Genomic DNA, 115343 nt, shown 5'->3' with positions numbered 1-115343 from the left:
TTGGCACGCAGCTCGCCAACGCCGAGACCGGCATGCGCTCCGCGATTATCAGCGTTCAGGACGTGAATTCGGCGCAAGCAGCCGTGGCGCCACTGGCAAGTTCCGCGAACGATTTTGCCAAGCTGACCAAGCTTCTCGATAAGCTTCCCCCCGACACCCGCATCACGGTCGTGAAAACAGTCATTGCCACGAGACCGGCCCTTGATCAGCTCTTCGACAAGGCGCTCGCAATTCCTGGAGTGAGCTCTGTCATCAAGCCGACCGTCGATAAAGTTCACTCTCAGTTCGATGCGCTGACGACGGCCTGAGCCACGCGAGAAGAATGCCCAAATGAGCTGGTCAAATTAGAAAGGAACACGATCATGGCGACGACTACGACCAAGCATCCAGCGGTCGAGGAACATCTTTCTGCGGCTTCACATCACGCTGCAGCGGCTCATCATCACCACGAGGCGGCGCACCAGCACGCTCACGGCAGGCAAGAAGAGTGCAAACAACACTCGGCGGCCGCGCACGAGCATAGTGAGAAGGCTCATAAGCACACGACTGAAGCTCACAAGCTCACATCGAAATAAAAGGTCTTCTCGAGCCGGCTAAAGGCCGGCTTCGCCCTAAGTTCGTGATTGAGTTCGGGATGTTCGCTCCAGCCCCACGAGTTGGTAGCACGTCGAGCGCGTGCCGATCTCGGAGCGAAACGAATGGTCGAAATTTCGCGACTAGCGCAAACTCTGCCGGGAACAGCGCCCGTCAAACACGATGAGCGGCAAAACGGCCGAGACCGCACCCCATCGCCTGAAATGAATCTGTTCCGGAAAAACCATCGAACCCTGAGGTTTCGATGGTGGGCACTACAGGGATCGAACCTGTGACCCCTACCATGTCAAGGGAGGGGTGGGCCTCTCGAACGTTGATTTTAAGGTGTTTTTCGCGCGCGAAAATCTGGCATTGCCCCGTCTTTCGTCGCGAAGCGGCGTTCATAAGCCTCCCGGGAGGTTTTTGGCGAGGCCGAATTTCATCGACACACAACCATTGGCTGCAAATACGAGAAAAAATCGCTCGGCACCTCAGGCCGCCGCGGTTTCGCTCAGACCCTGGATAACCTCAACTGACCCCTGGCGTGATAAGTTCGCAACGAGCCTGAAAGCAGTGCATGAACTCCGAATGGAAAGGTTGCGGCGCGGTGCTCCCAGCATCAATCTTGGCTCGCCTTCGCCCATTCGATCCGGCCTCGCCTGAACCAGAAATGCGACTGGCAATCCTTCTGCCGCCAAACGGAAGGGTGCAGGGATGCCTTGCCGTCAGCGTGCTTCGTCACGCGCCAGCAAGGCCTGTCGTCGGTCAAGAGATTCATCTGAAGCGTTTTTCCGCAGCCGCAAGGGCAAAGCATCGCGGCTTGCTCCTCGATGCCGTCTTCCTCGACGACGTAGAGGGTGCGCGGCTTGAGCTGCTTTGGCAGATACTCCTTCACGACGACGGTACCGTACGGCGGAAAGCGCCAGTCGTGAAGCCATTGCGCCGCGCGGCGGTACAGCCCGATTAGAAACTTGATCATGGCGTCTGCCTTTCCGCGAGTTCCATAATATGGAGAAACGGCTGCGTATCGCCGATCCCCACCTTGCCAGCCAAGATCTCGCAAATTCCGCATTCGGGCTCGAGGATGAATTCCACGCTCGCAAGGCTGAACTCTACACTCGCGTATGCAGCGTTCGGTTCTTCGCGATAGGGATGGATGCGCGCCAGCAGCTCGTTGACCGCAAGCGACGCCGCAAACATGTTGACGCTGATGACCGCCGGACGATTGCCCGCTACGCCTGCAATATAACCGTCCTTGACCTGCTGACCGTGAGCGCCCGGATCGTTGCGGCGAAGGCCGGCAGTGGCGACCTGCTTCATCGTGAAGAGCTCGCGGCTCATAAGGCTCGACCTGCCGGGACGGATATAGTGCACCGTGCCGCAGACCTCGCGAATTGTGCCCTTGCTTGCGCCGTCGCGCACGGCGTCGAGCCGCACCCCGATATCGAAGTAGGGAATATTGTAATAGGTCGCGAGCCTGTTCAGCAGGTATCGGCCGTCGACCGTGTCCATGCACCCGAATACGATATCGCACTGCGCGACCTGCCGGACAACATCCGGGTCCCACAGGTTCTTCTTGATCCTGATGACCTTGGTGCCGAGCCCCATGCGCTCGATGGCATCTCCGAGCACATCGACCTTGAGACGCTTGTCCTCTGCGTCCCGCATGGTCGAGTTGAGGATGCGGTTGACGTTCCTGTCCTCCATCTCGTCGTCGTCCACGCTCACGAGCTCGCCGGCGCCGAGCCGCACCAGTTGCTCGACGGTCGGGCTCCCCGTGCCGGATGCGCCGATGACAGCGATGGACAGGCGCTGAAGGCGCTTGATCGTTCCTTCGTCGAACGCCTGCGCATGCGAGGCGACGAAGCTCGGCAACGCGACGCCACCGGCGTCCGCGTACCAGAAATGAAGATCGTCGCCCGCGACACTTACGCAGTCGATAGGCACGAAGGTGCCGTCGGGTGCGAGAATGCGTCCAAATATCTGCCCGTCCGGCAACATCACGGCGCTGCCGTGCGAAATATCCGCCTCCACCCAGCCGCGGATCATCGGCAGCAAGCGGGCGTCGCCTTCGTCGTCGATCCCGGAGAAGGCGGCATAGCCGCCCGGGTGGCAGTGGATCTTTATAACCGAGAGCTTCTCGGCGGCGGCGCGCTCAAGGATACCGTCGATGTAGTCGGGTTGCCATGTGACCTGCGTCGGCGTGCGGACCGGGCAATGGGCATAAGGGATGTCGTGGATTTCGCGAACGGCAAGCCGCTGCCTGCGGTCGCCGTCACGCCTGCCGCAAAGGAGCAGGGCGACAGCTTCGTTGCCGTCGCCCGGAAAAAGGAAGCTCTTCAGGTGGGCGTGCTGGTCGCCCGAGAATGCCAGCGTTACCGGGGCGGGCATTTCTCGAACTCCCGCTCAAGCCAGTCCTCGATCAGAAAGATATGCGTGCCGAGATCGTCCCGTCCCGGCTTCCACGGGTTCTGCGGAGTCCGGTGACGCGACCAGCGCTGGAACGTTTTGCCATCCAGCACCTGCGTCGCTTCCGTCGCCTTGATCTGCTGTCCATCTTTGCGCGCCAAGCCCGGATGGAAGTAGACCATATCGAGCTGCGTGTCAGGGTAGCCCGTTTCCAAACGGATCGCGGCGGTTACGTGCGAGTGGTCGTAACCGGCGGGTGTCGGAAACTTATGGATCAGCACCCACTGGGACCCGTCCACCACGGTCTCCCAGGAGAGGCCGTAGTCGTCGAGGAACTTTTTATCCAGCGGCAGCAGTTCAAACTGGCGACGGAGTTCCATGGCTAGCCCTCCGTCTGATCGCGAGGGAGTGCCTTGAATTTCTCGACGCCGGGCTGGCGGAGATCGACGTGCTCGTCGAGCCCGACCTTGCGCAGGCCTGCGCCCGCCGCCTTCACCCGGAGCTTGTAGTTCTCCGCCGGCAAAAGTCCCGCCACCGTCAGGATCGCCCGGCCCGTCGGCTTGGGATCGCGAAGAACAAAAGGATCGCCGTTCACCTTGATCCGGTAGCCCTTGGACAGGGGAGGCCTCTTGCCGGCCTTCGCGTACTCTTCGAGGTCGATGATGTCATCAACCACCGCTTCAATTCCGGGGTCGTCTTCCCCTTCCTTCTTGAGATTTTCCATCCTTACCTCCACGGAAAATTGCTGCATCACCATATTGTTAGTATGTAGCATGCTTGCTTGATACGTCAAGCACGTACTTAGCACGCTTGACGGACCTAGCGCGACGCAGCTAGAATCGGAGACGAACCAATGACTTAGGAGGAGACTTCCATGCTCACCCTCCAAGAGAAGAGGAGTTCTGTGGCAGCGGCAGAGAAGATCACACTCGGAAAATACCTCGAATCGATTCGTGTCGACCGGGGTCTCACGCAGCGCCAAGTGGAGGCCGCGACCAGCAAGGCGGTATCGAACGCGTACTTAAGCCAGATCGAAAACGACAAGATTCAGAAGCCGTCGCCGAACATTCTGCATGTCCTCGCCGAGCTCTATGGCATCAGCTACGAGGCCCTGATGGAAATGGCCGGATACTTTGTTACTTCCACCGGCCGTACGGCGGATGAGCGCCACGGCCGTATTGCAACATTCTCAGAACTGAATTTAACCCAAGAAGAGGAAGCAAAGCTGGCCGAGTACTTGCTCTTCCTCCGCAGTAGGAAGAAGCCCGGTGACCAAGGCGGATGACAGCAGTCTCAATCCCGAAGACCTTATGTTCGTAGAGGGGCGCGCACGCCAGCTCCTCGACAGAGCGAGCGCGTGGGAGTGCTTTCCGACGCCGGTAGAAGACCTGCTGGCAGCGGCAAAACTAAAGGTCGCGCCGACGAGCGCCTTCGATCCGCACGCCATACTGACCTTTCTCAGGAACAAGGGCGCCGACGTCGCCAGGTCGCTCAAGTCGGCAATGTCGAAGATCCTCGGCATCTATGACGGCGCGGACAGCGTCATCCACATCGACGACAACGCTTATCCGTCGAAGAAAACCTTCCTGAAGCTCCATGAGACCGGCCATCACGAACTGCCCACGCATCGCAAGGCGTTCCTATTCTTTCAGGATTGCGAGACGACGCTGTCACCCGAGATCGCTGACCAGTTCGAACGCGAGGCGAACAACTTCGCCCGCTTCGTGCTCTTCCAAGGAGATACGTTTGCACGCTACGCCGCCGATTGCGATTTCGGGATCAAGACGCCGGTTCGCCTCTCGAAGAAGTTCGGCGCGTCCGTCTATGCCTCGTGCCGGGAGTTTGCCCGCAGCAACTCGCGCGCGTGCGTCATCTACGCGCTGGAGCAGATAGAGTTCGTCGAGGGCGACGGCGGCCGCGCCGAAGTGCGCCGCATAGAGGCTTCGCCGAAATTCAAGGCAATGTTCGGCACGCCGCGCGACCAGTTCGTCACGCTTGACCATGTGCTCGGCCCTATCTTGCCAATTGGCAGAAAGATGACGCGGCCTACCACACTGGCGATACGCGATCGTAACGGCGTCACGCACGAGTGCGTCGCCGAGGCGTTCGATACGACAATAAACGTCTTCATCCTTCTGTATCCGGTGAAGGAGCTGACGGCCACGACGATCATCTTGCCTGCAGCCTGAGCGTAGCGAGTCCAAGCCATGATTATGCGCTTCGAGGAATTCATCAGACGCAGCTCAGGGTTCGATGACCTCCCTGAACTAGATGAGGTGTTCGTCACCGAGGATGGCCTCAACCTCACAATTCTTCGCGAGGGCAAGGAGTACAAGGGCACCTTCGACAGGAGTCTTCGCGTCGACAATCCGACCCATGGTGCCGGAATGCGTCACGCCCATGTATATGGCCGCAAGGGCAACGAAATCGTCGTCGTCAATGTGGATGGGTCCGCCAGTCACGACACCAAGGGACGCATCCCGGAAAAGGACGCGGAAAAACTTCGAAGCCTGGGCTTCACTATTCCCCCAGACCGTATTGTTGAGTGGACGGTCGTCTCGGACGGCCCGGCCGTCCTGACCGAATAACCCGACAAAGTCAGGAACGCCGGCTTCAATCTGCCGGGCCGAACGCTAATACGATCGGGTTTTCCTAAGCACCTCTAAGCGCGACCCGCGAATTGTGGGCACTCCACGCGCCCGCGAGCCCATTAGTCAATTGAAATATATTATATTTTTGGAGATTCGGACTAAATTTCACCAGTATCGCCAATATCAACAAACGCTGAAATCGATATTTTCAGTGAAATTCTTGACTGTTTTCAGTGAAGAGACTATTTTCAACGTATGATGAAATCGGCGCATTGGATGAAAAAATTGGAGCTGGACGCTGTTGAGCATCTTACGGCGGTACTGCGTGACGTGCCGTTCTTGCAGGTGGTAGAGGTCCGGCAGGAGCCGCTTCTCGGGCAGGCGAGCGCACAGCCTGATTTCGAGCTCGATGTCAGCGCGCACGGGCGCGCCTACAGGCTCGTCTGCGAGGTGAAAAAGCAGGGCCATCCTCGAACCGTGCGGGATGCGGCTGTGCAGATTCGGTACTATCGCGAGCACGCCGGAGGCGATGCCTACGGCGTGCTGCTGGCGCCGTTTCTATCGGAGGCTTCGCGGGAGATCTGCAAGGAGCACGGCATCGGCTTTGCAGACTTTGAGGGCAATTGCCGCCTTGTGTTCGACGGTGTGTTCATCGAGCGGCTCGTCGCTGGCAAACCACCTGCCGAGCGCCGCGATCTGCGCTCGGTGTTCGCGCCCAAGTCCGCGCAGGTGCTTCGCGTTTTGATGCGCGATCCATCGCGCAGGTGGAAGGTCACGGATCTTGCGCATGAGGCAGGGGTGAGTCTCGGTCACGTGAGCAACGTGCGCACGGCGATTCTCGAGCGCGAATGGGCGCAGGCGGATTCCGAAGGGCTTTGGGTCAGCGATCCCGGAGCGTTGCTCGATATCTGGCGCGAAGCCTATCGCCGTCCTGGCAAGCGCCACGGGTTTTACACGGCGCTGCACGGCAAGGCATTGCAGGAGACTCTTCGAAGCTCTCTGTTTGGAGCGAACAGGTTCGGACGCGTTTTGCTGGGGTCGTTCTCGGCGGCGCAGTGGCTTGCGCCGTACGCGCGGACGACAACGGAATTCTTCTACGCCGATCGCCACGGCATGGACGCGCTGCGAGGAGCCCTTCAGCTCTCCCCGATCGCCAAGGGGGAGAACGTCATCATCATGGCGCTTGATGACGACGGGCTCTTTCGCGATGCGCTGGAGCCTGCGCCGGGCGTTCGCTGCACCAGCGCGGTGCAAACCTATCTTGATCTTTGGATTTCAGGCGAACGCGGAAAGGAAGCCGCGGAGCATCTGCGCAAGGAAAGATTCCAATGGTGCCAATAACACAAAAAGAGCCCAGGTCCGCAGACGATTACGACGACCGGACGAACGCCGCCGTCAAATCCGTGCTCCTTGAGATCGGACAAATCCTGGGTAGCTACAAGGGCAAGTACGCCGTCATCGGCGGCGCGGTTCCGTGGCTTCTTCTCGATAACGAGGAGATGAAACATGTCGGCACGATCGACATCGACCTCAGCCTGGATAACGAGGCGCTAGCAGGCGATGACGAGTACGCCGATCTCGTCAAAGAGCTGCAAAAACACGAGTACAAGAAGAGAGAGGGCCTCAAGAACTTCCAGCTCGCGAGGCAGGTCAATCCCGGCGACGGCGGCAAGCCCATCGACGTGATCGTCGACTTCCTGATGCCGCGCCACGCCACGAACAAGAAGAATGACCCTCCGCTCATTGAGGGCTTCGCGGTCCAAAAAGCCGACGGCGCAGATCTTGCGCTCGAGTTCTTCGAACTCATCAAGATCAACGGCCTTATGCCCGGCGGCGGCAAGAACACCGTCGAGATCGCGGTCGCCTCGATTCCGGCGCTCCTCGTCATGAAGGGGTTTGCCATCGAAAAGCGAAAGAAGGAGAAGGACGCCTACGATATCTACTACTGCGTCCGCAACTATCCGGGCGGTTTCAAGAGGCTCGCGACGGATTGCACACCTTTGCTCGAACGAGCCAACGCCAAGGAGGGCTACGGCTACATCGCCGGAAAGTTCAAGAGCCAGGATGAATTCGGGCCGAGCTCGGTGCGCAAGTTCGTCGCCGACACCGGCATCCTCGGCGACCGCACCGCCGACCAGTGGCAGGCCGATGCCTTCGGGCAGATTCAAGCATGGTTGAAAGAGCTCGGGCTCGCTTGAGGCGCGAGGCGAAATACGCGCACACACTCAGACCCAAGGCTAGAAGCCCAGCTTTGAACTGCTGGCCTGCCGCTGCACGATCACGCGGAGCAGGCGAACGTCGCCAAGGCTTCGCGGCGCTCTGGCGTGCCTTCTCGTGGCCGCCGGCATGCCTGTCCGCCACGGTGGCGAAGGATGATGCCGCCATTGCTTTAGCGCGACGGCTGCTCGTGATATGCTTTGAAGGTAGGGAAAGCAGTTGCAGCCGACACCGTCCACGGTCACCAAGACTTATCCGCCGCGAGGGCCGCTGCAGCAGCACCGGCTTGCGGAGAGCACCGCATTCGATTGCTTCCGCTGCGGGCAGGCGAAGAAGTCTAAGCTCATCACGGTTTACAGCCAGAATTGGTCGCGGCGGCTCTGTAACGGCTGCTATGGCAGGCTGCTTTCGATCTACGAGATCAAGGCCGGCACCGCCGCGGATGACGAACGCGCTGAGGCCCTGGCTGCCGCCCTTGCAGACATGGTCACGGGCGATGATGTGCGACAGGCGCAAAAGCTATTCCAAGTCTCGGAAGAGCGCGCAGCTCGGCTTTCATCTGAGGCTTTGCGGTTCATCGCCACAGCGGAGTACGTAGCCAGCAGGCTTGAGGCCGATCCGCAACTCGAGTGGTCGCCCGCTATCATCGGTCTGTGCAAGGCCGTCGAGGCGGAACTTATCTTGCGCATCATCAAGCCTCTTGCCGGGCTTACCTCGCGCGAAAATCTGGACACCGACCGGCAAGATAAGGATTTGGGAAAGGTCGCGACGTTCTGTGCTGACACGTCGCGCAAGCCACCAGAGCTGGGCGCATTTGCCCATTTCCTTCAAACCGCCGCCCACAGCAAGGAGCGGCGCGAGAATTCAGTCCTTGTGCGCGCCTTCCTCAAGCTGCTGGCAACCTGGCCGGCTTCGCAGTGGCTCCTTCAGCCCGACGGGTTGCATGCGGCGCTCTCCCTTCTTACGGCCAAATTCCGCAACCCTGCCGCACACACGGACGAACTGAGCCAGCACGATTATTCAGCTTGCCGCGAGCATGTCATCGGGGCAACGGGAACGCTCTGGAAGCTTATGATTGCTACCGAGCCCCGGCGCTGAGTTACGGTACGACCGGCGCAGCGGCCACGCCGCGAACGCTTGCATCGCCTCATCCGCGCCGAGAACTGGCGACCAGCGGGCGGTCCAACTCCTGACATTGAAGGGCATTCGGAATCAAAGAAGCCGACTGGAACCCGGCAACTGGCAGTGGGAAGTCCACCCGCACTATGCTCGAAGCGACAGCAACCAGCCCGTGAATTGGAGCTTATCAATTGATCTATCGATCTAATTGGGAAAGATCAGGATACGGATCAACCTCACAGGAGGTTTTTGACCCTCTATTGCCGCGCCATCTCAGAGTGCGACGTTCTCAATAATGACATGGAATTACGGGGGTTTAAGTCTGGTGGGCACTACAGGGATCGAACCTGTGACCCCTACCATGTCAAGGTAGTGCTCTACCGCTGAGCTAAGTGCCCGGAAGAAGCGAGCTTCTAGAGTGTTAGCGATACCCCGGTCAAGCCCTGGAATACGGCAAATCGGCCGCAGGTGAAAATAAGCCCGCCTCAGACCGCCAGAAGACGGTCAACCTCGCGTACCAAATCCTTCAGATGGAAGGGCTTCGAGAGAACGCGGGCGTCCTTGGGCGGCTGGTTTTCGCTGTTGAGAACGACGGCCGCAAAACCCGTGATGAACATGATCTTGAGGTCGGGATCGATCTCGCTGGCGCGGCGGGCGAGTTCGATGCCGTCCATCTTCGGCATGACGATGTCGGTGAGCAGAAGCGTGAAGGGCTCGGTCTTGAGGCGGTCGTACGCGTCCTCGCCATTCTCGAAGGCGACGACGTCATAGTTCGCTTTTTCGAGCGCCTTGACGAGGAAACCGCGCATGGAGTCGTCATCCTCGGCGAGCAGGATGCGGCGGATCGGCAGGCTGGAGGGCTTGGCTGTCATGACTACTCTGATGTGCGGAAGGTCCCAGATGAGAAGTACCCGATATCTCATCTAATGCAAACTTGGCCCGACTTTGGTAAACGGAGCATGAAGCTGTGGAAATGCCGAACGCAGCGCGGCAGTACTGCATCACTCGGGCGGCATGACGCCGGCAAACTTCGCTCCGCAAGTTATGTGCAATCGACGCGCGCCTAAGTCTTCCATGGACTTACGCGTGCTGCATTGGCAATGTATTCCGCAACGAAACACCGAATTGCGGCCGGGATCTGAACGAGACACAACTGATTATGGCCGACGATAGATCTCACGACGTACCGAGAGCATTTTTCCCGTCTTTCGACGTACTGGCGCCACGCGTTCAATCCGCACCCTTCGTGTTCTCTTCGCCCCACTCCGGCAGGCTCTATCCTCCTGAGTTTCTTGCGATCTCGCGGCTCGATCCGAAAACGCTGCGCCGCTCCGAAGACTGCTTCGTCGACCGGCTTTTCCGGCCCGTGGCGAGTTTGGGAGCGCCGATCATCAGCGCCCGCTTTCCGCGCGCCTATCTCGATCTGAACCGCGAGCCCTACGAGCTCGACCCGGAACTTGTCGGCGAGCCTTTGCCGGCCCACGCGAACACGCAGTCGATTCGCGTGGCGGGCGGACTGGGTACCGTCGCGCGCATCGTCGCTGACGGCGAAGAAATTTATCCGGACCGGTTGAGCCTCGACAGCGTGCTCGCACGAATAGAGCAGCTTTATTTTCCATTCCACGCCGAGTTGTCGAGGCTGATCACGGCGACCCGCGAGACCTTCGGTTACGCCGTCCTGATCGATTGCCACTCCATGCCGTCGACGGCGATGGCCCCGGGTGGCGCACAACGGCCCGATATCGTCGTAGGCGACAGGTTCGGCGCCGCTGCCGATCCGCGACTGACACTGCTGGTCAGAGACGAGTTTCAGCGCCGTGGCTTCAAGGTGCAGCTGAACCGGCCATACGCCGGCGGCTACATAACCGAACATCACGGCCGGCCGGCGCGCGGCACGCATGCCATTCAGGTTGAAATCAACCGCGGCCTCTACATCAACGAACTGACGTTCCAGGAAACGGCTGGCTATGCGCGTCTTGCCGAAGCGCTGAAAGAGATCGTCACGTCTCTGTTTCGCGAGGTGCCCGGTCTGCTCGACTATCGCGCCGCAGCCGAATAACGCACCGCTTTACCAAATTTATAAAGAAAAAGGGCCGTCCGAGTTTTTCACGAACGGCCCAAGTCTAGGGAGGAAACGCCCAAGGAGGGCTGCGAAGCGCGAGCCGAGCTCGCATATCGCACTGCAAAAATTAAAGGTGCAGCGCATTATCAGCAAATGCGAATTGCGCAGGTCTGACGAGCTTGAAACGCGGACCTCGGCGCAAGGCCCATTTTTCGGGCATCCCAGTTGCAACTGGCGCGCGAAGGGCAATTCCCATAAAGAAAGGCCGTCCGAAGCCGAACGGCCCAAGTCTAGGGAGGAAACGCCCAAATTGGGCAGTGATTGCGGTGAAGCGTGTCAACGCAATCACCTCGTAACGATGAGCTGCTTCGACCCTCGCCGCAATCTCCACGAGTATTATCTTAGCACATTAGGATGCGCGTGTATCGGGCCCGCCACAACTTACGTTACTAATGTGTATCTAGCTCAAGATTGCAGTATCTCGAAGTAACGTCTGATAGTAATTGGGGCATCTAGCAAACACTTGAAATCGCAGGGTGAGCGCGTGCCGGGAACGTCACCCGCAGCGGAACTTCAGGCCATTGTCCGCGTGGCCCACGAACTGGCCGATATTTCAGGCCCGGTTATCCTCAAGCATTTTCGCAAGACAATGCCTGTGGAAAACAAAGCCATAGGCGGCGCCTTCGACCCGGTAACCAAGGCTGACCGCGGCGCGGAAAAAGCCATATCGCAAGCGCTGGCAACAAGATTTCCTGATCACGGCATCGTCGGCGAAGAGTTCGGAACGAAATCCGGATCGAGCCCCTACCAATGGATCATCGATCCGATCGACGGCACGCGATCGTTCATCATCGGGTCGCCGCTCTGGGGCACGTTGATCGGCGTCCTCAAGGACGGCGTGCCGGTCTTCGGCCTCATGGATCAGCCCTTCACCGGCGAACGCTTCTGGTCGACCGATAAGGCTGCCTATCATAGCGTCCGCGGCGGCCGGCCCGTGCGGCTCAAGACGCGCGAATGCACGCGCATCGAAGATGCCGTGCTGACCTCAACGCATCCCGATCTCTTCGAAACCCCCGAACAAGCCGCGGCGCTCAACACGCTGAAGGAAAAAGCCCGGCTCACGCGCTACGGCGGCGACTGCTATGGCTACTGCCTGCTCGCCGCTGGCCTCGTCGACATCGTCATCGAGACCGGCCTGAAGTCCTACGATATCGTGGCGCTCATTCCGATCATCGAACGTGCTGGCGGTGTCATCACGACCTGGACCGGCGGCAGCCCCGCAAACGGCGGAGACATCATCGCGACCGGAGACGCCCGCCTCCACGAAGACGTCCTGGCGCTGCTCAATAAGATCTAGACCCTTCCGACAGCGACGTTTCGATGCCCATGTAGGCGTCGAACGCCGCCCAGAACCGCTGGCGTATGGCGTCGGTCTCTTGCAAAATTTCGTGTCGCGAGCCCGGCATGAGGATGTGTCCGCCGGATTTGAGATCCACGGCGAAATCCTCGATTGCCTGTGATGAAACGACATGATCGGCACCAGCAGCGAACACCATCATCGGCACGGAGACGTATTTCGGATAGTCCGGCCGCGAAAGCATCGCACAGCTGCGAAGGGCAGCCCGGAGCCAGCCGACCGTTGGCGCGCCGAGCGCCAGGTCAGGAGCAGCTTCGATGATCGATTTGACGCGTGACCAGCGCACGTGGTCGGCCGTCAGCCTGTTGCCCTCGAAATCGCCGAGGTCGTTCGGCTCATCCCCGCCGCCGCGGACGTAGGTGGTCGCGAACCCGCAGAGCGACAGGATCGAAGAATACGCTGTCGCAACGGGCCGGCTGGCGCCGAGCATCCCCTCGTGAATCTCGATCATCGGCGACAGCAGGATCATCCGCGCGAACGGGCTCGCTTCGTCCTGCGCCCCGCGCAACAGGACATTGCCGCCGAGCGAATGACCAAGCCCGATCAACGGCTGCGGCAACGACGGCTTCACGATCTCATCGATGAAGATTGCGAGATCGCGGTCGTACTCGGTGAAGGCCACGACGTGCCCTTTGCGCCGGTTCGAGAGCATGCGCTCCGACCCGCCCTGCCCGCGCAAATCGAAGGTCGCGACCGCGAACCCGCGCCGGCGCAAGTCCGCGATAACCTCGAAATACTTTTCAATGAACTCGCCGCGGCCCTGCACGATGCAGACCGTTCCCCGCGATGGCCCCCGCGTCGCTTCCCAAAGAGCACACCGAAGTTTCAACCCGTCGTAGCCGTCGAAGGCTGTTACCTTCGCGCCGCTCGGAACGGGATTGATTGAGAGTGAAACGAGTTTCATGTGCCTCTCTTTTTAGGCTGCATCCGGGGGTCGGCCACCCCGGAGCCGGAGCCCGGTTACGGTAATTCCGAATAACGCCGTAGCACACGATATCGGCGGAAACTCTCGCGAAACTCTGGCGAAACCCTCTTGAAGCCCTTTTTCCGCTTCCTACCTGTTTGCTGTGGTTGCCGCAAAGCGGGGCCGCACGAAGAAAAGGGCCGGTCCAGAAGGCCGGCTCACATGTCGCTTTTTAAGAGGATATGTCATGAGACACGCAGAATTCGCTCCCTTTTATCGCTCCGCTATCGGCTTCGATCGGCTCTTCCAGCTATTGGATCAGTCTGCCGGTTACGACAGCGAATCCACGTACCCGCCATATAACATTGAACGCACCGGAGAGAACGCCTACCGGATCACTCTGGCGGTCGCGGGCTTCGCCGAGAACGAGCTGAAGATAGAGGTCAAGGAGCAGACCCTGTCGGTTGCCGGTGAGAAAGCTCCAGACGCCGCCGAGAAAACATATCTGCATCGCGGCATCGCAGCCCGTGCATTCGAACGCCGCTTCCAGCTCGCTGACCACGTCGATGTGACCGGCGCGAAGTTCGAGAACGGCCTCCTCCACGTCGACCTGGTTCGCAACGTCCCGGAGAGCAAGAAGCCCCGGACGATCGCGATCGGTACATCGGGTGGCGTCCAGCAGCTCGAGGCCAACGCTGCCGCCTGACGTTCGCCGCCAGTCGCCTGACACCCGGCGGACGGCCCGTTTCACCACTTAATGCCACGTCTTGAACGGCAGCTGCGTCCCGGCGCGGCTGCCGTTTGCATTGGTCCCTCACTCGGGGGAAATTTTGTTGCTGTGTGAGGTCTCGAACCTTGCCAAAAACGATTGCGACGCGCAGTGCTTCTTACCGCTTGTGCCGCAGTGCCAAATCTGTAGAATTTGTTAGATAGGTCAATATTACTGTCCTTTGTGCGCCGATCCGGCGAGCACGAAGAACGGTGCGGACGTTACACGATCGGCCGAGGCATCGCTTACGGCATGACGTGGCGTGGGAGAACATTAGGTGTTTGAAAGCAGGATGTGCGGTTTCGAGAGCCGCGAATTTGGCGACGGCCTTCATACCGTACGCCGCAGCGCGCTGGCCCGATGTGATCGAAAACGCCCGCGCTACGCGTGACACAAACATTGAATGAGCCGCGCCTCCAATAGGCGTCCTACCACACCGAAGTTCTGAAATTTGGGCCACACAGGCCATACGAGGCAACAGATGAGCGAAGGTTACCTGTACCCGCTGGATGACGAGATCGGCGATGGCATCCGCCCGGCCGCGCAGGGCCTTTTCGATCCAGCCCTTGAACGCGACGCATGCGGCGTCGGTTTCATTGCGAACCTCAAGGGACAGAAGTCGCACGCCATCGTCGAAGGCGCGCTCAAAATTCTCGAGAACCTCGAGCACCGCGGCGCCGTTGGCGCCGACCCCCTCTCCGGCGACGGCGCCGGCATTCTGATCCAAATTCCACACGACTTCCTTGCCGCCGAGACGAAGGCCGCTGGCTTTGAGCTGCCGGCGCCGGGTCACTATGCGGTCGGCCAGATCTTCATGCCGCGCGATGACCGGTTGCGCGCCCACTGCGAGCGCGTCTGGTTGCGCTGCCTCAAGGAAGAAGGTCTCGAGCTGATCGGCTGGCGCACGGTGCCTGTCGACAACAGCTGTCTTTCGGTAATGGTGCGCGACGTCGAACCGGTGCAGCGGCAGGTATTCATCCGCCGTCCCGCATCGATGACCGATCAGGAAGAATTCGAACGTCACCTCTATATCGTTCGCAAGGTCGTCTCGAACGCAATTCACGACGCCTATAAGGGTCGCGACATCGGCCATTACACGGTGTCCCTGTCGACGCGCACGGTCGTCTACAAGGGCATGTTCCTGTCGTTCCAGGTGAAGGCCTATTACAAGGATCTCTCCGATCCGCGCCTGGTGTCGGCGCTTGCCCTCGTCCACCAGCGTTTCTCGACCAACACCTTCCCGTCGTGGAAGCTCGCCCATCCCTACCGGATGGTTGCCCATAACGGCGAAATCAACACGCTGCGCGGCAACGTCAACTGGATGGCCGCACGTCAGGCATCCGTATCGTCGCCGCTTTTCGGCGACCGCATCTCGAAGCTCTGGCCGATCTCCTATGAAGGCCAGTCCGACACGGCTTGCTTCGACAACGCCCTCGAATTCCTCGTCATGGGCGGCTACAGCCTTTCGCACGCCGCGATGATGCTTATCCCGGAAGCCTGGGCCGGCAATCCGACGATGGATACCAAGCGCCGCGCGTTCTACGAATATCATGCCTGCTTGATGGAGCCGTGGGACGGCCCCGCCGCGATGGCGTTCACGGACGGACGCCAGATCGGCGCAACGCTCGATCGCAACGGTTTGCGCCCGGCACGCTATCTCGTCACCAAAGACGACACCGTCATCATGTCGTCGGAGTCTGGCGTGCTGCCGGTCGCCGAGGAAAACATCGTCAAGAAGTGGCGACTGCAGCCCGGCAAGATGCTGCTGATCGACCTCGACAAGGGTTGCATCATCTCCGATGAGGAGCTGAAGGCCGAGATCGCGGCAAGCCACCCCTATGAAACGTGGTTGAAGCGCACGCAGATCAAGGTCTCTGACCTGCCCCTCCCGTCGAAAGGCATCATCGCGCCGAAGTCGAACGTTGCGCTGCTCGATCTGCAGCAGTCGTTTGGCTACACGCAGGAAAGCATCAAGTTCCTGCTGACCCCGATGGCCGAGAAGGGCGAAGAAGCCACCGGGTCGATGGGAACCGACACCCCGATCTCCGCGCTCTCGTCGAAGTCAAAGCTGCTGCACACCTACTTCAAGCAGAACTTCGCGCAGGTGACGAACCCGCCGATCGACTCGATCCGCGAAGAGCTTGTGATGAGCCTCGTCTCGTTCATCGGTCCGCGTCCGAACCTCCTCGATCTTCAGGGCACCTCGAAGCAGAAGCGTCTCGAGGTTGCTCAGCCGATCCTGACGAACGAAGACCTCGAGCGTATTCGCGGCATCGGCGCCGTGAAGGACAACGATTTCGAATCGATCACGATCGACATCACCTATCCTGCCGAGAAGGGTGAAGGCGGCATGGGCCCCGCTCTCGACGGCATCTGCGCCGAAGCGGAAGAGTACGTTCGCGCCAAGGAATACAACATCATCATCTTGTCCGATCGGCGCGCCGGTCCGGACCGCGTGGCGCTGCCCTCGTTGCTCGCAACCTCGGCCGTCCACCATCACCTGATCAAGCAAGGTTTGCGAACTTCGGTCGGTCTCGTCGTCGAGACGGGCGAAGCCCATGAGATCAACCAATTCTGCACGCTTGCAGGCTACGGCGCCGAGGCGATCAATCCCTATCTCGCTTTTGAAACGCTCTACACCATGCTGCCGGATCTTCCCGAGGGAACGACCCCCGAGATGGTCAAGAAGCGCTTCATCAAGGCCATCGGCAAAGCCATGCTGAAGGTCATGGCGAAGATGGGAATCTCCACCTATCAGTCCTACTGCGGCGCGCAGATCTTCGACGCCGTCGGCCTACGTTCGAGCTTCGTCGATCGCTACTTCACCGGCACGCATACGCAGGTGGAAGGCGTCGGCCTCCGCGAGATCGCCCGCGAAACGGTCGAGCGCCACAAGATGGCATTCGGCGACGTTCCCACTCTCGCCAATGCGCTGGAAGTCGGTGGCGAATACGCTTACCGCGTCCGCGGCGAAGCCCATATGTGGCGGCCGGTAACGGTGGCTGATCTTCAGCATGCCGTTCGCGCAACCGACAACAAGGAAGCGATGGGCGGTCACGTCCCGCAGAAGTTCCGCGAATATTCGAAGTCGATTAACGACCAGTCGGAACAGCTCATGACGCTCCGCGGCATGTTCCGCCTGCGCTCGGCGGAATCCTTGGGCCGCAAATCCATTCCCATCGAACAGGTGGAATCGGCAGCCAGCATCGTGAAGCGGTTCGCGACCGGCGCTATGAGCTACGGCTCGATCAGCCGCGAAGCTCACACCACGCTCGCGATCGCCATGAACCGCATCGGCGGCCGTTCGAACACCGGCGAAGGCGGCGAAGAATCCGATCGCTTCAAGCCGATGGCGAACGGCGACTCGATGCGCTCCGCGATCAAGCAGGTTGCTTCCGGCCGCTTCGGCGTGACGACGGAATACCTTGTCAACTCCGACATGATGCAGATCAAGATGGCCCAGGGCGCGAAGCCCGGCGAAGGCGGCCAGCTACCCGGACACAAGGTTGACGCGACGATCGCCAAGGTCCGTCACTCGACGCCCGGCGTGACCCTTGTCTCGCCGCCGCCGCACCACGACATCTATTCGATCGAAGATCTCGCACAGCTCATCTACGACCTGAAGAACGTCAACCCCACGGCTGACGTCTCAGTGAAGCTCGTCTCCGAGGTCGGCGTCGGCACCGTCGCGGCAGGCGTCGCCAAGGCGCGCGCCGATCATGTGACGATTTCCGGCTTCGAAGGTGGCACCGGCGCATCTCCGCTGACGTCGATCAAGCATGCCGGTAGCCCTTGGGAAATCGGCCTTGCGGAAACGCATCAGACCCTCGTCGCCAACCGTCTGCGCGGCCGTATCGCCGTTCAGGTCGACGGCGGCATCAGGACCGGCCGTGACGTCGTGATCGGCGCGCTCTTGGGCGCTGACGAGTTCGGCTTTGCGACCGCACCGTTGATCGCAGCCGGCTGCATCATGATGCGCAAGTGTCACTTGAACACCTGCCCTGTCGGCGTCGCCACGCAAGACCCGGTCTTGCGCGCGAAGTTCTCCGGCAAGCCCGAGCACGTGATCAACTTCTTCTTCTTCGTCGCCGAAGAAGTCCGCGAGATCATGGCGCAGCTCGGCTTCCGCAACTTCAGCGAGATGATCGGTCAGAGCGACCAGCTCGATAAGGATCGCGCCATCGAGCACTGGAAGGCGCGCGGTCTCGACTTCACGAAGCTCTTCCACAAGCCCCATGCTCCGAAGGGCGTCGCGGTGTTCAACAGCGAACGCCAGGACCACGGCCTCGAAAAGGTTTTGGACGTCCGGCTGATCGATATCGCGAAGCCGGCGCTCGAACTGAAGAGACCGGTGAAAGGCGAACTCGAAATCAGGAACGTCAACCGCTCAACGGGCGCCATGCTCTCGGGCGAAGTCGCGAAGCGCTTCGGCCATGCCGGTCTGCCGGAAGACACCATCTGGTTGTCCTTCAAAGGCACGGCCGGACAGGCGTTCGGCGCGTGGGTCGCGCATGGCGTCACGCTCGACCTGGTCGGCGAAGGCAACGACTATGTCGGCAAGGGATTGTCGGGCGGCAAGTTGATCGTCCGCCCTGATCCGAAATCCGGGATCGTACCGGAAGACAGCATCATCGTCGGCAACACCGTGCTTTACGGCGCGATCACCGGCGAATGCTATTTCCGCGGTGTCGCCGGCGAACGCTTCGCCGTCCGCAACTCGGGCGCATACGCTGTCGTCGAAGGCACTGGCGATCACGGCTGCGAATACATGACCGGCGGCGTTGTCGTCGTTCTGGGTGAGACCGGCCGTAACTTCGCAGCCGGCATGTCAGGCGGCATCGCCTACGTGCTCGACGAGAAGGGCGACTTCGAAAACCGTCTCAACAAGGAGATGGTACAGCTCGAAGCGCTGACGGCTGATGCGGGCTCTCTGCAGAAGCTTGCCCAGCAAGGCGGCGATGTCGCGATCGCGGTTCGTAACGTCATGGTCGATATGCGCGAGCAGGACGTCGAACGTCTGCACACGCTCATCTCGCGTCATGCCCATTACACCAACTCGCGCCGCGCCCAGGAAATCCTGAAAGACTTCCCGGCCTTCCTGCCGAAGTTCAAAAAGGTGATGCCGGTCGAATACCGTCGCGCACTGACTGAGCTGGCCAAGGCCCGCGAAACCAATCGCGAGGCTGAGCTCGAGGCCGCCAAGCAATAGCTATCGCTCTGCCAATCGCGAATTAGAGAGACGAAAGAAGAAATGGGCAAGCCGACTGGTTTTCTGGAAATCGACCGCGCCGACCGCAAGTACAAACCGGTCGATGAGCGTCTGAAGCACTATAAGGAATTCGTCGTTCCGCTGGCCGAGCCTGAGGTCAAGAAACAGGCTTCGCGCTGCATGGATTGCGGCATTCCCTATTGCCACACGGGCTGTCCGGTGAACAACCAGATCCCCGATTGGAACGACCTCGTCTATCACGGCGATTGGAAGAACGCGGCCGACAACCTCCATTCGACGAACAACTTCCCGGAGGTAACGGGCCGTATCTGCCCGGCGCCGTGCGAAGCGGCCTGCACGCTGAATATCGACGACAAGCCGGTGACGATAAAAACGATCGAGAACTCGATCGCGGATCGCGCTTGGGAAGAAGGCTGGATCCGTCCGCTGCCGCCCGAAAAGAAGACCGGCAAGAAAGTCGCCATTATCGGCTCGGGCCCCGCAGGCCTCGCGGCAGCCCAGCAGCTCGCGCGCGCCGGTCACGACGTTCATGTCTACGAGAAGAACGCCCGCCCCGGCGGCCTGCTCGTCTACGGCATTCCCGACTTCAAGATGGAAAAGACGATCATCGCCCGCCGCGTCAAGCAGATGGAAGCGGAAGGCGTGACGTTCCATTGCGGAATTCATGTCGGCCAGGATCTCTCGGCAAAGTACCTCGAATCGAAGCACGACGCGGTGTTGATCGCCATCGGCTCCGAGCAGCCGTTTGACTTCTTCGCCAAGTCGCCGGGACGCGATCTCGACGGCCTTCACTACGCAATGGACTTCCTGCCTCAGCAGAACCGGCGCAATGCCGGCGAGGCGCAGAAGCCCAAGACCCATGAGATCTCTGCAAAGGACAAGCACGTCATCGTCATCGGTGGCGGCGACACCGGCTCCGACTGCATCGGCACCTCGTTCCGCCAAGGCGCGAAGAGCGTTACGCAGCTCGAGATAATGCCGATGCCGCCTGAGAAAGAGAACAAGGCGCTCTCCTGGCCGCACTGGCCGCTGAAGCTGCGCGTGTCCTCCTCGCAAGCCGAAGGCGCGAAAACCGAGTACTCGATTTCGACCACCGGCTTCTCGGGCGAAGGCGGCAAGGTCAAGAAGCTCCACTATACGCGCGTGAACGCCAACCTGCAGCCGATCAAGGGAACCGAAGGCGCGCTCGACGCCGATCTCGTGCTCTTCGCCATGGGCTTCTCGGGCCCGATCGAAAGCGACATCGTCAAGGAGTTCCAACTCCCCGTCGTGCCGCGCGGACGCTTCAAGGGGCTGGACGCGACGGACAAGGATTACAAACTCGCGACCTCACCGAAGCTCTTCTGCGCTGGCGATATCCGGCGCGGTCAGTCGCTCGTCGTGTGGGCGATCCGCGAAGGCCGTCAGGCGGCCCACACCATCGACAAGTTCCTGATGGGCTCGACCGTTCTGCCGCGCTAAGAGCCAAGCAACCGAAACGAACTGACTGAAACTAAAAGAACGCGCATCCACCCCGGATGCGCGTTTTTTGTTGCCCGAACTATCCTCGCAAACTACCCGCGCGGCGGCGTGGAAGGCTTAGCCTCGCTGGTCGTGTCGGGCTTCGGCGGCCACGTCACATCGTCCGCGCGACCGGCTTTCGGCTGCAGCCGCTCGCCCTTCACCAGCAGCCGGAAATACGGCGCCTGCGTGGGCGACAGGCGTCCGCGATCCTTGTTGCCCGCAGGCGAGATCGAACTCATCAACGTCAAGCCGCCCGCGATCTGATCGACGAGAAGATCACCCCTCTGACCCGATCCTTCGCGCCGCGCCATCAGCGTCACGACCGACGCCGGGATCGCTGGCCTGACGATTTCGATCGTCTGAGATTCCTCGCGACCGTTGTTACCTATCATCTTGAGCGTGATCTTGCCGTTGTCCGCCTTCTGATCGCCGGTACCGTCACCCGCTGCCGAGGGTGGCGACCCATCGAGCGAAGCCCCGTGCACGACCGGCGCATGCGAAGCGGCCTCCGCTTTCTGCGCCACGGGCGACGATGGCGCTGGAGTCTTTACCGCATTGTCCGGATTGATCTTCGCCTGCTCGGGCTCGGCGCCGAGCAGCGGAATGTTGCGATTGGCCTTGGCCTGAATGAGATCAGGCCGCAATTCCTTCTCGACGAAATGTGCGAGCTTGCGATTGCCGGCATCCGTGAAGTTCACGCCGTCCCTGAGGCGCAGCAACCGGATCGCGCCTTCGAGATCGGGGCCATAGGACGAGTAAGCACCGTTCTCGTCGGTGAAGCCCTGGTAGGCATCGATGTATTTATAGCCGTTGAGGTAAGCGCGCTCGCGGATGACATCGTTCATTTTCTGCGCGAGTTCGTTCGCATCCGAACGCGCCAAATTCGGCATGCCGACCCAGTAAACGCCAGCGTTCTTGGCTTTGAAGGCCCGCATAAGCCGATCGACGCGGCGCGTATATTCGGCCAGCCACGCATCGCCTCCGACCGGCAATCGTTTGCCGTCGGGGCCACGGAATGACATGCGGTCGTCTTCGCCGACCATGACGATAGCGATGTTGAGCGGTTGCGCGGCGATCGCCTTTTCGAGCGTCGCGACTTTCGCGTCGAAGTCGCCAAGACCGATGCCGGAAAATGGCGTCACCTGCCGCTGAATATTCAGCCGGATGTCCGGACCGAACGCGACGACGAGGCCCGCGAGCAGACCTTCCGCAAACCCGTCGCCATAAACGCTCACCTGATACACGTCGTTATCCGGAAATGACGTGAGGAACGTCCCGCCTTGATCCTCGTCTCCGGCACGCGCGGGGGAACCAGGCACGACCAGAAACGCCACGAGAAGCGCGGCGAGCATGGGGGTCAGATACCTGGAGAAGGCGCTCATCCAATCGTATGCCTTTTGCAACCCGCAAGACTGCCGAGGGGTTGATTCCGAGGCCCACCATACAGCGCCGGCGCCCTGTCTCCAACCGGGTCTCCAACCGCCGCGACCGGCAACGCAAACGTCTTAGCGCGTCGCCTGCGAATTCGCGTGCGCCAACACCCCGTCGGAGGGCCAGCAATCGATTTTCAGCCCATTGGCCTTCTGATAGAGGCCGATCTGCTTGCGCGTGTTGGAACCGATTTTTCCGTCGGTCTTGTCCATCGGATAGCCCAGCACTTTGAGCTTGGCCTGCAGGTTATGAACCGTTTGCGTTTTCGGCTGCGCGAACGGCTTCCACGGCGTCACGAAATCCCCCTCGCCCCGTATGCGGTCGCCGAGGTTTCCAACGAACAACGCATAAAGATCGGACGTGTTGTAGAGCCGGATGACGCGAAAGTTCTGGGCCGCCAAAAACGCCGGGCCATAGGCTCCGGCCGGCATCATGAGATAGGCGTCGTCCGCAAGTTGTGCCTTGCTGAATGGCGCGCCGTTCGCCTTCCTGAAGCCCATAGCCACCCAATCGCCGATCGGGCGGGCATCGGGCGGTCCCTCGAGCGAACAATCGGCTTTCGGCGGCGCGATCACCTCATACCCCCAGCGTGCGCCACGAACCCAGCCCTTGCCCTCGAGCTGACGCGCGGTGAACGCGAGCGCATCGGCGACAGACCGCCAGATGTCGACCTTACCATCGCCATCGCCGTCGACAGCGAATTTCAGATATTCGGTCGGCATGGCCTGCGTGAGACCCAGCGCGCCGGCCCACGATGATTTCATGTCCGAGCGCGGCACGCCCTGTTGCAGCATCACGAGCGCCGCGATCAGCTCCTCCCGAAACTTGTCCTTGCGCTTTCCGGTGTAAGCCAGCGTCGCCAGCATGCGGATCGCATCGTTCGGGGGATGATATGAGCCGTAAGCCGTTTCGCGACCCCAGATGGCGACCAGCGTATAGCGGTCGACGCCCGTCATCTTCTCGATGCGCTCGAGGTCGGCCTTGTGCTCGGCGAGAAACGCGCGGCCCTGAACGGCAAGCTTTTCGAGATAAGGTTTCGAGAGGTAATCGGCCGCCGTCTTCGTGAATTCAGCCTGACCGCTGTTATCGACTTTGGGCCGTCCGGGAATATCGAGATCGGGGATCGATAAGTCGGGTTCGACACCTGCAAAGGCAGCGTCGAACGTCTTCCGGCTGACGCCGGCACCCTTCGCGTCGGGCCACAAGGTCTCGATGAAAGCACGAAACTCGTCCGCCGGTTTCGCGTGAACAGCAGGCGCGGCGAAGGCCATCGCAACTGCCAGGAAAGCAGAAGACAAAATCTCGAAACAGCGTCGTCTTAACAGCATTGAATCGCTGCCTTCCTTGCATAGCGGGCCGCAGTGCGGATGACAGCGCGTGCCCGATTTTCAGGGCATTTTTGGGGCCTCACGCCTCGTGAGCCGCAGCCTTTAAGGCGTCGACACGCCGCTCCCAGTTAAGCGCCTGCGCGACGATCTGTTCCAAATCGTCATGCTGAGGCTGCCAGCCGAGCTTCTCGCGGATTTTGGCAGATGCGGCGACGATCGCCGCCGGGTCGCCCGGCCGTCGCGGCGACAGCAGAACCTTGAAATCGACGCCGGATACCTGTTTCACCGCGGCGATGACCTCGATGACGGAATACCCCTTCGAATAACCGCAGTTGAAGATATCCGAAACACCGCCCCGGCGCAGATGATCGAGAGCGACCGAGTGCGCGTTGGCGAGGTCGCTGACGTGGATGTAGTCGCGCACGCAGGTGCCGTCCGGGGTCGGATAATCGGTCCCGAAGACTTCCATCTGCGGCCGTTTGCCGAGAGCCGTTTCGCACGCGACCTTAATCAGATGAGTCGCGCGCGGCGTCGACTGGCCGGATCGGCCCTCGGGATCGGCGCCCGCAACATTGAAATAGCGAAGTGCGACAAAACGGAAATCATGTGCGCGCGACGCGTCCGACAACATGATCTCGGTCATCAGCTTCGACGAGCCGTACGGCGACATCGGCGCCGGAGGAGCGCTTTCCGATACCGGATTGTCCTCGGGATTGCCATAGACGGCGGCGGTCGAGGAAAAGATGAAATTCTTGACGCCCGTCGCAACGGCCGCTGCAATCAGGCCTCGTGATTTGACCGTATTGTTCAAATAATAGCCGAGCGGGTCGGCGACTGAATCCGGCACCACGATCGACCCGGCGAAATGGATGATCGCGTTCACGCCATGAGCACGGATCGTTTCCTCGACGAGAGCGTTATCGGCAATRTCTCCCACCACCAGCGTCGCCCGGCTATCGACTGCCCACCGAAACCCCGTAGACAGATTATCGATGACGACGACGTCCTCGCCCCGATCCACCAACTCCAGCACCATGTGGCTGCCGATGTAGCCGGCACCGCCCGTGACGAGAACGCTCATGGTTGCATTGGACTCCCGAGTTAGATACCCACACTCGCGGCCGATTTTCCGTCAAAAAGGCCGTTCAGACCTAAAGGAGACGGCGCCTCGGCGCAAACGACCCTCCCGCGTTCCCCGCGAGAAACTTCTCAAATTCGGGGATTAGACATAAATCGTTACCAAATGGGCTTAGACCGCTTCTGCTGTCCTCGGAGCATATGATGAGCGTTGTGAAAAGACCTATCCGTAAAGCCGTCTTCCCGGTCGCCGGTCTCGGAACCCGATTTCTTCCCGCGACGAAGGCTGTGCCGAAGGAAATGCTGACCGTGGTCGACCGACCCGTCTTGCAGCATGTCGTCGACGAGGCACGCGCCGCCGGCATCGAGCATTTCATTTTCGTCACGGGACGGAACAAGGGCGTCATCGAGGATCACTTCGACAAGCAGTTCGAACTGGAATCGACGCTTGCCGCCCGCGGCAAGAACAAAGAGATCGAGGCCCTTGCGCGTGACCTTCCGCAGGCGGGCCAAACGAGCTTTACCCGCCAGCAGTCTCCACTCGGCCTGGGTCACGCCGTTTGGTGCGCGCGGGAACTCGTCGGCGACGAGCCGTTTGCATTGCTGCTACCGGACATGCTCCACCATGGCCGCTCGTCATGCCTCGCCGATATGATCGAAGCCTACGCCACGACAGGCGGCAACCTTATCGCCGTCGCCCCCGTGCCCGATGATCAGACGCATCAATACGGCATCGTCGGCGTGACCGATGCAAAGGCGAAGGTTTCCCCGATCACCGGAATGGTCGAGAAACCGAAGCAAGGCACCGCGCCGTCAAACCTGCACATCACCGGCCGCTACGTCCTGCAGCCTGAAATTTTCGGCCTTCTCGAGAAGCAGGAGCGGGGCGCCGGCGGCGAAATCCAGCTCACCGACTCGATGATCGGCCTGATGCAGGGCGCCGATCAGCCATTCCACGCCGTCCGCTTCGACGGCGAGATTTATGACTGCGGATCGAAGCTCGGATTTCTAACAGCCAACGTCGCGCTGGCGCTTGAGCGTCCCGATCTGGCCGACGACTTCAGGCGTGATTTGAACCGGCTGCTCGCAACCAATAAATAAAGACTTCGAGCCGCTTAGCGGCGACGAGCCTTATTGGCGCAACCGGACGCCGAAGTGGACTTCGTCTCCGACGTAGTCGTTCGGTACGCCAACGCCGTTGAAATCGACGTGCGCGTACTTTCCGAAGAGCACGGTGTTACGGTTGGCATAATATTCAATGCCCGCCGTTTGCCGCCATTCGGTATCGTTGATGATCCCGTCTTGCGAGTTCTGGTTGGAATAGATCAACCCGGCCGAGGCAACGAGATAGCTTCTGAGCTCATGACGAACCTCGACGCCCACGGTACGATAGAATGCGCCACCGACGTTGGCGGTTGTCGTCTCGGAAACATCCGTACTGGCGTTGAACAGAACCGACGTCAGCGCCGTCGCCCGCCACGTCGCATTGGCATCGAACGTCAAACCGTCGACCGCGTGCAGACGTGAATTTTCCGGTGTCTGAATGCCGTAGCCGAGGCTGATGTCGCCGCGAATAATTTCGCCCGTATTTCCGAACGAAACGCCGAACCGGTAGCGCTGGCCGTTCGACGTGCGATTGATCAGGTCGCTTTGCGCTGCTTCGCCATAGTCGCGATGATTATAGGCGAACTCGAAGTAGGGCGAGAACGACGGCTTGAACTCCCACGACGTCCGGAACGTCTCTTCATAGATCGTGTAATCGCGATCGCTGTTTGGCGTCACCACGCCGGCATCTTCGACGCTGCCGTAAGTATAGTCCTGCACGCTGCCTCGCAGCTGATACGACAGGCGATTGAAGCGCTGATTGTAGGCGAGTTCAGCGCGATCCGTATCGATGACCGATCGGGTGCCGGCCGAACTCGCATCGAGCGCCGAGCGGCTCTCGAGATATTGCTGCCGGGAAATGAGCGCCTGAATATTCGTGCGCTTCGTTATGTCGAGGCGGCCGCGTGCTTCGAGCGTATAGTCGCGATCGTCTTCGGTCGGAAAGTCGTTGTAGAAACTCAGCACGCCGACGGCTCTGAACTCGAGCGCATGCGTTCCCCAGTTCGAAACGAGCCTCGCCCCTGGCTTCACATCCATCGCCCAATCGGACGGCGAGCCGGGCGCGTGAAAGACATTCGAGTAATAAGACGCGCCGAACTCGACCTCGGGAAAGAGCACGAAACTACCGACCTTGATGCCGACCGGATCATAAGGCTCCTGACGGAAGAGACGCCTCGGCGTTCGGTTATCGACGTAGGGATTGAGATCTTCGATCTGGAAGAGCAGTGGGTCGTACCCCGCGGGCGGGTCCGCGAAGATTGCCGCATCGTCGCCATCCCGCGCCTCGCTAGCAGCGGGATCTGCTCCCTCTATCGGCTCCGCCGCATCGACGCCGCCATCGACGACACCGGAAGTATCCGCCGTGAGGCCCGCGTCGCCATCCGCCGCTTGTCCCGCTTTCGAAGCCGGATCGAGGAGATCTTGTTCGGTGGGTTTGGAATTTGGATCGTCGCCCGACGCCGCGGCATCGTCATCGTCTTGGGATTCGGATTGGAGCGAGACCGGCCTCGTCGACCCGGACGCATAACTTTCGCCGAACGTCGTCTCGCCGCCTTGTGCGGCATTAGGTACCTGGGCGCGGACAGACGGACTCAGCGCGCCCGAAAGCGTTACAGCCACAATTCCACTTATCAACCAGGCGAACAGCCGGTCGACCATTTCAGCGTCCCCATGCGCGACTTCCACTCGAAACGCTACTAACGATCGACCGTAGAAACGGTTGGTTAATGCCGGTTTAAAATGCTCGCAGGGGTTGCTTCGAGCGCCGCCAGACGCGAAAGTGTTAACGCGGTTCGGCCGAGTCCTTTTTGGACGGGTCGAACGATCGCGCAACGGGGGAACATCGAGCGGATGCAGAAGGTAATTCCATTCCAGCTGCCCGAAGGCGAGCGCCGGGAAGCTGAAAGCGAAACCGAGCAGACGACGCCGATCGCTTCAGCGCTTCGAACTCTCAATCTCGGGGCCGAAGGCTTGGCCCAGCTCGCCAACGAGGTCGCCGGCCCAATGGCGCCGGCTTTCGATGAAGCCGTTCGACGCCTGAAGGCCGTCACGGGCCGGGTCATCGTGACTGGCATCGGCAAGAGCGGCCACGTCGCCCAGAAAATCGCCGCAACGTTCGCCTCCACGGGAACGCCCGCGTTCTTTGTTCACCCAGGCGAGGCCTCACACGGCGACCTCGGCATGATCACGCGATCGGATCTCATCCTCGCGCTGTCGTGGTCCGGCGAAACCGTCGAGTTGAAACCCATCATCACCTATTCTCGCCGGTTCGCGGTTCCATTGATCGCGATAACCTCGCAGGCGAATTCCGCGCTCGGAGAGCAGGCCGACATTCTGTTGCTTCTGCCACGCGTGAAGGAGGCCTGCCCGCACGGCCTTGCACCGACGACCTCGACCACTATTCAGCTCGCGATCGGAGACAGTCTCGCCATCGCGTTGCTGGACGCGCGCGGCTTCACGGCCCACGACTTCAAGATCTTCCATCCGGGCGGATCTCTCGGCGCCAACCTCAAGTACGTCGCCGACGTCATGCATCCGTCCGATCGATTACCGTTGATCGCCAGCGGCGCGCTGATGTCGGAAGCACTTGTCGCCATGACCGAGAAAAGCTTCGGCTGCGTCGGCGTGACGGATACCAAGGGCAGGCTGCTCGGCGTGATCACCGACGGCGACTTGCGGCGCCACATGGGCGACAAATTGCTCGAAGCCAAAGTCGATGACGTGATGACCGCGAAGCCCAAGACGATTGCGCCGACCCTGCTCGCGTCGGCCGCCCTGGAACTCATCAACTCATCGCGCATTACCGCGCTGTTCGTCGTCGAAAAGCAGAAGCCCGTCGGCATCGTGCACGTTCACGATCTGCTGCGATTGGGCGTCGCCTAGGCGAGCCGCACGAAACAACATGTCGCACGCGGCAAGCTGCGCGGCCGGTCAAAGCCAGCCTTGCAGCTCCCGGCGCACCACCGCCTCGATCACATCGACGCCTTCAGCACTGTCGTTGAGCGCTTTGAGATAAGCGAATTTCTCGCCGCCATTCCCCTCGAAAATGTGCCGGTTTTCAACGTCGAGTTCCTCGAGCGTCTCAAGGCAGTCGGCCGAAAAGCCCGGCGCGACCAGAGCCAACTTCTTGACGCCCGACTTGGCCAGCGCTTCGACGGTTTTATCCGTATAGGGCTGGAGCCAGGGATCGTTGCCGAAACGCGACTGGAACGTCGTCAGCCAGCGCTCTTCGGGAATTCCCAATTTCTGCCGCAAGAGCCGCGAAGTTTTCTGGCACTGGCAATGGTAAGGATCGCCCGCCTTGAAATACTTCTCCGGCATGCCGTGGAAGGTCGCGATGATCTTCTCCGGCTCGAAATCGAGTTCGGCCAAACTCTTGCGCATCGAACGCGCGAGCGCATCGATGTAAGCGGGATGATCGTGATAGCTCGGCGCCGTGCGAACCGCCGGTTGCCAGCGCATTTTCATCAGCGCCCGAAATGCTTGATCGCACGCAGTCGCCGTCGTCGCCGCTGCGTATTGCGGATAGAGCGGCACGAACAGAATGCGGTCGCAACCTTGCTCCTTGAGCGCGAGTATCCGGCTCTCCGTTGATGGGTTGGCGTAGCGCATCGCCCAGTCGACGACGATTCGCGGCTCACCCCCGAACCTCGCCGTTAATTGCTCCGCTTGATTGCGCGTGATCGTCTTCAGCGGACCTTCGTCGCGCTCGTTATTCCAGATGGTCGCATAGTCGCGCCCCTTTCGGCTCGGCCGCGTCGTCAGAATGATGAGATTGAGGATCGGCCACCACTTCCACTTCGGTTCCTCGATGACGCGCTCATCGGACAGGAACTCGCGCAGATAGCGGCGCATCGGCCAGTATGTGGTGCCGTCGGGCGTTCCGAGGTTGAGAAGAAGAACGCCGACCCGGCCAAGCGCGACCGGAGCATGCCCGGGCGGCAGCTTCACGGACTCGGTATCAAAGCGATCTTGTTTTGGAACTTCGTTCATCCGCTCTCCGAAATCAGAAATCAGCGCGACCCTAACGGATCAGGCGCGCCGTTGCGATGGGGCAGAGACGACGGATTTCGTAGCGAGCCTCGGCTTCGACGACGCGCGGCTTTTGTCAGTCACGCCGGCCCCTTCATCGCCCTGCTCATCCCGGCCATTGGCGTCGGCCCGTACGGCATCCGCCGGTTTCGGACCCGGCGGCACTAAAGATAGTGCGTCGACCAGAGGATCCAATGCCCGGCCATATTCCCAATATGCCGCCACGCGCTTGATGAAGGCCCGCGTCTTTTCGGAGAATAGCCGCTTCACGCGAAATTCGGCCTCTGCGCGCAGAACCTGCTGCTGCCGCCGGCAAATGGAAATTGCCGCTTCCTTCTGGTCGTCGGTCATATCGGGTGCGGCCGAAACGGCACCGGCCAGCACCGCAAGATCATGGTCGTCGCCGAACCACTGCGAGAGCTCCCGCGAGGCGTTCACCCGGACCGCGAATTCATCCGGCCACGCACGCGCAAGCAACGCCATCTGACGCCAATGCCATTGGACGGCCTTCCGCAATTCGTGGAAATTTTCATCCGTCGGCTCGTCGTAAGCGTAGGCGATCGCCTTCCGCGCCTTGCGGTAACTCGTCTCGAGGCCGCCCGCGAGTGCCGCAAAGCCCTGATGCTTGAAATCGAGACGCTCGATCTTCTTCGCTTCCGCGCCGAGCAACCCACGCGCGCGATCGGCCGTCTCGGCGTCGAGCCGCTCCGGCTGATTTCCCGCCCGCGCTGTCAGCGTCGCCTTCAACGGCGCGAATGCGGCTCCTGCCTCCGGAAATTCGTCGGCAAGTTTTTCGATGGTTTCGAACATGACGGTCTGGTCGCGCCGGGCCGACAGAAGTCTCCCAATTTCACCGAGCGCCTTCGTACGCCGCCGCGCCTTTTTGGTCCCGATGGTCGCCGCCGTAAGACGTATGAGCGCGCGCAGCCGCTTGATGGATTTCCGGCACTCGTGCACGCTCTTGGGATCGGCAGTCGGACCCGCCAATTCCGCAATCGAGCTGTCGAATTGCTCGCGCGCAATGCGGCGAAAACCCTTTTCGACGGGCTCGTGGATTTTGAATCTATACGGCATAACGCGGGAACGGCTTCGAAAAGAGGAGCTGCCTTGTCGTAGATCCGAACCACATAAAACTGTCACAAACAACGTCGCGATAGTTAACACATCCCTGCCGTGCTTATCGAGCCTCCAACTGTCGCAACCATTGAACCACGCGTTCATTGGGGTCTGAGGCCGTTATGAAGTCGGTTATGACGGCCAAGGTATCGGCCCCGGCCTCCAGTACTCCTGGTGCCCGCTCAGGCGTCAAACCGCCGATGGCAACCAATGGCAGCTGCCGAATTTTGCCGCGCCATTCCTTAACCTTCTCAAGCCCTTGAGGCCCCCAGGGCATGGCTTTGAGCTTGGTTTCGTAAATCGGGCCCAGCGCCACATAGTCAGGTTCCGCAGCCAGAGCGATCTCAAGCTCGGCTTCGTCGTGTGTCGATATCCCGAACCTGATCCGGGCGAGCTTAATCGCCTCGAAATCAGCCGTACGCAGATCGTCCTGGCCGAGATGAATGTAATCGACCCCGGTATCGAGCGCGGCTTCCCAATAATCGTTGAGGACCAGCTGACAGTTGTTCTCGCGGCAAAAATCGAACGCACGCTTTGCCTGCGCCGCGATCTCAGCGGGAGAACTGTCCTTGATCCTGAGCTGAACGAGCTTCACGCCGAGCGGCACGATGCGTTCGAGCCAACCGACGTCGGGCACGATCGGATAAAAACGCGGGAGCTTGGTTTGCGTTGAATTCAAAGCACGTTCAATCGAGATCGAAAAACGGAGTGCCGGCGACCGGCGTCGACGGTACCGCCATATCGCGAGGTGGGATGAGCCCGGCATCATAACCCAAACGCCCCGACTGGATCGCCGACGCGAATGCCGCCGCCATCTTCACCGGATCAGCGGCTTTCGCAACCGCCGTGTTGAGCAATACGGCATCGTAGCCAAGCTCCATGGCGAGCGCCGCGTGCGATGGCGCACCGATGCCCGCATCGATGATGAGCGTCACATCGGGAAAGTAGGCGCGCAAGCTTGTCAGCGCCTGAACGTTGGCGAGACCGCGGCCGCTGCCGATGGGCGCGCCCCACGGCATGATCACTTCGCATCCGGCGCGCTGCAGCCGTTCTGCGACGGAAAGATCTTCTGTTGTATAAGGCAGCACCTTGAAGCCGTCGCGACTGAGCGTGCCCGCCGCTTCGACGAGGCCGAAGACATCCGGCTGGAGAGTGTCGTCGTTGCCGATGACCTCGAGTTTGATCCAGTCCGTTCCGAAAAGCTCGCGTGCCATCTGGGCGGTGGCGATGGCTTCGCCCGGCGTCCGGCATCCGGCCGTGTTGGGAAGAACGCGAACGCTGAGATCCTTGATGATGTCGAGGAACCGTTCTCCGGCCTTCCCGCCGGCAGCCTCGCGGCGCAACGAGACCGTGACGATCTCCGCGCCAGACGCCTTCACCGCGCTTGTCAGAATGGCCGGAGACGGATAGCCCGCCGTCCCGAGCAGCAGCCGCGAAGAAATCGTCTCCCCATAAACGGTGAGCGCACGCCCCGCATGCAACGACTGATCACGAACGTTCATTTTAAGCGTAACTCGTCCTTTTGACCGCTGAGTTTAGCCTGCTCAGCCTAGCCGCCCAATCTTATCCGCCCTGCCGGGCAGATACGATCTCGACACGGTCGCCGCTGCTCAACGCCGTCGTAGCACGCCGCGCCTCTGGCACGAACTGCCCGTTGAGCGCCGTCGCGACCTTCGCGTCGGCTAGACCCCGCTCCACAATGAGCGCCGCAAGCGTACCGGCCTCGCTGACGGTTTTGCAGCCGTTGACGATCAACTCAGTGCTCGCTTCGTGTTGTAGCATCGCTTGATTTGACCTGAAGGGCGGACATGGGCATTTAATCGCGGTTTACCAGAGCATTGGAGAGTTTTTTACCGCATATCATCCGAACGGGTCAAAGGGACCCGCCAATCCGCCGCAATTAGCATCTGAATCTCCGGCGTCGAAATTGAGGATCGCCCTATGTTTTCGCGCCTGATGTCGTCTCGCCGTTTCGCTCCGCTCTTCTGGAGCCAGCTGCTGGCTGCCCTGAACGACAACCTTCTGAAGAACGCCCTGGCGATGCTCGTCGTCTACAAGCTGGCGATGGAAAACGGTCCGGCCCTCGGAACGCTGGCAGGCGCGGCCCTCGTACTTCCGTTCTTCGTCTTCTCCGCGCTTGCGGGACAGCTCGCCGATAAGTTCGACAAGGCGAAGGTTGCAGTTCGCGTTCGCCTTTTGGAAATTCCGATCGCCGTAATCGCGGCCACCGGATTTCTCCTGCCATCGGTGCCGTTGCTGTTCGCTGCTCTCGTCCTGTTCGGCACCCTGAGCGCCTTCTTCGGACCGGTGAAATACGGGCTGCTCCCCTCTCATCTCGAAACCAGAGAGCTCCCATCCGGCAACGCCCTGATCGAAGGCGCAACCTTCATAGCAATCCTGATCGGAACCATCGGCGGCAATCTCGCGTCCGGCGGCCAGACGGAAATCATCATCATCGCGACCGCCATCGTCGGCATCTCGGTGCTCGGCTGGCTTTCGGCGCGCTTCATTCCGCCGGCGCCGTCCTCGGTGCCCGATCTCGTCGTCGATAGAAACGTCGTCACCTCGACCGTCACGCTGTTGAAAGACCTGCGCGCCGACAAACGCATTTGGCAAGGCGCCCTTATCACGTCGTGGTTCTGGCTTGTGGGCGCCGCCGTGCTGGCGCTGCTGCAAAACCTCATTCCACAAACCTTGAACGGCGCACCATCCGTTTATACGCTGGCGCTCTTCACATTTGCGGTCGCAGTTGCACTCGGATCGATAGCCGCCGCGCGCGCCAGCACCAATCGGCCCAACCTCGCGCTCGTCCCCATCGGTGCATTGTTGATGGGCCTCTTCCTGCTTGATCTGGCGTGGGTCGCATCCGCCATGAAGCCCGCTCCCGAACCCCTCGGCGCGGCAGCCATTTTGACCTCGGTCGAAGGCCTTCACATGCTTGTCGACCTCGCCGGCATTGCATTCGCCGGCGGCCTCTTCATCGTACCCTCGTTTGCAGCCGTGCAGGCATGGTCGCCCGTCGAGCGCCGCTCTCGCGTCATTGCCGGATGCAACGTCCTGTCCGCCGCCTTCATGACGCTCGTCGGAATCGCGATCGCGGGGCTCCAGTACGAGAAGATCTCCGTCGCGCTCCTCTATGCCGGCCTCGGAATTGCAAACCTTCTCGTCGTGGTGCTTGTCCTTCGAGCTTGGGGCGCCGAGGGCGTGAAGGACGTCGTCCTCTTCATGTTCAAAACGTTCTTCGGGCTGGAGGTCAGAGGTCTCGAAAACCTCCCGAAACCCGGGCAACGCGCCATCATCGCGCCCAACCACGTCAGCCTTCTCGATGCGGGACTGCTGAACGGGCTTCTTCCATCCTACAATGCCTATGCGGTCGACACCGCCATCGCCAATACGTGGTGGGCGAAGCCGTTCCTGAAGCTCGCACAGTTCTACACGGTCGATCCGACCCGCCCGCTCGGCATGCGCCATCTGATCCAAGCCGTCAAAGTCGGAACATCACTTGTGATATTCCCCGAAGGACGCCTGACCGTCACCGGCGGACTGATGAAAGTCTACGATGGCACGGCGATGATCGCGGACAAGGCGAATGCACCCGTCATTCCCGTTCGCATCGATGGCCTTGAGCGCTCGCATTTTGGCTATCTCAGCAGCTCTCAGACAAAGAAAGTCTGGTTTCCGAAAACAATCGTCACCGTTCTTCCTCCGGTTTGGCTGAAGGTCGATCCTGCCCTCCGCGGCAAGGCGCGGCGCCAGGCGGCAGGCGCGGCATTGCAAGACATCATGACTGACTCTGCAGTGCTGACGACGCCGATCGATCAGACGCTCTTCGAAGCGCTGGTCGCAGCCCACAAGACGCGCGACACCGGCAAGCCTGCGATCGAGGATCCGCTCGGAAGCAAGCTCTCGTACAAGAAGCTGATCGTCGGCGCGCAGGTGCTGGGAGCGAAACTCACGCCGATGCTGCCGCCGCCTGGGTCATCCGTCGGCGTGCTGCTGCCGAATTCCGCGGGCGTCGCGGTGACGTTCTTCGCGCTGCAGACGATCGGACGCGTCCCGGCGATGCTCAATTTCTCGGCCGGGGCAGCCAACGTCGTCTCGGCCTGCAAGGCGGCGAACGTCTCGGTCGTTCTGACATCCCGCGTTTTCGTTGAAAAGGGACATCTGGAGCCGCTCGTCCAGGCCCTCGAAGCGGTCGTGCGCGTGATCTATCTGGAAGACGTGCGCCCGACGATAACGTTTGGCGATAAGCTGAAAGGCCTCATGCAAGGTGGAAGGCCCCAAGTCAAAGCCGACTACAATGCGCCCGCAGCGATCCTCTTCACCTCCGGCTCCGAAGGAACGCCCAAGGGCGTCGTCCTCTCTCATCGGAACATTCTGGCGAACTGCGCCCAGAGCCTCACGCGCGTCGCCTGCAACGGCACCGATAAGGTTTTCAACGCGCTTCCTGTCTTCCATTCGTTCGGCTTGACCGCGGGCCTGCTGATGCCGCTCGTCGCTGGCGTGCCCGTCTATCTCTATCCGACGCCGCTGCACTATCGCATCATTCCCGAACTCGTTTATCAGTCGAACGCCACGATCATGTTCGGCACCGACACCTTCCTCGCAGGCTATGCGCGAGCAGCCCATCCCTACGATTTCGCACGCGTACGCCTCATTCTCGCGGGCGCCGAGGCGGTGAAGGACCGGACAAGGCAACTCTACATGGATCGTTTTGGCGTGCGCATTCTCGAAGGCTACGGCGTGACGGAAACAGCGCCCGTGCTCGCAATCAACACGCCGCTTGCGAACAAAGCCGGCAGCGTCGGCCGCCTGTCGCCGCTGATGGAGGCGCGGCTCGAACCCGTTCCCGGAATTGAAACCGGAGGCCGATTCTTCGTGCGCGGCCCGAATGTGATGCTCGGCTATTATCGCGCCGAAAACCCCGGAGTTCTCGAACCCCCAGCGAACGGCTGGCACGACACCGGCGACATCGTCGACATCGATCCACAGGGCTTCATCACGATCAAAGGCCGCGCCAAGCGGTTCGCCAAGATCGGCGGAGAGATGATTTCCCTGTCCGCCGTGGAAGCGTTGGCCGCCGAACTTTGGCCGCAACAGATAACGGTCGTTGTCGCCCTCCCCGATCCGCGAAAAGGCGAGCGCCTGGCGCTGCTGACGACCGATCCGAATTGTACGCGCGACGCGTTCTCTCAGTTCGTACGAAGAAAAGGCGTGACCGAGCTTATGACGCCTGCGGACGTTTTCGTCGTGCCGAAAATTCCGCTGCTCGGCTCCGGAAAACCCGATTATGTTGCCGCGCTCGAACTCGCGAAGCAAACGTTGGCCGCCAAGGCTAGCCCCTCAGGGAGCAGCGAACAGCGGCCCCTCACGCCGGTTATCGGATAGATAACCGGCGACGGCCCGCGCAAGTACCGGCGCCAGAAGGAACCCGTGCCGGTACGCGCCGTTGACCCGGATCACGCGTCCCGAGTCCTCGACAATGATCCGCGGCACGTTATCGGAGAAAGCAGGCCTGACCCCCGCGCCCATCTCGAGAACGGATGCCTCCCCGAACGCCGGATGCAGCGCATAGGCCGAGCCGAGCAGATCGAGCGCCGACCGGAGCGACATCGGACCATCGTCTTCCCGCTCGATGACGGTCGCGCCGACGACGAACCGCCCGTCCCCCTGCGGCACGACATAGATCGGCTGACGCGGATGCAGGAGCCGAACCGGACGCGACAAGCTCACATCGCCCGTCTGAATGAGAACGCGTTCGCCGCGCACGCCCCTGAGCGACGGTAGATCTTCGTGAGCGCCGATCCCCCGGCAATCGATCGCAACATCTTCAGCGGTGCCGTCCCAACGACGGTCAAACTCAATATCCACGCCGAGCAAGCGAAGCTGATCGGCGAGCCAGCTCATTGCTTTTTGCGCATCGACGTGCGCTTCGCTCTCGAAATACAGCCCACGCTCAAAACGGCCGGCGAGCGACGGTTCGAGATCGGCGATGCGCGGTCCCGCAACCGCCGCATGCCCTTCCGTCATGTTGGCGAAGCGGGCGAGATCCCCTGCATCGCGCGCGTGCGCAACGACCAGCGTTCCGTTGCTGACCGTACCAGGATAGGCCTCGCGCCAGAGGCGAAGCCCCTCGCGGCCGAGATCGCGAACGCTGTGCGGCGCACCTTCTGCTTCGCACTCTGGCGCAATCATCGCCCCCGCCCAACGGCTCGATGATCGCGCGAACGGATCGCGGGCCGCCTCTATCAAGCGCACCCGATATCCGGCACGTGCCAAGGAAAACGCCTGCCAAAGGCCGAATATGCCGGCGCCGACGACGAGGATGGACGGTTTGCTCAAGGTCGAAACTCTTCAGGACGTTTCGCTTCCTCTAGCATCAATCGCCGAGAGCGACACCCTCGCGGCGTGGATCGGCCCCGCCTTCGAGACGGCCGTCGCGCCGGACGATCATGTTCACGCCGGACGTCATCGTCGCCCCGGAGACCGTTTGGCCATAGGACGTCAGTTCGTACGCCGGCCATACGATCGGCAGCGAATATTCGATCAGGAACGGTCCGCCCTGGCTGCCGAAATTCGTGAGCGACGCGGCTTGCTGCGCGTCGAGACCCCAATCCATTACGGCGACGAGCGTCTTCACGACGTAGAGGATGATCTGCGAACCGCCCGGCGAACCGGTAACGATCTCGGGCGCGCCATCCGCGCCAAGAACAATCGTCGGCGCCATCGAGCTCCTCGGCCGCTTTCCGCCCTCGATGCGATTGGCGACGGCCATGCCGTTCGCATCGACCGGAACGAATGAGAAGTCCGTCAGCTCGTTGTTGAGAAGAAAGCCTTTCGCCCAGAGGTGCGAGCCGAACGCACTTTCAATTGTCGCCGTCAGCGACACCGCGTTGCCTTCGCCATCGATGATCGAAACCTGCGTCGTGCCTGGCACTTCGTACGTCGCATCCTGACCGAACGACTTTTTAGCGAGTCCCGGCGGCAATCCGGGCTCGGCCCTCGCCATCGCCTTCTTCGGATCGATAAGCTTCCGCCGCTCGGCAAGATAAGCGTCATCCAGCAATCCCGAAGGAACCGCAACCCGATCCGGATCGGCGATGTACATATTGCGATCGGCAAAGGCGAGCTTCTCCGCCTCAGCAATGATCTGCAAAGCAGGAGCGGTCATCAGCGCCGATGCACCCTGCACCTGAGGAAATGGCTCGATGAGTTTCAGCACGGCGCCGACGGTGAGTGCCCCCGAGGAAGGCGGACCGACGCTGCAAACCTGCCGGCTGCGATAGGCGACACAGACCGGCTCGCGCTCCTTCGCGCTATAGGCCGCAAGATCCTCAGCACTCAAATCACCGGGTATGGTGTGCGCTTCTTTGACGGCCTTGACCATCGCGTCCGCAATGTCGCCGCTGTAAAACGCATCGGGCCCGCGCGCGGCAATCGTTCGCAACGTCGTGGCGTATTCGGGATTTTTGAGCAGCGATCCTGCAGCCCTCGGCGTTACGCCGCCCTCATAAAAATACGACCGCGCATCGGGCGCGAACTTTTCCGCGCTTTCGGATTTGAGAAGAACGCTGAGCCGCGGCGACACGGGAAATCCATTCTCGGCGAGCGTTATCGCCGGCTCGAAGAGCTTCGCCCACGGCAGCTTCCCGTATTTCTCGTGCGCTGCATGAATGGCGCGCAGAAGGCCCGGGACGCCGACGCTCAAACCCGAGTTCACGGCCTCCTCGAACTTCATCGGCTTGCCGTCTTTGAGAAACCGGTCGGGGCGCGCCGTGGCCGGTACCGTTTCGCGGCCGTCGAACGTCGTCATCGAACGCGTTTTGGCATCCCACAGAGTAATGAACGCGCCGCCGCCGAGACCGGAGGACTGCGGCTCCACAAGGCCGAGCACCAGCTCTGTCGCAATCGCGGCATCGATTGCCGATCCGCCTTGCCGCAATATTTCGCGACCCGCCTCGGCAGCCAGGGGCTCCGCAGCGACGACCATGTGCTGCTTGGCGACAACGAGAAATTTCTCGCGCCTGCCCGACGCACCTTCAGGAACAGGCCGGAATTCCTGCGCCGACGCCGTGACTGCGACAATCGAGCACAAAACCGCAAGCAAAATTCTGAAAGTCATGAGATCCCCAGGGATGAGCCGAGCCGAACCGGTGAGCAATCGGCGAACCACACAGAGCAAAAGATTAAGATCCGCACGCTATTAATGCCGGTAAACATGGAGCAAACGATGTCTCTTACCATAAGAAAAAAAGTCCTACTCGCCCTGGCCGCGCCCGCGCTCTTCGCTCTCGGCGCCGCAACCGCAACGGCGCTAGCGCCATCGATAACGTTCACGCCGCTGCTTCAAACGTCGAAAACGGTCGCGGATGAGCCGATCGTCTATCCGACCGGCGCGCCGGCGAAGATCACAGCCGGATATATCGATGTGCCGCCGGGCGTCTCCACCGGCTGGCACCAGCACGGTATTCCTCTCGTTGGGATGGTGATGGAAGGCGAGCTGACCGTCGACTATGGAAGCAAAGGCAAGCGAACCTATAAGCCGGGCGATACCTTTGTCGAAGCGATCCACCAGACGCACCAGGGCACCAACACAGGGACTAGCCCCCTCCGGCTTCTGGCCATCTACATCGGCGCGGAAGGCATGCCGACCTCGATCCCGGAAAAGGGTCCAGAATAGCTCCGCAAGCGGATCAATAACTCTGCTGAACGAAGCTTTCCGGCGTGCCATCCTCCGGATTGACGAAAATGACGTCCTTCGGATCGCGCCGTGGCGTATCGACCGACAGAAAAACAACCGGCTCTTCGATGATCTCCGGCAGGGCGTGAACCGTTCCCTTCTCGAAGAACAGCAATTGCCCCGGACCGAATTCGCTGACCATCGAGGCATCGCGCATCCAGAAAGTGCCGCGCCCCGAAAACACGTAGAGATATTCATCGCACGTCGCGTGATAGTGCGGCGGCGTCGGCTTGTAGACGCGAAAGACTCGAGCGCTCGCCGCCTCGCGATTTGTCAGATAGCGGTCGATAAGCAGCGTCGTCGCGGATGATGGAAACGACGCGGCGACCTCGCCGATATCGAACCGGCCAACGCTCGCCTGATCTTTCTCGTCCATGAAATCAATCCCCATTCGGATTATCACGAATTTGTAAGGTTGGCCGCGCCGCCCGGCCGTTCAGTGGCAATTCCGGCACGCTCCTCGATTCCTTTGTGCATACCACAACGAGTCCGCCTGTCTTTCGTTTGCACCCTCGACTAATTTCCCCGCCGAAAGACTTGACCTTCTGGAGGGGCAAATGCGCTCATTGAAACTCGGCGTCGCTGCGGCTGCGGTGCTGGTTGCACTATCTGCGACGGCTCAAGCCGGCGACTGCGTCCGCGTCGGAGCGATTGGCGATGGGCTGACGCACGACCTCGCGGTTATCATGTCGACGCATGGCTTGGCGAACATCATCGAAGCCAAGGGCCGGACGCCGAAGGGCACGGTCCACACGTCCTGCACACCGGGCACGTTCGGAACCCAGTGCCAGTCGTCGCAGCTGGCCTGCAAGTAACGAAACTTTCCGGTTTCGAGGGCTAACGGCATCATCGTGCGGAATTCCGCACGGTGATGTTTTCGTTTAGTGGAAGTCCCGCGATTTCGGAATGACGCGAACATTGCGCGGATGACGCGGCTTCGGCTCGCGCGAGAAACGCGGATGGATCCGCCGGTCGTCTTTTCGGATCGGATGCGCGGAGCCGGGCTCCGGGTGCAGCACCTCATCCGCATTCGCCACCGGCACGTCCATATCCGCAGCCCATTCCGAAAGACGCAGCAGCCAATCGCTTCTGTCGATAAGCTTCGTCGACACCACGTGAATGATATCCGCGTGCTTCTCGACCTGTCTTTGCAGACGGCCTTCAACCACGATGAGCCGCGACGTCATCACGACCTTGCGAAAACGTTCGAGCAGCTTCGGCCAGATGATGACATTGGCAATGCCGGTCTCATCCTCGATCGTCATGAACACGACGTTGCCCGTCCCCGGCCGTTGCCGGACGAGCACGACGCCCGCCACCCGAACAAAGGAGTCGTTTTTCGCATTGGCCAACTCCTTGCAGGAGAGCACGCGCTCGCGGCGAAAATCCTCGCGCAGAAACGACATCGGATGCGCTTTGAGTGAAAGACGCAGCGTCTGGTAATCGTTGACCACATGCTCCGAGAGCGCCATCTCGGGCAATGTGACGTCGGCCTCCTTCCCAACGTCCTGCGTCTCGCTCCAGGAAAAGAGTGGCAGCGGCGGCGCATTGGAGAGCGCTTTGACTTCCCACAGAGCCTGCCGGCGATCGAGCCCCAGCGAGCGAAACGCATCCGCCGCCGCGAGCTTCTCGAGCGTGCTGACGCTTCCGCGCTTTGCGACATCCGCAATGCCTTGAAATCTTCTGTTCGTCCCGTGCTTCTGCGTCCCATGCGCAGTCGGAGGTGACGGCGGAATGAGCGTCGGGAATTTTCGGCGCAAAGCCTGCTTCTTCTCCGGATCTTTCTCCGGAACCTCGTGAATGTCGGCTTCGCTGAGGCCATCGATGAGACGCAGTCCGAGCCTCAACGCGGGACGGCCTCCTTCGAGTGTCCGCTCCAATGTCGAATCCCAGTCGGAGAAATTGACGTCCGTCTCCCGAACCTCCACCCCGTGCTCGTGAGCATCGCGCACGATCTGCGCGGGCGCGTAAAAACCCATCGGCTGCGAATTCAAAAGCGCGCACGCGAACGCCGCCGGATAGTGACATTTGATCCAGGACGACACATAGACGAGAAGCGCGAAGCTCGCCGCATGGCTCTCGGGAAAGCCGTATTCGCCAAAGCCCTTGATCTGGGCAAAACAGCGCGCCGCAAATTCCTCTTCATAGCCGCGCTCGACCATGCGCGAGACCATCTTCTCTTCAAGCAAACCGATCGTGCCGACACGGCGAAACGTTGCCATCGCCCGCCTGAGATCGTTGACCTCCTTATCGTTGAACTTGGCGGCAACCATCGCAATGCGCATCGCCTGCTCTTGAAAAAGCGGTACGCCCAATGTCTTGCCGAGAATGTTCTTGAGTTCGTCTTCGTCGCCGCCCTTGGGATAAGGATAGACGACGGCCTCGAGCCCGTTGCGGCGCCTGAGATAGGGATGCACCATATCGCCCTGGATCGGCCCCGGACGCACGATCGCGACCTCGATGACGAGATCGTAAAATATCCGCGGCTTGAGGCGCGGAAGCATGTTCATCTGCGCCCGGCTCTCGACTTGAAACACGCCAAGCGAATCCGCACGGCACAGCATGTCGTAAGTCTTTTCGTCATCGCGCGGGACGGTCGCGAGGGTGATCTTTCTGCCGTGATGCTGCTCGATCAGATCGAAAGCCTTGCGAATGCAGGTCAGCATGCCAAGCGCCAGAACATCGACCTTCATCAATCCCAGCGCCGCGATGTCGTCCTTGTCCCATTCGATGAAGGTGCGGTCCGCCATCGCCGCATTGCCGACCGGCACGACCTCGACCAAAGGACCGCGCGTCAGCACGAAGCCGCCGACGTGCTGCGACAGATGCCGTGGAAATCCCATCAATTCCTGCGCAAGCTTCATCGCCGCAGCTAACGTCCGGTCTGCGGGATCGAGCCCCGCGCCGCGAACGTGCTTTTCCGGCGGAACGCCGCCCCCGTGCGTTCCCCACACCATGCCGGCAAACGCCGAGATCGTATCTTCCGAAAGGCCGAACACCTTGCCGACATCGCGCACGGCCGATCGCGAACGATATGAAATGACGGTTGCGGTCAGCCCTGCACGGTCGCGGCCATAGCGCTCATAGATCCATTGAATGACCTCTTCGCGCCGCTCGTGTTCGAAATCGACATCGATATCGGGCGGCTCCAGGCGCGCAGACGAAATGAAACGCTCGAAGAGCAGATTGACCTCGATCGGGTTGACCGCCGTAATGCCGAGGCAATAGCAGACGACCGAGTTCGCAGCCGACCCGCGCCCCTGGCAGAGAATGTCCTTGGATCTCGCGAACGCGACAATGTCGTGGACGGTCAGAAAATACGGCGCGAATTTGAGCTGATCGATCAGCTTGAGCTCTTTCTCGATCGTGTCCCGAACTTTTTCCGGCACGCCTTCGGGAAAGTGACTCGCGGCACCTTTCCAGGTCAGCTCGACAAGATGCTCCTGTGGGGTCTTGCCCGGAGGCACCGGTTCGTCCGGATATTCGTATTTGAGATCGCGCAGCGAAAACCGGCAGGCTTCGATGATGTCGAGCGTCCGCGCGAGCGCCGCTTCATGACCTTTGAAGAGGTGCGCCATTTCTTCCGCGCTTTTGAGGTATCGCTCGGCATTGGCCTCGAGCCGGAGACCGGCTTCCCGAAGCGTCGTCTTTTCGCGAATGCAGGTGACGACATCCTGCAGCGGACGGCACTCAGCGTGATGATAGAGCACGTCGTTGGTCGCAACGATCGGCGTGCCCGCCCGTTCGCCAAGCGCGGCAAGCGCCGCGATGCGCGACCGGTCGTCCCCGCGATAGGTATGCGAAGCCGCAAGATAAAGGGGCGCATGACCGAGAGCGTCTTTGATCCGCCCGAGCGATGCTTCCAACACCCCCCGATTCACCCCTCCCCTTGACGGGGAGGGGCCGGGGGTGGGGTGAAGGAGGTCGTCATCGCAGCCCCCCACCCCTAACCCCTCCCCGCGAGGGGGAGGGGAATCGAAACCGTTCAAACGCTCACCCACGGATTCAAATGGAATGATATTTGCGATTTGAATTTCGGACGCCAGCCTGCGCGCAGTACTTAGCGTCACCTCCCGCCAATCCCAATCATCCGGAGGCAGCGCGATGAAGATCTGGCCTTCCGCATGCGCGGCGACATCGGCGAGATAGAGAATGCATTTGCCTTTGTCCGCCCTGAGCTGCCCATGCGAGAGCAAGCGGCAGAGCCGCCCATAGGCCGCGCGATCCGTCGGATAGACAAGCAGGCTCGGCGCATCTTCGAGATCGAGACGCGCGCCGATCACGAGACGAATTTTAGGTTTCTCCTCCCCCTCGTCTGGTTTCGCCGCCACGTACGCTCGCACGACGCCCGCAAGCGAATTGCGGTCCGTCACCGCAATCGCCGAAAGACCCAGCGCCTTCGCCTGCTCGACAAGATCCTCCGCATGCGAGGCCCCGCGCAGAAACGAAAAATTCGTTGTCACCTGAAGCTCGGCGTAGCGAAGCGTCATTGGCGTCGCCTCACGCAAATAGCCCATGCAGGAACCAACGAGGCCGCTCGCTTCCCTCTTCGCCCTCATAAAGGCCATGCCGGAAAACCCAGTACATCGCGCCTTGCTGATCCTCTATCCGGTAATAGTCGCGCGTACGCGGCCGCTTCTGATCTTCATCGAGATAGAGCGTCCGCCACCATTCAGGCGCGATGCGCTCCGGTCCTTGGGCGCGCGCCACGCGACGCTCGACACGCCGCCAGATGAAGCTCGCCGGCGGTCCATCCGGCACGCCGGCCGTAACTTGGATCGGCTCAGGCCGCGAAAGCATGAAAGCCGGACGAAGCAATCGCTTCGGATAGGGCCAAGGCGGCGTGTAGGACGTAACGCGCGACGACGTTTCAGCCAGCACATCGAGCGCCGGGAGCCGCACCTCCGCACGTTCCGGGATGTGGCTGCCGTTGGGACGCAGCACCGTTATCGCGTCGCGCCCGAGACGATTGGCGAGACGGTCGACAAGCTCCGAAGGATCGCGAAAGGCCGCGCTGTGGGGCGAGGCAAAACCCTTTTGATTGGCTCCGCGCTTTCCCGCACGCACCGCGTCGAGCCGGAGAATATCGACCCCGAAGCCCGCGTCGATGCTCGAAAATTTCTCGCTGAGCAGCGCCATCATGTGGCGAGCGTCGTGACAAGGCGTGCTCATGGCAGCGGCAATTGTCCCGCTCGTACCGTCGGCCCGATAGAACGTCAGACGAAGAACCCGCGCGCCGAGATCCTTCGCAGCAAGCGCGGCAGCAAGTTCGTCCGCGAGTTCATTCGTGAAGGCCTCCAAGGCTTCCGATGAGATCAGAGGCTCGGCGAAAGCCCGCGCAACCGAGAGGACGGGTGGAGGCTGCATCGGCCGGCGCGGCTCCTCCATCGCACCGAGGGCCTGATCGAGCCGCACGAGAACGGCAGCGGCAACATCGGAGGAACGAAACCGCCGCGCCAGGCTATCGCGCGGAATATCGTAGAGCTGGCCGATGTGGCGAAGACCCAATCGCTTCAGCAGCAGAATACGCGGAGCATCGAGCCGCAGCGCCTCGACGGGAAGAAAGCCGATCGCAGCGCGCGTCTCGGAAACCGGCGCCATCGCCCACGCAGCATCGGGCGGGCAGCCGAAACGGGCGAGCGCATGCGCGGCGCCAAGCGTATCGGCAAGCCCGGCCTGCACGGCAACGCCGAACGACAAAAGATGCTGCGTCATGTCATTGAGCAAGTTCTCTTCGCCTCCGAAGAGATGAGCGACACCGCTAACGTCGATCCACAAGCCATCATTTCCGTCGACGTGCCGGTTTGGACCGTAGCGGCCGGCCCAACGCGCAAGCTTCAAAAGCGCAATACGATCCTTCTCGGGCTCGGCGGGACGCGACAGGAGATCGGGATGCGCCGCCCTGGCATCGGCCAGCGATGTGCCGGCCTCGATCCCGAGAAGCCCGGCCGCCTCGTTGACGGCCACGATCGCCAGACCATGTGCTCCGCTCTTAATAAGCGCGAACGGCTGCTGTGACGGTACGGCCGTCGGCTCCGCGCGCCTGAGCCGGAAGATCGGCCACGACGGAAGCCAAATCGAAACGACGCGTTTCATCACTCCACTCCAGAAGCATGGGAGACCGTGCGGCGCTTTCGGGACGCGCCCTGCAACGCTCCAGCGCAATCGAAAAGCGCGTAGACCCCGGCGCACGCGGGTCGAAAGTGTGCGGCGCACTCCCACCGCGCTGCACGCGCCATCGGGTTGCCGTTGCCCCGGCGGGCTCGGAAGCGGGATGCGTGACGAGAAGGCAAGGCGTTGCCGTCTCTCCGGCCGCAAGGCTCAATCGGCGCGCCGGCGTCAACTCCGCCTCCTCGACAATGCCGATGACGACGGCGAGGCTCTGAGCCCGAAGACTCTCTTCGATCGCGTTCAACGCATCGCCCGCACGCGCCGTCTCGACGATGATGAGGCGCGATGGATCGAGCCCAAGGCTCGCAAGGCCAGCCGCCGACGGAGAACCGAATTCGCCTGCAAGCTGCCGCGGCCAGCACCACAACACCCAAGGCCCAATCCCGGAACCAACCATCGAAGAAGAGGAAGCATGTGCCTCTCCGCTCACTGCGAATGTCTCGATCCGGCGAACGGCGAGGCGAGCCGCAAAACCTATCCCAGCCATCCAGTCGGCCGCTGACGCGCCACGAATAGCAGAAGGCACGCCCTTGATTTCATGAAGGGAATTCGCTTCGAGCCCTCTTGGCAGAAGATCATCGCAGGCCGGGCAGCCAAGCTCCCAACGCAACCGCCGCCGCGAGCGGGGCAATGGGGAATTTTCCGGAACCGCAGATACACCCCGGCGCGGAGCATGCCGCTCGATATGTAAAATGCGGGAGCGCAAGCTCTCGATAACCGCATCCTTCCCGGACTGTGGGGATAGACCCGAGACGGCGGTGGAAACTCTCGAGTCCAATAGGAACCTCATGGTAAAGAAGTCCGTTTAGGGAACGCCTCCGAGCGACCCCCAATAATGTTCATCGTTTGTTCTAATACCAACCCTTCAATCCGTCAAGTCTGCGCAGACAAAGAACGAACTCAGATTACGCCGTCATCGAACCGCAACACATCGTTCTAAAATTCGTAAAACCCTAGGAATGTCAGCGGGGAGCGATGCAATCCCCATGGAACTGTGACTTCCCTGCTCTGCCGACGGCACCGAGACTGAATTATACCGGCTCTTCACCATTCGAAGCACAGGATGACCCCCTCGTTCTGTGTTTAGTATATTTGTTGTTCACCAACCGGAGCATCCCCCGATGAGCCTGCGCTTCCTCAGCGGATTAACCCTCTCCGCCATCGTTATGGCTGGCGGGTTGATGTCCGCATCATCGGCCAAGGCCGAAGACCTGATCGATTTCCTCTGGGGCGGCAGCGCCGAGTACGGCGGCGGCCGCAAAATCGTATCGTTTGATCCGAAGTATAAGCCCGGTCAGGTGATCGTTTCGTTCTCCGATCGCCGCCTCTATTGGATCACGAAGCCCGGCGAGGCGATGACCTATCCCGTCGCGGTTCCCAAGGAGGGAGCCCGTTGGCAGGGCGTGACTTCGGTGACCAACAAGCGCGTCAACCCGCCGTGGACCCCGACGCCGGAAATGGTCGGCAAGAACCCGCGCCTGCCGCGTTGGGTCCCAGGCGGCCATCCGATGAACCCGCTCGGCATCCGGGCAATGTATCTCGGCAGCAGCACTTACCGTATTCACGGCACCGACGCGCCCTGGACCATCGGGCAGGCCGTTTCGGCCGGCTGCATCCGCATGACCAACGAAGACGTGCTCGACCTCTATCCGCGCGTACCTATGGGGACGCGGGTGACAGTTACTTGGCAGCAGTTCTCTACGCAGCCTCTCGCGTCCGGCGACAAGTACCCGCGCTACGGCGATGCCGATTCGAACCCTCGGGCAGCCTCGTCTTCGTCCGCTTCGGCGCCCAAGGCGTCTGCGTCTGCGTCTGCCTCTGCGTCTGCCTCGGCCTCTTCATCGAACTCGTCGACCTACGAATACAGAGCTTACAACTCGGGCAAAGCGCAGAACGCCCGCGCCGCGAGCACACAATCGGCCACCAGCACACAATCGAACGGCGATGACCAGAATAACTACTTCTGGGACGAGAATCCGAAGAAGACGGCGTCTGTTTCCCAGGCCGTTCAGGAAGCACCGGATCAAGCCTCGCAGGACGCTACGAAGGACGACGATCTGGCGCTGACCCAAAAGTCGGATCCGCAGCAGAGGGACGCCGAGAAGGCGCCCAAGCACAAATCTGCTGAGGCAAAATCTGAAACCGAGCCGTCGGCCTCATCGGAGAAGAAGAAAGTTGCCAACACTTCAAGCGCAACATCGAGCGCGAAGAAGAAAGCAACGTCCGATTCCGCCTCCGACCCCCATGTTGATCCGGTTATGAGCCCCGCAATGGCTGTTCCGGATCCGGTAAAGCCGAGCGCAGTGTCGGCTCCGGCGAAGGAATCGGATTCCGGCGCGGCGACAACGCGGGCATCGGCTTCGGAAGCAGATGGGCTCCCCGTCCATAAGGCTGCTGCCGTCCAGGTTCAGTGACGCGGCACCTGAAGTCCATCATCGAGAATTTGAGGGCGGCTGATCAAGCCGCCCTTTTTCTTTGGCGTCTTCAACGGCCGATCCCACATGAGCGAAGGCGCGAGCGCGCCTGAATAGGCGTCTGTTACATTCTGCCCGCACCAGCTAGTATGTTGCGACAGTTGTCTTTTGCCGATGGCGCCCTTGGTGACCTTGCTCGACATAACCGGCACGACGCCGCGCCCGCGCCACCCCGAGAAGGTCGCGCATTCCGAAACGCCGTCGTTGCCCAAACCGAACTGGTTAAGGGTCCGCGCACCGGGCTCTCCGGGGTACGACCATACGCGAGCCATCGTTCGCGAACACAAGCTTCACACGGTCTGCGAGGAAGCCGCCTGCCCGAACATCGGCGATTGCTGGCAAAAGCGGCACGCCACAATGATGATCATGGGCGGGATTTGCACGCGCGCCTGCGCCTTCTGCAACGTCGCGACAGGCCTGCCGTCAGCTCTCGATACCGGCGAACCGCTCCGAGTTGCCGAAGCCGTGGCTCGGCTGGCACTAGAACATGTCGTCGTGACGTCAGTCGATCGCGATGATCTCGCCGACGGCGGCGCTGAGCATTTCGCAGAAACCATCCGTGCTATACGCGTGGCTTCCCCCGGCACGACGATCGAAGTGCTGACGCCCGACTTTCTGCGCAAGGATGGCGCGCTCGAAACCGTGATTGCAGCGCAGCCCGACGTCTTCAACCACAACCTTGAAACCGTGCCAGGCCTCTACCTGCGCATTCGCCCCGGCGCCCGCTACTTCCATTCGCTCCGGCTCCTGCAGCGAGCCAAGGAAATCGACCCGAAGACCTTCACGAAGTCGGGGATCATGGTCGGCCTCGGAGAAACACGCGAAGAAGTCCTCCAGGTCATGGACGACCTGCGATCGGCGGGCGTCGACTTCCTGACGATCGGCCAATACCTGCAGCCGACGCGGAAACATGCCGCTATCGCTCGCTACGTTCCGCCTGAAGAGTTCGAAGGCCTCGCACAAGCCGCACGCGCCAAGGGATTCCTGCTCGTCGCCGCATCTCCTTTGACCCGATCATCCTACCATGCGGGCGACGATTTCCGCCGCCTTCAGGCAGCCCATCGCGCGCACGTTTCGACTTAATCGAACTCATCTTGCAAGCAGAACGATCATGCCAAAATTCGCGGCCAATCTATCGCTGCTGTTCAACGAGATGCCGTTTCTCGATCGCTTCGAAGCAGCCGCCGCGCAAGGCTTCGAAGGCGCCGAATTTCTTTTCCCCTATGAGTTCAACGCTGACGACATCGCCGCGCGTTTGAAGGCGAACGGACTTCGCCAAGCGCTATTCAATTTGCCGGCCGGCAATTGGGAAGCGGGCGAGCGGGGCATCGCGATTTATCCAAACCTCGTCAGCGAATTCCGCGATAGTGTTGCCCGCGCCGTGAAATACGCAAAGGTGCTCGGCTGCACGCAGCTTCATTGCCTTGCAGGCATCGCCCCCCTCGGCGCCGACCACCGGGCGATGCGCAGAACCTACGTCGATAACTTACGTTTCGCCGCACGCGCCCTGGCGGATGAAGGCATGACGCTGCTGATCGAACCGATCAATACGCGCGACATTCCGGGCTACTTTCTCGATTCAACAGCCAAAGCGGCGGACATCATCGAAACGGTGGAGGCGGAGAACCTGCGTCTCCAGTACGACGTCTATCACATGCAGATTATGGAAGGCGACCTGACACCGACGATCGACAAGTACCTAAAGATCATCGCCCACATTCAGATCGCCGACACGCCCGGCCGCCATGAGCCGGGCACCGGAGAGATCAACTACCCGTTCATATTCCGGCATCTCGACCGGATCGGCTACAAAGGATGGGTCGGCTGTGAATACAGGCCGCTGGCCGGTACCTACGAAAGCCTCGCGTGGTTCCGGGCGCAGAAGGCGAAGTCGCCAATCGCCTGACGTCGTCCTTCATCGAGCGTGCGTCATTCGGACGGCGAAGCGATGCCATCCTTGATGACCTTCTCGGTGAGATCCGGCGCGCAAAGCTCGATGAACCGGTAGGCGAAGCCGCGCAGAAAGCGGCCGCGGCGGAGCGCAATACGCGACGTCGATTTCGGGAAAAGGTGCGTCGTGTCGAGAAGCGTCAAGCCCGTATCACGGCTCGCATCGTAAGACATCGACGCAGCAATGCCGATGCCGAGACCGACTTCGACATACGTTTTGATGACATCGGCGTCGAGCGCAACCATCACGATATCAGGCGCGAGATTGGCCGAGGCGAACGCCGCATCGATCGCGGGGCGCCCCGTGAAGCCCTCGTGATACGTGATGATCGGCCAATCGGCGATCTTCTCCAACGTCACCGGCGTCTGCGTTTCGAGCGGATGCCCTTTCGGCACGATCACGCCGTGATGCCAGGAATAGAATGGAAAGGTCACGTGCTCGGCGGTGTCTTCCAGCGCCTCTGTGGCAATACCAATGTCGGCCGTGCCATCGTTGAGCATCGTCGCGATTTCTCTCGGCGTCCCTTGATGCAAAACAAGATGGACGTTCGGAAACTCCTTCCGGAACGCCGCGATCGGCCCCGGCAGCGCATAACGCGCCTGCGTGTGCGTCGTTGCGATGAGAATCTCGCCGCGATCCGACCCTGCGAACTGATCGGCAAGCCGTTTGATGTTCGCCGTATCGAGCAAGATCCGGTCGACGATCAACGCCAGCTCTTTGCCGGGCTCGGTAAGACCGAGAAGCCGCTTGCCACGCCGCACGAACAGCTCAACCCCGAGTTCGTCTTCGAGGTCTTTGATATGCTTCGAAACGCCGGATTGCGACGTGTAGAGCGCATTCGCGACTTCGGTAAGATTGAAATTACGGCGGAGCGTTTCGCGGATAATGCGGAGTTGCTGGAAGTTCACGATGCGGCCTGTGTTCCGTTCAGATCTGCAAATACGCTCAACCGCCGCCCTCTGAGCTTGACGTGCTGGCCCGTCGATAGCCCGAGCGACTGAACATCGGAGCCCGGAATTTCGACTTCGAAGAATTCCTTGCGGCCCTCGCGGGCGTCGCCGTTGGCCACAAGTTCTACCCGCGCGACGGAGCCGGTGCCAAGAATTCTCTTGATGCTCGCAGAAACGCCGTCTTCAGACTGCGGGTTCGCAATGATTTCGGTATCATGAGGACGGCTGAAAGCGATGACCTCTTGACCGTTCTTGAACGTTCCCGTCTGGAAGCGCAGTTTCTCATCTCCGACACGCACGAAGTCACCGTCGACGCGGCCGCGGAATTCGTTAACCGAGCCGATAAAGCTATAAGCAAACGCCGTCGCCGGCTGCTCGTAGATCTCTTTCGGCGTGCCGATCTGCTCGACTTGCCCTTTGTTGACGAGAACGATCCGGTCGGAAACTTCGAGCGCCTCTTCCTGATCGTGCGTCACGAATATCGACGAGATGTGCAGTTCGTCGTGGAGCGTGCGAAGCCAGCGCCGCAGCTCCTTTCTGACTTTGGCGTCGAGTGCGCCGAACGGCTCGTCGAGAAGCAGTACGCGCGGTTCGACGGCGAGAGCCCGGGCGAGCGCGATGCGCTGCCGTTGACCGCCGGAAAGCTGCGACGGGAAGCGGTTCGCCACCCATCCGAGCTGCACGAGATCGAGCAGCCGGGTGACCTTCGCGCGAATATCCTTTTCGCTTGGCCGCTCACGGCGCGGGYGAACGCGCAGACCAAAAGCGATGTTTTCAAACACCGTCATGTGCCGGAAGAGCGCGTAATGCTGAAAGACGAATCCGACCCGGCGCTGACGCACATCCTTCTCTGTCGCGTCCGCGCCGTCGAGCACGATGCGCCCGGTGTCGGCATGCTCGAGGCCCGCGATGACGCGCAGCAGCGTTGTCTTTCCGCAACCCGACGGTCCGAGAAGCGCGACGAGCTCTCCATCCGGAAAATTGAGCGAGACGTTGTTCAGTGCCTTGAACGTGCCGAACGTCTTGCTGACGCCAATGACCTCGATGCTCATGAAACCTGTTCCTCGGCAACCGGACGGTGGGAGCGCCACTCGACGTAAGTTTTCAAAACGAGCGTTACCAGCGCCAGTAGCGCCAATAGCGATGCCACTGCGAAGGCGGCGGCGAATTGATATTCGTTGTAGAGAATCTCGACGTGCAACGGCATCGTGTTCGTTTCGCCGCGAATATGTCCGGAGACGACAGACACCGCACCGAACTCGCCCATCGCGCGAGCGTTGCACAGGATGACCCCGTAAAGCAGCGCCCATTTCACGTTCGGAATTGTCACGCGCCAGAAGGTCTGAAGGCCCGAGGCGCCGAGTGATATCGCAGCCTCCTCCTCGTCGCGTCCCTGCGCCTGCATCAACGGAATGAGCTCACGCGCGATGAACGGAAACGTGACGAAAATCGTAGCGAGAACGATGGCCGGCACCGCGAAGATGATTTTTATATCGTGCTCATGCAGCCACGGACCGAACCAGCCCTGCAATCCAAACACCAACACGTAGATCAGACCGGCAACCACAGGCGATACGGAAAACGGCAGATCGATGAGGGTGATCAGAAAATTCTTGCCGGGGAATTGAAACTTCGCGATCGCCCAGGCGGCCGACACCCCGAAGATAAGATTGAACGGCACGGCAATTGCCGCCGCCAGGATCGTCAGACGAATTGCCGACAGCGCGTCGGGTTCGACGAGTGCCGCGAAATAAGTGCCCGCGCCTTTTCGAAAGGCTTCCACGAACACCGCAATCAAGGGCAGCAAAAGGAAGACGGCGAAATAGGTGAGCCCGAGGCCGATCACCAAATACTTCACCCAAGCCGAATCCCGCGTCGCCGCATTGGCTTCGAATTTACTGGCGGTATCGGACCGAGCGTCAAACGTTGCAGCAACGACAGCCATCAGATCGCCCTCCCCGTACGTCGCGCGGTCCACGCCTGAAGGCCATTGATCACGAGCAGCATCAGGAACGAGATGACCAGCATGACGGACGCAACGGCGGTCGCGCCCTTGTAATCGAACTGTTCGAGCTTCGTGATGATGATCAGCGGTGTGATTTCGGAAACCATCGGAATATTGCCCGCGATGAAGATCACCGATCCGTATTCCCCGATGGCGCGCGCAAATGCCAACGCGAAGCCGGTCAGCAACGCCGGAAAGAGTGTCGGAAACATCACGCGCTGAAACGCCTGCCAGCGGGTCGCCCCGAGGCTCGCGGCGGCCTCCTCATACTCTGTTTCAAGATCTTCCAGCACCGGCTGAACCGTCCGGACAACGAAAGGCAGCCCGATAAAAGTCAGCGCGACGAGAACGCCCGGAGGTCCGAAAGCGATTTTGATTCCGAGCGGTTCGAGAAACGCACCAATCCATCCGTTTTTTGCGTAGATCGCGGTCAGCGCGATACCCGCAACAGCCGTCGGCAACGCGAAGGGAAGATCGATGAGCGCGTCGACGATCTTACGGCCGGGAAACGTATAGCGCGTCAAACCCCAGGCGAGCAGCAAACCGAAAACGGCGTTGATCGCCGCCGCCAAAAACGATGCCCCGAACGTCAATTTATACGACGCGATGACGCGCGGCGCGGCAACCGCATTCACGAATTCATCCCAGCTCATCGTCGATGCCTTGAGAAAGACGGCCGACAGCGGAATGAGAACGATCAGCGACAGGTACGCAAGCGTAAACCCGAGCGATAGCCCGAAGCCCGGCAGCACCCTCTTATTGACCCCAAACATCCCCGCCCCTTAAATCAGCACAGCCAGCACGACGACAAATCCGGCTGCCGCGAAGACGCCGGCCCAGGAAAGCGCCCTGCCAAAAATGGTCCCGTCGAAGGTCATTCACTCGTCTTTCTGCTAAAACAAACGCTGCGCACACTATTTGAGAGCCGCCCCTCGGCTAACGAACAATAGCTGCTAAGCATATGAGATTATCGGGGGTTGCTCGGGTCGCGGCCGCCTTAACCCTGCCGGCCCCGCGAGTTGGAACCATCAAGCCCCGTTACGACCAAGAATGCTTTTGCGTCATCGTCCCCCGGATTGTGAAAATGATGCGGAGTATCCGCATTGAAGAGGATCGCGTCCCCCTCGATCAACCGAGCAGGAGAATCCTCCCCCACGACGATCTCGACCGTGCCCTTGACGACGACGAGGTTCTTCTTGGCGCCCGCCGTCTGCGCCGCGAACACTTCGCGATGCTGCGCGCCGATCGTCACCTCATAAATTTCAATGCGTTGTGGATCCCCCCAGGGGAAAAGTGCGCGGCTGACGAAACCGCCTTCGCTCGACGAAACCACCGTCGCCCGGTCGCGCGGGACAACGACCGTGCCGCCCACGCCCGGACTGGAAATGAGGCTTGGCACCGAGACCTTCAACGCCTCGGCAATGCGCCCCAATAGGTTGATCGTCGGCGCGCTCTTGCCTGTTTCGATCTGCCCGAGCATCGCGCGGCTGACGCCCGAGATGAGACCAAGCTGTTCCAACGACAGCCCGCTCTTGCGCCTGAGATGACGCAAATTTTCCCCGACGATGATGGAAAGCTTCGCCGGGCCGCTGTCTGCACCTTCAAGAGTCTCGAAATCTTCTTTTCTCGCCATTACCATCGCCGCCGGCTTTCGCAGTTCGTTTTGCGTCTGCAAATACGGATAACCGAGCTGCGATACCGGCGGAACGAAGAAGAAGTTATGAGCTTATGAGGGAATTGCTTGCCGCGAGCATGGCTCAAAGCGGCGGCGCGTGTTCCGCGCAAAATGCGAGAAGGAAAACCATCCGGCTATCCTTCTCGCAGTGATCTGACGGGAGCGTCAGACGTTCTTGACTTCCAAACGGCCGAGCCGTCCTAGAAGTTGATCTTCATACCGCCGATGACTTGCTGCATCGCCGACAACTCGGTGGCTGACGTGTTGGTGCCGACCGTCACATCGCCATCAGCATGCTGATAAACGAGGTAGAGGGTCGCTTCAGCAGCTTCGATGTTCTGCGCAGCACCGACTGCCCAGAAATCAATGTTGGCACCCGTTGTTTTGATGCTGCCCGTATTGCTTACGTTCGAACCCGCGTCGTCCTGACGATACATACCGAAGACGTTGGTCTTACCCAGCGGGATCCACTTCTTCTCGATACCACCCTGAACGAACCAGGTCGTGCTGTCCTTTTCGAGGATAGCCGCATCGACGGCGGGGTTGTTCGAGCCATCGTGCTGCTTGCCAAAACCGCTGTAGACGAACAGGCCGGTCGGAGCATGCTGAATGAAGCCAGACACGCCCCACCACTCGCAATTGAGAGCGTTATCAGGCGAAGAGCCCGAACCGTGGCAAGGTGTCGAGAAACCATCCGTCGACTGGCCATAACCGGCCCGTGCGTTGTAGTTGAAATCTCCGGCTTCGCCCTTGTAGATCAACGCGACATCCCAGATGTCGTCTTCGCCCCAGGCCGTCGCAACGTTGAAGCCCGCAAATGTCGGCGACTCGTAGCGCACGACGTTCCGGCGTCCGTCATCACCCGGCGTCGAGTTGTTGAAACCGCGAAGCGCGTCACCCCACTTCAAGCCGGAACCACCACCGATCTGGTTCCCAGCCTTATCGCGGAGGTAAAACGACTGAAGATAGTCCGGAGGACCTTCAGCGTCGTAGAAGTTACGCGTCAAAGTCGTGTCGGCATCGTCGAGCAAATGATAGGTCGCCGTGCTTTCCTGACCGACGGAAAGCTTACCGAACGTCTTGCTCTTCAAGTACCAGTTGCTTTTGCGAACCGAAAGGCTGTTGGCGCCAGTCGCGCCATCCGGGTTGAACTGGTCGGCCTTACCGCTGTTGCCGCCCCATATGCCGATCTCAAGCACATAACCCGCCGACCAATCCGCGTTGATCTTCGCGTCGCCGATGAAGCGGAAACGGGATTGCTCAACAGGGTTCGTGCCGACGTAAGTATTTCTCTCGCTGCCGTCGTCCCACCAGATCACGTTCTCGTTCACCCAGCCCGAAACCGTCAGGCTGACTTTGCGGTTACCCTTGCGAGCCGTCGTAGCTTCGAGTTCCGCAACGCGCTCTTCGAGATCCGCGCAGCAATCGCCACCAAGATCGGCAGCGGCGGCAGGCATCGCCCATCCACCCACCATCAAGGCAGCTRCCCACAGACCCCAGTGGCGCCCCTTTCTTTGCACTAATGCCATTTGACTTCAGACCCCCGTCTGTTTAATTAGATTAATCTCTAATTAGATCATTGATTTCCCTGATATTTTTTACGATCCCTTTCCCAAGTCAATTACATATCCTCAGTTGTGCGCGCATCTGTTATAGCGGAGTGACTATCTTGCACCTTGGGCTGTCACCCTGGGGGCACCCACGGTCCAACCGGCCGCGCGAAGCAGCGCCGCGGCGCCGTCGAGATCGCGATGATCGATCGATTGTGCGCCCCGGCCCAACACGTATCGCCTGCGAGCGAGCGAATGCCGTTGCAACGGCTGAGACTGAGACAAATCCAAAGCCGCAAGCCGTTCAGCTGCCGAGCGAAATTCACCGGCTCGCCGTAGCCTTTCAAGCAGCGCGAGACCTTCGGGCCACGGGCCGAAGCCGGCCTCGGAATTGATGTGCCCGGCATCGCCGAGATCGACGAAATCGGCTCGCCAGAGATCAGCCCAGCGACGCGCCTTCTCGATTGCCATCCAAGGGTCGTTTCTGCTCGCAACGAGGATGACGGGAAAGCTCAAAGGGTTCGTCGGCAGGAATTCGGCGACGCCGAAGGCTTCCGGATCCGCCGGAGCGACAAGAAGTGCTCCCGTGATTCGCTCAGCGTGATCGCTTGCGGCCTGTACGGCGGCCAAGGCTCCGAACGAATGCCCGGCGATGAAGATCGGTCCGGTTGCACGCACAATTTCCCGACGAACGCGCGCCGACCATTCGGGCAGATGAGGATCGTTCCAGTCGCGCTGCGTGATGCGGACGCTGCCGCTGACGCGGCGCTCGAGCCAGGTTTGCCAGTGGGTAGGCCCACTCGATCGAAGGCCTGGTACGATGAGAGTTGTCGACATTGAATTCACCCTTGATGCTGAGCCATCCAACGGAAATTGGCTCTGGTCTGTTCGGGTCTGCGGCGGGACTTCGCGCGCCGCTCGAATGGCAGTCGCCGGCTCCCGCGCCGGCTAGCGGACAAACGACCCGCAACACCTTTCTCGACCACGTCCTGACATCAGCATTGTTTCGAATTCCGTGACGAAGTGATCAAACGTCCTGCTTCGTGCGTCGCCCAGTTCCCTTTCCGAAATGGTCTGGAGGAGCTTCCGGCCGAGAAGGCGACGCACGAATTCAGGTTCTAGAGAGACGTTCAGCTCTTGTTGCCGGGCGTGTAGATCTGATCGAACACGCCGCCGTCCTTGAAGTGCTCCGCCTGGGCCTTGCCCCAGCCGCCGAACACCTCATCGATCGTGAACGTCTTCACCGGTCCGAACTGGCTCGCATATTTTTGCGCAACCTTCTCGTCGCGAGGACGATAGAAGTTCTTCGCCGCGATCTCCTGGCCTTCTTCGCTATAGAGATGCTTCAGATATTCCTCGGCGACCGCGCGAGTGCCGCGCTTGTCGACGACCTTGTCGACGACGGCGACGCTCGGCTCAGCAAGAATTGAGATCGACGGAGTAATGATCTCGAACTTGTCAGCGCCAAGCTCTTTTACCGAGAGATAGGCTTCGTTTTCCCAGGCAATCAGCACGTCGCCGATGCCGCGCTCGGCGAATGTCGTCGTCGAACCACGAGCGCCCGAGTCGAGAACCTTGGTGTTCTTGTAGATCTTGGCGACTAGATCTTTCGCCGTCGCATCGCTGCCGCCCGGCTGCTTCAGCGCATAACCCCAGGCTGCGAGATAGTTCCAGCGCGCGCCGCCCGACGTCTTCGGGTTAGGAGTGACGACTTCAACGCCGTCCTTCGCGAGATCCGACCAATCCTTGATGCCCTTCGGATTGCCCTTGCGGACGAGGAAGACGATTGTCGACGTATACGGAGCCGAGTTGTCGGGAAGGTTCTTGATCCAATCCGCTTTGACGAGATCGCCGTTCTTGTGGAGCGCATCAACGTCGGCCGCGAGTGCAAGCGTCACGACATCGGCATCGATACCGTCGATGACCGAGCGAGCCTGCTTGCCGGAACCGCCATGCGACTGCTTGATGGTGATGTCGTCGCCCGTCTTCGCCTTCCAGTACTTCGCGAAGGCCGTGTTATACGCTTGATAGAGTTCGCGCGTCGGATCGTAGGATACGTTGAGCAGCGAGATCTCGGCGGCGGAAGCGTAACCGGAAAGCCCGGCGAGGCCGAGGCCCAGCACGGCCCCGATGGCTGATCGGCGGGTCAGGGGTAGGAACGACATCAGAACCTCTCAAGTTGGAATTGACTTGAGGGCAAACCTATCGACCGCTATCGCGCCGACGAACGAAGAAGAAATGCTGAGCTTATTAGACGTTTCGCTGCTCGAAACCCCAACGCTGCCGGGTTCCCATCCGCTAAAATGGAAATCTAAGGCAGAACGATAAAGCGAAATTTTCGCGTCGCACCCGCACAGAATGCGAGGACGCATTCAGGGCAGGAAACGTAAACACCCGCTCTGTTGCAGCTACTGCTTTCTAAGCTCCACGCTGTCAGCCGAGATCGTATAACCGGCGTCGGCGAGCCCCGTGAACGCTTCACTCGTGTTGATTTTGCCGGTCACCGTCACCGGATCGAACATACCGCCGACTTCAAACCCTTTGTCTGTCTTCACGTAGATGATCTGATTGGCCGGCGGCGGCGGCACGTGGATGCAGGCCCCGACGAATGGCACGAGAAGAAATTCCTTCACCGTCGTCGCATCGAAATCGAGAGGAACGACGTAACCGCCGATCGAGACGCTTTGTCCGTCAAGCTCCGCAACGATTGCAGGTGGACGATCACTGCCAGGCTGCCGGCGCTTAACCGCCATGAACTTGCCCTCGGGAAGCGGAGGCGGAGGCGGCCCCGCATCCGTCGTCGGCGGCACCGAGCCGCCGAAAAACGTCTTGGACTGCATTGTCGACGCCGCCGGAACGCTCTTCGGCACGAGATCGGCCCACTTGAGTTGCCGTGGCGTATCGGCGGCAGCGTTCGACGACGACGCGACCGCGAGCAACAGATTGAGCACGACGCTCAGAGCGATAATATATTTCGATGCCATATCCGCATCCTTTCAAGAAACGAGCGTACTCACACTCTGACCATCATACCGTCCGCCAGAGACAGCCGGTAAGCACGGATCGCAGGTAACAATCCAGCGACGAAACCGGCGGCGACGATCAAGCCGAGCTTCAGCCATTCGTCGGCGCGCGGCGGATCGATTCCGAGGCTCAGCCCGTACGCGTGATCGATGTACGGACGCGCCAGATAAAGACCCACGTAAAGGCCGACAGTACCCGTGATGACGCCGGCAAGCGTCAGCAGCCCGCCTTCGGCCGCAAGCAGGCCGAGCACCGTTGTGGGCGTTGCCCCGACCGAGCGCAGGATAGCCATTTCGCGTCGCCGCTCGTTGAGCGTGGTCAGGATCATCGTCACCATCCCGAGCAGCGCCGTCGCGACGACCATCGCAGAGACGGCCGATAGCGCCGTCTCTGCCGTACCGATGAGACCCCACAGCTCTTGCAGCGCGACGCCCGGCATGATCGCCGACAGCGGCTCCTCGGCATAATCGTTGATCCGCCGCTGAACCTTGAATGTCGCAAGCTTCGAGTCGAGACCGACCATCGCCGCCGTGATCGCGTGCGGCGTGAGATCCATCTTGCGAACCGCATCGGCCGAGATGCTTTCACCCGGAACCGGCGCCCCGCTCTGCCAATCGACGTGAATGGCTTCGATGGCCTCGAGACTGACGTGAACCGCCCGGTCTATCGGCGTCCCGGTCTTCGCGAGAATACCGGAAACGCGGAACGGTTTGTCCTCGTGTTCGACGAACGAGATCGATCCGACGCCGTGCGCGACGACGATCTTGTCGCCCACTTTGTAGCCGAGCGCGTCGACAACGTCGGACCCTATGACCGCATCGAACAAATCGGCGAACGGACCACCGGCAGAAAACGTCATGCTCTGTCCGCGCCGAAATTTGTAATGAGTGAAGTAATCGCCGTTCGTTCCGAGCACGCGGAAGCCATGGTGACTATCCCCAAGCGATATCGGAACGATCCATTTGACTTCAGGCATCTTCGCGATGTCCTGATAGCTCTTCCACGTGACGTTGTTGGTCGCGTTGCCGATCCGGAAAACGGAATAGAGAAGCAGGTTGAGGCTGCCGCTACGCGCGCCGACGATCAGATCCGTTCCCGAAATCGTATCGGCGAAGCTTTGCCGCGCTCCTGTGCGCACTTTCTCGACGCCGAGCAGCAACATGACGCTGAACGCTATCGCGAGGACCGTCAGGCATGCCGTCACCCAACGGTTCATCAACGATTGAAATGCGAGGCGAAAGATCATCATTGCTTGGCACCTCGCGATGAGACGGCAATGTCCTGAAGACGCACCACGCGGTCAAAATGCGGGGCCAATCCTTCATCATGGCTGACCATGATGACGCTCGTACCGGCCCTCTCACTTTGCGCGAATAAGAGCTTCAGAAACGCTTCTTCCGTGTTTCGATCGAGTGCGGAAGTCGGCTCGTCTGCAACGAGAATTGGCGGCGCGCCGATCAGCGCCCGCGCCGCGGCGACACGCTGTTGCTGACCGACGCTCAGGCTCGCCGCTTTGACGGTCGCGACAACCGTCTCGTCGAGACCAAGCGCCGCAAGCAAACCCCTCGCGACCGCATCGAGCGAACCATCGGCGAGCGCATTGGCCCGCCGCGTGCGCGAGAACCGGAGCGGAAGAAGCACGTTGTCGATGAGAGATGCGTAAGGGAGCAGATTGAACATTTGGAAGATGATGCCGAAGTGGTCCACGCGAAACCGGTCGCGCCCGGAACCGCTGAGCTTTGCCATCTCCGTTCCAAGCACATCGATCCGCCCTTCGCTCGGCGCAACAATTCCCGCAAGCAAACTGAGAAACGTGCTCTTACCGCTTCCCGATGGGCCGACGAGCAAAAGTTTTTCCTCGCGCCCCAGCGTGAATTTCTTGATCGTCAGCGAGAACGGCGATGGTCCGGGCCACGAATACCGCACATCCGAAAACGAAACCGCATCAAGAGGGCTTTCGCCCTCTATCCGCGTATCGCGTGAAGACACGATGATGTCGCTCATAATCACATCGCGCCCGTAAGATCGAGGGTTGGCTTATCGCGCGTCATCTGCGCCTGCGTTTGTCCCTTCGATGTCGTGACGTTGACGTTCAGAAGCTGCGCGCCGGCAAAGTTCGAGAAATAGACAGTCTCGAGACCGGTCACGCGTTCGGGCGCTTCGCAGGTGATCGTGTATGTCGCATGAAATTCCGAGTGCTGCGGCGCGCCGGGCTTATCATCATCATCGTCGTCCTTCTCGCCGGGCTTATGCGTTTCCTTCCGGTTCTCGACGTTGGCCGTCTCTGCCTTGCAATTGGCCGCCGCGGGAAGTTTGAAAACGGCCAATACGTCGGCGAGCTTTGCCTTCGCCTTCTCGACCGCCGCTTTCTGCTCGTCAGTCGAAGCGATGTGCTCGAAGCCGACGATATCCATGCCCGGAGAAACAAGTTCCATTTCGATTTTGTTTCCCTCGATGGCGATATCGAGCGTCCCTTGCCCGTGCACGTGCGGGCCGAGTTGCCTGTGCTCAGCCTGATCTGCGAAAGCAGGAACGGTAATCAGCATGGCCATCGAGGCTAGACCTGACAAAACTTTCGACATCGTTCTCTCCAATCGGATGATGATGCGCTGGCACGCGTCATTGCGCGGTGTCAGCCCAGCAGCGTCGGCGCGCTATTGAAAATCGCGCGAGACACGGCCGGATACGAAAAGGCTATTGGTTGGGAAACGAAGACGCCGGAGCGATCTTCGGATGTCAGACGACATTCGCCGCGGGAGGACCACGCGCGCGCTGCTCGTAGCAGCGCATTATGCAGCACTGGGTGCTGAGAGGTGCCTGAAGCTGAGCAAAGGCAATTTCAGAGGGCGCGGGAAAATCAAAAAGCGAAGGCACGAGCGACGTCGCGGCAATAGCCGCCGCCCAACACAACGGGCAGCCATCGTGATCGTCACTGGCGGGCGGGCAAGGCTTCGCGGCCGTTGAGACGCAATGGCCCGCAAAGGCAGTGATGGACCGAGCGCCGATTTCGCGGCTCGTATGGCGATGGTAAGACGCAACGGCCAACTGCACGCTGAAGGCAAACAGCGTCAGCAAAACAAGCCTAATACGGAGTCGCGATGCGGTCATGATCTCCGGCCGTTTTTTACGTATTCAGCATTCGACTGTTCCTGTGTCGCAATCGTGGCGAATACCCCCCGCTTTTCATAGTTATCCCCTCGAGGACCGCAGCGCGTTCGGCAAAATGCCTCGTTCCCTTAAAAATTGGAACCATTGAAGGTTTTGTGCATTTCGTCTCAAGAGAGAGTCTGTTTATCCCTTCCAAGCGATAAGAAGAAAATCGTGAATAATGCTCCACCGGGGAGGGAGGGCCGGCTCCGGCCATCCAAATTCCTAGGCCAATCTATTAGCACTTCCCGGCTGTCTTTCAGGGCGACGGCTTGCCTTGTCTGGCTGGGGTTTCTCATTCCAACCCTCGGCCTTGCTTCCTATCTACTGAGCGCGGTGCATTCCCAAGAACTTACAGTTCTGCAGGCAGACGCCCGCACGCGCGCTTTGCTCGCCGCAAGTTTCGTCGACGATCAAATGGACACCCTTATCCGCACGCTCAAGGCGCTCCCGGCGGAGGACGTCACTCAAAACACTGAAAGTCGCATACGCGCTGAACTCGACCGAAAAGGCATCCTGCTTTTCACGAGAAGCGAAAAGCTCGACCTCTTGTCAGCCGTCGGCGGCCTCGATTCGGGCCTGATTACGCTCGATGGCGCCGCCCGATCCGCCGCGGCGGCCGCTATGTCGAAGCAAGCGCCTCAAATCACGGCGTATGAGGACGCGCTCGATGTCTGGCTAGCCGCCGCATCGAGCGATGCGAAACCCGTCCTCATCCAGGCGCGCATCCCGTCGACATTTTTTGCCTCCGCGCTCAAGAAATTCGCATCCGGCGGCCCATGGGCGATTTCCGTCATTGGGCCCGATGGTCAAATACTTGCCAGAACCCGCGCCAAGCCAGACGCGGCGGCAAGTCCCAATGAACAGAACCGTACATCCTTCGTACAAGCCGTTGCGGAAACTTCACAGTTCGGCTGGAAAGTTGCTGCTCAAATTCCAGAAAAAGCGGTGGAACTGCACGCTGAACGCAACTGGATAACGTTTGTCACGCTTTCCTCATTGTTGGCAGTTGCGTCGTTCGCCGGCGCGACGTGGCTGACGCGGAACATTTTGGAAGACCCGAACGCTAGCAACTTGACCCCCGCGAGGCGGCGATGGGGTGAAACAGCAGACCAATCAGCAGGCATGCCCTTGCAGTTCGACAGCCAGGATAAGCCACCCCATCATCGTGCACCGGATGGAGCTAGGGAACAGCGGCTCCGCCAGGCGTTGCGCGCGGGCAATGTCGGCGTTTGGGAGTGGAACCTCGCGACGGGAAATATCCGTTGGGATACAGAAATTGCCGACATTTTTAATGATCTCGAGCCTGCATACGAGTACCCGGCGCGCACACTGATCCGCCGGGTCGAGCGCTGTGATCGCCGCCGATTGCTGAAGGCGATTGGCGCCGTCATTGCTGGGTCGAAACCCCTCGCTCTAGAGGTTCGCGTTCGCCGCCGCAACGGGGATGCCCGTTGGATCGCGATCCGCGGTGCGCCGACCGAAACGGAGGAAACGGAAGTAAAGACTCTCTCGGGCGTTGCCTACGACGTGACAGACCAGAAGCTGAGCCTCACGCGCACTGACGCCCTCCTCCGCGAAGTTTCGCATCGCTCGAAAAACCTGTTGGCTTTGATCCTCGCGATGGCACGATTGACGGCCCGCGATGCGGTGGACGTCAAATCTCATCTCAAGGATTTCACACTTCGCGTCGCAGGCCTCGCCGCCTCTCAGGATCTGATCGTTGCTTCAGATTGGCAAAACGTCGATCTTGCGACTTTGGCGTCGGCTGAGATCGGCGCAGTCGCACGTACCGACGCCGATCGCGTCGCGATCAAGGGGCCGCCGGTAATGCTCACGCCGGAGGCCGCCCAGACATTGGGAATGGTCCTGACCGAGCTTGCGCTCAACGCCGTCGAGCACGGGGCATTGTCTACCGCAACCGGCAAGGTGCGGCTCTCGTGGTCATTTCCCGATCCCGCAACGATTTTAATTTCATGGCGCGAAACCAGCGGGCCACCATTCGTCGCCGATGGCCCGAAGGGATACGGTATGTCGGTCGTCGAGCGCTTCTCCACCCAAGGCCTCAAGCTTTCTGCTCGCGCTGTCGGTAATGCTGACGAGTTCACGTGGACGTTGACCGGCCCTCTCGTCAACATCGGGTACGCTCCCAAAAGCTCGGGCCAAGTCTAAACAACGTCCATTAACAACAACGTCGCCCATTCAATGGAACCGCGGCCGCGCTCGCAAGTTTTCGGGCGTAGGGGCAATAACGGGGGGCGCCATGAAAATTCTCATCACCGAAGATGAAGCGATCGTCGCTGACGAACTCGAAGCGATCGTCACCGATTTGGGTCATCAAGTCGTAGGGATTGCGGGTTCGTCTCGTCGGGCTTTCAAGCTTGCAGAGACGACAAGGTGCGATCTGGCATTCGTCGACGTTCAACTGAGTGATGGGATGACTGGCCCGGCCGTCGCGCGCCACCTTAGCGAAGACGCGCATGCGACAGTGATTTTTACAACGTCGAACCCGCACCACGTGCCGGCAGACTTCTCGTCGGCCTGCGGTATCCTGACGAAGCCATACTCCGAACATTCCGTGAAATCGGCGATCGCATTCGTCGTTGACTGCATGGAAGCGGGTAGCTCGCAACGGCGGAAACCGCGCGCCTTGGAGCTTTCGCCAGCATACGCCGAGCGCTGGAAAGTGAGCTGAGAAAGCTACGCAACGCTTCCTACGCCGTTGTGGTCTTCGCCGCTTTCATCGGGCGTGCCGCTGGCTCATCCTCCGGAACCGACAACACCAAGTCCGTCAATTTGATCGTGACGCGCGTCCCCGGCCTGACATGTCCCGGGCGAACCTGTTCGTAGGCGATCGCTCCAGAGAATTGACGAGTGAGCAAAGCTGCGATTTTAGTTCCCAATCCATCGCCCGCATGACTGGCGCTTCCGTGCAGCAGCTTATCCATCTCGTCACCCGCAGCCGGACAGAGGTTGGCACCGACCCCGTTGCCATCATCTTCGACAATAAGCTCAGCTCCGGTTTCACCGCACCGGTGAAGGCGAACGCCGACATGGCCTGAACCATCTTCGCCAAAGGCATGCTTGAAGGAATTCACGACGAATTCTTGCGTCAGCACGCACAGCGACGTCGCGACCTGAGCAGGCGCAAGAAGCGGCGGAACATCGACCGTCAGCGCAATGCGCCCTTCGCCGACCGTTTCGACCACATCGTCCAACACGGCTTGAATGAGCGTATCGATGCGTACCAGTTCAAGATCGTTGACGACGTTCATACGCCGCTGCGCACTCGCGATCGCATGGATACGATCACGCGCGCCTGTGAGAGTTTTGAGAGACTTCGGATCGGACGTGTGCCTGATGTGTAGGTTGATGAATCCGACTACGAGCGACAACGTATTGCCGATGCGATGCGTCACATCCCGTAGCAGCGCTTCAGCGCGCTCTCGTTCGCCTTCGGCGCGATCCCGCTCGATTGCAAGCTCTTCGGTACGCGCTTTGACGCGCGCTTCCAGCGACCTATTCGCGGAGGTCAGCGTCAGAGCGGTGATTTCGAGCGCCGCCACGCGCTGCCGCTCGCGTATCAACGCGACCATCGCCAAAGCGGCGCAAGCGAGCAATATCGCGAGCATTGCAGCCAGAAGCCAAAAGCTTTGATCGTGGAATTGCGCCACGCGCATTTCGAAGAGGCGGTGCTGTTCCCGTTCCGTGGCTTCGATCTGGTCGCGCAACCGGTCCGAGAGTCCGATGTCGAAATTATTCGCGGCTAGCTCCGCCGCTGCATTTGGACTGCCTTTTGCAACGTCCGAAATACTCTTGTCGATCGACGATAGGTGCTCCTGCTGCACCTTATCGACAGCCTCGATCCGCTTAAGCAGTTCTCTGTCGCTCCGCCCGAGCCGGACGAAATCGGAGTGGATATCGTCGACCGCCTTCTTCGCCGCCTCATACGACGCGAGATATTTCGGATCCCTGGTGAGCAGGTATCCCCGCTGCGCAATCTCGAGATCTTGCGCCGCGCTGAGCCACTTGGTGAGGCCTTGCTGATAGATCAGCGTCTGTGCCACGCGATCGCCGGCTGCAACTGTCCATTGCCAGGCAACGATTGCTGCAAGACCGGACAGGACGGCAATCGAAACCCAGACCAACAGCGTTCGCGTCGCGCTCGACGTTAGAAACGCTGCTAATCTCCGCGATATGTGATGGCGGGCCATAACCTATGGAAGCATTGATTGAGGGAAGCTTATGCAATGGCACGACTTCGCCGTCGTGCCAACCGCTTGTGAGGCCATTTTTTTTTACAACGATACTACGATTGGGCTGATCAGATCTTTCGAACTCGCTCCACATTTCGCAGAGCCGATCTGCTCAATTTAATTGCATATTGGTCAGTAAGTCGCATCACCATATTTAAATCGAAACCAAGCTAGTTCCTCAGCCAGCCTTGGCTCCCCAAAAATCCGGCCAAATATCTCGGGAACCGATGCTCGCGCGCTACGTTCTTTCAATGTGGCCGTGCCCACATACTCCCTCCCCACTCCCCCGTGGCCCAGGGTACGGCATCACCTAAGAGAGTTCGCGACCGCTTTCCCCCGGGCGGCGCGAACTCATTTTTTTTGCGCACCCCATCGTCATACACCCGGCATCGCGACTAGGCATCGCGCCTTGGCAGCAATTTGTCGCGCGGTAGGAGCCCTAATTTGATCAATAGGCAAATGATCTGAAAGAACGGAACAAACAATTCTTGAATGCGATTGACCGAGCGTAACGTCACTAGGAGATGAGCAACAATGAACAAACTGACCTTGAGCCGTGCTTTCGTGATCGCCGGACTTGCTATATCGCCCGTAGCGGTCAATTCATCGGCACAGGCCCTTTCGTTCGTCAAAACGCAATCCACCGGCGAGCAGAGCACGTCAAGCCTTATTGGGTTGCGCGTCGAAAACACCGCCGGCGACAAGCTGGGAGATATCAACTATCTCGTTCTCGACCAGGCAGGAAAGATCAGCACCGCTGTGATCGGCGTAGGCGGCTTTTTAGGCGTCGGAGAAAAGAACGTCGGCATTCCCTATAATGAACTGAAGTTCTCCGACAAGGACGGCACTCGCGTCGCCGTCATCGAAGCCAGCAAGGATAATCTGTCCGGCGCGCCCAACTACGTTTGGACTGAAAATTCCTCGGCGAAAAAGCCGGCTGACGCAACGCAAACTCCATCACAAACCCAATAAATCGAATAAAAAATGGCGCGGCTCCCATTCGGAACCGCGCCCTTTTTTCTTCAGATTTCGAAATCCGTCACGCAGCGCGTTGACCAGATTTCTTCGATCGAAGCCCGAAGAAGAGCGATTGGCTGATCATCGCCTTCACGACGGCAGGCTCGAACGGTTTGGTTATGAGGAACACCGGTTCCGGCTTGGTTCCCGTCAGCAACCGCTCGGGGAATGCGGTGATAAAAATAACAGGAACACTGATCGTCTCGAGAATTTCATTCACGGCCTCAAGCCCCGAACTTCCATCCGCCAGATGAATGTCTGCGAGAACCAGAGACGGCGCCTTCCTTGCGACTTCCGCGACGGCTTCCTGATGCGTCCTCGCGACGCCCTGCACGCGATGGCCGATATCGACGACCAGCGCTTCGAGATCCATCGCAATCAGCGGCTCGTCCTCGATGATCAGCACGTCTGCGGAGAGTTGCTCCGCGATTTCCGCGCCGGCCAGCTGTAAGAGCTCCGTCACGTGGGCGGGAGTAACGTCGAGAACCTGAGCGGCTTCCGCCGTTGAAAATCCTTCCACTGAAACAAGAAGGAAGGCCTGTCTCGGAAGGGGCGTAATCGAATCGAGCCGCCGCTCTGCCAGCGGCTTGTCGAGCTGACGCATGTCATCCGACACACGGTTTACTGCGAGTGAATTCCAGACTTTGGTGAAAGTGCGATAAAGCGCGACGCGCGGCGCGATCGATCTGTCGAACGCATCGGAATCCGCAATCAATGTTTCGAGCACCGCCGCGACGTAGTTGTCGCCCGATTGCTGGCTGCCCGTGAGCGAGCGCGCGTACCGGCGCAAATACGGCAAATGGGGAGCTATGGATTCGGCTATCGACATTTTGCACCTCGTAATCTCGTTTAACGACAAGATGATCTTTCGTGCCGGAGCACCCGATCATCTCCGGCAGGGCGTTACGTCCGTGTACCCCATCATGCTGTCCGTCTCAATTGCACGAGTGATCCCGGAGTTAACCCCGGCTAACCGCCCGCGTAACGCCGACGAACTCGCTATTGGAATTGAAATTTTCACCAGCCTCAAACCCGAGGGCCTTGTTCAGAGCCACGCGGGCGCGGTTGACGCGGCTTTTCACCGTGCCGACTGCAGCGTTGGTGATTTCGGCCGCTTCTTCGTATGAGAAACCTTCCGCACCGACGAGCAGCAAAACTTCCTTCTGATCGTCGCTGAGCACGTTGAACGCTTTCTTGAAATCGACCAGATCCATATGGACGTGCTGCTCCGGCAGAACGGACATCCGCTCCGCCATTGCGCCGTCCGCATCCTCGACCTCGCGGCGGCGTTTGCGAAGTTCGGAAAAATAGGTGTTGCGCAGGATCGTGAACAGCCACGCTTTCAGGTTCGATCCTTTCTCGAATCCATCGAGATTGGACCAAGCCTTGACGAGCGTATCCTGCACGAGATCGTCGGCACGCGTTGGATCGCCGCAAAGCGAATTCGCAAATGCGCGCAGATTGGGAACGGCCCCGATCAAGAGAGCCTGTAGGTCGTCGTCACTTTTGGTCACGACTTTCCTCCTTGCTCTTCTCCTCGAGCTGCTTGTCCTCATGCTGTTTGAGTTTTTGCAGAAGCGCAACGAACCGATCCGGGACAGGCTCGTTAATCAGTTCGATATAGGCTTCCCTTAAGCGCTGCCCTATCTGACCCTGAAGCTCCACCGGTAGCGGTGCCTGCATAGTGATTGAATCCCCTCGTTTGGGATCACTGCCCGTGCCCATCTTTCAAGACCCTATTGACGGAATTCCGAAATACTCGTGTGCGCACGCCGGGTTCCAGACAACCTAAATGCACAAGGTTCGAAAAAGTTCCGGAACCTTCGTTAACTTGTCATGTCGGCGGCATGCGCGCGATCTTGGAAATCTAGCCGGGAAAACCGAAGAACGCGCCCGCTATTTATCAATAAAATGAAAAAACGTGCCCGTAACGTACCCCCTGCGGCTCCCGCCGGCAGGAAGCGTATCCCCATCCGAATTCTGCATTTTGAACAGGGGGGCGTCCGGCGACGAGACAACGCCGGCGTAATGAAACTCGTGTCCCATCAAAATCTCGCCAACCACGCCTAGCGGGCAGTCCGCCACAAGCTCTGCCCGGCGATACCCAAGGTTCATTTTCCGGGCCGCGAACGACGTTTCAAGCCCTAAAAGACCTATCATCGCGTGGCTCTGGCCTGCCGCATCGATGAGACCCGCCCCAAGTGCCATATATCCTCCGCACTCTCCGTGAACCGGACGTGAACGCGCGAATTCGGTCATGGACGATTTGAAGCGGTGAGCATTCGCCAATGCGCCGGCATGAAGCTCCGGATAGCCGCCTGGCAACCAGACGAGATCGGCGTCCGGATCGGGTGCTTCGTCGCCAAGCGGCGAAAACGGAATGATTTCCGCGCCGGCCGCGCGCCAGCCCTCGAGGAGATGCGGATAGACGAAGGAAAATGCCGCATCCCGCGCCAGCGCAATCCGTTGCGCTGGCGGAACGACGTTCACGCGACTTCCGGCGTACGCTGAGTTCAGTGCTCCGGGACTGGCGAGCTGCAGCAGGCGGTCGACATCCACATGCGCCTCGATGAAGTCCGCCAACGCATCGAGGCGGGAATTGATTTCCGCCGTCTCCTCGGCCTGCACCAACCCCAAGTGCCGCTCCGGCAGCACCACGGTCTTTTCCCTCGGCAGGGCTCCGATAACAGGAAGCCCCGCCGCTTCGAGCGCCTCCGACGCGAAACGCACGTGGCGCGGACTACCGGCGCGATTGAGTACGACCCCCGCAATCGTCACGCCCTCGCGGAAGCCCTGGAAACCGCGAGCGGCGGCCGCCGCCGTTTGCGATTGGCCGGAAACATCGAGAACCAGGATGACAGGCCAACCCGTCTTGGCGGCTAGGTCGGCGCTCGCACCGTTGCCCCACGCCCCCGCTTTGGAAACGCCGTCGAAAAGGCCCATCAAGGCCTCGCAAACAACGACGTCCGCGCCGCTTGCCGAACGCGACAGAACATCGGCCGCACGATCCCAGCTCATCGCCCAGCTGTCGACGTTGTACGATGGCCTGGACGCCGCAACTGCATGAAACGCCGGATCGATGTAATCGGGACCGCATTTGAACGGTTGCACCTTGAGCCCGCGCCGGACGAGCGCGCGAAGCAGGCCGAGCGTAACGGTCGTTTTCCCGGAACCCGAGCGCGGTGCCGCAATCATCAGTCCGCGCGGCAGCGTCACAGTCTCAGGCATGCTCAACCGCCCACTCTAGCCGCCGCGAAAGCGACGGCGATAATCGACGCTATAAAGAGCGCTCTCTCGGAAATCATCGCACCCGAGCGCCTCGCCGACCAAAATCAGCGCTGTTCGCTCCGGCCCCGCCTCAGCCGTCTGCGCAGCGATCGTTTGAAGCGTGCCGCGAATGATCTGCTCATCCGGCCACGTTGCGCGGCAAACGACGGCCGCGGGACAATCCGGGCCGTAGAAAGGCATGAGACGGCGTACCACGTCTTCGATCGCATGAATTGAAAGATGCACCGCAAGCGTCGCCCGCGTAGCCGCAAAGGCTTCGATAGTCTCCGTTTGCGGCATAGCCGAAGCCCGGCCCGACGTGCGCGTCAACACCACGGATTGAGCAACCTCGGGAAGCGTCAGCTCCCGAGCCAATACCGCTGAAGCGGCGGCAAATGCGGGCACGCCGGGAGTGATCGTATAGCCGATGTCGAGTTCATCGAGGCGGCGCAACTGCTCGCCGAGCGCGCTCCAGATCGACAGGTCGCCGGAATGAAGCCGCGCCACATCGTGGCCGTCGCCGTTCGCCTGAACGATCCGCGCAACAATCTCATCGAGCGTCATCGGTGCGGTATTGACGATTTCGGCTCCCGCCGGACAATACGCCAGCAGACCCTCCGGAATGAGCGAGCCTGCATAAAGGCAAACCGGGCAGCGAGCGATCAGATCGCGTCCGCGCACCGTGATGAGATCGGGTGCTCCAGGACCCGCGCCAATGAAATGCACTGTCATTTCGGCCGCCTTCCAGCATCGACAGATCTCGCCGCCGCAACCGTGATATTTCCGATGATGCGTCTCGGCATGACGAGTTGAGAACCAGGCCCGGCTGCAAATAATGCCGCGGCTTCCGCGATCGAGTTGATGCCATAGAGCGATAGGGATCGCTCGGAGCGCGTCACGCAGTCTCCGCTTCTCCCGCGCAGCGCAATCAACATCAAGGGGCGATAGGGAACGGCCGCTTCCTTTGCGGCGGCTTCGGCGCGAGGGGCAAAAGAGGCGGTGGCAAGTGTCGCAACCGTATCGCCCCCTTCGAGTTCACGACGCGCCGACTCGATGGCGTCGCGAAAATCTCGCTCGCTTGCAAGACTGTTGCCGCCTATGCCGATAGCAATCATGCGCTATCCATGGGTTTTGAGGAGACCCACTGTAAAACCGGCATAGCTGGACGCCACGCAGTCAACCGCCCCACAGCCTCCGCTCGTTCGACGCTGAAGCGCGTCAACGATCCACCATGCTCGTGATATGCGACAAGCAATGCAGCCTCCGACTCGATGGTCACGGCGTTGACGATGATCCGCCCGCCCGGCTTCAATGCCTTCCAGCAAACCTCAATAACTCCGCCGCCCGCCGTGCCACAACCGATGAAGATCGCGTCTGGCTGAGCGAGACCGCTCAGCGCTTCGGGTGCCGCGCCATCGCGAATGTCGAGATGCGGCACACCCAGAGCAACCGCATTTCTAACGGCACGCGCCGCGCGCTCAGCGTCACGCTCGATGCCAATTGCCGTGTTGGCCGGATGCGCGAGCAGCCATTCAATGCCAATCGACCCGCTCCCGGCTCCGACATCCCAGAGCAACTGACCGGCCCCCGGCTGAAGCGATGACATCGTGACCGCGCGGATCTCGCGCTTCGTCAATTGTCCATCATTTTCGAAATAACCGTCAGGCAATCCCGCAGTGTAGGGAATTGGTGCGGCACCTGCGCCCGCAACGACGTCGACGCCGATGATATTGAGCGGATCGACGTCGGAAAAATCAAAGTCCCTTGCGCTTACGTTTCGAATACGTTCGCGCGGACCGCCGAGCGCTTCCATCACGACGATCACGCTCTCACCAAACCCTGCGCCGGTCAAAAGCTCTGCCACTTCGCGCGCCGTATCGCCGTTGAGCGCCAGCGCGAGAATGCGCCTGCCGTGATGCAGGTGTCGCCGGATGAGCGGCGTCAGCCCTTTCATATTGAGGCCAAGCGTCGTCACGTCCTGCAATGACCAGCCGAGGCGCGAAGCGGCAATCGAGAAACTCGACGGCGACGGCACCACCTGCATGTCCTCTAGCGGTATGGATCGCGCAAGCGTCGCGCCCGCGCCGAACCAGAACGGATCACCCGATGCCAGCACCGCGACCGGCGTTCCCCGCCGCGCCAGGATCGTCGTGGCCGTCGCCTCGAGCGGCTTCGCCCATTCCAGCTTTTCACCCGGAGTATCGCCGACGAGGTCCAGATGCCGCCGCCCGCCGACGACAAGTTCCGCCCGCTCGATCAACGCGTTTGCCGCCGCAGACAACCCGGCTCGCCCGTCCTCCCCGATGCCAATGATGGACAACCAGCGTCCGCTCATGGCATTGGCCTCCCGGCATGATGACGAAGCTCGATAGCCCGTGTCGTATTTTGCTCCTCGGCGGAACGAGCGAGGCGACATCCCTTGCACAAAGTCTCGCGGGCGAAAATGGCGTGTCCGCAACTCTGTCGCTCGCTGGCCGCACGGTTAATCCCGCGGCGAGCCCACTCCCCGTTCGCATCGGTGGCTTCGGCGGCGTCGAGGGGCTGACCGAATATCTGACGCGCGAGATCGATCTCATCGTCGACGCCACGCATCCGTTTGCAGCCGGCATCAGCAACAACGCCATCGCGGCCAGCAGCGCGGCTCACATTCCATTGCTCGCGATCGAGCGGCCGCCTTGGACGCCTGCCGACGGCGACGAATGGAGCGAGTACGATAGCATCGACGCGGCGATCATTGCCCTGCCTGTCGAGCCGCATGACGTCTTCTCTGGCCTCGGCCGTCAGGCGATTGCTGCGCTGAACGTTGCGCCCCAACATCGCTACGTTATCCGCGTCGTCGACGCGAGCGAACCGCCCGCGAGCCTTCCCCAAGCGACGATCATTGCCGCGCGCGGCCCCTTCCGCACGGAAGACGATCTCGAACTTTTCAGGAAGCACCGCATCAGCCACGTACTCGCCAAGAACGCCGGCGGGAGCGGCGCCTATTCCAAGATCGAAGCGGCGCGCGCGCTCGGCATCAAAGTCCACATGGTTCGGCGTCCCGCGATTGCGCCCCGGTCGACCGTCGCCTCCGTTGAAGAGGCTCTCGCCTGGATCAAGACCCATCATCAGCGTCGCTCCGAACGCGGCGTATAAATCCAAGCACGACCATCGGCAGACGTCACCTGCCGCGTTGCCTGCGATCCGATGATAACGAGCGTGCGCATATCGCACGGCACATCCGCAGCGCCCGCCAGCGTTGCAACGTCGATCTCCTCATCCGGCCTGCCAACGGCCCGCGCGAAGACGACAATCGTTTCAGCAGGCAACACCGCACTCAAGATCTGGAACGCCTGCTTGATCTGCTGCGGTCGCGCCTTCGATGCCGGGTTGTAGAGCGCAATCACGAAGTCGGCCTCGGCAGCGAGGCGAAGACGTCTCTCGATTGTCGCCCACGGCTTCAAATTATCCGACAGCGAAATCGCGCAAAAATCATGACCCAGAGGCGCACCGATCCGCGCCGCCGCCGCGAGCATCGCCGTCACTCCGGGTTCGACGCGAATGTCGACACCGTCAGCCGACGCTGGATTGCTCTCGACCGCCTCGTAAACCGCAGCCGCCATCGCAAAGACGCCCGGGTCTCCACCGGAAACCACGGCGACCCGCTTCCCGGTTGCAGCGAGCGCCAGCGCGCGTTCAGCCCTAACAAGTTCTTCGCGATTATCGGACGCTTCAAGAATTTGCCCCGGCCCCGGAGTGATACGGTTCACATAGGGCGTGTACCCGAGAATGACATCGGCCGCCGCCACCGCCGCCGTTGCAGCGGGCGTAACCCAACCTTCGGGCCCAGGCCCAAGTCCAACAATGACGAGATCACCCTTCATGCGATGCGGCGCCCACGACCGCCCGGCAGCAGCACGATTGAAAAATACGGAACCGCACAATCGCCGAGGTCCGCAAGCGGTACGATCCGTTCGCCTGGCATCGTTCCGCGCTCGACATAAATCGCATCGTTGAAGCGCCCGGCATCTTTCAGCGCCTCTTTGATTTTCTGCAAATTGTGGCCGACCTTCATGATAACCGCCGCGTCCGCGCCTCCGAGATGCTTTGCCAGAACGGCCCGATCCAATGTCCCAGGCAGCACCGTCAATATATCGTCCCCGTAAGTGATCGGCGCGCGTGCAGCCGTCCAACAGCCAGACATTCCCGTAATGCCGGGAATCACCGTCACCGGATGAGCCGCCTTGATGCGATCGTACATATGCAGAAACGATCCGTAGAAGAATGGATCGCCCTCGCAGAGCAGCGCCACATCGCGCCCCTGACCGAGATGTCCGGCAATGGTCTCCGCGCACTCGGTATAAAACTCGCGGATGGCCGAGACGTACCCTTCCTCACGGAAATCGATCTCGGTCGTCACCGGATAATCGAACGCGGCTTCGGTCGCCGTCTCGCGGATATGCGCACTTGCAATCGTGCGCGCGTGACCGGCCCTGCCGCTCTTGCGGAAATGCGCGACCACCGGCGCCGCGCTCAACACGCGCACCGCCTTCAGCGTCATGAGCTCCGGATCTCCGGGCCCAAGGCCGACGCCGAACAACGTCCCCGATCGCACCTCGCTCATTCGGCCTCACTTGCAAGTGCGTTGACGGCGGCGGCTGCCATGGCGCTGCCGCCTTTGCGGCCGCGCACGATGGCGAACGGAACGCGCCCGTCAGCCGCCAGCGCCTCTTTGGATTCAATTGCACCAACGAAACCGACCGGCATGCCAATGACTGCGGCCGGCTTCGGCGCGCCCGCATCCATCATCTCGAGAAGCCTGAACAGTGCTGTCGGCGCATTGCCGACGACGACGACGGAGCCCGCCAGATGCGGCTTCCAAAGCTCCATCGCAGCGGCTGTCCGGGTATTGCCGATGCTGGCCGCTATCTCCGGCACGCGCGGATCTCGAAGGGTGCAAATGACAGAATTCTTCGCCTGTAAACGCGCGCGCGTAATTCCGTCAGCCACCATCATCGAGTCGCAGAGAATGGGCGCGCCGCCTTCGAGTGCCGACGCGGCGCTCCGCGCAAACGTCGGCGACATGATGATGTCGCGCGCGATCTCCACCATGCCGCACGCATGAATGATGCGCACCGCGACGCGCTCCTCCTCCGGCGAAAATCGCGAGAGATCCGCTTCGGCGCGAATGATCGCGAATGAGCGCGCATAGATCGCTGCGCCGTCCCGGATATAGTCCTGAACCGTCATGATGCGGATTCCATGATGAAACGTGATACGGCGTTGCCGATATCGCCGGGTTCGACTTCGGCCAACGTGACCAAAGCCCCCACACCGGCGAGTTGAGGCGATCCGTTGCGAATAAGATCGTAGCGTCCTTGGCGTGCGACGAGCGTGAAATCCGCCGACGATCGCCGCGCGCAACCTTTCTCGCACCCTGAGATGTGAACTGTATAACCGCTGAGTGAACCGTTGAGTCCGTCAACGAGACGCTGCGCATCGCCGCGCGTGTCGGTCGTCGCATTCTTGCATCCCGGCGATCCGGGGCAAACGTCCATAGCGAGGCGAACGTCGCTGCCGGCTGTAATCAAGCCAATGTCGTCGGCAACCTTAATAAGCGCCACGGCCCGCGCGCGATCGTTGACCGGGAAAACGAGAATTCGTTGCGGACTCGTGAAAACATCGTTGAGCTTGGCTGCCGCCGCAGCCTCGCAAAGGCGATCCAGTTGATCGGCAACGATCCGTCCGAACGGAAGCCCGATGCCAACCGCGAACACTTGCTCTCCGCGACCCAGCAATCCAACGGGCGGAGGAGGATCGATCTCCGCGTTGCCCCGCGACCGCGTTACGTGCACTTCTGCCTTTGCAAAAATCATTGGAGCGCCATGCACCGCAACGGCATCTCGCATGCGCCTTACGCTCGGATCGTTCGCTGACAAATCGAGAAAGACCAGTGCGAGGCCCCCAATTATGGCTAGCACATCGCTTTCCGACACGGTGCACGAGACGTCTGTCGCGCCATCGAGAAAAACGGCGAAGCGATCGCAGTCCGATGCGATCATGATGTCGGCCGCCCTGCCACCGACGCGCGGATCCGAAGCCCCTGAGAAGCTGACGCCGAATTTTCCCGGCAGCGCCCAGAGGCGCGCGTCATCCACGAGCGTGCCTTCGAACGCAGCAGCGAGTGCCCTGACATCCGCGCGTGCTGGATCGATCCCGCTCAGCGGATCGACGACAACATTGCGCACAGCCTCTATGGCCGCAGACTCGTCGATCAAACGGGCTGCACGGAAAGCGACGATTGCTTCGTCGAAGTTATCATCCGAAACGCCGCGCAATTGCAGATTGCCGCGATTGGTAAGATCGATCTCGCCGGAGCCGAAGCGCGTGGCCGTTTCCGCGATGGCATGAAGCGCCGAAAGAGTGAACGCTCCCGCATGCGGCCTCACGCGCACGAGCAGTCCGTCGCCCGAACGCATCGGCCGAAGCGCACCGGGACACCATCCCTTTCTCAAATGCGCCACGCCGGTCATTCAGCAGCCTCGCGTGGCTTATGCGGACCAGCATTCAAATCGTTGCGGCGTGGCTGCCAGAGTCCGCGAGAGATGGCTTCCGCGAAACGCCGCTGCATCGCGTCCATCGCCGCCGGATTTTCTCGCTCGATGAAGGCAGCCACCGCCGGATCGCCGAGATAAGCGTTGTAGAGCCGCTCGAAGCCGCCGTTATCGACCGACGCCGCTGTCGCCGCAAAAGCAAATGCGGCATCGACGCTCTGCGCCATCTCCGCAGCGCCACGGAAGCCGTGACGCATCTGCCCTTCGATCCATCGCGTATTGGCGGCGCGGCCGTGAATAACGCGTGCGCATTCCTCTTGAAGCGTCCGTACGCGTGGCTTCTCGGGCTCTGCCGTATCGCCATGATAGAGCGCGACACCGCTGTTGCCGAGGGCGGCAGCGGCTGCAGCGAAGCCGCCTTCGTGTGCCGCGAAATCGCCGCCCGTCAGCAGATCGATCTCGCTATGGTCCTGCACGTGGACGAAAGCATCCGCCGCCGCGACACGATCTTTGAATTTTCCGGCGGCATCCGTGCCACCACTTTCATTGCAATAGCTTTGCGCCGAACTCTTCAGATACGCGTCCCCGAGTTCCTCCCGCTTCGACCAATCACCGCGATCGATGTGCTGCATGACGCCGGCGCCGTAACTGCCGCCCGCCGGGCCAAAAATGCGATCGAGCCCGACGCCCTCGCGACGCGCCACGCGCAACGGATTGTCGGCCTCGTCTTCAGTCAGTCCCGCAACGAGCGCCACGGCGCTATCGAAGAGGACAAGCTGCGCACCAAAAATATCGCGAAAAAGCCCGGAAATGCGCAGCGTAACGTCAACGCGCGGCCGGCCGAGTTCCGCCAGCGCCTCCGTCTCGATACCTGTGATCCGATACGAGCGAAGGTCCCACACCGGACGGACGCCGAGAAGCGCCAGCGCCGTCGCAAGCTCTTCGCCCCCAGTGCGCAGCGTCGCGCTACCCCAGAGGTCAAGCACGATGGCGCGCGGCCAATCGCCGTGATCGCCAGCGTACCGGTCGAGAATGGCCTTCGCGGCGCGCTTTCCGTTTGCCCACGCCGTCGGCGTCGGAACACTCCGCGGATCGACGCTATAAAGATTGCGCCCAGTCGGCAGCACGTCGGAGCGACCGCGGCTTGGCGCGCCTGCCGGACCCGGCTCGATGAATTTTCCATCGAGCGACCGGACGATGGCATCGAGTTCGGCGTCATCGAGAACATGCAGACCATCGCGGATCGCCAGCTCTTTCACATCGCAGAGAAACGCATCGATGCGCATCAAAGCGTCGTTGGGCGACATACCGGCTTCGAGCCCGCAGCGCTCCGCGATCCCAGCGCGAAAAGCAGCGTCGACAATCTGTCCGGACAATACCTTGCGCCGTCGCGGATCGAGACCATCCGCCGACGAAAACTCATCGACGAGCCGCTCGACGTCGTTCAAGGGACCTGACAACCCAGCTTCGATCATCGGCGGCGGCCGGTGTCCGAGCGTCACGGCAGCAAGCCTCCGCTTTGCCTGCGCCGCTTCTCCCGGATCATTGACGATGAACGGATAAATCATCGGCACTGGCCCGAGCAAAGCGCGCGGCCCGCAAGCCTCGCTTCCGGCGATGGCCTTGCCTGGCAACCATTCGAGTGTGCCGTGCGCGCCGAGATGGATCAGCGCGTCAAGTTTCGCGACGTGTCTCAGCCACAGATAAAACGCGACGTAGCTATGCCGCGGCGGCGTCGACGGATCGTGATACTGCGCCTTCCGGTCTTGAACTTGGCCGCGCTCCGGCTGCAATCCGATGAGGAAGTTGCCGAACTGCGCAACGCGAAACGAAAACGCATCCTCGACAGCAAAATCATCATCTTCCGGCTCACCCCATGCGGCCGTGACGCTGTCACGAAACACTTCGGAAAGCTGACCGAAGGCAGCGCAATAATCTTCGAGAGACCACCGCACCGGCGGCGCTTCGGAGCCGAGCAGCCGCGCAAGATCCCGCGAGTCTGCCGGACGAGCGAAAATCGAATAACCCTCTTCACTCAGGCGCGCCGCGATTTTGCACGCACTTTCGAGCCCGTCGAGCCCGACGGCATGAGCGATCTGATCTGGCCGCCCCGGATAGGTGGATAGCAGCAGCGCGACGCGGCGATTGCCGCGCGGCGACATTCTCAATGTCGCCCAAGCGGCGGCAAGATCTGCGACGTGCCGGATCCCCGCATCGTAGGGCGCGTGTCGAAGCAACGAAATTCCGAGGTCGCTGCCGAGATCGTCCTCCTCCTTGAACGAAACGACTCCCGCAAAAAGCCGGCCGTCGAGTTCGGGCAGAACGACGTGCATTGCGAGATCGGACGCACCCAGCCCGTGCTGCGATTTATCCCATGCGGCGCTCGACGCATTGGCGAGCGCAATCTGCAGAACCGGACAATTGGATCGGTCGAGCGGCGACCCATCGGCACCGTCACGCGCGGCAAACGCCGTCGCATTGACGATCACATTGGGCTGAAGCCTGCCGAGTTCTCCCTCCAGCCACGCCGCCGCTTCCGGAGCCTTCAGACTTGGCACGTACAAAGCCGTCGTCGCGAGTCCACGTTGATCCAGCGCATCGATGAGGCCATCGATCGGCGCAACGTCGCCCGCGAGCAAATGCGAACGATAGAAAATGACGGCCGCCGTCCCAGGGCCATCGGCCGCGAGTTCACCTTGAGGCGCCGCGCTTTCGCGATAGATGCCAAAGCCGGGAATAATCGACGCTTCTGGAATGCGCGCATCACAGCCCTTCGCCCGTGTGAGCAAGCCATTGAGCGCCGCACGCGTATTCTCGACACCCCCGGCGTCAAGAAGCGATTGCAGTCTCGTCAGATCCTCGGTCTCGATTGTCGACAACGCACCGAGCCGAATATCCGGCCGCCCGTCGCCCGGCACGATGGCCAAAGCAATTCCAAGCTCCCGGCACCGCTTACCGATCTGCTCGCCGCCATAACGCCAATAATCGAGCCCGCCGAGCAAGCGAACGAGAACGGCCTTCGTCCCTTTGAGCGTCGTGTCCGCAAAAATATCGACGGACATGGGATGGCGCAGCGCATTGAGGTTCGCGACGCGAAGGCTCGGCCGTTCGTCTCCGGCAACAGAACGAAACGCCGCGGCCGCCATTGCCAAATCGGAATCGGAAAATGAAAGAAAGACGATATCGGCGGGCGCAAGTCCGAGATCCTGAGGCACGGCGGCCTCATCGAGATCTCGGCTCTCGCGAACGACGATATGCATTAGGCAGCGCCTGTCAGAGTCCTGGTGATGCTCTCGCGGTCGAGACCTTTCTGACCGATGACAACGAGCTTGCCGAGCCGCGGCTCGCCGTCCCGCCACGCACGCTCATACCGCGTGTCGACGCGTTCGCCGACGCCTTGCAATAACAGCCGCATCGGCTTTCCATCGATTGCCGCAAAGCCCTTTATGCGCAGCACATCATGCGAACTGGCGATCGCCTTGGCACGTGACGCGAGATCGGCGGGCGACGCGAGCGCCGGCACCTCGACAATGAATGTCTCGAAATCGTCGTGGTCGTGATCGGGCTCGTTGTCGTGATGGGATGGACGAGCCGCGAGATCGTTCTCCGCCGCCGCCGAAAGCCCAAGCAACACGCTCGCCGGCACCCGCCCTTCGCGCGTTGCCACGATCTTGATGGCACGGGGCACGCCGTTCCTGATGGCTTCGGTAAGCTGCCCGATTTCTTCTTCCGACATCAGATCGGTTTTGTTCAGAACGACGAGATCGGCGCAGAGAAGCTGATCCTCGTAGACTTCTTCCAGCGGATTTTCATGATCGACGGAAGGATCGGCCGCGCGTTGCGCCGCGACCTTCACGGGATCGTCTGCAAACCGCCCCGCCTTGACCGCAGGCCCATCGACGACGGTCACGACGCCGTCGACAGTGACGCGGTTACGGATATCCGGCCACTCGAACGCCTTGACCAGCGGCTTCGGCAAAGCCAGGCCCGACGTCTCGACGATGATGTGCTCGGGCGGTGGATTTCGCGACAGCAAGGCCTCGAGCGTCGGCACGAAATCGTCTGCGACCGTGCAGCAGAGGCAGCCGTTCGTCAGCTCGACGATGTTTTCGTCCGGGCAATTCTCGACACCGCACGAACGGAGAATAGCGCCATCGACGCCGACATCGCCGAATTCGTTGACGATCAAGGCCAAGCGGCGACCCTCGGCATTTTCGATCGCGTGCCTGACGAGCGTCGTTTTGCCCGCGCCGAGAAAGCCCGTAACGATGGTGACAGGCACCTTGCGCGCGCTCATTGGCAAAACTCCGAGTCCGAGTTGATATTTTGAGACGCGCGAGCAGAGGGGTCCGCCGCGGCAGCTCCGGTCAGAGCTGTACCGTTGAACATCCACGCATGTTGGGATGGCGCGCAATGGCGTGCGCAGAGCATTCTGAAAGTCATGTTAACCTTTCTCGCCCCACCGGCGACGGTTCGATTCTTCTGTGACGGCAGGTCTCCTGGCTCGCGGGTCTCAGCGTCTGGCGACCTTCCCGGGCATAACCCAGTGGTCATATCGCCAGCGCTCACCGCTCACAGTTGCGGGGGCAGCTGCGGAGTAAATACCGCATTCCCATTGAACCCTCTTGCGAGGGACCGTCGTCCCCATCGATAAGTGAGCGACTATCCCTCGTCAATCGCCATCAGCGTGTCCTGGACCGCCCGAAAGTCGCTCATGCCAACGCCAACCCTGCCGCAGCTGACATTTGTTCTCGGAGGCGCACGCTCCGGCAAAAGCCTTTATGCCGAGCAGCTTTTGACGAGCCAGCCAGGGCCCTGGGCCTATATCGCCACCGCTGAGGCCTTCGGCGGCGAGATGGACGAGCRAATCAAGCTGCACCAAAGGCGTCGCAGCAGCGGCTGGGTTCAGCACGAAACCCCTCTCGACATCGCCGATACCTTGTCGAACCGGACGTCCGAACTGCCGTCACTTGTCGACTGCTTGACATTGTGGATATCGAATTTGATGCACGCGGAACGTTCGATCCCCGACGCGACCGACAAACTGATCGCGGCGCTCTCGAAACGGATCGCCCCCTGCGTCATCGTTTCGAATGAAGTCGGACTCGGCATCGTCCCGGACAACGCGCTCGCGCGAGCGTTTCGCGACGAGGCCGGCCGCCTCAATCAAAAAATCGCGGCCGCGGCGGACAGGGTTGTCTTTGTCGCCGCCGGCTTGCCACTGACCTTGAAAGGCTGAACCGTGACCACCGATCCGACGATAGACGAAGCCGAACGCCACAAGGCCAAGATGGCCAAGCGCAAAGCCGTGCAGGACGCCGAGGTCGCCGGCAAGTCGATCGAAAAAGGCGTTCTCCTCGTCCACACCGGCCCCGGCAAAGGCAAGTCCACCGCCGCGTTTGGACTTGCCCTGCGAGCGCTCGGCCACGGCTGGCGCGTCGGCGTCGTACAATTCATCAAAGGCGCATGGATGACCGGCGAACGCGACGCGCTTCGCATGTTCGGCGATCAGGTCTCCTGGCACACGATGGGCGAAGGCTTCACTTGGGAAACCCAGGACAAGGCACGCGACATCAAGGCGGCGGAGCGCGCGTGGGCGAAAGCCAAAGAGCTGATGGCGGACCCGACCATTCGCCTTCTCGTTCTCGACGAGCTCAACATCGCGCTTCGTTACGATTACCTTCCGCTCGATGACGTCATCGAAACCCTCCGCAACCGTCGCGCCGATCTCCACGTCGTCGTCACCGGCCGCAATGCCAAGCCGGAGTTGATCGCACTCGCCGACGGCGTAACCGAAATGGCCGCCGTAAAACACCATTTCGCAGCTGGCATCAAAGCGCAGGAAGGCATCGAGTTCTAATGCCAGCGCGAACCCTGATGTTTTCAGGCACCGGCTCCGACGTCGGCAAATCCCTGATGGTGGCGGGTCTTTGCCGCTTGCTCGCGAACCGCGGGATCCGCGTCGTTCCCTTCAAGCCGCAGAATATGTCGAACAATGCCGCCGTGACGGCCGACGGCGGCGAGATCGGCCGCGCACAGGCATTGCAAGCGCGTGCCGCACGCGTCGCCCCCTCGGTTCATATGAACCCGGTATTGCTGAAGCCCGAAAGCGAGACCGGCGCGCAAATCGTCGTGCAAGGCAAAATGATCGGCTCGGCGAAGGCGCGTGAATTCCAGGCGAAGAAGCCTGAGCTTCTGCCGGCGGTTCTGGAAAGCTTCGGCCGGCTGAAAGCGGAAGCCGATTTCGTCCTCGTCGAAGGTGCGGGCAGCGCGTCCGAGATCAATCTCCGCAAGAACGACATCGCGAACCTTGGCTTCGCGCGCGCGGCCGGCGTTCCCGTCGTTTTGATCGGCGACATCGATCGCGGCGGCGTCATCGCCAGCCTGGTTGGAACGCAGCGCGTCCTCGAGCCGGACGACGCAGCGATGATCAAGGGGTTCATCGTCAACAAGATGCGCGGAGATCCGACGCTCTTTGCCGACGGCATGGCAGCGATCGCGAAGATGACAGGATGGGCCGCGCTCGGCCTCGTTCCGTATTTCGACGCCGCGCGGAAGCTTCCCGCCGAAGACGCGCTCGCCCTGCGGGATCTTGCAAAAGCATCGAAATCAAAGGGACCGGTGAAGCTGCGCATCGCGGTGCCGGTGTTGCCACGCATTTCGAATTTCGACGACCTCGACCCCTTGCGGAGCGAACCGGGTGTTGCCGTCGATATGATCGACGCGGGCCGGCCTATTCCAGCAGATGCCGACGTCATTCTCATTCCGGGCTCGAAAGCCACGATCGATGATCTCGCCGCATTGCGCGCCGAAGGCTGGGACATCGACATCAAAGCCCACGTTCGCCGTGGCGGCCACGTGCTCGGCCTTTGCGGCGGCTATCAGATGCTGGGAAAGCGCCTTTCCGATCCAAACGGCATCGAGGGCACGCCAAGAACCGTAGAAGGCCTCGGACTTCTCGACATCGAGACGGAATTTGGAACGGAGAAAACGCTCGCAGCCGTCGAGGGAACGCTTCATCCGAACGGCGCTCCATTCCAGGGCTACGAAATGCACGTCGGCCGGACCGGCGGCCCGGACGCAGCTCGCCCCATGGTGACGTTCGCCGACGGCCGGAGCGACGGTGCCTCGTCACCGAATGGCCGCATCGCCGGATGCTACGTACACGGAATTTTTGCATCCGATGCCGCTCGCGCTGCCATCCTCGGCGCTTTCGGCGTCGAAGCGTCGGGCAACAGCTACGAAACGGAAATCGACGACATCCTTGACGGCTTCGCGGAGCACCTCGGCCGCCACGTCGCGATCGACGAGCTTCTCAGCCTCGCAAAATAGCGGCAAAGAGCAACAAAATCGCGATCATGATCGCCCATGCGATCATCGCGAGGCGAAGCGCAGCGTCAATGTCGTCCGCCCCGAGATCGCGGCGGCCGCTTCCCATATAGGCGTCCTCGACTCGCGCGTTGCCGTACGTCTTCGGCCCGTTGAGTTGGAAGTCGAGCGCTCCCGCCATCGCACTTTCTGCCCAGCCTGCGTTGGGTGATCGATGCTTGGAAGCGTCGCGAGACATCGCCTCGAGTGCCGCGGCAGGTGAAGCCTTCGGGATGAAGAGAGCAGCCCCCGCAAAAAGCAATCCCGTCAGACGCGACGCCGGCAGATTGACGAGATCGTCGAGCCGGGCAGCCGCCCACCCAAACGCGTCGTGCCGCGGCGTCCGATGACCGATCATGCTGTCCGCCGTGTTGATCGCCTTGTAGACGGCGAGACCCGGCAGTCCGAAAAAGGCAAACCAGAACACCGGCGCGACGACGCCGTCGGACGCATTCTCGGCGAGACTTTCAATCGCTGCGCGCGCAACGCCGTGTTCGTCGAGCGTCTCAGGATTGCGGCCGACGATACGCCCCACCGCAAGGCGGCCGCCTTTGAGGCCATCGTTCGCGAGCGCGCGCGCGACGGCGGCGACATGATCGTAAAGACTCCGGCTCGCGATGAGCGTCGAAGCCAGGACCGCGATCAGAATTTCACCGATCGCGCTATACGCCGACGCACGCTCGATGACCCAGGCGACCGAGCCGGCAGTCACGACGATGATGCTGATCGCCAAAACGCCCGCCAAACGGCGTGCCTCAGCGCTTTCGCTCTCCTGGTTGAGTCGCTGATCGAGTACGGAGATGAGCGAGCCGATCCACGATACGGGATGCCCGATGCGCTCATAAAGCCAATTCGGATACCCAAAGAGCGCTTCTAGCGCGAGCGCTCCGGCCACAATGAGCAGGGTCTGGGCCTCACTCACGGAAATTGCACGAGATGCTGGTGTAAGAGACGCGCATGGCGGCCGATCTCAAGATTGCTCCGGCAGAACGCCGTGAGTTGCAGCGATCGCCTCAGCCTGCTTCGCAGCGTCTCGGGCCGTCGCATAACGCAAAGCCTCCCCAAGCATGACAAGCACCGGTCCCTCCGGATGCGCCGCTTCGAGGGCCGTGGCAATAGCACCGATGGTCGAGATGAAAACACGCTCGTCGGGCCGCGTTGCATTCGCGACGGCAATGGCCGGCGTCTTGGGGTCAAGCCCATGCACGAGCGCAATCTCGGTGAGTTCCGCGAGCGTCCGCTTCGGCATGTATATGACGGTTGTCGCGGCGCTGTCGGCGACCGCACTCCAGTCGATGTCCTTCGGCAACTGTCCGCGACGGTCGTGCGCCGTAATGAATTGCAAACGGCGTGCATGATCGCGATTGGTCAGCGACACCTTGAGATTGGCCGCCGCGCCCTGCGCCGACGTCACGCCCGGCACGACGGTGATCGCAATGCCGGCCGTCTCGCATGCTTCGATCTCTTCGCCCGCGCGGCCGAAAATCAACGGATCGCCCGACTTGAGACGCACGACGTTCAGCCCCTCGCGCGCCAGCGACACCATTTGCTCGTTGATGTCAGGTTGCTTGCACGACTGCCGATAGCCGCGCTTGCCCACATCGATCAGGCGAGCGCCAGGACGGACCAGATCCAGGATGGGCTTGGCGACGAGATCGTCGAACAGCACCGCGTCGGCCGATTGCAGCGCATTGAGTGCCTTGATCGTCAAAAGCTCGGGGTCGCCCGGCCCCGCGCCGACCAGCGTGACTGCGCCCTGACGCTTTGCGTCTCCCGGTCGAGAGCCCGTCTCGCCGGTCGCGAGCGGCCCTGAACCGACCGTAAAATAGCGCGTATCGAAAGCTGTCCGCGGCTGCCACCCGTGCCGCTCGAGTTCGGGATCGAGATGTTCCTCTATCGGCCAGCCAAGCGAGAGGTATCCGACGAGCTTCCACTCGGTAGGCACGCCAAGCACCCGCGAAACTTCCGCCGGATCGATGATCGACACCCAGCCAAGCCCAAGGCCGGCCTCGCGTGCAGCGAGCCACAGCACCGTCACCATGCACGCGCAGGAATGGTCGAGCGCTTCCGGCATCGTATGCCGCCCGAGCCCATGGCCTTGCAGCGTGCCGTGATCGGAAAAGACTGCGAGATGCACGGGCGCCGCGTTCAATCCCTCGAGCTTCAATCGATTGTAGAGATCGGCCTGATCGCCGTCGTAGCCCTCTCCTGCCCGGCCCTGCGCCCCTTCGAAGTTCTTCGCAATCTCCGCCCTGACTTCCGGAGACTGCACGTTGACGATCCGCCACGGCTGACTGTTGCCGACCGACGGCGCGAGATCCGCGAGCCGCAAAAGCCGGTCGATCAATGCATCGGGAACCGGATCTGTCTTGAAGCGCCGAACGTCCCGCCGCCAGCGGACAAGCTCCTCCAGCGTCGCGCGCTCTTCCCCGCGGGGGCTGTCATCGTCGGGCTTGCGAATAGTCATTGCAAAAATGTTCGGTCAGGATGGCAGTGCATTACCAGCTATATCATCATTCCGGCCCCGGCGAGCAAGCGGGCATCTGCGGCGTCTGATGTGCGGGGTCGGGTGAGGTCAGAAAGCCTCGTTTTAGCGGTGGCGGCGCGATCCCGGCTGGATTTAGTCCGCGCTGACCATTGTTTCGCGGCAACCGACACAGACCGCGGTTTCACTGTCCCCGTCGGGACGCTTGATCGGAAATCCGCATTGAGAGCAGAGCGTGTGATGCCCCTCGCGAACCCCATGCTCCAGCGCGACCCGCTCATCGAAAACGAAGCATTCGCCACGCCATAAGCTTTCGTCCGGCGCAACCTTCTCCAAATAACGCAGAATGCCGCCGTTGAGCTGATAGACGTTCGGAAAGCCCTCGCGAAGCATAAAGGCGCTCGCCTTTTCGCAGCGTATGCCGCCGGTGCAGAACATCGCGATCTTGCGCTTCGGATCGTCCGAAAGCGCTCGCTTTACATAGTCGGGAAATTCGTTGAACGACCGTGTTTCGGGATTAAGCGCGCCATCGAACGTGCCGACCTGAAACTCATAATCGTTCCGCGTATCGATCACGAGAACGTCCGGATCGGCAATTAGCGCATTCCACGCGCCGGGTTCGACGAACGTGCCGGTGGCGACGGATGGCCGGGCATCGGGAACGCCGAACGTCACGATCTCTTTCTTGATCTTCACCTTCAGCCGCTGAAACGGATGCGCGCTCGCTTTCGAATATTTGACGATCAGATCCGAAAATCTCGGCTCCGCTACGAGCGCCTCGATCAGCGCATCGATGTCGCTCTCAGCCCCCGAAACGGTGGAATTGATGCCTTCGCTTGCGATCAGGATCGTGCCCAGGATTCCGCGCGCCGCGCAAAGCTCGCGCAGGCTTGCCTGCAGCGTCTGGGGCTCGTCGATCTCGACGAATTTATAGAAGGCAGCGACTTTGACCGTCACGCACGTAGCTTTCATATATGAACCGGTGGATCGGCAAATCAGGGACGGCCGTCCGAGAGTTACGCCGGTTTCAATACGGTCACGGCCCCCGAAGAGCAAGCCGCGGCATTTTGGCGGCATCCCGGCCGCGCGCGTGACGACGCCCGGCAGCCTTTAACTATTGGCAATCAAATACTGGCGATGACGCGCCGGACGTACTCGGCATAAGGGCTCTTACCGAGGCGGCCAAGCCAGGGATCGAGATCGGAAGGCGAAACGAAGCCCATACGCACGGCGATTTCTTCAGGGCATGAGATCTTGAGACCCTGACGCCGCTCGATCGTCGCAATGTAATCGCTTGCGTCCCTCAAGCTGTCGAATGTGCCGGTATCGAGCCAGGCATATCCCCGCCCCATGCGTTCGACATGAAGCGCGCCTGCCGCGAGATACATTTCATTGAGCGTCGTGATCTCGAGCTCGCCGCGAGCCGAAGGCTTTACGCGCGATGCAAAGTCAACGACCCGCTTGTCGTAGAAATAAAGACCCGTCACCGCCCAATTGGAATTCGGCTTTTGCGGCTTCTCGTCGATGGCCTTCGCTTGGCCCGCCTTATCGAACGTCACGACGCCGTAGCGTTCGGGGTCGGCCACCTCATAGGCGAAAACCGATGCGCCGTCTTCGCGGGAGGCGGCGCTACGCAGCAGTTCGCCGAACCCATGACCGTAGAAGATGTTGTCGCCCAGGACGAGCGCGCACCGGTCGTCACCGATGAAATCGCGGCCGATGATGAAAGCCTGCGCAAGCCCCTCGGGTTCCGGTTGCACCGCATAGCTCAAGCGCAGCCCGAACTGCTCGCCGGTTCCGAGAAGCGTTTGAAAAAGGATTTGGTCATGCGGCGTCGTGATGATCAGGATATCTCTGATGCCGGCCAGCATCAGCGTCGACAGCGGATAATAGATCATCGGCTTGTCGTAGACAGGAAGCAGCTGCTTCGAGATCGTTAGCGTCAGCGGGTAAAGGCGCGTGCCGCTGCCGCCCGCGAGGATGATGCCCTTAAGGTTGCTCATGTGCGCGTGCTCATGCGAATTTCCCGGCGCTATTTATCTGTTGCGAATGTTCCGCCGCTTCATCGCGGGGTGGACCGGCGAGCCGATCCAGGCAATCGGAAAGCGCTTCTCTCCACGGCCGAAGGTCAAGGCCGTAGACGGCGCGGAGCTTTTCCGTGGAGAGCACCGAGTACGCAGGGCGCGCGGCCTTGGTCGGATAATCTTTGGTGCCGATCGGCAGAACCCCGATATCGCGCCCGCCTCGGCGCGCCGCGCCTTCGATAATCGCCTGCGCAAAACCGAACCATGTCGTCTCTTCGCGATTGACGGCGTGAAAGACACCGAACATCCGCGGGTCCGGCGAAGATGCGCTCGCCAGAGGAATGAGCCGGCCGACGAGATCCGCCAAGTCCGGTGCGAACGTCGGGTTGCCGTGCTGATCGGCGACGACTTTGATTTCCGGACGATCCAGGCTCAGGCGCAACATGGTCCTGATGAAGTTGCTTCCGAACGGGCTGAAAACCCAAGCGGTGCGAAGAATGATATGCTTCGGATTGGCTTGAGCGACGCGATCCTCGCCCTCTTGCTTGCTGCGTCCGTAAATCCCAAGCGGCTCCACGGGATCCGTCTCGACGTAAGGCACGCGCTTGCTTCCATCAAACACGTAGTCGGTCGAGAAATGAATGATCGTCGCATCAACGTCGGCAGCCGCCTTTGCGGCAGCTTCCGCACCAGCGGCGTTGACTGCGAAAGCCGCGTCAGGTTCATCTTCGGCCTTATCGACGGCCGTATAGGCTGCGGCATTGACCACGACACTCGGGCGAGCCGCGAGAATGGCGCGCCTCACGGATTGCGGATCGCGAAGATCGGCCTCCGGTCGCCCGACGACAGTGAAACGCTCGCTGCCGGCCTGCAACAACTCGATAAGAGATCTGCTGACCTGACCGTGCTGACCGATGATGAGTATGCTTCGCTCGTCGCTGGTCACACGACCGACTCCGCCAGCGCGACGTCTTCCGGCATCGGCGTTTGAAGCAAGCCAAGCCTGTTCCCCGCGTAGACTTTCTCGCGGAGCGGCCGCCACCACCACTCATTGCTCAAGTACCACTCGACCGTCGCCGCAATGCCGCTGTCGAAAGTTTTCTCGGCGCGCCAGCCAAGCTCCGTCTCGATCTTGCCGGGATCGATCGCGTAACGCCTATCGTGTCCAGGCCGATCGGGAACAAATGTAATAAGGCTTCGGCGCGATTCTCCGTTTGGCCGAAGGCTGTCGAGAGCATCGCATATCCGCTCGACCACGGAGATGTTCTCCATCGGCGCTCGCCCGCCGATATTATACGTTTCGCCCACGCGGCCTCTTTCGAGAACCATCGTGAGAGCCTTCACGTGGTCCTCGACGTAGAGCCAATCCCGAACCTGCCGCCCGTCGCCGTAAACCGGCAACGGCCGCTTATCGAGCGCATTCAGCAGGACGAGCGGAATGAGCTTCTCCGGGAAATGGTACGGACCATAATTATTCGAGCAGTTCGTGATCAGCGCCGGCAGCCCGTATGTTTCGCGCCAGGCGCTGACGAGATGATCGGATGAGGCTTTGCTCGCCGAATAAGGTGATCTCGGATCGTAAGCCGTACTCTCGAGGAAGAACCCGCCGTCCGCGAGGCTGCCGTACACTTCATCGGTCGATACATGCAGAAATCTGAAAGCCTTCCGGCCTTCCGCGCCAAGCCCATTCCAATAATGCCGGCTGGCCTCGAGGAGGACGTGAGTGCCAAGAATGTTCGTTTTGATGAATTCGGCGGACGACGTGATCGACCGGTCGACATGGCTTTCAGCGGCGAGATGCATCACGGCGTCCGGCCGGAAGTCCGAGAAAACGCGATTGATCGCATCAGCGTCGCAAATGTCTGCAAGGACAAACCGGTAGTTTGATTTGTCCGTTAGCAAGGAGAGCGACTGCAAGTTGGCGGCATAGGTCAGCTTATCGACATTCAGCACGTCCCAGCCACTGTCGAGGACGAGGTACCGGACGAGTGCCGAGCCGATGAATCCGGCGCCGCCCGTGACAATGACTCTCATCCCCCGCCCCCGCGTTCAAACGACGTTCAAACTGTCCCCGCGATGTCTCTCAGCAAAGGAAGCTTTGCATCCTTGTCCGAGACGATCGCATCCTGCGCGCTGACCGGCCATACAATGCCGAGCTCCGGATCGGACCACAGAACGCCTGCTTCTGCTCCGGGAGCGTAGTGACTCGAAACTTTGTAAACGACCTCGGTGTCGGGTTCCAGCGTGCAAAAGCCATGCGCAAAGCCGTCAGGAATATATATCTGGTGCCCATTCGCAGCCGATATCTCGATGGATACGTGCCGCCGATAAGTCGGCGACGATGGCCGGAGGTCTACGGCGACGTCGAGAATGCGGCCCCGGCTGACGCGAACGAGCTTGGTTTGCGAATAGGGCGGAACTTGAAAATGCAGGCCCCGGATCGTTCCGGTCTTTGAGGACAGAGAAAAGTTATCCTGGACGAACACATCCCCGATGCCAGCCTCTTCGAGCGCCTTGCTGTTATAAAGTTCGGTAAAAAAACCTCTCGCATCTTGAAAGCGTTTGGGTGTGATTACGATCAAGCCGGGGATATCGAGTTCAGTTATTCGCACGAGAGATTTCCAAGTGACTGTTCGGCCTCCCTATGTGCCGGTGGCAAATAGTTCGCATATCAAACCTTGAGAGAACAATCCCAGACTGGCTCGAGTGCCCGCGATCGTCCGCAACATTCGTCAACGTGTGCTCGGCGCGTCACGCCACTTGGTCTAGGTAACCTGATCGAAGCGCGTTCCCGCGGCTTGTGCCATTGTCGCGTTTACGAACTTGAGTGAACCATTTGATATGCCGAAAAGAGTGCGGCCGACAACGAACTTGACTCCAATGCCTTGCGTCGCGAACGTAGTAGGCACGTCCGCAATTCTCACGTGCTTGGAGCGGGTGTTTTGAACTGGTGTTTTGAAGCTACTGTGCTCGATGCGGCGGAAGGCGCGCCGCGCCAAATTAGAACCATCCCAGGCAATGGGGGCCATCACCACAGCAATGTCCGTTAGTTATCTCATCAGCTCTTATAACAAGTCCGAATATCTCGCCTCTGTGCTTGAAAGCGTTGCCGCTGAGCTCACCATGACCGGCGGGGACGTTTTGATCATCGACGATGGATCGAAGGACTCGTCGTGGCAGCTCATTCGCGAGTTCAGCGCGAAAGATCCCCGCATCACCTGCCGGCGTCAGGAAAATCGGGGCATTTTCAACGTCACAAATCAACTGATCGCATCCGCGACCGAGAAGTGGCTGCGCATCATCGATTGCGATGATCCTCTCGTGATCGGATCGACGTCATTTATGATTCAACTCGCGGAGGATAATGACGCCGACTATATCTTCGGCTCGACGTCGACTTACGGTCCGGAACCATTGACCGGCGGCCCAGCCAAACTTAGCGAGCAGCATCCATCGACTGTAACGATATTGTCCGATCCGCTGAAATACGCGATTAGAGACTTCAATCACATCCCGACTGCGGCCTTGATGCGACGCAGAAGCATTCCTGCCTCCCTTCGGCTCAACGAGGAGCTGATATCGTGTCAGGATCTCGCTCTCGCATTGCGGGTCTTTGAGCACTCTCGAGTTGCACGGGTCGACGCAGCCGTCTGCCACCAACTCGTTCAAAGCAGCAAACGGTTATCTGCGAACGAAGCCCTTACCTACTTTCAAACCATTCAGATACTCAAAGAGTTTGGCGCCTCCAAATTCGATGAGGAATATCGATACATCGCGATGAGGAAGATCGTTTCGCGGGCGCTAAAATGGATGCGGCACGAAAAACTGATTACGACCGCTCCGATGTTGTATTCACGACTTTTGTTTCTCTACGCGACGTTGCTGGTATCAAATCCGGCGCGATGGGAATACTATCTTGACTCGGCAGCTGAGAGCTACGTAGGCTTTTTTCCTGCGGATGGGCGAGTATATTGATAATGAATTAGCGTTGCTTTCGAATTATTCGACCTCAACGGATTGCAGGCCCACGGTTCATATTATGCGCATATTGATGTTTTTGCCCCGGCACATGCGTTTCGGTCCCAGCAACGCATCCTCGATTGACCTATGCGTTCGCGATCTCGTCGCGGCGAGCCGTTACCGCCAAACGACGACGGTCATCTGCTGCGAGAACGAAACACTCTTTCCCGGCATCGACGTGATGACCTACTCACGCGCCGTCGACGACTCACGGCGCCGCAAGGTGGCATTTGCGTTGCGCGAAGTTTCGCGCATATCGCCGGATCTTATCGTCGTGCAGCAACACCTTCCGACAGCCGCGGCACTCGCTTCGCGCACCCGCGTTCCGGTGGTTCTTCACAAGCACAACATGATCAAGCCCGTTCCAGGCGGCAGTTTGCTTAACGTGTTTCGACGGCGGTTTAAGCTCCGGCAATATCGCGGGCTCGCCGGGATGATCTTCGTCAGCGACTTTTGCCAGAAGACATTCGACGCGGACTGGCCGGAGGTGCGCCTGCCGACGTCCGTCGTTTACAACGGCCTCGACTTTTCACAATGGCAGCCGTCGAAGCAGAAGCTCGACGAGATCATTTGTGTCGGCCGCGCGGCTCCCGAAAAGGGAATCAAAGAGGCGGCGCTGGCGGTTGCCGCCGTCTTGAAAGAGCAGCCCGGCTGGCGGGCGCGTTTCATCCTGAGCGAACCGGAACGCTTTCCTGCTTATTTGGAGGAAGTTCTTGCCGTCATTCGTCCTCTCGAAAGCAAGATAACAGTAGAACTGAGCGTGCCTTTCGCCGTGGTGAAAGAGCGCTATGAGAACGCGGCGATTGCAATCGTTGCTTCGAGATGGCAGGAGCCCTTTGGCCGCACGGCTCTCGAAGCGCACGCCGCAGGCTGCGCCGTGATCAGCTCAGGCACCGGGGGAATGGCCGAAATTTCGCCGGACGGCACTCTGATGCTGCCTTTGAACTTCGCGCCCGATCACATTGCTGCGCACTTGCGCACACTCCTCCTCGATCGGGACCTGCGTGTTCGTCTTGGCGAGACCGCACGAGAATTTTGCGCCAGAAAATTTGCACTCTCTGAAGTTGCTCGCTCAGCGGATGATTTCTACGAACTTGCAACCGCCAGCCGAACAAGCGGCATCGTTTCTACGCACACAGCCGGCTCTGAAGCGCCTGCGAGCGCCAGCAGCCACCTTTAAGCCTGTGGATTGCTCTCTACACCGCACTTGATGCCTTGCCGAGACGCCTGCTGCAACGTTACGAGAGCACAGTCGAAGCGTAGTGCTCGCGGAGCGAATTGGCCGAATGAGATATCATCGGATCTTCGAAACTCCCGCATCAATTTTCCAACTCGCCAAGGTCAGCCGCCCCGCCGCCAGCCTCGCGATCTTCCTGCGCGCAGCTCTTCGCCATCCGGCAAATCGGCGAAAGCGGCGTCTCTCGTACGAACGAGCGAACGCTTGGATGGATGAGGAATTGCCTTTCGAAAAGTGGGTTCATCCGCGGCGAACTCCGCCCGACGACCTTTGCATCCGCTTTCCCGAAGACCGGCCCATTGATCGCGATCGACTGCCGCAACCTATGAAGGTCGCCGTCGTATGCCACCTTTATTACGATGACCTCGCCGAGGAAATACGGACGCGCCTCGATGTCATTCCCACGAAGTTCGATCTCCTCGTATCCACCGACACCACGGAAAAGAAGAGGCGCATTGAAACCGCGCTCTCGTCAAGTACAGCATCGAACGTCGTCGTTCGAGAATTTCCGAATGTTGGCCGGGATATCGCGCCGAAGCTGATGGCCTTCAAGGACAAGCTCGGCCAATACGACGTGGTTTTATTCATTCACGGCAAGAAGTCGGTATTTTCTCCGAGGCTCGGAGATTGGCGCCAATACATTTTTGACGCTCTGATAGGAACGCGGGATCGCACCCAATCAATACTGTCGTCTTTCCAAGACATCCCCGAATTAGGGATGATTGCCCCGGAACATTTCGGCCCTGTCAAAGGAGTTGGCTGGAGAGACAATTTAAAATTTGCCGACGCGCTCTGCACCAAACTGCTCGGCGATAAACACGCGTTCAACTATTTGGACTTTCCATCCGGATCGATGTTCTGGTGCCGCCCGGCTGCGCTGAAACCGCTGCTCGATCTCAATTTGAGTGTGGACGAGTTTCCGCCGGAGCAAGGCCAAATCGACGGCACGCTCGCGCATGCGATCGAACGATTTTTTTTCGCTTCATGCGAACTCGCAGGGCTCCGCTGGTTGAAAACGGCAGCCGACAAAACGAAGATCTTGCCGGTGAAAATCATAGACGTTGGGTCGAGCACCGAGCTTCGGCAAGTCCTGAAGCGGACAAGCGGCCGGGTCCTCTCGCCACGGTGAGATAGCCACGCCACTCACGCGCCCGGACTAATTCTTTCAACCACGGCCTTTGTCAGCGCCATGACTTCGGGCAACGCACTTCCGTATTTATCGCGCGCCGAGCGAAACACGCCGAGCCCTGGATGAGTAGCCGCATTCTGTAGCGCGCTTGTGTAAGGCACAGGCCGCGAAATTGCGTTGAGATGGTGCAGACCCTGCTTGATGTGATGCAGCATCTCGCGCTGCACGGTATTCGTTGCCTGATACTGCGTGATGAGCGGATGAACTTTCACCTGCGACGCAAGATCGAGATCGTCGGCAAGAATGAATTTCAAGAAATCCGTGAGGGTCGAATACGCGTTCGTCTCGAGGCTCGTCGGCGCGACTATGTGCTCGGCCAGCCTCATGGCCGCGAGCCCCAGCACGCCGGGCCCCGCGGGACAATCGATCAGGATGGCGTCGTAATTCGCTTCGATTTTCGAAAGCTCTGATCTCAAAGCATCCGATAGCAGGACATCGAGACGAACCTTGCGCTTCTTTCGCCGCGCCACGTGCTCGAACTCGGCCATCTCGCGAAGAAGTTCGTGATTGGACGGCAAGAGATCGATGAAGCCCGCTTGCCTATCGCGCAACTCGATCAAGTCGCCTGCCGCCACACGGTGCGCGGCAAGGCGCATACTCCGGCCGCTGGCGAAAGCTCGCAGCATGGCCGCGAGGCCAATCTGACGTTGGGTGAGTTGCTGCTCCGCGCCGATACCGAGGAGCGCCTTCGTGACGCCGGCTTGCGGATCGACGTCGAGAACGAGCACCCGCGCACCATAGGAAAGGGCCAGGCCGTCTGCGAGCATCATGGTGGTCAGCGACTTGCCCACGCCGCCTTTCGGGTTGGCGATCGCGATTCTGACGCTCATCGACTGGCATCCGCCGACCGCCTCAGGAAGGGGCGGGAAAGAGCCTCAATATGAAACAATCCGGCGGAGGCGCGGCTCGCAACAGGCGGAGCCCAGGGCTCCGCCATCGCGCGAGAAAAATCGCCTCCGGGCAGTCTCGGCCGATGAAGATCACGCCGCTTGCGATACATGAAGAAAGGCTCGTAAGGACAACGCTCGAGCATGCGGAAGCGCCCCACCCGGTTCTGCGCGCGACACTACGTGGAGGTCCGGCCAAATACTAGCGGCTAGAAATCCCAGCGCTATTTTTTCGTTTCGCCGACTGTGTCGCCGACAGGGCGCCGGGACGGCCCGTCATCGAAGCGCCACGGGCTGTTTTTGCGGGCCCGCTCGGCCGCAGCGTCTTTGTCGACTTTGGGCCGCTTGTTTGACGGCGGTGGCCCGTCATCTGAAGGCCGTGGCTCGGAGACATCTTCAGGCACCTGCGGCGCGCGCTTACTCATCCATCCAAGTATGCCCATCGATTCATTCCTTTGGCAGAATCTCAAATTTGCATGCGCGAGACTTGAGTGGTGATTGCGCTTTCCATGTGGCTGCCGTCTGTCGGACATACGCAAGATTGCACAACGGCCTTTTGCGGGACCTGATGTTGCAAACGTCAGCACGTTGCTAACGCATCGACCGAAAATTTCGCGGCAAAACAAAAATGGCGACTTGCCCATCTCGCGATCTGGACTAAGGAAGAGGCCTTACCCACTTTCGAAAAACGCTTCCTGATCGCTGGTTCGCCGAATGAAGGCACGCCGCTATCTGGGTCATGAAAATTTAATTCCACTGCGAAGACACTGGCTTGACATCGGAGCTGGCGCGAAACCGTCCGGTCCCTTGCGAAGTAGTATTGACGACGACGACATGTTCGGTCGCTATTCGGTAGCTGACCCCCAAGCGACAAGGCATCCCCTGGTGAACCGCGTACTCAAGCTAGCGACGGCCATTTTCATTCTAACGTCGGTAAACGCTCGCGCGGACGCCACAGCTGACTGCAACGACGCGACCAATCTGGCCCAGAAAATTCGGGGATGCACGGAAGTCATCCAGCGCACGATGCTGAGCGATGCTCTTTCGACGGCCTATATGAATCGGGCCATCGCCCGCGCGGAACGCAAGGAAATGGCGAAAGCGCTGGCAGACTTCACCGCGGCGGTACATGCCGACGCGGAAAATAATTTCGCATACTACAATCGCGGCAACGTTTACCTCGACTTGCGGAAGCCGAAGCAGGCGAAAGCCGACTTCACCAGGGCGCTTGAAATCGCGCCCGACATGTCTCCCGCCCTCCTCAACCGGGCGTTGGCCAATGAAATACTTGGCGAACGCGAAGCCAGCATTGCCGATTTTCGCGCCGCGTTGGCACTCGAGCCGACACTCTTCGCAGCGTCCGAGGGCCTGAAGCGGTTGGGCGTGACGCCCCCCTGATGGGCGGAATGCCCTCGTCCGACAGCCAGCCGGTCACGCGCTTTGTCTGCGTGATCGTTCGATCGTGATTTTTCGGTGCCGGTGAAATTTCAGCGAACTCGCATCGAGATCACGTGTGGCTGATCTCGCGGGGCCGGTCTTGAAGGCTAAACTGCGGGCTGATCTCGTGGGGCTATGGTGCCCAGGGCCGGAATTGAACCAGCGACACTGCGATTTTCAGTCGCATGCTCTACCAACTGAGCTACCTGGGCCTGCCTCCGCGGCGCTGAGCCCCGAGCGAAGTAGAGGCGTCTTATAGGGGCGTGATCCGCAGGATGCAAGCGCCTCAATACGAGATGTTTTCAGTCTTCTTCGTCCTCGCCATTTGGTCGCTGGGACGGATCTTTCGCGGCCGGGTCGTCGCCCTCGTCTTCTTCCCTGCCGCCGATCGCGTAACTGCCAGTGAACCACTTCGCGAGGTCGATATCGGCGCAGCGCTTCGAGCAGAAAGGGCGATAGGCGTCGACCGCCTCCTTCCTGCAAATAGGACAACGCAACGGCTTGCTGGCGGAGCGGGACGCTGACATGGCGCGCTCAATCGCGGTCGACTTCGGCGTATTTCAGCCAATTGTACTGGATCGGAAATTTTTCCGAATTGAGGAGGCTCACGACCTCGGTCAAAGGCAACCCGACGACATTCGTGTAGGAGCCGATGAGCCGCTGCACGAAACAGCCGGCAAGCCCCTGGATGGCGTAGCCTCCAGCTTTGCCGCGCCATTCGCGGGAGGCGATGTAGGATTCGAGCTCCGACCGGTTGATATAGCGGAACCGCACCCGCGTATCGACGATCTTCATGCGAACCCTGTCGTCGGGAGTGATCAGACAAATACATGTCTGGACCTTGTGGGTACGCCCCGACAGAAGTTGTAGCGACGCCATCGCCTCCTCGATGTGCGTCGGCTTCATCATCACCTTGCGCCCCATCGCAACGACCGTATCGGCCGCGAGGATGTAGGCCCCGGCGAGATCCCGGTCATTCGCGATCTGATCGCGCGCAACCTCCGCCTTTGCCCGCGCAAGCCTCGAAACGAGCGCTCGCGGCATCTCGCCCCGCTTCGGAGTCTCGTCGATGGAAGCAGGCCGCAAGGCATCCGGCGTCACGCCGACCTGTGCCAGGAGCGTCACTCGCCGGGGGCTGGCGCTTGCCAGAACAAGCTGCGGACGCTCGATTTCCGTTTTGGACGACGCCATCTCGCGCACTAGCGAGCGGCGCAACGTCTCGCGGCCGGGGGCTTCGGAGCGTGCAAAGGAGGGAAGGAAGCTGCTCATAAGACTCGATATCATGATCGTAACCACGGGATGATTAAAGTGAGGCGGCGCAGCCCTTTTGCGACAATGGCGCAGGCATTCCACCCTTAGCAAGTCCGCCTGCGTTGCGGTTGAGAACAAAACAGGGCATGAATAGCGCATTCTTTAACAAAATTGATGGCGGCAATGGCTCTGAAACCAGACCCTGCGGACCTCCTTGCTCGAACGCCGCTTTTCGGCGGCCTCGATGAACCGGGTCGCAAGGCCGTCGCCCTCGAATTGCGGGACGCGGCCTTCGAGCCGGGCCAGATCATTTTCTCGCGCGGCCAGGCGGGCTCTGAGCTCCACATCGTCACAAAGGGCCGGGTCCGGCTGTCGGTCCTGACCGCTGACGGACGTGAGCTTTCGTTCGCCCACGTCGAGGCGCCTTCGATCTTCGGAGAATTGGCGGTCTTCGACGGAAGGCCGCGATCGGCGGACGCGACGGCCGTCAACAAAGTCGAGACGCTGATGCTCTCGAAAGCAGCATTTCTCCGTTTGCTCGGAACGCGCCCAGCCGTCGGTGAAGCAGCCGTGCGCTTTCTCGCCGGCCGGCTGCGCGACGCCGATGAACAGCTCGAAGCCATCGCCTTGCATCCGATCGAAGCGAGGCTCGCACGCTTCTTCCTCGCCGCCGTGCGCCAGAAAGATCCGGCCAGCAAAGCCGAGAAGATCTCCCTCGCACTTCCGATTTCGCAAAGCGAGCTTGCTCTTCTCGTCGGCGCGAGCCGCCCAAAGGTCAACGCGGCTTTGGGCTTACTCGAATCCGAAGGCGCGATAGAGCGCCGAGGTCAGCAGGTCGTGTGTGATATCGCGGCGTTGAGCGGCATTGGCCGGCTCGACGAAAAGGAATAGCCGCCCTTGCACCCAATCGCGGGGCCACGCGCATGACGATCATGGATCGGCAACAACAGCGAGCACGACCGGCGATCCTGCCCGCGCCGGTGCTTGGCGTGTTTCGCGCGATCCGTTCCTTCGTCCGCCGTGTCGCCAGCTTCGGCATAGACGGCTACCCGCCGGATATTCAGCGGCGGCTGAAGATCGTCAACGTCTTCTCGTCCCTCGTCGTGGCAACGACCTTTATCTACGCCATGCAGCTTTGGGCGTCGGGCGACAAAGCCATGATGCCCGTCGTCTATATCAACCTCGCCCTGGCGTTTATCGTCTCGCTCGTTCCCTTCATGCATCGGTTCAACGAGATTGCGGGCTGTCTGCTCCTGGTGTTCGCGGAATTTGTTGCGCTCATCGGCTTCACATCCTTCTTCGGCCGTCTGGGAGGCGCGCCGTTGCAATACGTCGTGGCGGCGGCGGCACCCTTTGTCATTTTCGAAGCCCGGCGCTTCTGGCTCATCATCGCCATCGTCTTCGCCGGGCTCATCCTGCATTTGATCGCCTGGTTCCAGTTCCCGATGGAAGCCGCCCAGCTCAAAGCCGACGACAAACTACTAAGCTCGCTCTACGTCCAAGGCGCCGTCACCACGTTCGGCCTCATCGCGGCCTGCGTCTACTACGCCTTCAGCCTTTTCGAGCGCGCGAAAGCCGAAACGGAATCCGTGCTTCGCAACGTCCTGCCCGACAGCGTCGTCGAGCGCCTCAAAGCTTCACCGGGCGAGACCATCGCCGATGGATTTTCCGAAGCCTCCGTTCTGTTTGCAGACATCACCGGCTTCGTCAGCATGGCCCGCGGACTGGGACCGGAAAAGACGGTGGCGCTATTGAACAAGCTCGTGAGCGCATTCGATGAGCTTGCCGAACGCCACGGCGTCGAGAAGATCAAAACGATTGGGGACGCCTACATGGTCGCGTCCGGCGTGCCGCTGATGCGCAAAGACCACGCGCACGCATTGGCTGCGATGGCGCTCGATCTGGTCGCAGCCGTGCAGGAAGTCAGCGCCGCCGAGAACCTTCCGCTCAATGTCCGGGTCGGCATGGCAAGCGGCCCGATGATGGCGGGCATCATCGGCAAGAATAAATTCAGCTATGACGTCTGGGGTGATCCGGTCAATCTCGCGAGCCGTCTCGAACAATCGAGCGTCCCCGGCCGCATCGTCATTTGCCCGTCGTGTTGCGCGGCGCTCCGCGAAGCGTTTTCGATCGAACCGCGCGGCCTTATCGAGATAAAGGGTGTGGGACCTCAGGAGTCCTGGTTTTTGCTCGGCCGCAAGGACGCGGACGTCAGCCCTTCCAGTGCAGCGAGCACACGAGCGTAAAGAGCCGGCGCGCCGTATCGTCATCGACGATGATCCGCGGCAGCAGCTTTTCCTTGAGCAACGCACTGCCTTCGTCGTGAAGCGCCCGCCGGCTGACGTCGATGGCCTGAATGCGAGCGGGAGGCGCGGTTCTGACGGCCTCGTAGTAGGACTCGCAGATCATGAAGTAATCTTTGACGATGCGCTTCAGCGGCGTCAGCGCAAGCGCGTGTTCCACGGTCTCCGCTTCGCCCGAAGGACTGATCGCCATCGAAAGCCGGTCGTCCGCAAGCGAGAGATGGAGCTTGTACGGACCGGCATCGATGCCATCGATGCGGAAGGCGTTACCGTCAAGAATGTCGAAGATCGCGACTTCGCGCTCGTGCTCGATATTCGAGTTGGCCCGCCCGAGCGATTTCGCATCGAGCGTGATGTCGACAAGGCGATCCCGGCTTTTCTCTTGAGCGGCGACCGTTTGATCCATCGAAAATCAGCCTGCCTTTTCGAGCCGGATTTCGACAGAGCGGCGGTGGCCTTCCAATCCTTCGGCGCGAGCAAGCGTCATCGCGGCAGGCCCGATTTTCTCGAGAGCGGCACGATCGAGCTTCAGGATCGATGTTCGCTTCATGAAGTCCAGAACTCCAAGGCCCGACGAAAAACGCGCACTGCGCGCCGTCGGGAGAACGTGGTTGGAACCGGAAACATAATCGCCGATGACCTCAGGCGTCACGCTACCAATGAAAATTGCCCCGGCGTTTCGAATGCGCATCGCGAGATCTTCCGCATCCGCCGTCGCGATTTCCAAATGCTCGGCCGCGATACGGTCGGCCAAAGGAACGGCCTCTCCGAGCGATCCTAAAATGATCGTGGCGCCAAACGTGTTCCAGCTCTCGCCCGCGATATTTCCGCGCGGCAGCGTCCCGAGTTGGCGGCGAACAGCCTGCTCGACCGCCTCGGCGAACGCCTCGTCGTCCGTCATCAAAATCGACTGGGCGGCCGTATCGTGCTCGGCCTGCGCGAGCAGATCGGAAGCTATCCACTCCGGATCGTTGTTCTTGTCCGCAATCACCAAAACTTCGGACGGACCTGCGATCGAATCGATGCCGACCGTGCCGAACACCTGCCGCTTCGCCGCCGCGACCCACGCATTGCCCGGTCCGACGATTTTGACGACCGGCCGTATCGTCTCCGTGCCGTAAGCGAGCGCCGCAACGGCTTGCGCGCCGCCGACGCGATAGATCTCCGACACGCCCGAAATTTTCGCGGCCGCCAGAACAAGCGGATTGAGTTCGCCGCTCGGCGACGGCACGACCATGACGATGCGCGGAACGCCCGCGACCTGCGCCGGCACGGCATTCATCAGAACGGAGCTCGGATAGGACGCAAGACCGCCCGGAACGTAAAGCCCGACGGATTCGACCGCCGTCCAGCGGTGACCGAGGTCGACGCCGGCCGCATCTGTGTAGCGATCGTCCGATGGCAGCTGACGCTTGTGATGATCCGCAATGCGGTCGCGTGCGAAAATCAACGCATCGAGCGTTTCTTTCGAGCACGCGGCATAGGCCTCTTCGACCTCGGCAGCAGTCACCGCGATACCGGTTTTGCGAAGATCGAGCCTGTCGAATTTGAGAGAGAGATCGACGAGCGCCGCGTCGCCGCGCGCCCGGACATCATCGATGATTGCGCGAACCGCGTTGTCGACGTCGGCCGAGACTTCGCGCTTCAGCCCGAGAAGCTCCACGAAGTGAGTCTCGAAATCCTTGTCGTTGCTATTGAGCCGCACAGGCATCGGGCATCGTTCCTTAAGGCAAGCGGTCCAGCGAAATCAGCTTGCGTCCTCGGGATGCTCCGGCGGGCGCTTGGTTGTCCAGGCTGCCCCGAGGTCCTTCAACTCGATCTCGATACATTCGACGCCCAGCCGAATGGCCGCACCGCCGGAAAATGTCAACGTGACATCGCCTTCGGGCGACTCTGAGCCGGCCGTCGGTTCGTAAGTCATGGCGAGCAGCGCCAACGCCGCCCTTTTGTCGTGAAGGTCAAATCCGTGCACTTTCACGGCGTTGACACGCTCGAACCGAACGGCGCACCGGCGACGCTCGTACTCGGGAGCGATCTTGGTTTTCGATGCTTGCGTATCCTCCGCAAGCTTCTGCCAATCGAACCGGTTGGCTATGCCCACGAAACGCTTCTGCTTCGGCAAGTACTTCATGTCGCCGACGCGCAGAACGGCGTCCTGCAACTGAGCGGAGATGACGCCGAGATCTTCCATATCGAAGGCGATGAGCTTGAGGTCCGGCATCGGTATCGAAGGTCTCCGCTGTGCGGCCCCAAATGGCTTGGATCAGTGGCTATGATCGCAGAGTGATACAAAGGCGTGCAGAAAGCTGCAACGCAAGAGCAAGCGCATCAGCTGCTGGCTATGCGCTCTATGTCCGCGCCGCACGCACTGAGCTTTCGCTCGAGTTGCTCGAAGCCTCTGTCGAGATGGTAAACACGGTTGATCACCGTTTCGCCCTCTCCGGCAAGCCCGGCGATGACGAGCGAAACGGAAGCACGGAGGTCCGTCGCCATGACGGGCGCCCCCTTGAGAGTTTTGACGCCGGTGATCGTCGCCGTATCGCCGTGCAGCTGAATGTCCGCGCCGAGACGGACGAGCTCCTGCACATGCATGAAACGGTTCTCGAAAATCGTTTCGCGAATGACGCTCGTACCCGACGCCCGCGTGAGAAGCGCCATGAGCTGCGCCTGCAGGTCCGTCGGGAACCCTGGAAAGGGCTCCGTCTCGACCGATACCGGAGCAATGCCGCCGCCGTTTCGAGAAACGCGAACGCCCGTTTCTGTCTCCTGGATCGAAGTCCCCGTATTCGCGAGAATTTCGAGCGCAGTCTTGAGATCGCCGAGGCGCGCACCCTCGAGCGTCACATCCCCGCCCGTCGCGGCAACCGCCATCGCGAATGTGCCGGTCTCGATACGATCCGGCAACACCGTGTGAACTGCCCCTTCGAGACGATCGCGCCCCTGGATCCGAAGCACCGACGTGCCGATCCCTTCGACCTTCGCGCCCATCTTGCTGAGGCAGAGCGCGACGTCGCCGATTTCGGGCTCTCGCGCCGCATTTTCGATAATGGTCTCGCCTTTGGCCAACGCGGCCGCCAGGAGAACGTTGTGCGTGGCGCCGACCGACACCTTCGGAAACACGATGCGCGCCCCGTGCAGCCCCTTCGGCGCCCGCGCAATGACGTACCCGGCGTCGATGTCGATTTCCGCACCCAGCGCCTTGAGCCCCATCAGGTGTAGGTCGACCGGCCTCGTTCCGATCGCGCAGCCACCCGGCAGCGACACGCGCGCTTCGCGCATCCGCGCGACGAGCGGTCCAAGCACCCAGAAGCTCGCCCGCATGCGCGAAACCATTTCGTAGGGAGCCGTCGTATCGACGATATCGCGCGCCGTGAGATGAATGGTGTCGCCGAGATGGCTCGCCGGTCCAGGCCGCTTGCCGTCGACCGCGAGATCGACGCCATGATTCCGCAGGATGCGAACCAACAGGTTGACGTCTGCAAGATTGGGGACGTTCTTGAGCGTCAGGCGGTCTTCCGTCAGAAGGCTCGCGATCAACAGCGGCAGTGCCGCGTTCTTGGCGCCTGAAATCGGAATGCTACCGCGTAGCGGCTTCCCGCCGACGATTTTGATCCGATCCATGTATGCCAATTGTCTCCGAATGATAAAAACGGGCGCGAATCTCGATCCCGCGCAAACAAGCCAAGCGTGATTAAAGGTTGAGAGACCGCATCGGCAAGCGGCTTTTACGACAGAGGGAGCCCTAGACGCCGCCCTCGTCCGGAGGCGGATCGCCGCCCTCCCCCCTCTGACGACGGGCCGCGGCTTTGCGCCGCTTCAAATTCGCGCGCAGCTCTTCCGCCAGCCGATCCTGGCGCGCGACCTTGCCGGCGCTTTTCGCCTTATCCGCATTTCCTGGCGGCTTTGGCTGGAAATTTCCCGTCATGACCGGTCTCGCGCGCTCCACAACTAGATGCCGGACTTCAATTTTAGCGTGCCGGCTTCGTCCACTAACAGCTTGGCTTTCCGTCTTGCTCGCCGTCAAGCCTTGTGGCAGTGTCCGCCCGCCCGAAGCAGGAGCGTACCAACGCGACGCCCCTGGCACGTCCGATTCTTCGAGGTCACAAAACGCCTTCAGCTGCCGTAGCTCAGTGGTAGAGCACTCCCTTGGTAAGGGAGAGGTCGAGAGTTCAATCCCCTCCGGCAGCACCAGCGTAAAAGCTCAAAAATTCTGGAAAATCTGAATTCCGCGCCGCGACTCCGTCGCGCCCCGGAGTGCGCCGGATAAATTGCAGCAACCTCATCGACCGCGACAGCTATTGGTGTCTCGTTCGGCGGCTCCCCCGGCTGCGCCGCAATCGACACGCGCTCAGTGGTGAAGATCGGCACGGACATCTGGGTGGCACTTGGCCTGACCTGTCCCGATTGGGACAAGCCAGGGCGGCGACCTGTTAAATGACCCCCATGGCCAGCATTGCTTGAACGGCGCGGCGGATAATTTATTGGCTCCGAACGGGCTGCGTGACTTTTTGAATCGTCAATTGCCGTTCACGCCCTTCGCGATCGGGCCAGCGGATCGAATGACCTTCGCGCAAGCCAATCAGCCCCGCGCCGACGGGCGTGAGAATCGAAATTCGCCCGTTCGATATATCCGCCTCCGCAGGGTAAACGAGCTGCACTGTGCGTTCAGCACCGCTCCCCTCGTCAGTGAATTCGACGGTCGAATGCATTGTGACGACGTCGGAAGGCATGCGCGTCGCTCTATGCATGGTGGCGCGCGCAATCTCGCTCATCAGCAGTTCGCTGACCTGAGGCATGGACTCGGCCACACCCAATGCAAGATTGGTTAGATTGTCTGCCTCGGTATCGATGAGATGAACAGGAGGTCGCCCCGTTCTGGTGCTTCGGGTCATAGTGCTGGCCTTCGAGAGGGGATAGTCAATCATTTGAAAGACGGCGTACGCCAGTCTTTCGCGTTGTCCCGAGCCCGAGCCGCAATGCTCCGGAACCCGGGGCTAGATGCCCTCGAGAAGCTGCCCCCCTTGGTGGCGAAAGCGCGAATAATAAGCACATGACTGCATGGAGGCATGCCTTGGCATGCGGAGTCGTCCGAGTCAAATTTGATGGCTAACCCGGGACTGAATTGAAAGTTGGAGCGTCTGCTTGGCTCGCTAAGAATGTCGGGTTATCCGGCTCGGCGCGACCGCCGCGCTCAACCCGATCGTCTTGACGATATGGGCACGCCGCCTGATTTCGTGGCCGAGTTTCCAGGCGCGGTAGGCGACAAAGCTGCGCAGGTCGGACGAAGGAGGCCTCTCCATCCGGTCACATTGAATCCGTGACCCGGCAAGATCCTCTTGCACAACGAGCGTCGGCACGACCTCGAACGTCCTCGCGCCATGCACGTGCGTATCCCGCAGATAAATGTCATACGGAAATTGGATCGGCAGAATTCGGCGCAATAGCTGCGAAGCGCCCTGCCGCGAGACGACATAAGCATGCGCGCAAACCGTCGTCGCATGTGTCTCCACGATCTTGCCCACAGCGGTTTCCTGCAGCAGTCGCCCCCTGACGCCTCCAATGCCCCCGACTTTGAGAATACCCCAGTTCCCGGGCAGGCGATCGACGAGAAGAGCAATCGCATCGCCGAGGTTCGACGGGATCACCGCGTCGTCCTCCAGGATCAGCGCTGTCGACTCACTGCTGGCCAGAAATGTTTCGAGTGCGAGCTTGTGAGATAGCGTGCATCCGACCTCCGCCGGCCCGATCTCGCGGCGGAAGCGCGCCATGAACCGGAAGGGAGCAAAAGACCCGATCTCCGCCTCAGAAAGCTCACTTCCGACGACGCCCGGAAGCATGGAAAACGACATCCCGGCTGCTTGCAGCCCGGCCGAAATCTTTTCCTGACGTTGAGTTGAAAGAGGCAAGCTGATGACGAGTGTAAGCATTGGTGCCCCTCGGCCGCCGGCTAGCCCGTCGAGACTCGCCACCTCCAATAGTGTGTATACAGATTATCATTGCAGCACCAAGAGGCCGAGGGCCTTTCAAACACCTTTTGAGAGGTGCGCTGACCTTATCGACGACTGAAAGCCGCCGGCCGGGCCGCCCAAAAAAGCGGCTTCCCCTGCCCTTGACTATTATTGTCAATCGGATCATGTGGGCTTGTGGCCGCCATGATTTCGGCGCCGCGATTTCGAAGGAACCCAACCCTTGTCTGGCGACAGTAGTCGAATGCTTCGGCCGTTGCGGCTCGTGGCCTGACCTCCGGGGTCGGCTCGCCACGATCCGTTGCAACGGCGGATCGGAAGGTGAGCCATGGAAAACATCCGCACTGCATCGGGTGAAGACGTCGATCCGATTGTCTTGGTCGAGCTGCTAGAAGAGCACGATGCCGATATTGTCGCCCAGCTGAATGAGCTGGACCTCGAGACGGCAGGCTCGATACTCGCCGAATTGCCCCTTGATCGCGTTGTCGAAATATTCGACCGGCCCGAACTTGCGCGCGCCGGCGATCTCATCCTCGAACTTCCCGACGAATTCGCGGGCCAAGTGCTCAAGGGCATGTCCGCGGACCGCGCGGCCGACACCCTCCGCCAGCTTGATGGGCCCGACCGCACCAAGCTGCTGGCCCTGCTCGACTTCGAAACCGCCCAATCCCTGAAACTGCTGCTTGCCTACCCTGAAGGCACCGCCGGCAGCATCATGACGACCGAGTTCGTCAGCGTTCCTTCGACCTACACCGTAGCCGAAACCCTGAAGCTGATCCGCGAGGTGGAACACACGCGGGAAACGATCTACGCGATCTATGTCCTCGACCCCCAATCGCGCGAACTCGTGCGGACGGTCACGTTGCGTCAGCTGATCATGGGAGAACCCGATCAGTCGATCCTCGACGTGGCGCCCGACCGCGATCCCGTCTGGGTTTCACCCGACACGGACCGCGAAGAAGTGGCGCGTCTGATCTCGATCCACGACCTTCTCGCCGTGCCAGTCCTGAACGCGCGGCATCGCGTGCTCGGCATCGTCACCGTCGACGACGTCGTCGATGCGATCCTCGCTGAAAGTACGGAAGACGTTCAAAAGTTCGGCGGCGTCGAAGGTATCGCGGAGCCGTATCTGCAGATCGGCTTCGTGGAGATGATCCGGAAACGCGCGGGCTGGCTTTCCGCGCTCTTTCTCGGCGAAATGCTGACAGCCAGCGCCATGCAGCACTATTCCGACGAGCTGGAAAAAGCCGTCGTGCTTACCCTTTTTATCCCGCTCATCATGAGCTCGGGCGGCAATTCCGGCTCGCAGTCCACCTCGCTACTCATTCGCGCACTGGCACTTGGTCAGTTGCGTCTGCGCGACTGGTGGCGCGTGGCCATGAGGGAAATCCCGACCGGAGTGACGCTTGGCGTTATCCTGGGCGTGATCGGCATGGCCCGGATCGCACTATGGCAGCAACTCGGTATCTTCGATTACGGCGAGCACTGGAGACTGGTGGCATTGACGGTGGGATTGGGGCTCGTCGGCATCGTCACCTTCGGCTCGCTGACGGGCTCCATGTTGCCCTTCATACTGAAACGCCTCGGCTTCGACCCAGCCAGCGCCTCGGCCCCGTTCGTCGCGACGCTCGTCGATGTGACCGGTTTGATGATCTATTTCAGCGTCGCGCTGCTTGTCCTGCGCGGCACGCTGCTTTGACAGGCAAAAATTGACGGGGGTGATCCGGCCGGAAACGCGCGCCGTATCCCTTCCGTACCCCATGTTAACTGCGAGAGGCGTCCCATATCGACAAACCGCGTCTCTATTCCCATCTAACGGCGGCCCCCATCCTACCGGCGTCAAGGTGACGTTTGCCGTCTCGAATCCGATGGGTCTATAAGGGCCGACGTCCAAAGCCGTGCTACGATCCCCCCTTCCAATAACAACCAGTGTTTTCCAATGAATTCAGATAACAAGCCGACGCGCGCCGAGGTTGAAGCAGCCGTCAAGACGATCCTCCGCTGGACGGGTGACGATCCTTCGCGCGATGGCCTGAAGGAAACGCCTTCCCGCGTGACGAAGGCATTCGAGGAATATTTCCGCGGCTACGACCAGGACCCAGTGGCGATCCTCCAGAAGACCTTCGAAGAGATCGAAGGCTATGACGAGATGATCGTGCTCCGCGGCATTCGCTTCGAAAGCCACTGTGAGCATCACATGGCGCCGATCATCGGCCGCGCTTGGGTTGGCTATATCCCCGACGGCCGCGTCGTCGGCATCTCGAAGCTCGCCCGAGTTGTCGATGCCTACGCCAAGCGTCTCCAGATCCAGGAGAAGATGACCGCGCAGATCGCCAACACGATCCAGGACGTGCTGCAGCCGCAGGGCGTCGCCGTCATGATCAAGGCCGAGCATCACTGCATGACGACGCGCGGTGTGATGAAGCCCGGCACCGACATGGTGACGAGCAGAATGCTCGGCGCCTTCCGCGACAACCCCATCACACGTCAGGAATTTCTGGCGATCGTGACTGAGGATACGAAGACGGCTTAACGGCGTCCTCGGGGTAGTCCACACCAACGAGATAGAGGCCTGATGCCGGCGACACCGTCCCGCACGCCTCGCGATTGCGCGCCGCGAGCGCCGAAACGATATCCTCGCGCGACCACTTCCCTTCGCCGACGAGCTTCAGGCTGCCGACCATCGACCGCACCTGATGGTGCAGAAACGACCGCGCCGATATCTCGCAAACGATTTCGTCGCCCGAACGCGTGATGTCGAAGACATCGAGCGTCTTCACGGGCGAGGGCGCCTGGCATTGCGCCGCGCGGAATGTCGTGAAGTCGTGTCGTCCGACGAAGACCTTGGCGGCATCGGCCATTGCCTCGGCATCGAGATCGCGCATCGTCCACCAGACCCGGTTCTTGTCGAGGATCGGCGGCGCGCGACGGGTCAAAAGCCGGTATCTGTAATGACGCATCACGGCGCTGAACCGCGCGTCGAACGTGGCATCGACGGCGTCCGACGCGACGATGCCGATCGGATGCGGACGCAGATGAAAATTCATCGCGTCGCGCACGCGCGAGGCCGCCCAGTCCTTCGTCAAATCGACATGCGCAACCTGCCCCAGCGCATGAACGCCAGCGTCGGTGCGGCCTGCGCCGCGAACGCCGACGGTTTCGCCGGTGAATTTACGAATTGCGTCTTCGAGCAGGCCTTGGATCGATAGGCCCTCGGCCTGTCTCTGCCAGCCGACGAAAGGCGTGCCGTCGTATTCGATGGTAATGCGGTAGCGCGGCATCGGGCTCAGGTTGAAAAAATGCTTCGGCCATCCCTAGCCTTTGCCGGGCACCGGCTCAACGGCCCTTTATCGTCGAGTGTCACGTCGATGCGCTAATGCGCCGGTTGAACCGCGTGCGGCTTGCCGTGATGACCCGGATGCAAGCCCCCGCGCGGTCCGCCGATACGATAGAAACCCGGCCGCCACTGCACAGCCCGGCCCCAGGCAGGTGCGTGGTAGAGCCCATCGCCCGTGTAGACATTCCCGCCGCCATCATAGATCGCCGGCGAGCGCCGCCCGTAGATGTTCGTCTCGCTGATGCTGAGCGACAACGGAACCCGATCGGGGTTGATGACGACGTAGCGATCCGGCGGCAACGGGCGATAGACGTGAACGCCATGTTCGAGCGTTACGACGGCGCCGTAGTAAGGACGCGTCTCGATCCGGGTCGTGAAGCTATCGGCACTCGCTGACGCTGCCAGCGCGCACATCGCCGAACCGCAGGCTGCTAGACGAAGCGCAAACTTTGAAAGCACGGCTGGTTCTCCGGACCGAGGAATCACTCGCGAAGATTAACCGCACGCCGCGAAAGTCTCAGAGCCTTTCACGCCTATGATTAACAGGCGAGACGTAACCCCGCCGCGAGCCGTGTGCCGCGAAGGAAGTCCGCCGCAGCCATCGGTTGCTTTCCCGCCCGCTGCAATCTTTCGACGCGAATGGCGCCCGTCCCGCAAGCAATCGTCAGATTGTCGTCGATGAGCGTGCCCGGCTCGGCCTTACCGTCGGCCGCCGTCGCCGTCAGCACCCTGATCCGTTCGGCCTTGCCGCCAATTGTGATCTCGAACCACGCACCGGGGTACGGTGAAAGCCCGCGAACGTGATTGATGACTTCGCCAGCCGGGCGCGAGAAATCGATACGCGTCTCGCCCTTGCCGATCTTGGCGGCATAGGTCGCGCCCTCGGCCGGCTGCGGCACGCAGTCGATCTCACCCGCCTCGATCTTGGCGAGCGCTTCGACCATCAGCGACGCACCGAGCTTAGACAGCTCGTCGTGCAACTCTCCGGCGGTCATGCTGCCAGAAATGGGAACGTCTCGGCCGAGGCAGACCGGCCCCGTGTCGAGCCCCTGCTCCATCCGCATGATGTTGACGGCCGTCACCTTGTCGCCCGCCATGATCGCGCGCTGGATCGGCGCAGCCCCGCGCCATCGCGGCAGCTTCGAAGCATGAACGTTGAAACAGCCGAGCCGCGTCGCATCGAGAACCGGCTTCGGCAGCAGCAGACCGTAGGCGACGACCACGGCCACGTCGGCGTTCAACGCCGCGAAGGCCTCGCGATCCCCATCGTTTTTGAAGTTCACCGGCGTCCGGACTTCAATTCCAAGCTCTTCGGCACGGCGTTGAACGGGCGATTTGACTTCCGCCATGCCGCGCCCCGCCGGCCGCGGCGGCTGGCTGTAGACCGCGACAACGCGATGTCCGGCCGACGCGATCGCATCGAGCACCGGCACCGAGAAATCAGGTGTCCCCATGAAGACGATATTGAGCGGCATGTCGCCCGTTTATGTTGGCGCGTACGACTGCCCTGAAGGCCCAGCCGGCCGCACGCGCACCAGAGTTCAGTCTCCGCCGGTTCTGACCTGCTTCTTGAACTTGCGGATGATGATGTCGCGCTTCAGCCGCGAAAGGAAATCTATGATCAGCTGTCCGTCGAGATGATCGATCTCGTGCTGAATGGCCGTGGCAAGCAAGCCGTCCGCCTCGAGCTCCTGCTCTTTGCCGTAGCGGTCGATGTAGCGCACGGTCACCGTCGACGGCCGCTCGATCTCGACATGCACATCCGGAATGGAAAGACAGCCCTCTTCATGCACCCGGGTCGTCTGCCCTATGGCGATGAGTTCCGGGTTTGCCATGGCGATCGGCCTCGGGGCCTCTTTGTCCTCCGCCGCGTCGATGACGACGACCCGCTTTAGGATGCCGACCTGAACGGCGGCAAGTCCAACGCCCGGCGCGTCGTACATAGTCTCGAGCATGTCGTCCATCAGCTTGACGACGGCATCGTCCACGCGCTCGACAGGATCGGAGATCTTGCGCAGCACGGGATCAGGAATGGTGATTATCGGAAGAACAGCCATGAGGCTGACATATGAAAGCCCGCAGCGCCGGTCAATGGCGTGCGGCTCTATACCGTGGAGGTTTTGGCCGCTCGGAGCTGGGGCCGGCCCGCGCCGACGCTGCAAGCGCCCCCATCGTCTCCTCTGGCGGGGCCCATCCGATCCGCCTGAGGCGCACGGCATCGACGACGAGATCGCCCGTCAGCCGGTCCGCGAAATGCGGCTTTCCGACCATCCGAAGCAGCGCCACGAGGGACCCTTCCGGAACCGGCAGGAGCATTTCAGGCCGCCCGGCGCCCCGGCGTAACGCCCGAATGATCTCCGCTATTGTTAACGGCGCCGGGTCGGCCACAATGAATGTCGCGTTCTCGGCCGTTTGGGTTTGCAGCACATACTGAATGGCACTGAGCAGATTGCCGATACTGAGCAGCGACCGGCGAGCCTTGAGCGCCGCGAATGGCAGCGGCATCGGCAAAGCGGCAAGCCGCATCAACGTCGCCATATTGCCCCTGACGCCGCCGCCGTAGACGAGCACGGGGCGAAGCACGGTCCAATGTGTCGGCGATCCCTCGAGCATCTTCGCAAGGATCCCCTCGGCCGCGAGCTTCGACCGGCCATAGGCGTCCGTCGGCGTCGGAAACGTCGTCTCGGTGACGACGCCCGGATGCGTCGCACCCACTTGCGCGCGAATGGAGGACATCAGCACGAACCGCTTCACGCGCGCCGCGCGGGCCGCCCGGGCAAGCTGGCGAGTTGCATCAACATTTATCGCCGCGTAGGCCGCATCGGGCAAATTCGTGCGGGCATGAGACAAACCGGCCGCATGCACCACCGCATCGACACCCCGAACCAGAAATTCGGCGGCGAACGATCGCGACATGTCGCCGACGGCCACACCCTCGACCCGCGGACTGTCGAAGACGATCGGCTGGCGCGACGCCGCGCGGACGCTGTAGCCGCGGTCGGCAAGCATCCGGACCACCTGCTGGCCGATGAAGCCAGATGCGCCGGTGACGAGAATGCGCTGCGCAATGCCCACGCCGGTTCCCCCGTATGCAAATCCCTGAGCCCAATCGGCTCAATAGGACGTCCCCGGACGATCTAGAAACTGCGTCGCGGAAAAGCGCAACGACGAAGCCTAAAGCTTCAGCGTTTCCCCAACCCGGGCGATCAGCCTGTATCCTGCTATTATGGCAATCAAACCGAACGCGACGCCGCCGATCATATTTCCAGCCAGCACGCCTTCGGCCCCGTAAAACTTGCCGCCGAGCAGCACGAACGGCACGGTTCCGACGGTCGCCCGCCCCCAATTCAACAGCGTCGAGAGATGGGCGCGACCGAGCGTATTGAATACCGCGTTGGTGATGAAAACCGTGCCGAGAAAAACGAACAGCGGCGACAGCCAGCGACAGAAAAAGACGATCAAATCGCGCGCCTCCGGTCCCGCCTTGAAGAGACTGGCGAGCGGATGGGCGACGAGTGCCAGAATGAGCCACGCGAGGCCCGTGAACGCCGCCATCGTCAACAGCGACAGCGTGAACACGTCCCGCATTCGTGACGGCGAGCGGGCGCCGAAATTCTGGCCGAGAATGGGCCCCACGGTGCCTGAGAGGGCGTAAATCGCCCCGAACGCGACCGGCGTAATGCGCCCGATGATGGCCCACGCCGCAACCGCGGCGTCGCCATAGGCCGATATCGCGAGCGTGATGTAACCGTTCCCGACCGCCGGCGCGATATTGGTCAGCACCGCAGGGCCCGCGATAAGACAGAAGGGCGAAGCATCTTGCTTGAGCGTTGCGATTTTCGGCCGCCCCATCAGGTCGTGAACCGAGATGACGCCGTAGAGGCCGACGCCCATGATCACGATGCGCGCCAGCAACGACGACAGCACCGCGCCCTCGAGGCCCATTCCGAAATGCACGATGAAAATGAGGTCGAGGATCGTGTTGACGATGGCGCCCGACAACGTGACGTGCATAGCGCGGCGCGCGTCCCCGACCGAACGCAGCACAGCCGCCGACGTCATGCCGAGCGACAGGAGAGGCAGCGTCGGCACCAGGACGACGAGATAGAAGCTCGCCAGTTCGAGCGTGCGGCCGGTCGCGCCCAGAAGTTCGAGCAGAGGCCGAATGGCAAACCAGATCGCAACGCTGGCGGCCGC

General features: G+C 60.7%; 106 protein-coding genes, 3 tRNA genes and 1 riboswitch (2 of these 110 only partly in view). Of the genes, 37 read left to right on the top strand and 72 right to left on the bottom strand.

Going from position 1 to position 115343, the window contains the following annotated elements; translation table 11 throughout:
- A protein-coding gene (locus tag AC1DK3_RS11505; protein WP_477192333.1) for a DUF937 domain-containing protein crosses the window boundary here: on the top strand, nt 1-308 show its 3' portion. The gene continues 871 nt to the left of window position 1, outside the view; 308 of the gene's 1179 nt are visible here — the last part of the coding sequence; the start codon falls outside the window, past its left edge; its stop codon occupies nt 306-308.
- Between the two features lie 54 nt (nt 309-362).
- Nucleotides 363-575 carry a hypothetical protein gene (locus AC1DK3_RS11500; protein WP_477192332.1) on the top strand — a complete coding sequence of 71 codons (213 nt, stop codon included), beginning with the start codon at nt 363-365 and terminating at the stop codon, nt 573-575.
- A 617-nt stretch (nt 576-1192) separates the two neighbouring features.
- Here the strand turns inward: AC1DK3_RS11500 and AC1DK3_RS11495 are convergent.
- The 4 genes from AC1DK3_RS11495 to AC1DK3_RS11480 are packed head-to-tail and all read right to left on the bottom strand — an operon-like array spanning nt 1193 to nt 3706.
- Nucleotides 1193-1552, bottom strand: coding sequence for a ubiquitination-like system serine protease family protein (locus AC1DK3_RS11495; RefSeq protein WP_477192331.1), 360 nt, complete (start codon nt 1550-1552; stop codon nt 1193-1195).
- Nucleotides 1549-2964 (bottom strand): ThiF family adenylyltransferase, encoded by a 1416-nt coding sequence (locus tag AC1DK3_RS11490; protein WP_477192330.1) that lies wholly within the window; start codon nt 2962-2964, stop codon nt 1549-1551. Before AC1DK3_RS11490 ends, AC1DK3_RS11495 begins: the two co-directional genes overlap by 4 nt.
- Nucleotides 2949-3362, bottom strand: a complete 414-nt coding sequence (locus AC1DK3_RS11485; protein WP_477192329.1) for an E2/UBC family protein — start codon at nt 3360-3362, stop codon at nt 2949-2951. Before AC1DK3_RS11485 ends, AC1DK3_RS11490 begins: the two co-directional genes overlap by 16 nt.
- Before the next feature lie 2 nt (nt 3363-3364).
- Entirely contained in the window at nt 3365-3706 is a 342-nt protein-coding gene (locus tag AC1DK3_RS11480; RefSeq protein WP_477192328.1) for a multiubiquitin domain-containing protein, read from the bottom strand.
- A gap of 150 nt (nt 3707-3856) precedes the next feature.
- On the opposite strand from AC1DK3_RS11480, the gene AC1DK3_RS11475 reads away from it, so the two are divergent.
- The 6 genes from AC1DK3_RS11475 (at nt 3857) to AC1DK3_RS11450 (ending at nt 8888) form a co-directional block, all read left to right on the top strand.
- Nucleotides 3857-4267, top strand: a complete 411-nt coding sequence (locus AC1DK3_RS11475) for a helix-turn-helix domain-containing protein (protein ID WP_477192327.1) — start codon at nt 3857-3859, stop codon at nt 4265-4267.
- The gene (locus AC1DK3_RS11470) at nt 4251-5171 is read left to right on the top strand and encodes an ImmA/IrrE family metallo-endopeptidase (protein WP_477192326.1); all 921 of its coding nucleotides are present in this window, start codon (nt 4251-4253) and stop codon (nt 5169-5171) included. Before AC1DK3_RS11475 ends, AC1DK3_RS11470 begins: the two co-directional genes overlap by 17 nt.
- Nucleotides 5172-5189: 18 nt before the next feature.
- A complete protein-coding gene (locus AC1DK3_RS11465) occupies nt 5190-5570 on the top strand; it encodes a hypothetical protein (RefSeq protein ID WP_477192325.1) in 381 nt (126 codons plus the stop codon).
- 279 nt (nt 5571-5849) lie between these two features.
- Entirely contained in the window at nt 5850-6914 is a 1065-nt protein-coding gene (locus tag AC1DK3_RS11460; protein WP_477192324.1) for a hypothetical protein, read from the top strand.
- A complete protein-coding gene (locus AC1DK3_RS11455; RefSeq protein WP_477192323.1) occupies nt 6902-7771 on the top strand; it encodes a hypothetical protein in 870 nt (289 codons plus the stop codon). The genes AC1DK3_RS11460 and AC1DK3_RS11455 overlap by 13 nt, the downstream gene beginning before the upstream one ends.
- 238 nt (nt 7772-8009) lie before the next feature.
- The gene (locus AC1DK3_RS11450) at nt 8010-8888 is read left to right on the top strand and encodes a hypothetical protein (protein WP_477192322.1); all 879 of its coding nucleotides are present in this window, start codon (nt 8010-8012) and stop codon (nt 8886-8888) included.
- A 344-nt stretch (nt 8889-9232) separates the two neighbouring features.
- Here the strand turns inward: AC1DK3_RS11450 and AC1DK3_RS11445 are convergent.
- Nucleotides 9233-9307, bottom strand: a tRNA-Val gene (locus tag AC1DK3_RS11445).
- 87 nt (nt 9308-9394) lie between these two features.
- Nucleotides 9395-9781, bottom strand: coding sequence for a cell cycle two-component system response regulator CpdR (cpdR, locus tag AC1DK3_RS11440; RefSeq protein WP_045837081.1), 387 nt, complete (start codon nt 9779-9781; stop codon nt 9395-9397).
- Nucleotides 9782-10068: 287 nt separating this feature from the next.
- Between cpdR and AC1DK3_RS11435 the strand changes: the two genes are divergently transcribed.
- Nucleotides 10069-10968 carry an N-formylglutamate amidohydrolase gene (locus tag AC1DK3_RS11435; protein ID WP_477192321.1) on the top strand — a complete coding sequence of 300 codons (900 nt, stop codon included), beginning with the start codon at nt 10069-10071 and terminating at the stop codon, nt 10966-10968.
- A gap of 547 nt (nt 10969-11515) precedes the next feature.
- A complete protein-coding gene (gene hisN / locus AC1DK3_RS11430) occupies nt 11516-12328 on the top strand; it encodes a histidinol-phosphatase (RefSeq protein ID WP_477192320.1) in 813 nt (270 codons plus the stop codon).
- Here hisN and AC1DK3_RS11425 read toward each other — a convergent pair.
- The gene (locus AC1DK3_RS11425) at nt 12315-13292 is read right to left on the bottom strand and encodes an alpha/beta fold hydrolase (RefSeq protein WP_477192319.1); all 978 of its coding nucleotides are present in this window, start codon (nt 13290-13292) and stop codon (nt 12315-12317) included. The two genes, hisN and AC1DK3_RS11425, sit on opposite strands and share 14 nt — an antisense overlap.
- Before the next feature lie 247 nt (nt 13293-13539).
- Between AC1DK3_RS11425 and AC1DK3_RS11420 the strand changes: the two genes are divergently transcribed.
- The 3 genes from AC1DK3_RS11420 to AC1DK3_RS11410 all read left to right on the top strand — a co-directional run bounded on the left by AC1DK3_RS11420 (nt 13540) and on the right by AC1DK3_RS11410 (nt 20752).
- Nucleotides 13540-13998: an Hsp20 family protein gene (locus AC1DK3_RS11420; RefSeq protein WP_477192318.1), complete on the top strand. Its 459-nt coding sequence runs from the start codon at nt 13540-13542 to the stop codon at nt 13996-13998.
- 544 nt (nt 13999-14542) lie between these two features.
- Nucleotides 14543-19270, top strand: a complete 4728-nt coding sequence (gene gltB / locus AC1DK3_RS11415) for a glutamate synthase large subunit (RefSeq protein ID WP_477192317.1) — start codon at nt 14543-14545, stop codon at nt 19268-19270.
- A 42-nt stretch (nt 19271-19312) separates the two neighbouring features.
- The gene (locus AC1DK3_RS11410; RefSeq protein ID WP_477192316.1) at nt 19313-20752 is read left to right on the top strand and encodes a glutamate synthase subunit beta; all 1440 of its coding nucleotides are present in this window, start codon (nt 19313-19315) and stop codon (nt 20750-20752) included.
- Nucleotides 20753-20844: 92 nt separating this feature from the next.
- On the opposite strand, the gene AC1DK3_RS11405 is transcribed toward AC1DK3_RS11410, so the two are convergent.
- From AC1DK3_RS11405 to galE, 3 genes are all read right to left on the bottom strand, one after another.
- Nucleotides 20845-22176 carry an SGNH/GDSL hydrolase family protein gene (locus tag AC1DK3_RS11405; RefSeq protein WP_477192315.1) on the bottom strand — a complete coding sequence of 444 codons (1332 nt, stop codon included), beginning with the start codon at nt 22174-22176 and terminating at the stop codon, nt 20845-20847.
- Between the two features lie 123 nt (nt 22177-22299).
- Entirely contained in the window at nt 22300-23496 is a 1197-nt protein-coding gene (locus AC1DK3_RS11400) for a lytic murein transglycosylase (RefSeq protein ID WP_477192314.1), read from the bottom strand.
- Between the two features lie 136 nt (nt 23497-23632).
- A complete protein-coding gene (gene galE, locus AC1DK3_RS11395) occupies nt 23633-24634 on the bottom strand; it encodes a UDP-glucose 4-epimerase GalE (RefSeq protein WP_477192313.1) in 1002 nt (333 codons plus the stop codon).
- A 200-nt stretch (nt 24635-24834) separates the two neighbouring features.
- On the opposite strand from galE, the gene AC1DK3_RS11390 reads away from it, so the two are divergent.
- On the top strand, nt 24835-25731 hold the full coding sequence (locus AC1DK3_RS11390; protein ID WP_477192312.1) for a UTP--glucose-1-phosphate uridylyltransferase: 897 nt from the start codon (nt 24835-24837) through the stop codon (nt 25729-25731).
- A gap of 30 nt (nt 25732-25761) precedes the next feature.
- On the opposite strand, the gene AC1DK3_RS11385 is transcribed toward AC1DK3_RS11390, so the two are convergent.
- A complete protein-coding gene (locus tag AC1DK3_RS11385) occupies nt 25762-27393 on the bottom strand; it encodes an outer membrane beta-barrel protein (RefSeq protein WP_477192311.1) in 1632 nt (543 codons plus the stop codon).
- 192 nt (nt 27394-27585) lie between these two features.
- Between AC1DK3_RS11385 and AC1DK3_RS11380 the strand changes: the two genes are divergently transcribed.
- Nucleotides 27586-28617, top strand: coding sequence for a KpsF/GutQ family sugar-phosphate isomerase (locus AC1DK3_RS11380; RefSeq protein WP_477192310.1), 1032 nt, complete (start codon nt 27586-27588; stop codon nt 28615-28617).
- Nucleotides 28618-28665: 48 nt separating this feature from the next.
- On the opposite strand, the gene hemH is transcribed toward AC1DK3_RS11380, so the two are convergent.
- The 5 genes from hemH to thiS all read right to left on the bottom strand — a co-directional run bounded on the left by hemH (nt 28666) and on the right by thiS (nt 32664).
- Entirely contained in the window at nt 28666-29727 is a 1062-nt protein-coding gene (gene hemH / locus AC1DK3_RS11375) for a ferrochelatase (protein WP_477192309.1), read from the bottom strand.
- Between the two features lie 39 nt (nt 29728-29766).
- Nucleotides 29767-30840 (bottom strand): CHAD domain-containing protein, encoded by a 1074-nt coding sequence (locus AC1DK3_RS11370; RefSeq protein ID WP_477192308.1) that lies wholly within the window; start codon nt 30838-30840, stop codon nt 29767-29769.
- 103 nt (nt 30841-30943) lie between these two features.
- The gene (locus AC1DK3_RS11365; RefSeq protein ID WP_477192307.1) at nt 30944-31561 is read right to left on the bottom strand and encodes a thiamine phosphate synthase; all 618 of its coding nucleotides are present in this window, start codon (nt 31559-31561) and stop codon (nt 30944-30946) included.
- A gap of 7 nt (nt 31562-31568) precedes the next feature.
- Nucleotides 31569-32384: a thiazole synthase gene (locus AC1DK3_RS11360; protein WP_477192306.1), complete on the bottom strand. Its 816-nt coding sequence runs from the start codon at nt 32382-32384 to the stop codon at nt 31569-31571.
- A 61-nt stretch (nt 32385-32445) separates the two neighbouring features.
- A complete protein-coding gene (thiS, locus tag AC1DK3_RS11355; RefSeq protein WP_477192305.1) occupies nt 32446-32664 on the bottom strand; it encodes a sulfur carrier protein ThiS in 219 nt (72 codons plus the stop codon).
- 159 nt (nt 32665-32823) lie between these two features.
- Here thiS and AC1DK3_RS11350 point away from each other — a divergent pair, with 159 nt between their 5' ends.
- Nucleotides 32824-36270, top strand: a complete 3447-nt coding sequence (locus AC1DK3_RS11350; RefSeq protein ID WP_477192304.1) for an acyl-[ACP]--phospholipid O-acyltransferase — start codon at nt 32824-32826, stop codon at nt 36268-36270.
- Here AC1DK3_RS11350 and AC1DK3_RS11345 read toward each other — a convergent pair.
- Together AC1DK3_RS11345 and ggt are read right to left on the bottom strand one after the other, a co-directional pair.
- Entirely contained in the window at nt 36226-37224 is a 999-nt protein-coding gene (locus tag AC1DK3_RS11345; RefSeq protein ID WP_477192303.1) for an FAD-dependent oxidoreductase, read from the bottom strand. The two genes, AC1DK3_RS11350 and AC1DK3_RS11345, sit on opposite strands and share 45 nt — an antisense overlap.
- A gap of 37 nt (nt 37225-37261) precedes the next feature.
- Nucleotides 37262-39004 (bottom strand): gamma-glutamyltransferase, encoded by a 1743-nt coding sequence (gene ggt, locus AC1DK3_RS11340; RefSeq protein WP_477192302.1) that lies wholly within the window; start codon nt 39002-39004, stop codon nt 37262-37264.
- Between the two features lie 108 nt (nt 39005-39112).
- On the opposite strand from ggt, the gene AC1DK3_RS11335 reads away from it, so the two are divergent.
- Entirely contained in the window at nt 39113-39562 is a 450-nt protein-coding gene (locus AC1DK3_RS11335; RefSeq protein ID WP_477192301.1) for a cupin domain-containing protein, read from the top strand.
- 13 nt (nt 39563-39575) lie between these two features.
- On the opposite strand, the gene AC1DK3_RS11330 is transcribed toward AC1DK3_RS11335, so the two are convergent.
- Nucleotides 39576-39998, bottom strand: coding sequence for a cupin domain-containing protein (locus tag AC1DK3_RS11330; RefSeq protein WP_477192300.1), 423 nt, complete (start codon nt 39996-39998; stop codon nt 39576-39578).
- A gap of 181 nt (nt 39999-40179) precedes the next feature.
- On the opposite strand from AC1DK3_RS11330, the gene AC1DK3_RS11325 reads away from it, so the two are divergent.
- On the top strand, nt 40180-40437 hold the full coding sequence (locus tag AC1DK3_RS11325; RefSeq protein WP_477192299.1) for a hypothetical protein: 258 nt from the start codon (nt 40180-40182) through the stop codon (nt 40435-40437).
- A gap of 66 nt (nt 40438-40503) precedes the next feature.
- Here the strand turns inward: AC1DK3_RS11325 and AC1DK3_RS11320 are convergent, their stop codons facing one another.
- From AC1DK3_RS11320 to AC1DK3_RS11310, 3 genes are read right to left on the bottom strand one after another with little or no spacing between them, the layout of a single operon-like run.
- Nucleotides 40504-44190 carry an error-prone DNA polymerase gene (locus AC1DK3_RS11320; RefSeq protein ID WP_477192298.1) on the bottom strand — a complete coding sequence of 1229 codons (3687 nt, stop codon included), beginning with the start codon at nt 44188-44190 and terminating at the stop codon, nt 40504-40506.
- Nucleotides 44123-45718 carry a Y-family DNA polymerase gene (locus AC1DK3_RS11315; protein ID WP_477192297.1) on the bottom strand — a complete coding sequence of 532 codons (1596 nt, stop codon included), beginning with the start codon at nt 45716-45718 and terminating at the stop codon, nt 44123-44125. The genes AC1DK3_RS11320 and AC1DK3_RS11315 overlap by 68 nt, the downstream gene beginning before the upstream one ends.
- Nucleotides 45615-46319: an ImuA family protein gene (locus AC1DK3_RS11310; protein ID WP_477192296.1), complete on the bottom strand. Its 705-nt coding sequence runs from the start codon at nt 46317-46319 to the stop codon at nt 45615-45617. Before AC1DK3_RS11310 ends, AC1DK3_RS11315 begins: the two co-directional genes overlap by 104 nt.
- A 595-nt stretch (nt 46320-46914) precedes the next feature.
- On the opposite strand from AC1DK3_RS11310, the gene AC1DK3_RS11305 reads away from it, so the two are divergent.
- The 3 genes from AC1DK3_RS11305 to otnI all read left to right on the top strand — a co-directional run bounded on the left by AC1DK3_RS11305 (nt 46915) and on the right by otnI (nt 50173).
- Nucleotides 46915-48207 (top strand): L,D-transpeptidase, encoded by a 1293-nt coding sequence (locus AC1DK3_RS11305; protein WP_477192295.1) that lies wholly within the window; start codon nt 46915-46917, stop codon nt 48205-48207.
- Nucleotides 48208-48381: 174 nt separating this feature from the next.
- On the top strand, nt 48382-49350 hold the full coding sequence (gene lipA / locus AC1DK3_RS11300; protein ID WP_477192294.1) for a lipoyl synthase: 969 nt from the start codon (nt 48382-48384) through the stop codon (nt 49348-49350).
- Between the two features lie 28 nt (nt 49351-49378).
- A complete protein-coding gene (otnI, locus tag AC1DK3_RS11295; RefSeq protein ID WP_477192293.1) occupies nt 49379-50173 on the top strand; it encodes a 2-oxo-tetronate isomerase in 795 nt (264 codons plus the stop codon).
- A 23-nt stretch (nt 50174-50196) separates the two neighbouring features.
- Here the strand turns inward: otnI and AC1DK3_RS11290 are convergent, their stop codons facing one another.
- From AC1DK3_RS11290 to AC1DK3_RS11235, 12 genes are all read right to left on the bottom strand, one after another.
- Nucleotides 50197-51126: a CysB family HTH-type transcriptional regulator gene (locus tag AC1DK3_RS11290; RefSeq protein WP_477192292.1), complete on the bottom strand. Its 930-nt coding sequence runs from the start codon at nt 51124-51126 to the stop codon at nt 50197-50199.
- Nucleotides 51123-52220, bottom strand: coding sequence for a sulfate/molybdate ABC transporter ATP-binding protein (locus AC1DK3_RS11285; protein WP_477192291.1), 1098 nt, complete (start codon nt 52218-52220; stop codon nt 51123-51125). Before AC1DK3_RS11285 ends, AC1DK3_RS11290 begins: the two co-directional genes overlap by 4 nt.
- Nucleotides 52217-53113: a sulfate ABC transporter permease subunit CysW gene (gene cysW, locus AC1DK3_RS11280; RefSeq protein WP_477192290.1), complete on the bottom strand. Its 897-nt coding sequence runs from the start codon at nt 53111-53113 to the stop codon at nt 52217-52219. Before cysW ends, AC1DK3_RS11285 begins: the two co-directional genes overlap by 4 nt.
- Nucleotides 53113-53946 (bottom strand): sulfate ABC transporter permease subunit CysT, encoded by an 834-nt coding sequence (gene cysT, locus AC1DK3_RS11275; protein ID WP_477192289.1) that lies wholly within the window; start codon nt 53944-53946, stop codon nt 53113-53115. The genes cysW and cysT overlap by 1 nt, the downstream gene beginning before the upstream one ends.
- A 224-nt stretch (nt 53947-54170) precedes the next feature.
- A complete protein-coding gene (locus tag AC1DK3_RS11270) occupies nt 54171-54806 on the bottom strand; it encodes a helix-turn-helix domain-containing protein (RefSeq protein WP_477192288.1) in 636 nt (211 codons plus the stop codon).
- A gap of 242 nt (nt 54807-55048) precedes the next feature.
- The gene (locus AC1DK3_RS11265; protein ID WP_477192287.1) at nt 55049-56305 is read right to left on the bottom strand and encodes a porin; all 1257 of its coding nucleotides are present in this window, start codon (nt 56303-56305) and stop codon (nt 55049-55051) included.
- A gap of 207 nt (nt 56306-56512) precedes the next feature.
- Entirely contained in the window at nt 56513-57235 is a 723-nt protein-coding gene (locus AC1DK3_RS11260; protein ID WP_477192286.1) for an RBBP9/YdeN family alpha/beta hydrolase, read from the bottom strand.
- Between the two features lie 293 nt (nt 57236-57528).
- Entirely contained in the window at nt 57529-58563 is a 1035-nt protein-coding gene (locus AC1DK3_RS11255) for a sulfate ABC transporter substrate-binding protein (protein ID WP_477192285.1), read from the bottom strand.
- Nucleotides 58564-58806: 243 nt separating this feature from the next.
- The gene (locus AC1DK3_RS11250; protein ID WP_477192284.1) at nt 58807-59382 is read right to left on the bottom strand and encodes a DUF3299 domain-containing protein; all 576 of its coding nucleotides are present in this window, start codon (nt 59380-59382) and stop codon (nt 58807-58809) included.
- A gap of 29 nt (nt 59383-59411) precedes the next feature.
- A complete protein-coding gene (locus AC1DK3_RS11245) occupies nt 59412-60671 on the bottom strand; it encodes an ABC transporter permease (protein ID WP_477192283.1) in 1260 nt (419 codons plus the stop codon).
- Nucleotides 60668-61426: an ABC transporter ATP-binding protein gene (locus tag AC1DK3_RS11240; protein ID WP_477192282.1), complete on the bottom strand. Its 759-nt coding sequence runs from the start codon at nt 61424-61426 to the stop codon at nt 60668-60670. The genes AC1DK3_RS11245 and AC1DK3_RS11240 overlap by 4 nt, the downstream gene beginning before the upstream one ends.
- A gap of 2 nt (nt 61427-61428) precedes the next feature.
- Nucleotides 61429-62004, bottom strand: coding sequence for a DUF2796 domain-containing protein (locus AC1DK3_RS11235; protein WP_477192281.1), 576 nt, complete (start codon nt 62002-62004; stop codon nt 61429-61431).
- A 982-nt stretch (nt 62005-62986) separates the two neighbouring features.
- On the opposite strand from AC1DK3_RS11235, the gene AC1DK3_RS11230 reads away from it, so the two are divergent.
- Nucleotides 62987-64741, top strand: a complete 1755-nt coding sequence (locus AC1DK3_RS11230) for a sensor histidine kinase (protein WP_477192280.1) — start codon at nt 62987-62989, stop codon at nt 64739-64741.
- A 91-nt stretch (nt 64742-64832) separates the two neighbouring features.
- The gene (locus AC1DK3_RS11225) at nt 64833-65264 is read left to right on the top strand and encodes a response regulator (protein WP_477192279.1); all 432 of its coding nucleotides are present in this window, start codon (nt 64833-64835) and stop codon (nt 65262-65264) included.
- A 19-nt stretch (nt 65265-65283) separates the two neighbouring features.
- On the opposite strand, the gene AC1DK3_RS11220 is transcribed toward AC1DK3_RS11225, so the two are convergent.
- Nucleotides 65284-66717: a sensor histidine kinase gene (locus tag AC1DK3_RS11220; protein WP_477192278.1), complete on the bottom strand. Its 1434-nt coding sequence runs from the start codon at nt 66715-66717 to the stop codon at nt 65284-65286.
- A 642-nt stretch (nt 66718-67359) separates the two neighbouring features.
- Between AC1DK3_RS11220 and AC1DK3_RS11215 the strand changes: the two genes are divergently transcribed.
- Complete coding sequence (locus tag AC1DK3_RS11215; RefSeq protein ID WP_477192277.1) at nt 67360-67797, top strand: PRC-barrel domain-containing protein; 438 nt, start codon at nt 67360-67362, stop codon at nt 67795-67797.
- 67 nt (nt 67798-67864) lie between these two features.
- On the opposite strand, the gene AC1DK3_RS11210 is transcribed toward AC1DK3_RS11215, so the two are convergent.
- The 7 genes from AC1DK3_RS11210 to cbiE all read right to left on the bottom strand — a co-directional run bounded on the left by AC1DK3_RS11210 (nt 67865) and on the right by cbiE (nt 73444).
- Nucleotides 67865-68671 (bottom strand): response regulator, encoded by an 807-nt coding sequence (locus AC1DK3_RS11210; RefSeq protein WP_477192276.1) that lies wholly within the window; start codon nt 68669-68671, stop codon nt 67865-67867.
- A 130-nt stretch (nt 68672-68801) separates the two neighbouring features.
- Nucleotides 68802-69356: a sigma-70 family RNA polymerase sigma factor gene (locus AC1DK3_RS11205; protein ID WP_477192275.1), complete on the bottom strand. Its 555-nt coding sequence runs from the start codon at nt 69354-69356 to the stop codon at nt 68802-68804.
- Complete coding sequence (locus tag AC1DK3_RS11200) at nt 69343-69525, bottom strand: NepR family anti-sigma factor (protein WP_477192274.1); 183 nt, start codon at nt 69523-69525, stop codon at nt 69343-69345. Before AC1DK3_RS11200 ends, AC1DK3_RS11205 begins: the two co-directional genes overlap by 14 nt.
- A 213-nt stretch (nt 69526-69738) precedes the next feature.
- A complete protein-coding gene (locus tag AC1DK3_RS11195; RefSeq protein ID WP_477192273.1) occupies nt 69739-71070 on the bottom strand; it encodes a cobyrinate a,c-diamide synthase in 1332 nt (443 codons plus the stop codon).
- Between the two features lie 15 nt (nt 71071-71085).
- Complete coding sequence (gene cobM / locus AC1DK3_RS11190) at nt 71086-71841, bottom strand: precorrin-4 C(11)-methyltransferase (RefSeq protein WP_477192272.1); 756 nt, start codon at nt 71839-71841, stop codon at nt 71086-71088.
- On the bottom strand, nt 71838-72224 hold the full coding sequence (locus AC1DK3_RS11185; protein ID WP_477192271.1) for a cobalamin biosynthesis protein: 387 nt from the start codon (nt 72222-72224) through the stop codon (nt 71838-71840). The genes cobM and AC1DK3_RS11185 overlap by 4 nt, the downstream gene beginning before the upstream one ends.
- Nucleotides 72221-73444: a precorrin-6y C5,15-methyltransferase (decarboxylating) subunit CbiE gene (cbiE, locus tag AC1DK3_RS11180; protein WP_477192270.1), complete on the bottom strand. Its 1224-nt coding sequence runs from the start codon at nt 73442-73444 to the stop codon at nt 72221-72223. The genes AC1DK3_RS11185 and cbiE overlap by 4 nt, the downstream gene beginning before the upstream one ends.
- 17 nt (nt 73445-73461) lie before the next feature.
- Here cbiE and AC1DK3_RS11175 point away from each other — a divergent pair, with 17 nt between their 5' ends.
- Nucleotides 73462-74244 carry a cobalt-precorrin-6A reductase gene (locus AC1DK3_RS11175; RefSeq protein WP_477192269.1) on the top strand — a complete coding sequence of 261 codons (783 nt, stop codon included), beginning with the start codon at nt 73462-73464 and terminating at the stop codon, nt 74242-74244.
- On the opposite strand, the gene cobJ is transcribed toward AC1DK3_RS11175, so the two are convergent.
- The 6 genes from cobJ to cobW are packed head-to-tail and all read right to left on the bottom strand — an operon-like array spanning nt 74217 to nt 81939.
- The gene (gene cobJ, locus AC1DK3_RS11170; RefSeq protein ID WP_477192268.1) at nt 74217-74972 is read right to left on the bottom strand and encodes a precorrin-3B C(17)-methyltransferase; all 756 of its coding nucleotides are present in this window, start codon (nt 74970-74972) and stop codon (nt 74217-74219) included. The two genes, AC1DK3_RS11175 and cobJ, sit on opposite strands and share 28 nt — an antisense overlap.
- A complete protein-coding gene (locus AC1DK3_RS11165; protein WP_477192267.1) occupies nt 74969-75712 on the bottom strand; it encodes a precorrin-2 C(20)-methyltransferase in 744 nt (247 codons plus the stop codon). Before AC1DK3_RS11165 ends, cobJ begins: the two co-directional genes overlap by 4 nt.
- Nucleotides 75709-76338: a precorrin-8X methylmutase gene (locus AC1DK3_RS11160; protein WP_477192266.1), complete on the bottom strand. Its 630-nt coding sequence runs from the start codon at nt 76336-76338 to the stop codon at nt 75709-75711. The genes AC1DK3_RS11165 and AC1DK3_RS11160 overlap by 4 nt, the downstream gene beginning before the upstream one ends.
- On the bottom strand, nt 76335-77621 hold the full coding sequence (gene cobG, locus AC1DK3_RS11155; protein WP_477192265.1) for a precorrin-3B synthase: 1287 nt from the start codon (nt 77619-77621) through the stop codon (nt 76335-76337). Before cobG ends, AC1DK3_RS11160 begins: the two co-directional genes overlap by 4 nt.
- Nucleotides 77618-80902: a cobaltochelatase subunit CobN gene (gene cobN / locus AC1DK3_RS11150; protein WP_477192264.1), complete on the bottom strand. Its 3285-nt coding sequence runs from the start codon at nt 80900-80902 to the stop codon at nt 77618-77620. The genes cobG and cobN overlap by 4 nt, the downstream gene beginning before the upstream one ends.
- Nucleotides 80902-81939 (bottom strand): cobalamin biosynthesis protein CobW, encoded by a 1038-nt coding sequence (cobW, locus tag AC1DK3_RS11145; RefSeq protein WP_477192263.1) that lies wholly within the window; start codon nt 81937-81939, stop codon nt 80902-80904. Before cobW ends, cobN begins: the two co-directional genes overlap by 1 nt.
- Before the next feature lie 175 nt (nt 81940-82114).
- Nucleotides 82115-82297, bottom strand: a riboswitch (cobalamin riboswitch).
- Between the two features lie 59 nt (nt 82298-82356).
- Here cobW and cobU point away from each other — a divergent pair.
- The 3 genes from cobU to AC1DK3_RS11130 are packed head-to-tail and all read left to right on the top strand — an operon-like array spanning nt 82357 to nt 84974.
- Complete coding sequence (cobU, locus tag AC1DK3_RS11140; RefSeq protein ID WP_477192262.1) at nt 82357-82881, top strand: bifunctional adenosylcobinamide kinase/adenosylcobinamide-phosphate guanylyltransferase; 525 nt, start codon at nt 82357-82359, stop codon at nt 82879-82881.
- A 3-nt stretch (nt 82882-82884) separates the two neighbouring features.
- The gene (gene cobO, locus AC1DK3_RS11135) at nt 82885-83502 is read left to right on the top strand and encodes a cob(I)yrinic acid a,c-diamide adenosyltransferase (RefSeq protein WP_477192261.1); all 618 of its coding nucleotides are present in this window, start codon (nt 82885-82887) and stop codon (nt 83500-83502) included.
- On the top strand, nt 83502-84974 hold the full coding sequence (locus AC1DK3_RS11130; protein WP_477192260.1) for a cobyric acid synthase: 1473 nt from the start codon (nt 83502-83504) through the stop codon (nt 84972-84974). Before cobO ends, AC1DK3_RS11130 begins: the two co-directional genes overlap by 1 nt.
- On the opposite strand, the gene cbiB is transcribed toward AC1DK3_RS11130, so the two are convergent.
- The 7 genes from cbiB to rfbC all read right to left on the bottom strand — a co-directional run bounded on the left by cbiB (nt 84958) and on the right by rfbC (nt 92131).
- A complete protein-coding gene (gene cbiB, locus AC1DK3_RS11125) occupies nt 84958-85932 on the bottom strand; it encodes an adenosylcobinamide-phosphate synthase CbiB (protein WP_477192259.1) in 975 nt (324 codons plus the stop codon). The two genes, AC1DK3_RS11130 and cbiB, sit on opposite strands and share 17 nt — an antisense overlap.
- A 48-nt stretch (nt 85933-85980) precedes the next feature.
- Entirely contained in the window at nt 85981-87477 is a 1497-nt protein-coding gene (cobA, locus tag AC1DK3_RS11120; protein WP_477192258.1) for a uroporphyrinogen-III C-methyltransferase, read from the bottom strand.
- Nucleotides 87478-87630: 153 nt separating this feature from the next.
- Nucleotides 87631-88467 carry an oxygen-dependent tRNA uridine(34) hydroxylase TrhO gene (gene trhO, locus AC1DK3_RS11115; protein WP_477192257.1) on the bottom strand — a complete coding sequence of 279 codons (837 nt, stop codon included), beginning with the start codon at nt 88465-88467 and terminating at the stop codon, nt 87631-87633.
- Between the two features lie 152 nt (nt 88468-88619).
- Entirely contained in the window at nt 88620-89498 is an 879-nt protein-coding gene (gene rfbA, locus AC1DK3_RS11110; RefSeq protein ID WP_477192256.1) for a glucose-1-phosphate thymidylyltransferase RfbA, read from the bottom strand.
- 10 nt (nt 89499-89508) lie between these two features.
- Nucleotides 89509-90465 carry a dTDP-4-dehydrorhamnose reductase gene (gene rfbD, locus AC1DK3_RS11105; RefSeq protein ID WP_477192255.1) on the bottom strand — a complete coding sequence of 319 codons (957 nt, stop codon included), beginning with the start codon at nt 90463-90465 and terminating at the stop codon, nt 89509-89511.
- The gene (gene rfbB, locus AC1DK3_RS11100) at nt 90462-91553 is read right to left on the bottom strand and encodes a dTDP-glucose 4,6-dehydratase (RefSeq protein ID WP_477192254.1); all 1092 of its coding nucleotides are present in this window, start codon (nt 91551-91553) and stop codon (nt 90462-90464) included. Before rfbB ends, rfbD begins: the two co-directional genes overlap by 4 nt.
- A 26-nt stretch (nt 91554-91579) precedes the next feature.
- Nucleotides 91580-92131 (bottom strand): dTDP-4-dehydrorhamnose 3,5-epimerase, encoded by a 552-nt coding sequence (gene rfbC / locus AC1DK3_RS11095; RefSeq protein WP_477192253.1) that lies wholly within the window; start codon nt 92129-92131, stop codon nt 91580-91582.
- Between the two features lie 427 nt (nt 92132-92558).
- Between rfbC and AC1DK3_RS11090 the strand changes: the two genes are divergently transcribed.
- The 3 genes from AC1DK3_RS11090 to AC1DK3_RS11080 all read left to right on the top strand — a co-directional run bounded on the left by AC1DK3_RS11090 (nt 92559) and on the right by AC1DK3_RS11080 (nt 95905).
- On the top strand, nt 92559-93494 hold the full coding sequence (locus tag AC1DK3_RS11090; protein WP_477192252.1) for a glycosyltransferase family 2 protein: 936 nt from the start codon (nt 92559-92561) through the stop codon (nt 93492-93494).
- Between the two features lie 76 nt (nt 93495-93570).
- Nucleotides 93571-94719: a glycosyltransferase family 4 protein gene (locus AC1DK3_RS11085; protein WP_477192251.1), complete on the top strand. Its 1149-nt coding sequence runs from the start codon at nt 93571-93573 to the stop codon at nt 94717-94719.
- Between the two features lie 106 nt (nt 94720-94825).
- Nucleotides 94826-95905 carry a rhamnan synthesis F family protein gene (locus AC1DK3_RS11080; protein ID WP_477192250.1) on the top strand — a complete coding sequence of 360 codons (1080 nt, stop codon included), beginning with the start codon at nt 94826-94828 and terminating at the stop codon, nt 95903-95905.
- A 14-nt stretch (nt 95906-95919) separates the two neighbouring features.
- Here the strand turns inward: AC1DK3_RS11080 and AC1DK3_RS11075 are convergent, their stop codons facing one another.
- Nucleotides 95920-96795, bottom strand: a complete 876-nt coding sequence (locus tag AC1DK3_RS11075) for a ParA family protein (RefSeq protein WP_477192249.1) — start codon at nt 96793-96795, stop codon at nt 95920-95922.
- Between the two features lie 942 nt (nt 96796-97737).
- Here AC1DK3_RS11075 and AC1DK3_RS11070 point away from each other — a divergent pair.
- Nucleotides 97738-98250: a tetratricopeptide repeat protein gene (locus AC1DK3_RS11070; protein ID WP_477192248.1), complete on the top strand. Its 513-nt coding sequence runs from the start codon at nt 97738-97740 to the stop codon at nt 98248-98250.
- A gap of 175 nt (nt 98251-98425) precedes the next feature.
- Here the strand turns inward: AC1DK3_RS11070 and AC1DK3_RS11065 are convergent.
- From AC1DK3_RS11065 to AC1DK3_RS11055, 3 genes are all read right to left on the bottom strand, one after another.
- Nucleotides 98426-98501, bottom strand: a tRNA-Phe gene (locus AC1DK3_RS11065).
- Between the two features lie 90 nt (nt 98502-98591).
- Nucleotides 98592-98816, bottom strand: coding sequence for a DNA gyrase inhibitor YacG (locus tag AC1DK3_RS11060; RefSeq protein ID WP_477192247.1), 225 nt, complete (start codon nt 98814-98816; stop codon nt 98592-98594).
- 7 nt (nt 98817-98823) lie between these two features.
- Nucleotides 98824-99573, bottom strand: coding sequence for a Maf family nucleotide pyrophosphatase (locus AC1DK3_RS11055; RefSeq protein WP_477192246.1), 750 nt, complete (start codon nt 99571-99573; stop codon nt 98824-98826).
- Between the two features lie 150 nt (nt 99574-99723).
- Here AC1DK3_RS11055 and AC1DK3_RS11050 point away from each other — a divergent pair, with 150 nt between their 5' ends.
- Both AC1DK3_RS11050 and AC1DK3_RS11045 read left to right on the top strand, forming a co-directional pair.
- Nucleotides 99724-100431, top strand: a complete 708-nt coding sequence (locus AC1DK3_RS11050; RefSeq protein ID WP_477192245.1) for a Crp/Fnr family transcriptional regulator — start codon at nt 99724-99726, stop codon at nt 100429-100431.
- Between the two features lie 32 nt (nt 100432-100463).
- On the top strand, nt 100464-101786 hold the full coding sequence (locus AC1DK3_RS11045) for an adenylate/guanylate cyclase domain-containing protein (RefSeq protein ID WP_477192244.1): 1323 nt from the start codon (nt 100464-100466) through the stop codon (nt 101784-101786).
- On the opposite strand, the gene AC1DK3_RS11040 is transcribed toward AC1DK3_RS11045, so the two are convergent.
- From AC1DK3_RS11040 to AC1DK3_RS11020, 5 genes are all read right to left on the bottom strand, one after another.
- Nucleotides 101752-102249, bottom strand: coding sequence for a UPF0262 family protein (locus tag AC1DK3_RS11040; RefSeq protein ID WP_477192243.1), 498 nt, complete (start codon nt 102247-102249; stop codon nt 101752-101754). The two genes, AC1DK3_RS11045 and AC1DK3_RS11040, sit on opposite strands and share 35 nt — an antisense overlap.
- Nucleotides 102250-102255: 6 nt before the next feature.
- A complete protein-coding gene (gene hisD, locus AC1DK3_RS11035) occupies nt 102256-103554 on the bottom strand; it encodes a histidinol dehydrogenase (protein ID WP_477192242.1) in 1299 nt (432 codons plus the stop codon).
- A 36-nt stretch (nt 103555-103590) separates the two neighbouring features.
- Complete coding sequence (locus tag AC1DK3_RS11030) at nt 103591-104064, bottom strand: DUF2948 family protein (protein ID WP_477192241.1); 474 nt, start codon at nt 104062-104064, stop codon at nt 103591-103593.
- Nucleotides 104065-104171: 107 nt separating this feature from the next.
- The gene (murA, locus tag AC1DK3_RS11025; RefSeq protein WP_477192240.1) at nt 104172-105464 is read right to left on the bottom strand and encodes a UDP-N-acetylglucosamine 1-carboxyvinyltransferase; all 1293 of its coding nucleotides are present in this window, start codon (nt 105462-105464) and stop codon (nt 104172-104174) included.
- A gap of 121 nt (nt 105465-105585) precedes the next feature.
- Nucleotides 105586-105768, bottom strand: a complete 183-nt coding sequence (locus AC1DK3_RS11020) for a hypothetical protein (RefSeq protein WP_477192239.1) — start codon at nt 105766-105768, stop codon at nt 105586-105588.
- Nucleotides 105769-105959: 191 nt separating this feature from the next.
- Here AC1DK3_RS11020 and AC1DK3_RS11015 point away from each other — a divergent pair.
- Nucleotides 105960-106034 (top strand) — tRNA-Thr (locus AC1DK3_RS11015).
- 287 nt (nt 106035-106321) lie between these two features.
- Here AC1DK3_RS11015 and rnk read toward each other — a convergent pair.
- Together rnk and AC1DK3_RS11005 are read right to left on the bottom strand one after the other, a co-directional pair.
- Nucleotides 106322-106735, bottom strand: coding sequence for a nucleoside diphosphate kinase regulator (gene rnk / locus AC1DK3_RS11010; RefSeq protein WP_477192238.1), 414 nt, complete (start codon nt 106733-106735; stop codon nt 106322-106324).
- Nucleotides 106736-106993: 258 nt separating this feature from the next.
- Nucleotides 106994-107770, bottom strand: a complete 777-nt coding sequence (locus AC1DK3_RS11005) for a glycosyltransferase family 25 protein (RefSeq protein WP_477192237.1) — start codon at nt 107768-107770, stop codon at nt 106994-106996.
- A 367-nt stretch (nt 107771-108137) separates the two neighbouring features.
- On the opposite strand from AC1DK3_RS11005, the gene mgtE reads away from it, so the two are divergent.
- Entirely contained in the window at nt 108138-109508 is a 1371-nt protein-coding gene (mgtE, locus tag AC1DK3_RS11000) for a magnesium transporter (RefSeq protein ID WP_477192236.1), read from the top strand.
- 240 nt (nt 109509-109748) lie between these two features.
- Entirely contained in the window at nt 109749-110342 is a 594-nt protein-coding gene (gene folE / locus AC1DK3_RS10995) for a GTP cyclohydrolase I FolE (RefSeq protein WP_339082009.1), read from the top strand.
- Here folE and truA read toward each other — a convergent pair.
- The 6 genes from truA to AC1DK3_RS10965 form a co-directional block, all read right to left on the bottom strand.
- Nucleotides 110290-111090: a tRNA pseudouridine(38-40) synthase TruA gene (gene truA, locus AC1DK3_RS10990; protein ID WP_477192235.1), complete on the bottom strand. Its 801-nt coding sequence runs from the start codon at nt 111088-111090 to the stop codon at nt 110290-110292. The genes folE and truA overlap by 53 nt on opposite strands.
- A 92-nt stretch (nt 111091-111182) precedes the next feature.
- On the bottom strand, nt 111183-111605 hold the full coding sequence (locus tag AC1DK3_RS10985; RefSeq protein WP_477192234.1) for a hypothetical protein: 423 nt from the start codon (nt 111603-111605) through the stop codon (nt 111183-111185).
- Between the two features lie 80 nt (nt 111606-111685).
- Nucleotides 111686-112621 (bottom strand): methionyl-tRNA formyltransferase, encoded by a 936-nt coding sequence (gene fmt, locus AC1DK3_RS10980; protein WP_477192233.1) that lies wholly within the window; start codon nt 112619-112621, stop codon nt 111686-111688.
- Between the two features lie 66 nt (nt 112622-112687).
- Entirely contained in the window at nt 112688-113203 is a 516-nt protein-coding gene (def, locus tag AC1DK3_RS10975) for a peptide deformylase (protein ID WP_477192232.1), read from the bottom strand.
- A 31-nt stretch (nt 113204-113234) separates the two neighbouring features.
- Nucleotides 113235-114221 carry an NAD-dependent epimerase/dehydratase family protein gene (locus AC1DK3_RS10970; protein WP_477192231.1) on the bottom strand — a complete coding sequence of 329 codons (987 nt, stop codon included), beginning with the start codon at nt 114219-114221 and terminating at the stop codon, nt 113235-113237.
- A gap of 99 nt (nt 114222-114320) precedes the next feature.
- Nucleotides 114321-115343, bottom strand: the 3' portion of a protein-coding gene (locus AC1DK3_RS10965; protein ID WP_477192230.1) for an MATE family efflux transporter. Its footprint extends 342 nt past the window's final position; only the last 1023 of its 1365 coding nucleotides appear in the window; its start codon lies beyond the right edge, outside the window; the stop codon is at nt 114321-114323.

The sequence above is a fragment of the Hyphomicrobium sp. 01T421 genome (assembly GCF_056398805.1).
Note: the sequence above shows the minus strand (reverse complement) of the source record. Positions and strands in the feature narration are given on the sequence as shown.

Coding starts and splice junctions, on each gene's coding strand:
- AC1DK3_RS11500 (WP_477192332.1), top strand. CDS start 363: ATGGCGACGACTACGACCAAGCATCCAGCGGTCGAGGAACATCTTTCT.
- AC1DK3_RS11495 (WP_477192331.1), bottom strand. CDS start 1,552: ATGATCAAGTTTCTAATCGGGCTGTACCGCCGCGCGGCGCAATGGCTT.
- AC1DK3_RS11490 (WP_477192330.1), bottom strand. CDS start 2,964: ATGCCCGCCCCGGTAACGCTGGCATTCTCGGGCGACCAGCACGCCCAC.
- AC1DK3_RS11485 (WP_477192329.1), bottom strand. CDS start 3,362: ATGGAACTCCGTCGCCAGTTTGAACTGCTGCCGCTGGATAAAAAGTTC.
- AC1DK3_RS11480 (WP_477192328.1), bottom strand. CDS start 3,706: ATGGAAAATCTCAAGAAGGAAGGGGAAGACGACCCCGGAATTGAAGCG.
- AC1DK3_RS11475 (WP_477192327.1), top strand. CDS start 3,857: ATGCTCACCCTCCAAGAGAAGAGGAGTTCTGTGGCAGCGGCAGAGAAG.
- AC1DK3_RS11465 (WP_477192325.1), top strand. CDS start 5,190: ATGATTATGCGCTTCGAGGAATTCATCAGACGCAGCTCAGGGTTCGAT.
- AC1DK3_RS11460 (WP_477192324.1), top strand. CDS start 5,850: ATGAAAAAATTGGAGCTGGACGCTGTTGAGCATCTTACGGCGGTACTG.
- AC1DK3_RS11455 (WP_477192323.1), top strand. CDS start 6,902: ATGGTGCCAATAACACAAAAAGAGCCCAGGTCCGCAGACGATTACGAC.
- cpdR (WP_045837081.1), bottom strand. CDS start 9,781: ATGACAGCCAAGCCCTCCAGCCTGCCGATCCGCCGCATCCTGCTCGCC.
- AC1DK3_RS11435 (WP_477192321.1), top strand. CDS start 10,069: ATGGCCGACGATAGATCTCACGACGTACCGAGAGCATTTTTCCCGTCT.
- AC1DK3_RS11425 (WP_477192319.1), bottom strand. CDS start 13,292: ATGAAACTCGTTTCACTCTCAATCAATCCCGTTCCGAGCGGCGCGAAG.
- AC1DK3_RS11420 (WP_477192318.1), top strand. CDS start 13,540: ATGAGACACGCAGAATTCGCTCCCTTTTATCGCTCCGCTATCGGCTTC.
- gltB (WP_477192317.1), top strand. CDS start 14,543: ATGAGCGAAGGTTACCTGTACCCGCTGGATGACGAGATCGGCGATGGC.
- AC1DK3_RS11410 (WP_477192316.1), top strand. CDS start 19,313: ATGGGCAAGCCGACTGGTTTTCTGGAAATCGACCGCGCCGACCGCAAG.
- AC1DK3_RS11405 (WP_477192315.1), bottom strand. CDS start 22,176: ATGAGCGCCTTCTCCAGGTATCTGACCCCCATGCTCGCCGCGCTTCTC.
- AC1DK3_RS11400 (WP_477192314.1), bottom strand. CDS start 23,496: ATGGCCTTCGCCGCGCCTGCTGTTCACGCGAAACCGGCGGACGAGTTT.
- AC1DK3_RS11390 (WP_477192312.1), top strand. CDS start 24,835: ATGAGCGTTGTGAAAAGACCTATCCGTAAAGCCGTCTTCCCGGTCGCC.
- AC1DK3_RS11385 (WP_477192311.1), bottom strand. CDS start 27,393: ATGGTCGACCGGCTGTTCGCCTGGTTGATAAGTGGAATTGTGGCTGTA.
- AC1DK3_RS11380 (WP_477192310.1), top strand. CDS start 27,586: ATGCAGAAGGTAATTCCATTCCAGCTGCCCGAAGGCGAGCGCCGGGAA.
- hemH (WP_477192309.1), bottom strand. CDS start 29,727: ATGAACGAAGTTCCAAAACAAGATCGCTTTGATACCGAGTCCGTGAAG.
- AC1DK3_RS11370 (WP_477192308.1), bottom strand. CDS start 30,840: ATGCCGTATAGATTCAAAATCCACGAGCCCGTCGAAAAGGGTTTTCGC.
- AC1DK3_RS11360 (WP_477192306.1), bottom strand. CDS start 32,384: ATGAACGTTCGTGATCAGTCGTTGCATGCGGGGCGTGCGCTCACCGTT.
- thiS (WP_477192305.1), bottom strand. CDS start 32,664: ATGCTACAACACGAAGCGAGCACTGAGTTGATCGTCAACGGCTGCAAA.
- AC1DK3_RS11350 (WP_477192304.1), top strand. CDS start 32,824: ATGTTTTCGCGCCTGATGTCGTCTCGCCGTTTCGCTCCGCTCTTCTGG.
- ggt (WP_477192302.1), bottom strand. CDS start 39,004: ATGACTTTCAGAATTTTGCTTGCGGTTTTGTGCTCGATTGTCGCAGTC.
- AC1DK3_RS11335 (WP_477192301.1), top strand. CDS start 39,113: ATGTCTCTTACCATAAGAAAAAAAGTCCTACTCGCCCTGGCCGCGCCC.
- AC1DK3_RS11330 (WP_477192300.1), bottom strand. CDS start 39,998: ATGGACGAGAAAGATCAGGCGAGCGTTGGCCGGTTCGATATCGGCGAG.
- AC1DK3_RS11325 (WP_477192299.1), top strand. CDS start 40,180: ATGCGCTCATTGAAACTCGGCGTCGCTGCGGCTGCGGTGCTGGTTGCA.
- AC1DK3_RS11320 (WP_477192298.1), bottom strand. CDS start 44,190: ATGGCCTTTATGAGGGCGAAGAGGGAAGCGAGCGGCCTCGTTGGTTCC.
- AC1DK3_RS11315 (WP_477192297.1), bottom strand. CDS start 45,718: ATGAAACGCGTCGTTTCGATTTGGCTTCCGTCGTGGCCGATCTTCCGG.
- AC1DK3_RS11305 (WP_477192295.1), top strand. CDS start 46,915: ATGAGCCTGCGCTTCCTCAGCGGATTAACCCTCTCCGCCATCGTTATG.
- lipA (WP_477192294.1), top strand. CDS start 48,382: ATGGCGCCCTTGGTGACCTTGCTCGACATAACCGGCACGACGCCGCGC.
- otnI (WP_477192293.1), top strand. CDS start 49,379: ATGCCAAAATTCGCGGCCAATCTATCGCTGCTGTTCAACGAGATGCCG.
- cysW (WP_477192290.1), bottom strand. CDS start 53,113: ATGGCTGTCGTTGCTGCAACGTTTGACGCTCGGTCCGATACCGCCAGT.
- cysT (WP_477192289.1), bottom strand. CDS start 53,946: ATGTTTGGGGTCAATAAGAGGGTGCTGCCGGGCTTCGGGCTATCGCTC.
- AC1DK3_RS11270 (WP_477192288.1), bottom strand. CDS start 54,806: ATGGCGAGAAAAGAAGATTTCGAGACTCTTGAAGGTGCAGACAGCGGC.
- AC1DK3_RS11265 (WP_477192287.1), bottom strand. CDS start 56,305: ATGCCTGCCGCCGCTGCCGATCTTGGTGGCGATTGCTGCGCGGATCTC.
- AC1DK3_RS11260 (WP_477192286.1), bottom strand. CDS start 57,235: ATGTCGACAACTCTCATCGTACCAGGCCTTCGATCGAGTGGGCCTACC.
- AC1DK3_RS11255 (WP_477192285.1), bottom strand. CDS start 58,563: ATGTCGTTCCTACCCCTGACCCGCCGATCAGCCATCGGGGCCGTGCTG.
- AC1DK3_RS11250 (WP_477192284.1), bottom strand. CDS start 59,382: ATGGCATCGAAATATATTATCGCTCTGAGCGTCGTGCTCAATCTGTTG.
- AC1DK3_RS11245 (WP_477192283.1), bottom strand. CDS start 60,671: ATGATGATCTTTCGCCTCGCATTTCAATCGTTGATGAACCGTTGGGTG.
- AC1DK3_RS11240 (WP_477192282.1), bottom strand. CDS start 61,426: ATGAGCGACATCATCGTGTCTTCACGCGATACGCGGATAGAGGGCGAA.
- AC1DK3_RS11235 (WP_477192281.1), bottom strand. CDS start 62,004: ATGTCGAAAGTTTTGTCAGGTCTAGCCTCGATGGCCATGCTGATTACC.
- AC1DK3_RS11230 (WP_477192280.1), top strand. CDS start 62,987: ATGGACACCCTTATCCGCACGCTCAAGGCGCTCCCGGCGGAGGACGTC.
- AC1DK3_RS11225 (WP_477192279.1), top strand. CDS start 64,833: ATGAAAATTCTCATCACCGAAGATGAAGCGATCGTCGCTGACGAACTC.
- AC1DK3_RS11215 (WP_477192277.1), top strand. CDS start 67,360: ATGAACAAACTGACCTTGAGCCGTGCTTTCGTGATCGCCGGACTTGCT.
- AC1DK3_RS11210 (WP_477192276.1), bottom strand. CDS start 68,671: ATGTCGATAGCCGAATCCATAGCTCCCCATTTGCCGTATTTGCGCCGG.
- AC1DK3_RS11200 (WP_477192274.1), bottom strand. CDS start 69,525: ATGCAGGCACCGCTACCGGTGGAGCTTCAGGGTCAGATAGGGCAGCGC.
- AC1DK3_RS11195 (WP_477192273.1), bottom strand. CDS start 71,070: ATGCCTGAGACTGTGACGCTGCCGCGCGGACTGATGATTGCGGCACCG.
- cobM (WP_477192272.1), bottom strand. CDS start 71,841: ATGACAGTGCATTTCATTGGCGCGGGTCCTGGAGCACCCGATCTCATC.
- AC1DK3_RS11185 (WP_477192271.1), bottom strand. CDS start 72,224: ATGATTGCTATCGGCATAGGCGGCAACAGTCTTGCAAGCGAGCGAGAT.
- cbiE (WP_477192270.1), bottom strand. CDS start 73,444: ATGAGCGGACGCTGGTTGTCCATCATTGGCATCGGGGAGGACGGGCGA.
- AC1DK3_RS11175 (WP_477192269.1), top strand. CDS start 73,462: ATGATGACGAAGCTCGATAGCCCGTGTCGTATTTTGCTCCTCGGCGGA.
- cobJ (WP_477192268.1), bottom strand. CDS start 74,972: ATGAAGGGTGATCTCGTCATTGTTGGACTTGGGCCTGGGCCCGAAGGT.
- AC1DK3_RS11165 (WP_477192267.1), bottom strand. CDS start 75,712: ATGAGCGAGGTGCGATCGGGGACGTTGTTCGGCGTCGGCCTTGGGCCC.
- AC1DK3_RS11160 (WP_477192266.1), bottom strand. CDS start 76,338: ATGACGGTTCAGGACTATATCCGGGACGGCGCAGCGATCTATGCGCGC.
- cobG (WP_477192265.1), bottom strand. CDS start 77,621: ATGACCGGCGTGGCGCATTTGAGAAAGGGATGGTGTCCCGGTGCGCTT.
- cobN (WP_477192264.1), bottom strand. CDS start 80,902: ATGCATATCGTCGTTCGCGAGAGCCGAGATCTCGATGAGGCCGCCGTG.
- cobW (WP_477192263.1), bottom strand. CDS start 81,939: ATGAGCGCGCGCAAGGTGCCTGTCACCATCGTTACGGGCTTTCTCGGC.
- AC1DK3_RS11130 (WP_477192260.1), top strand. CDS start 83,502: ATGCCAGCGCGAACCCTGATGTTTTCAGGCACCGGCTCCGACGTCGGC.
- cobA (WP_477192258.1), bottom strand. CDS start 87,477: ATGACTATTCGCAAGCCCGACGATGACAGCCCCCGCGGGGAAGAGCGC.
- trhO (WP_477192257.1), bottom strand. CDS start 88,467: ATGAAAGCTACGTGCGTGACGGTCAAAGTCGCTGCCTTCTATAAATTC.
- rfbA (WP_477192256.1), bottom strand. CDS start 89,498: ATGAGCAACCTTAAGGGCATCATCCTCGCGGGCGGCAGCGGCACGCGC.
- rfbB (WP_477192254.1), bottom strand. CDS start 91,553: ATGAGAGTCATTGTCACGGGCGGCGCCGGATTCATCGGCTCGGCACTC.
- AC1DK3_RS11090 (WP_477192252.1), top strand. CDS start 92,559: ATGTCCGTTAGTTATCTCATCAGCTCTTATAACAAGTCCGAATATCTC.
- AC1DK3_RS11085 (WP_477192251.1), top strand. CDS start 93,571: ATGTTTTTGCCCCGGCACATGCGTTTCGGTCCCAGCAACGCATCCTCG.
- AC1DK3_RS11080 (WP_477192250.1), top strand. CDS start 94,826: ATGAGATATCATCGGATCTTCGAAACTCCCGCATCAATTTTCCAACTC.
- AC1DK3_RS11075 (WP_477192249.1), bottom strand. CDS start 96,795: ATGAGCGTCAGAATCGCGATCGCCAACCCGAAAGGCGGCGTGGGCAAG.
- AC1DK3_RS11060 (WP_477192247.1), bottom strand. CDS start 98,816: ATGTCAGCGTCCCGCTCCGCCAGCAAGCCGTTGCGTTGTCCTATTTGC.
- AC1DK3_RS11055 (WP_477192246.1), bottom strand. CDS start 99,573: ATGATATCGAGTCTTATGAGCAGCTTCCTTCCCTCCTTTGCACGCTCC.
- AC1DK3_RS11050 (WP_477192245.1), top strand. CDS start 99,724: ATGGCTCTGAAACCAGACCCTGCGGACCTCCTTGCTCGAACGCCGCTT.
- AC1DK3_RS11045 (WP_477192244.1), top strand. CDS start 100,464: ATGACGATCATGGATCGGCAACAACAGCGAGCACGACCGGCGATCCTG.
- AC1DK3_RS11040 (WP_477192243.1), bottom strand. CDS start 102,249: ATGGATCAAACGGTCGCCGCTCAAGAGAAAAGCCGGGATCGCCTTGTC.
- hisD (WP_477192242.1), bottom strand. CDS start 103,554: ATGCCTGTGCGGCTCAATAGCAACGACAAGGATTTCGAGACTCACTTC.
- AC1DK3_RS11030 (WP_477192241.1), bottom strand. CDS start 104,064: ATGCCGGACCTCAAGCTCATCGCCTTCGATATGGAAGATCTCGGCGTC.
- murA (WP_477192240.1), bottom strand. CDS start 105,464: ATGGATCGGATCAAAATCGTCGGCGGGAAGCCGCTACGCGGTAGCATT.
- AC1DK3_RS11020 (WP_477192239.1), bottom strand. CDS start 105,768: ATGACGGGAAATTTCCAGCCAAAGCCGCCAGGAAATGCGGATAAGGCG.
- rnk (WP_477192238.1), bottom strand. CDS start 106,735: ATGACCCGAAGCACCAGAACGGGGCGACCTCCTGTTCATCTCATCGAT.
- AC1DK3_RS11005 (WP_477192237.1), bottom strand. CDS start 107,770: ATGCTTACACTCGTCATCAGCTTGCCTCTTTCAACTCAACGTCAGGAA.
- mgtE (WP_477192236.1), top strand. CDS start 108,138: ATGGAAAACATCCGCACTGCATCGGGTGAAGACGTCGATCCGATTGTC.
- folE (WP_339082009.1), top strand. CDS start 109,749: ATGAATTCAGATAACAAGCCGACGCGCGCCGAGGTTGAAGCAGCCGTC.
- truA (WP_477192235.1), bottom strand. CDS start 111,090: ATGCCGCGCTACCGCATTACCATCGAATACGACGGCACGCCTTTCGTC.
- fmt (WP_477192233.1), bottom strand. CDS start 112,621: ATGCCGCTCAATATCGTCTTCATGGGGACACCTGATTTCTCGGTGCCG.
- def (WP_477192232.1), bottom strand. CDS start 113,203: ATGGCTGTTCTTCCGATAATCACCATTCCTGATCCCGTGCTGCGCAAG.